Below are 104004 nucleotides of genomic sequence, written 5' to 3'. Positions count from 1 at the left end.
GAGCTTGAGGTCGTCGTAGGTCATGTAGATCTTGAACGAGCTGTAGCCCTCGCGGATCAGCGCCGGCAGCTCCTCGCGCAGCACCGTGGGCGTCGGGTCGCTCACGATCAGGTGGAAGGCGTAGTCGACATGCGCCTGGCCTTCGGCGCGGCGGTGGTAGTCGTCCACCGCCGCGCGCAGCGACTGTCCCTTGGCCTGCGCCGCGAACGGAATCACCGTGGTGGTGCCGCCGCAGGCCGCGCTGCGCGTGCCGCTGGCAAAGCCGTCGGCCATGCGCATGGGCGCGGGCATCGGCTGGTCGAGGTGGCAGTGGGCGTCGACGCCGCCGGGCGTGACGGTGCGGCCGGCCGCGTCGATCTCGCGCGCGCCGCCGGCCAGCGCGAGGCCGAGCTGCACGATGCGCCCCTCGCGCACCCCGATGTCGCATTGGAAGGTGTCGCTGGCCGTGACGGCCTGCGCGTTGCGGATCACCAGGTCGAAGGCCGAGTGGGAGCTCATGGAAAGGCGCGCCTCATTTTTGTCAACAAAAGGTATTGAATATTGTCGACATAATCATCAACAATCAAGCGGCCCGGAAGCAGTGATTACGCTGATGCCGGCCATCCGCACACAAAAGGAAACCCATGACGCGCCCCCTTCGCCTTGGCGTGCTCACGCCCTCGTCCAACACCGCGCTGGAGCCGCTGACCAGCACCCTGGCGGCCTGCGTGCCGGGCTGCAGCGCCCATTTCTCTCGCTTCAGGGTGACGGAGATCTCGCTCTCGGCCGCGGGCCTGGGCCAGTTCGACGACAGCAAGATCCTTGCCGCCGCCGAACTGCTGGCCGATGCGCAGGTCGACGTGATCGGCTGGAGCGGCACCTCGTCAGGCTGGCTGGGCTTCGATGCCGACCGGCGCCTGGTCGAGCGCATCCGCGAGCGCACCGGCATTGCCGCCACCACCGCCGTGCTGGCGCTCAACGAACTGCTGGCGCTGCGCGGCGTGAAGCGGCTCGGGCTCGTGACGCCCTACACCGCCGACGTGCAGCAGCGCATCGTGGACAACTACCGCGCGCTCGGCATCGAGGTGGTGGCCGAGCGCCACCTGGGCATCCGCGTGAACCACGACTTCGCGCTCGTGGAGCCCGCGCAGCTGATGGCGTCGATGCGCGAGGTGGCGGCCGCGCGGCCCGAGGCCATCACCACCTTCTGCACCAACCTGCACGCCGCGCCCCTGGCCGAGGCGTTCGAGGCCGAAACCGGCATCGCGCTGCTCGACACCGTGAGCACCACCGTCTGGGGCCAGCTGCGCGCCGCAGGGGCCGACCCGGCGCAGGTGCGCGGCTGGGGCGCGCTGTTCGGCTGGCGGTGACGGGCCCGGCTCAGGCCCGGGCTGCGGGGCCTGCTACAGCCACTTGCCGCTGCCCGTCGGCATCTGGATGGTGGTGGCGGGGTCGCCACTGCTCACCAGCGAGTCGATCGCAATGCTCAGCAGCGAGATGAAGATGCTCGCGAAGAACGCGGTCCAGAAGCCCGAGAGTTTGAATCCGCGCACCAGCGCGGCCACCAGCATGATCATCAGCGCGTTGATCACCAGCAGGAAGAGGCCGAGCGTCAGCAGCGTCAGCGGCAGCGTGAGCACGATCAAAAGCGGCTTGACGACGGCATTGGCCAGGCCCAGCAGCAGGGCCGAGATCACGAGCGCGGAAGTGTTCTCGAACTTGATGCCGCGAAAGATCAGGCTGGCCACCCACAGCGACAGCGCGGTGATGGCCCAGTGCACGAGAAAGGGAGCGAGGTTGTTCAGCATGGTGTGAGGGGCGCAAGGCGGGGCGCAATGGCGCGCGATTGTGCGGACCATCATATCGGCACCGTCTCAGGCGGCGCTGCGCTGCGCCTCGGCCAGCAGCCAGTCGCTGAAGAACTTCAGCAGCGGCCGCTGGTCGGCGCGCTCGGGCGTCACGAGGTAGTAGTTGCGCTCGCCCGACAGCGGCCGCGCGCAGGCCACCACCAGTTCGCCGCGCGCGAGTTCGTCGGCCACCAGCATGGTGGGCATCAGCGCCACGCCCAGGCCGTGCGAGGCGGCCGCGGCCAATATGGAAAAGAGCTCGTAGCGCGGCCCGCCGCGTGCATTGGGTGCATCGATCTGCTGCGCGTCGAACCACTGGCGCCAGCCGTCGGGGCGCGTGCTCTGCTGCAAGAGCGGCATCTGCGCGATGGCCGCGGGCGCCACGGCCTTGCCGCGCGGCAACAGCGAGGGGCTGCACACCGGCACCACGTCCTCGTGCATCAGCAGGAGCGCGCGCGTACCGGCCCAGTTCTCGACCTGCGCGGGCGTGCCGGCATACAGCGCGGCGTCGAACTCCGCATCGGCAAACAGGAAAGGCCGGGTGCGCGTCTCGATGTGCACCACCACGTCGGGCTGCAGCGCCGCGAAGCCCTTGAGCCGCGGCATCAGCCAGCGCGTGGCAAAGGTGGGCACCGCCGCCAATGAGAGCGAGCCGCCTTCGCCCTGGTGCGCCATGGCGTCGAGCGTGTCGCGCTCCATCGCCTCGAGCCGCTTGGTGATCTGCCGCGCATAGGCCGCGCCGCTCGCGGTGAGCGCCACGCCGTGGCGCGTGCGGCGGAACAGCGCCACGCCCAGGAAGGCCTCGAGCGTGCCGATCTGGCGCGACACCGCGCTCTGCGTGAGCGCGAGTTCCTGCGCGGCGCGCGTGTAGCTCTCGTGGCGCGCGGCGGCGTCGAAGCACACGAGGGTCTGCAGGGGAGGAATCTTGCGGCGCATGTATGCCGGTAGTGTATGACTGGGCGGGCGCCGTCACCAATGGAAACGACTTGCCACATGGGTGCCAGATGTGCACGGCGCGCATATCTGGGTGAGGATTCATCGTTTGCGCCCGGGCCCCCGCATGGCTAGGATCGACCCATTCCCCCTCTTTTTCCCTCTTCCGGAGACAAGCACATGGCCGCCAAAGCGCAATTCCACTGGGACGACCCCCTTCTTCTCGACCAGCAGCTGACCGACGAAGAACGCATGATCCGCGACGCGGCCAATGCCTACTGCCAGGAGCGCCTCGCGCCCCGCGTCATCGAGGGCTTCCGCAGCGGCGAGACCGACCCCGCCATCTTTCGCGAAATGGGCGCGCTCGGCCTGCTGGGGCCCACGATCCCCGAGCAGTACGGCGGCCCCGGCCTCAACTACGTGGCCTATGGCCTGATCGCCCGCGAAGTCGAGCGCGTCGACTCGGGCTACCGCTCGATGGCCAGCGTGCAGAGCTCGCTCGTGATGGTGCCGATCAACGAATTCGGCACCGAGGCGCAAAAGCAGAAATACCTGCCCAAGCTCGCCACCGGCGAGTGGATCGGCTGCTTCGGCCTGACCGAACCCGACCACGGCTCCGACCCCGGCAGCATGGTCACGCGCGCCAAGAAGGTGCCGGGCGGCTACTCGCTCAGCGGCGCCAAGATGTGGATCAGCAACTCGCCCATCGCCGACGTGTTCGTGGTCTGGGCCAAGGAAGTCAGCGAAAGCGGCACCGTGGGCCCGATCCGCGGCTTCGTGCTCGAGAAGGGCATGAAAGGCCTCTCGGCTCCCGCGATCCACGGCAAGGTCGGCCTGCGCGCCAGCATCACCGGCGAGATCGTGATGGACGGCGTGTTCTGCCCCGAGGAAAACGCGTTCCCCGAAGTGCAGGGCCTGAAGGGCCCCTTCACCTGCCTCAACAGCGCGCGCTACGGCATTTCCTGGGGCGCGCTCGGCGCCGCCGAAGACTGCTGGCACCGCGCCCGCCAGTACACGCTGGACCGCAAGCAGTTCGGCCGCCCGCTCGCCGCCAACCAGCTGATCCAGAAGAAGCTGGCCGACATGCAGACCGAGATCACGCTGGGCCTGCAGGGCAGCCTGCGCCTGGGCCGCATGAAGGACGAGGGCACGGCGTCGGTCGAGATCACCTCGATCATGAAGCGCAACAACTGCGGCAAGGCCCTGGACATCGCCCGCCTGGCGCGCGACATGATGGGCGGCAACGGCATCAGCGACGAGTTCGGCGTGGCGCGCCACCTCGTGAACCTCGAGGTGGTCAACACCTACGAAGGCACGCACGACATCCACGCACTCATCCTCGGCCGTGCCATCACGGGCATTGCCGCCTTCGCCAACTGAACGAAGAGCGCATGACGGCCAAGCCCGCAGCCCTGGACGGCATCAAGGTCCTCGATCTGTCCCGCGTGCTCGCGGGCCCGTGGTGCACGCAGATCCTCGCGGACCTGGGCGCCGACGTCATCAAGATCGAGCGCCCCGGCGTCGGCGACGACACGCGCACCTGGGGCCCGCCCTTCATCAAGGACGCCGACGGCAACGATACCGACCAGGCCAGCTACTTCACGGCCTGCAACCGCAACAAGCGCTCGGTCACGGTCGACATGGCCACGCCCGAGGGGCAGGCGCTCCTGAAGCAGATGGCGGCGCAGGCAGACATCGTGGTGGAGAACTTCAAGACCGGGGGCCTGAAGCAATACGGCCTCGACCACGAGAGCCTGCGCGCGGCCAACCCGCGCCTCGTCTATTGCAGCGTGACCGGCTTCGGCCACGACGGCCCGTACGCCGAGCGCGCGGGCTACGACCTGATGATCCAGGCCATGACCGGCATGATGAGCATCACCGGCCGCCCCGACGACGTGCCCGGCGGCGGCCCGCTGCGCGTGGGCGTGGCGCTCACCGACCTGTTCACCGGCGTCTATGCAAGCACCGCCATCCTCGCGGCGCTGCAGGTGCGCGACCGCACGGGCGAGGGCCAGCACATCGACATGGCGCTGCTCGACGTGGGCATGGCCATCCTCGCCAACCAGGCCAGCGCCTTCCTCAATACCGGCAAGCCGCCGCAGCGCCAGGGCAACACGCACCCGAGCCTGGCGCCGTACCAGGACTTTCCGACGCAGGACGGCTCGATGCTGCTGGCCATCGGCAACAACGGCCAGTTCGCGCGCTTCTGCGAAGCGGCCGGCCATGCCGAGTGGGCCGCCGATGCGCGCTTTGCGAGCAACACGCTGCGCGTGAAGCACCGCGGCGTGCTCATTCCGATGATGGAAGAGCTCACGCGCACCCGCAGCACCGCCGACTGGGTCGCGCTGCTCGAAGACAAGGCCGTGCCCTGCGGCCCGATCAACGACATCGCGCAGGCCTTCGACGACGCGCAGGTCAAGTCGCGCGGCCTGGCCGTCACGCTGCCGCGCGATGCGGGCGACGGCATCGCCAGCATCACCGGCGTGGCAAGCCCGCTGCGCCTCGCGGCCACCCCGCCCGTGCTGCGCCATGCGCCGCCGGCGCTCGGGCAGCACACGCGCGAGGTGCTGGCCGAGTTCGGCATCGACACCGCGCGCTTCGACGCGCTGCGCGCGGCCGGCGTGGTCTGAACCCCATGTAGAAAGGACTCACGCCATGGCCGATCCGACGCACAGCCTGCCGTTCTCGGTCCTGCGCATCGACCATGTCGTGCTGCGCGTGAAGGACATCGAGCAGTCGATCGCCTTCTACCGCGACGTGCTGGGCTGCCAGGTCGAGAAGCGCCGCGACGACCTGGGGCTGGTGCACCTGCGCGCCGGTGCGAGCCTCATCGATCTCGTCTCGCACGACGGCCCGCTCGGCAAGCAGGGCGGCGCCCTGGCCGGCAAGGAAGGCCGCAACGTCGATCACCTCTGCCTGCGCATCGAGCCCTTCGACGAGGCGGCCATCCGCGCGCTGATGGCCCGGCACGGCGTGCCGGTGAGCGGCGACGTGCAGAACAACTTCGGCGCCGAAGGCAACGGCCCCTCGATCTACATCGCCGACCCTGACGGCAACGGCGTCGAGCTGAAAGGGCCGGCACGCCGCTAGGCGGCGCGCCCCAGGATCGCCACGCCGAACACCGCCACGCCGAGCGCGAGGTTCAGGCTCACCAGCTTGCGAACCATGTCGAGCCGCCCGGCCGCCACCGGCCATGCGCTTTCTTCCACCGCGCGCCGCAGCGCCCTGAACACCGAGGCGCGGATGTACACGTAGATGCCGGCCATCACGAGGGCGATGCCCATCATCGCCTCGATGCGCCAGTGCACCGCGCGGAAGCCGCCCGCGAGCAGGATCATCGCCACGCCGGTCGCGAACAGCAGCGTGACGGCCGCGTCCACGCCGACGAAGAAGCGCCGCAGTGCCGCCGCCATGGTGCGCAGGCGCAGCGGCGGCTCCAGCGTGGCGACCGCGGCGGGGCGCACCGCGAAGTGCAGGGTGGCCATGCCGCCGACCCAGAAGGCGGCGGCGAGAAGATGGATGAAGAGCAGGATGACGTAGGACATGGGGCCGATCAGAACACCGAAAGCTGTGCTCGCGCAATGTCCGTCTCGTTGCGTTAAAACCCCATCCTTCGCACGCAAGAAAGAAAGATGAGGCTTCCATGACCCGCACCGTCGCCCAGAAACGCGCCGATTTCCGCGCGCTGCACGAACAGGGCTGCTTCGCCATTCCCAATCCCTGGGACAAGGGCAGCGCGCGCTACCTGCAGGGCCTGGGTTTCAAGGCGCTCGCCACCACGAGCTCGGGCCATGCCTGGTCGCAGGGCCTGGCGGACGGAGGGCAATCGCGCGACACCATGCTGGCCCACCTGCGCGACATCGTCGATGCCACCGACCTGCCCGTGAATGCGGACTTCGAGAACGGCTTTGCGGCCGATGCCCAGGGCGTGGCCGAAAGCGTGCGCCTGGCCGTCGAGACCGGCGTGGCGGGCCTGTCGATCGAGGACTCGACCGGCGATGCGGCGAATCCGCTGTTCGAGATCGGCATTGCGGTCGAACGGCTGCGCGCCGCCCGCCGTGCCATCGACGCGGCCGGCGGCGACACGCTGCTGGTGGGCCGCGCCGAGAACTTCTTCGCCGGTCGCCCCGACCTAGACGACGCCATCGCCCGCCTCAAGGCCTACGCCGAGGCCGGCGCCGACTGCCTCTACGCGCCGGGCATCCGCACGCGCGAGCAGATCGCCGCGGTGGTGGCCGCGGTGGCGCCCAAGCCGGTCAACCTGCTGATCGGCTGGCCCAGCGAGCTCAGCATGCAGGACATTGCCGCGCTCGGCGTGCGGCGCGTCAGCGTGGGCGGTGCGCTCGCTCGCGCGGCCTGGGGCGGCTTCGACCGCGCCGCGCGGGCGCTGGCCGAGCAGGGGCGTTTCGACGGCTTCGAAGGCGCGGCTTCGGGGGCCGACCTCGATGGCTTCTTCGGCCGGTTCTCCGAATAGCGCGCGCGCCGGCGCCATGGATGCGCTGCTCGCGGAAATCCGCGGCTGCACCGCCTGCGCCGCGCAGCTGCCGCTGGGCCCGCGGCCCGTGGTGCAGGCCAGCGCCGGCGCGCGCCTCTTGATCGTCGGCCAGGCGCCGAGCCTGACGGTGCATGCCACCGGCCTGCCATGGGACGACAAGAGTGGCGAGCAGCTGCGCCGCTGGCTCGGCATCGACCGCGAGCTGTTCTACGACGCCGCGCGCATCGCGATCATGCCGATGGGTTATTGCTACCCGGGCCGCGGCAGCAGCGGCGACCTGCCGCCGCGCCGGGAGTGCGCAGAGCTCTGGCATGCGCGCCTGCTCGCGCAGATGAGCCGGGTCGAACTCACGCTCCTGATCGGCCAGTACGCGCAGCGCCACTTTTTGGGCGCGGCACGCAAGGCCGGCGTCACCGAAACCGTCGCGGCCTTTGCGGACTACGCACCGCGCTTCGCTCCGCTGCCGCATCCTTCGCCACGCAACACCGGCTGGTTCAAGCACCACCCGTGGTTCGAAAGCGAGGTGCTGCCGGTGCTGCGCGAACGCGTGCGGCAGGCGCTCGCGCCGCCCTAGGGTGCCGCGGCCACCGAGGTGCCTGCCGCATCGAAGGGCCGCGCGGCATACACCACGCGCCCGCCCACCACCGTCATCAGCGACACCGTCCTGCCGATGCGCTCCAGCGGCACCGAGAAGAAGTCCTGGTCGAGGATCGCGAAGTCCGCGAGCTTGCCCACTTCGAGCGTGCCGCGCCTTGCCTCGTCGAAGCTGAACCACGCGCTGCCCACCGTGTAGAGCCGCAGCGCCTGCTCGCGCGTGGGCGTTTCGTCGGCGCCGCGCATGGCCTTGCCGCTCACCGTCCTGCCGTCGAGCATCCATTGCAGCGCGACAAAGGGGTTGTACGAAGCCACGCGGTGCGCATCGGTGCCGGCGCCCACGTTCACGCCGGTGCGCAGCGCGCTGCCGATGGGCGGCATGCGGCGCGCCGCGTCGCCGCGCGTGGCGAGCGCACGGTCGCCCTGGAAGTACATCGCGTCCTGCATCGTCCAGCCGATGCCCAGCGCCTTCATGCGCGCGAGTGTTTCGGGCGAGGCGTCGTCCAGGTGCGCGATCGACCAGCGCAGGTCCTTGATCGGCACTTCGGCGTTGAGCTTCTCGTAGAGCCCGAGCAGGTGCTCGACCGAGCCGTTCTCCTGCCAGTGGATGGTGACCGCGAGCTTGCGCATCGCCGCCCACTTGATGAGCTCGTGGAACTTCTCTTTCGCGGCCGCGTCGGGAAAATTGTTGTTGTACATCGCGAGCGTCACGCGTTCGCCGAGGCCGTTGAACTTGAGCATGTCGTCGCCGAAGCCCATCGGCAGCATCTGCGTGAGCTCGCGGAACTCCTGCAGCTCGGCGCCGGGCTTCTGCGCGAACACGCTGTAGGCCACGCGCAGCGTCAGCGCCTTCTCGCGCCACAGCTCGAACAGCGCCGCGTACTGCGACGGCGCAATGCTGAAGCCGCCCGGGTCCACCAGGCCGGTGATGCCCAGGCGGTTCAGCTCGCGGAAGAAGGCGCGCGTGCCGGCCAGGTTGTCGTCGTAGGTCGGCTTGGGCAGCTTGTCGAACAGCGCCGAGATGCCGACGATGTCGCCCGTCATCCAGCCCGGCGCACCGTCCGCCGCGGGCTTCATGCCGGCCGGCAGCGTGCCCGCCGGAACGCCCAGCGCTTCGAGCGCCTTGGGCGTCATCGCCACCGCTTCGTAGAACAGCTGCACGTACACCGGATGGTTGGGCGCGGCCTCCTGCAACTCGGCCGCGGTGGGGCGGCGGCGCTCGGCGAACTGCTGCTCGGTCCAGCCCCCGGCCACGATCAGCCAGCCGCCGGGCCGTGCACGCGCGGCCGCGGCGCGGATGCGGTCCATGGCTTCGCCGATGCTGCCGGCGCCGATCCAGTTGACCTCGGTCGAATAGCTCAGCGCCGCGCGCACCGCGTGCATGTGCGAGTCGATGAGGCCCGGGATCACGGTGCGCCCTCCGGCATCCACCGTGCGCGTGATCGGGCCCGAGAACGCGCGCACCTGCGCGGCATTGCCGACCGCCACGATGCGGCCCTCGCGCACAGCCAGTGCCTGCGCGGTGGTGGCGGCCGCGTCGAGCGTGGCGATCTTCGCGTTGGTGACGATCAGGTCGGCCGGCTGGGCCTGCGTGGCAGGCGGCAGCAGCAGCAGTGCAGCCGTCGCGGCCGCCGTGAGCAGTGTGCGCAGCATGCTCAATCCACCTTGATGCTCGCGGCCTTGACCACCTGCTGCGCCTTGGCCGTCTCGTCGGCGATGAACTTGTTGAACTGCGCCGACGGCATCGTGAAGGGCTCGGCGCCGAGCTTGTCGAGCCGTTCCTTGAGTTCGGGCGAAGCCATGATCTTCGCGACCTCGGCCTGCAGCCGGTCCACCACCGGCTGCGGCGTCTTCGCGGGTGCGAAGAGACCGACCCAGAACAGGTACTCGGAACCCGGCACGCCGGCTTCCACCGTGGTGGGCGCCTCGGGCAGCGCCGGCGAGCGCTTCGCGGTGCCCACGGCCAGCGCCTGCAGCTTGCCGCTCTTGATGAGCGGCAGGGCCGACACCATCGGCGCGAAGAACCAGTCGACGCGCCCGGCCATCACCTCGGTCATGGCCTCGGGCGTGCCGCGGAAGGGCACGTGCTGCGCATCGAGCCCGGCCGCGAGGCGGAACACCTCGGCATTCATGTGCGTGGCCGAGCCGTTGCCCGCGGAGCCGTAGTTGAGGCCGCCCGGCCTGGCCTTGGCCTTCGCGACCAGGTCCTGCACGTTCGCGAAGTGCGAAGGCGCGGTGACCAGCACGTTGGGCAGGCTTGCCATCGGCGTGATGCCGGTGAAGTCCTTGATCGTGTCGTACGACAGGCCCTTGTAGATCCACGGATTCACCAGGTGCCCGGCCGAATGCACCAGCAGCGTGTAGCCATCGGCCGGCGCCTTGGCCGTGATGGCCGCACCCAGCGTGCCGCCCGCGCCGGGCTTGTTGTCCACCACCACGCTGGTGCCCAGCGCAGGCCCGAGCTTCTCGGCCACGAGCCGCGCGACGATGTCGGTGCCGCTGCCTGCGGTGAAGGGCACCACGAGCTTGATCGGCTGCGTGCCGGGCCAGGCGTTCTGCGCGTGTGCGACGCCGAGCGTGCCGATGGCCGCGAGCGCTGCGGCTGCGGTGAGCGCCTGCCGGCGGCTCCAGGTGTTGAATGTCTTCTTCATGCGTCTTGTCTCCGTTGATTTGTTTGTGCGAGCGATGAATGACTGAGGGCAAGGCGCGCTAGCCCGGCGGCGGCGCGCTGTTCGGCATCACCAGTGCCACCAGCACCGGCCGGTTGCCGCGGTTTTCCAGTTGGCGCTTTTCGCCGGGCGCGAAGCGGCAGCTGTCGTAGGGGCCGAGCACTTCTTCCTGGTGCGCGCCGTCGAGCTCGCCGACCACATGGAGCTGGCCTTCGAGCACGAGGTAGAGCTTTTCCATCGGCGAGCCGTCGAGCCCGGTATGGCCGCCGGGCAGGATCTGGCTCATGCCCATCCACATCTGCGTCGAAGGCCCGGCCTCCTTGCCCTGCAGGCGCAGGCAGCGCATGTCGAAATGGTTGGGCGCCTCGTAGTGCGGCGCTTCGCTGAAACGGGTCACGTGCATGGCGGTGTTCCTCGGTTGCGGTTCATCTTCAGGGGCGCAGCACGACGCGATCGGTGCTGCCCGAGAGCACCAGCCGGTAGGCGTCCATCGCTTCCTCGAGCCTGAAGTGCCGCGCCACGGGAAAGGGCTTGAGCGTGCCGCGCTCGAAGCCTTCGCGCATCGCGTCGAGTTGGGCGGTGGAGGCCACGCAGTCCATCGCGAGCGAGTCGATGCCCACGAAGGTGTGCATGCCGCGGTAGAACGCGAAGATGTCGAAGGGCACCGCGCGTTCGTGCGTCGCGATGAAGATCTGCGTCGCGCCCTTGGCCATGGCCTTGTTGGCAGCCTCGAAGTAGGCGCTGCCCACGGTGTTGTAGACGATGTTCGCGCCGCGCCCGCTGGTGAGCTCGCGCACCTGCGCGCCCACGTCGGCATGGTGGCGCGCATCGATCACGTCGACCGGCCCGCACGCGAAGCCTTCGAACGGCCCGGCGCGGCGCTGCACCGCGATCACGCGCGCACCGGCCTGCGAGGCCAGCTGCACCGCCGCCTGGCCGACCTTGCCGTTGGCGCCGAGCACCAGCACGGTCTGCCCGGCCTGCGGCATGCCGCTGCGCCTGAAGCCTTCGTAGGCGGTGACGAAGGGCACGCCCACCGCGCCGGCCTCGTCCATCGAGATGCCCTGGGGCTTGGCGCGCAGCGCGGCTTCGGGCAGCACGAGATAGCGCGCATGCGAGCCGTCGCGCGTGATGCCGATGTCGCCGCCCGAGCCGTAGACTTCGCGGCCGATCCATTCGCTGGGACCGCTGACCACGGTGCCCGCGAAGTCGCGGCCCGGCGTGCGGGGCCACACGGCTTGCGGCATGAGGCCCAGCGTGGCTTTCACGTCGCTCGGGTTGACCGCGGCGGCGGCGACTTGCACCACGGCGTGGCCGGGGGGCGCGGTGGGTTCGGGCTGCGGCGCGGCTTCGAGTTGCAGTGCCTCGAGGTTGGCGGCCTTTTCGTTCACGCGCAGTGCGTGGGAGGTGTGGGGCGTGTCGGTGCTCATGTTGCGGAGTGCTTGTGTTGTTTGGGCGTTCTTTTGTTCTTGGCGCTGTTGTTCAGAGCGCGTGCACAGGCCACCGGGTACTCCCCTCCGCGAATGTCCCCCGCCTTCAGCTCCTCCTTTATTTCGCTGCGAGGAGCACTCGATGCCCTGTGCACAGGGCACGCTCGGGGTGCATCGCTGATCAACGACCGCTGCGCATAACGCTCCCGTCGATGGGGTGCCTTGCGCAGCGAAATCAAGGAGGAGGCCGCAGGCCGGGGGACATTCGCGGAGTAAGGTACCCCGTCGGCGGGAGCGCGTCCCGAACAACGCACCTCAGACACAGCAGAGAAGCAAGTTCCCATCTCCTAGCTCCCCGCACCAGGCAAGCCCAGCATGGCGCGCGCCTCGCGTGGATTGGCAACCTCGCCGCCCAGGCTCAGCAGGATCTCGCGCGCCTTCGCCACCAGCTGCGCATTGCTCTTGGCCAGCACGCCCTTCTCGAGGTAGATGTTGTCCTCCATGCCCACGCGCACATGGCCGCCCAGCAGCCACGCCTGCGCGACGATCGGGAACTCCATGCGCCCGATGCCGAAGGCGCTCCAGAACGCGCCGCGCGGCAGCATGTTGCGTGCGTAGAGCAGCGTCTCGGGTGTGGGCGCGAAACCGTACTTCACGCCGAGGACGAATGTCCACATCGCGGGACCGTCGAGCGTGCCGTCGGCGATCAGGTCGAGCGCGAGGTTGATGTCGCCCGAATCGAAGATCTCCAGCTCGGGCTTCACGCCCGCCTCGCGGATCACCCTGGCCATGCGGCGCACATTCTTCGGCGTGTTCATCACCACGTCGGGGCCGGAGTTCATGGTGTTGAGATCGAGCGAGCACACGTCGGGCCTGATCAGCGCGATGTGTTCCACGCGCTTTTCGGGCGGCAGCAGCGTGGTGCCGGGTGCGGCGATCTTCGGATCGTCTTCGCTCGGAATGAAGCGCCCTCCGGGGCCGGTCGTGAGGTTGATGACCAGTTCGCGATTGCTGCGCCGGATGCGGTCGACCACCTCGCGGTAGAGCTCGACCTCCATCGAAGGCTTGCCGGTCTCGGGATGGCGCACGTGGATGTGCACCTGCGCCGCGCCGGCCTCGGCCGCGGCCAGGCATTCGTCGGCGATCTGCACCGGCGTGATCGGCAGGTGCGGCGTCTGCTCGGGCTTCACGAGGTTGCCCGTGACGGCGCAGGTGATGAGCGTCTTGGCGGTGCTCACAGGTGGCGCCCTCCATCGACCACGATGCGCGTGCCGGTGACGAAGCGCATCGTCGTCGCGAGCGCTTCCACTGCGGCGGCCACGTCGTCGGGCTTGCCGATGCGCCCGAGCGGCGTGGTGCTCGCCATCTTGCTGGCGAACTCCGCGCCGCGGCCCGGCACGAAGCCCGATTCGACCGCGCCCGGCGAGATGGACACCACGCGCACCACCGGCGCCAGCGCCTTGGCCAGCGCATCGCCCACCACGTCGAGCCCGGCCTTGGCCGCCACGTACGCGAGGTTGCTGCCCACGCCCGTGAAGCCAGCGATCGACGAGATGTTGGCAACGAGCCCGTCGCCGCTGTCCTTGAGCATCGGCGCGAAGGCGCGGATGGTCGCGAACACGCCGCGGAAGTTGGCGCGCAGCAGTTCGTCGATGAGCTCGTCGGTCAAGGCGTCGAGATCGCCCGCCGGAACGGGCTGCGTGTGGCCCGCGCTGTTGACCAGGATGTCGCAGCGCCCGTGCGTGGCTTTCACCTCGGCGGCCGCGGCCTGCAGGCTCGGCGTGTCGACGATGTCGGCACGGATCGCCGTGTGGCGTTGTCCGCTGGCAGAGGGCAGGGCGGCCGCGCGGGCAGCCGCATCGTCGCCCTTGCGGTGCAGCAGCACGCAGGTGGCGCCGAGCGCTGCAAGGCGCAGGGCCGTGGCGTAGCCGATGGCCCCAAGGCCGCCGGTGATGACGGCGACCTTGCCGTCGAGTCGGGAAACAGGATCGAAGCTCATGGGATGCAAACGTGGGTTCAGGGGATGGGTGGGCGCGGGAACTTCATCTCGCCCGGCTCGAGCTGGAAGTCGTATTGCAGCGTGGCGCTCTGGCCGTCGGGCGCCAGCGCGAAGCAGCCGATCAGCCGCTGCGTCACGCCGAAGGTCGGATCGCTCTCGAGGTTCTCGTCGTCATCGGCGAACACCTGCGTGGTCAGCACCTTGTGGCCCGGCTTGCTCACCATGAAGTGCAGGTGCGCGGGGCGGTTGGGGTGGCGCTGCTGCGCGCGCAGCAGCACGCCGCAGGGCCCGTCGGTCGGCACCGGGTAGCCGGCCGGCCGCACGCTGCGGAAGTGGAAACGCCCCTGCGCGTCGGTGGTGAAGCGGCCGCGCAGGTTCATGTCTTCCTGCGCCGGGTCCTGGTTTTCGTAGAGGCCGATGGGCGAGGCCTGCCATACGTCGACCGTGGCGCCTGCGATCGGTTCGCCCCGCGCATTGCGCACCGTGCCTGCCACCGCGAGCGGAAGGCCCGGCGTGCCCGAGCGCGCGATGCTGTCGCCCAACGCGCAGGCCGGCGAGTTCGCGCGCCAGAACGGGCCGAGCAGCGCGGCCGGCGATTCGCCGTGCGGGTCCTGGTTGTTCTGCAGCGCCACCACGGTGGAGACGCCGAGGATGTCGGCCGCCAGCACCACCTCGTTCTTCTTCTCGCCCGTGGCCTGGCCGATGGCGACGATGAATTCGAGCGCCTGCTCGAACTCCTCTTCGGTCAGCTTCACCTCCTGGACGAAGGCATGCAGATGGCGCGTGAGCGCGTTCATCACGGTTCGAAGGCGCGCATCGGGCGTGCGCTCCATGGCCTGGAGCGCGAAGCCCAGCACCGAGTCGGGGGAAGTGGCGATGTTCATGGGAGTCTCATCGGGGTTTCGTGCAATCGTTTGCACGATCTTAGTCCAAACCGGCAGAAAGTAAAATGACCCTGTTAGCCGACCTGGGAATACCGGAAAGCCATTCCAGAGTCCCACCCGGGCGACAATCGTTTGCACCAATCAGCCCATGAGCACCCCCTCGCCTTCTTCCCCCGTGACCATCCGCGACGTCGCCCGCGCGGCCGGCGTGCATGTGTCGACCGTGTCGCGCGCGCTCAGCCCCGAGAAACGATCGCTGATCAGCGACGAGGTGCTGCGCGTGGTGGAGGAGGCCGCGCAGCGCCTGGGCTACAGGCCCAACCGCGCGGCCTCGGCCCTGCGCACGGGCCGCACCCACACCATCGGCGTGCTGGTGCCCGACATCACCAATGCGGTGTTCCCGCCGATCCTGCAGGGCATCGAGGCCAGTGCGGCGGCGCGCGGGTACTTCGTGTTCGTGACCAACGTGGTCGACCCTGCGCTCGCGCGGCCGGTGCTCGAGCGCATGCTGGCGCAGCGCGTCGACGGCGTGATCCTGGCCACCGCCACGCGCGACGATCCGCTGGTCGACTTCGTCGCCAAGGCCGGCATGACGGCGGTGCTGGTCAACCGCGCCGACGAAACCGGCCGCCTGCCGGCCGTGGTGAGCGACGACCGGCTCGCGATGAAGCTCGCGGTCGACCACCTCGTGGGCCTGGGCCACAAGCGCATCGCGCACCTGGCGGGGCCGCAGAACATTCCGACCGGCGTGGGCCGGCGCCTGGGCCTGGAGCAGGCGCTGCGCGACCACCGCATGAAGCCGCTGCGCGTGGTCGAGTGCGAGAGCTACAGCCGCGAGGCCGGCGCGGCCGCCATGCGGCAGATGCTCGAGGCCGGCCCGGCCCCGCAGGCCGTGGTGTGCTGCAACGACCTCGTGGCGCTGGGCGCCTACGACGCGCTGCGCCAGGCCGGCCTGCGCGTGCCGAAGGACATCTCGGTCACCGGCCACAACGACATGCCGCTGGTCGACATGGTCGACCCCCCGCTCACCACCATCCGCCTGCCGCACCGCGAGCTCGGCTGGCGCGCGGCCGAGATGCTGTTCGAGGAGATCGACGGCCGTGCCATGTCGGCATCGACCGTGGTGCTGCGGCCCGAACTCGTGGTGCGCAAGTCGACCGGCGCGCCGGCCACGCGCTGACTAGCTGGCTCGGCGCACGGTTTTCCTGCGCGCCGCCGGCCGCCGCGGCGGCCTGGCTTCGAGCACCAGCTCGGCCGGCAGTGTGTCGTTCCACGACTCGGTGAAATAGGCGCGGTCGCTCGGCACCAGCTGCGGCAAGGCTTCGCGCAATGACGCCAGCGACTGCTCGGCCGCCTTCAGGTCGCCCGCATGCGCCGCATACCAGGCGTGCTCGAACAGCAGGCTGCAATGCTGCAGGCCGGGGTAGCGGCGCCGGCCGGCCTGGTGGTCGGCCAGCCGCGCCTGCGCCACCTCGACCCAGCGCGCGGGCCAATGCGCGGCATCGAAGGCGTCTGCGAGCGGCCCGGCGAGCTGCGAGATTGCGGCCGGGTCCAGCGGCTCCTGCGCGCGGAACTGCGCGAGCGTGGGCTGCGGTTCGGGCCGGCAATGGCCGCGCGCGATGCGCATCAGGTAGATCGCGTTCCAGGCCGAGCGGCCCTGGCCGTCGGTGTGGCCGCAGAGCCATTCGCTGAAGGCGATCCACTGAACCGCGCGGCGCGTGGTGTCGGCGTGCCCGTCGTGCGCGAGTGCCGGCAGGTCGGACAGGCCCACGCGGTCGAACAGCCACGCGGCCATGCCCATGTTGGCCGCCACGTGCTGCGCCGCGTCGAAGGAGTGCGACTCGAAGGCGGCCGCCAATGCCTCGCCGAAGCGCTGCAGCGACTCTTCGGCGAGCGCCGCGGCGGTTGGCTTGTCCTCGCCGGAAAGCCCGAGCGCGCGCGAGCGGCACACCAGCGCCCACAGGTTGCACCACTCGAAGCGCACATCGGGGTGGTGCCGCAGCACCAGGCTGCGCGCCGCATCGTTCGCCATGCCGCCCAGCAGCGATTGCGCGAGCGGCAGGTCGCGCGCGGTGTAGGCGCACCAGGCCGAGACGATGCATTCCATCGCACCCAGGTAGTCGTTGCCCGCCACATGGTGGGCCAGGCGCTGCTTCTTGAGTGCCTGCAGGCGGCGGCGCGCCTGCTCGTTGTCGCCGAGGCGGCGCCACAGCATCGCTTCGTTGAGCGTGACCAGCGCGCGCTGGAAATCGGTGGCGGCCAGCGTGCCGGCCAGGCGGATCGACTCCAGCGCACTGGCCGACGACCCGGCTGCGCTGCCGCCCGCCACCGGTGCCATCAGCCGGCCTTGCCGCGCCGCCTGCTGCGCGGCCACCAGCTGCTTCCAGAACGCGGCGTCCTGCAGGTGCACCGCATCGGGCGGCGCCGAGCCGGGCGCGCCCGCGCGGGCCTTGCGCGGGCGCAGCCCCAGGAAGGAAGCCACCTCGGCGGGTGTCGCCGCGCGGCCGCCCACCAGCATGCGCACGCGCTTCGCCTCGGCGGGCGGCAGCCAGAACGGCCCCTGGCTGCGCCGCTCGGCGTTCAGGAAGCGCGGCTCGCGCTGCGTGTCCTCGCCCCAGCCGACCTCGATGTGCCAGGCCTTGAAGTCGCGGAACGCACGGCTCACGACCATGCGCAGCGTGCTCGCGTCGGAGACTTCGCCGCGCAGGTCGGCCAGCCGCACGAGGCCGCTTTCGGCATCGTGCGCGTGCTTCATGCGTGCGAGCAGCCAGAGCGACTGGAACGCCGCGCGCTGGCCGTTGACCGATTGCGGCGAGGTGAGTTCGATGGAAAGCGGGGTGGGGGCAGCGGTTTGGGGCACGCCCCGGATTGAACCTCAAATCCGGTGGTCAGCGATGCCGGTCGAGCAATCCGGCCACCTCGCTGCGGCCGATGCCCAGGTCGCGCAGTTCGTGCTCGCTCATGCCGGCCAGGTGCCGAGCGTCCATGTGGGCGCGGCGGCGCTCCACGGCGCGGCGGCGCCAGCTGCGCAGGGCATGCATCAGGCGTTGATGAAAGGGCGAGTGCGTCGGCGCGGTCACGATGGTCTCCTTGTGGGGGAGCGCTCATCTTGCGGCGGCGCATGCTATTGTGGAAGTTGAGATTTCTGACACCTTCAATCAGCATTCCTGATGCGACAGCTCAACCTCGACCAACTCCGCACGCTCATCGCCATCGCCGATCTCGGCACCTTCTCGGCGGCGGCCAAGGCGCTGCATCTCGCGCAGCCCACGGTGAGCCTGCACATCAGCGAACTCGAATCGCGCCTGGATGCGCAGCTGGTGGTGCGCGGCAACCGCCGCGTCACGCCCACGGCGGCCGGCGCGGCGCTGGTCGAGCGCGGGCGCAAGCTGCTGCGCGACACCGACGATGCCGTCGAGGCCGTCAAGCGCCAGGCCGAAGGCCGCACGGGCCGCGTGCGGCTCGGCACTTCCACCGGCGTGGTGGTCGACTTGCTGCCGCAGGTGCTCGAAGCGCTGGGCGCCCGGCATGCCGGCATCGACGTGGAGGTCAGCATCCTCGGTTCGTACGAGGCAATGGCGCGGCTGGCCGCCGGCACGCTCGACATCGGGCTGGTGGCCACGCCGCAGCCGCCGCTGCGCGAGCTGGTCGTCACGCCCTGGCGCGACCAGGCCATGATGGCCTTCGTGCCGCAGCGCTGGAAGGCGCCCAAGCGCGTCACGCCGGCCTGGCTGGCCGCGCAGCCGCTGATCTTCAACGACGCCACCACCCACATGTACCGGCTCTCGATGGAGTGGTTCGCGGCGGCCGGCTTCGCGCCGCGTGCGCGCATCGAGCTCAACTACGACGCCGCGATCCGCAGCCTGGTGGCGGCCGGCTACGGCGCCGCGCTGCTGCCGCTGCAGCAGACCACCGACGCAGCGCTGAACGAGCGCATGCAGATCCTGCCGATCACGCCCAGGCTCACGCGCCGCCTCGGCATTGCGCACCGCCAACGCGCCCTGCTCGACGGCGCCACGCAAAGCGTGCTGCAGGTGCTGACGGCCTTTCGCCAGCTCTGATTCTTCAACTCTGGCCGGGTCTGCGTGCGCCGAGCGAAAGGATCTCGTTGGCGTTGACGATGGCCCCGGCGATCTCTTCCATGGTCGTGCGCTTGCTCATCGCCTGGTCGCGGATCAGGTCGTGTGCCTGCCCTTCGGAAACGCTGTGCGTCTTCATGAGAATGCTCTTGGCTTCGGCGAGCTGCCGCACGCCGAGCAGCTTGGCCTCGACCTTGCGCAGGCGCCGCGCGAGCGAACGGCTTTCCTTGTGCGCCTCGCGCGCCACCACCAATGCAGAGAGCAACCCGAAGGAACGCACCGGCGAGGGCAGCACCGCCTTGGCGCCGATCTCCAGCACGGCCTCGACGATGGTCGGATTCTCGTAGGTGACCACGGCGATGATGGCGGGCGCATCTTCGCTCTGGGTCCACTCGAAGCGCAGGTTGATGAAGTCGGGCTGCACCGCCATGAAGGCCACGTCGATGCCCTCGGGAAGCACCTGCACCGGCGGCCAGAAGGCCTGCACCTGGCAGCCGATGCGCTGCAGCTGCTGCGTGAGCTGCCGGCCGTCGGCGTCGTCCGGGTGGATCACCGCGATCTTCAGCAGGCGCAGCTCTTTCAGCTGCGGCGGCGTCACCCGCAGGGTGTGTCGCTTGGGGGCGGCGCCGTCCATCCTAGAGCTCCAGCGTATCGAGCCTGGCCGTCCAGTCGCCCAGGGAATGAGTGACCAGATAGGGATCGGGGTACACCGCGCGCGTCGCCTGCCGCACGATGGTGAACTGCCCGTGCACATCGACCCGCCCGATGCGCGGGTAAAGGCAGGTGTGATGGTTCGCCGGATCGATCTTCACGCGCCCCTGCGGCGCATCGAATTCGCTGCCCAGGATGTGCGGCAGGATCTCCGCAATGCCGTCGCTGCCCGATTGGCGGAATGCATTGGCGAAGATGTGCATCTGGAAATACGAGGCCTCCCAGCACAGGTTGGGCACGCAGCCGTCGCCGAAGCGTTCGCGCAGCCGCGCGAGGCAGCGCCGGTTGGCGGCCGAGTCGATGGACTGGAAATACGGCGCCGCGGTGAAGTGCCCCGTGGCCACGCCGGGGCCCATCTGCGAGACCTCGGCCTCCGACGTGGTGAGGCTCGAGATCGGCATCGTCTTCGGATCGAAGCCCGCTTCCGCGTACGCGCGGTAGAGGCTCGCTGTGGAGTCGCCCACCACGGTCGAGAAGATGAAGTCGGGCCGCTTGTGGCGGATGTCGTCCATGATCGCGCGGTAGTCCTTTTCGGTGGCATCGAGCGCCACGTAGCGCTCGCCGAGCTTCTCGCTGCCGGGACGCTGCATCACCAGTTCGCCCATGATGCGGTTCGACTCGTAGGGATAGATGTAGTCGGAGCCGATCAGGTACACGCGCGAACCGAAGTTCGTGGTCATGAACTCGGCCAGCTGCACACTGTTCTGATTGGGTGCGGCGCCGGTGTAGATGACGTTCCCCGAGTACTCGAAGCCCTCGTAGAGCGTGGGGTAGAACAGCAGCTTGTTCCACTTCTCGACCACCGGGATCACGGCCTTGCGGCTGCTCGACATGTAGCAGCCGAAGATCACGTTGACGCGATCCTGCACGATCAGCTGCTCGGCCAGCTGTGCATAGCGCGCGGGGTTCGATTGCGGGTCGTAGCGCATTGCCACGATCTCGCGGCCGTCGACGCCGCCGGCTTCGTTGATCTCCTCGATGGCGAGCAGCGCGCCCTGCAGCTGCGACAGCCCGATCGTCGAGGTGACGCCGGTTTCCGAGTAAAGGATGCCGACCCGGAGGGGGTCCTTGTCAGCCACGGGGATGTCTCCTGGTTGTGTGAACCATCATTCTCCTCAGTTTGCGGCGGCCAGCCGCGCGCTCATGCGCGCGAGCCGCGCGGGCAGGCTGCGTGCGTCGTCGGCGATGCAATAGTTGCGCCAGCCGAAGATGCGGCGCACGTACGCGTCGGCTGCGCTGTCTACCGCGATGCAGGCCGTGCGCACGCCGGCTTCGCGCGCCTCGGCGACGGCCATGCGGGCGTCTTCGATCAGGTACTTGGGGTCGTGCACGTCGATGTCGGAAGGGGCGCCGTCGGTCACGAGCAATATCGCGCGCTGGCCTGAAGGCTCGGTGCGCAGGTGCGATGCGGCATGGCGCAGCGCGGCGCCGATGCGTGTGGAGTAGCGGCCGCGCACCGCGCCGATCACGGCGCGCGATGGCGCCTCGAGCGGCCTGCCGAATTCCAGCAGGCGGTAGTAGTAGACCTCTGCGCGCGTGTTGGACGAGAAGCCGTGGATGGCGAACCGGTCGGCGCCGCGTGCGTTCGAGCCCGCCAGCAGCAGCGCGGCTTGCTTTTCGACGTCGAGCAGCGAACGCGCACCGCCATGGACAGGGTCGTTCGCCGATTCCGACAGGTCGAGCAGCACCAGCACGCTGCTTGGGCGCGGCGCCTTGCCGGGGCGCATGAAGAGGCGCGGATCGGGGCGCAGCCGCAGGCGGCGGTCGACCAGCACCTCGATGGCGGCGTTCAGGTCGACGTCGTCGCCTTCCCATTGGCGGCGCAGGCGGTGCGTGCGGTCGAGCTGACGGGCGCGGGGCAGCGCGAGCGGGGTCAGGCGCTCGGTGGTGTTGCTGGCGGCCGTTTGTTGTTCACGCACCGGCAAGAGACCCTGCCATGCCGGAAGCTTCTCGATCACCGTGCACCAGCCGGGCCGCAGGCGTTCGAGCTTGCGGTCCCATTCGGGGTAGCTGTAGCGGCCCAGTTCCAGTTCGGCGGCGCCTTCGGGCAACGGGCCATCGCTTGGATTCGCAGCATCGGTCGGCGGTGGCGGCCGGGAGCCCGGCTGCTGCAGTGCGATGGCTTCGTCGGGTGGCGTTTCGGCCTCGCCGAAATCCCACAAATAACTGTTGTCGTCGCGGTACGGCGCCGGCACTGCGTAGTGCTGCGGATCGAAGCGCACGCGCATCTGGCCCAGGTCGTTGGCCAGGATCGACGCGATCGTACGGAAGGCGCCGTAGTCTTCCAGCCCCGCAGAGGCGACGGTCTCGTCGAACAGGCGGCGCGCCTTGTTGACCCAGTGGTTGTCGTCCTGCCAGGCGGGCAGCATCAGCACGCGGTCCATGCGCGAGACGAGCGCCGCAAAGCCCAGGTCCAGCGGGTCGGGCGCGGGCGCGAGCGATCCGGCGAACCAGCCGTGTACCCCGGGGAAGTCGCGGCACAGCAGCCGCTCCACGCGTGCGTCTTCGATGGCAGAGACGATGGCGATGCCCATGGGCTTGAGCGTGCGCGCGGGCCGGGCGGGCTGGGAGTGGCGCAGGTGCGCGACCGCATGGGCCACCATGGCGCAGCGCAGTCGCTCACCGTCGCTGCTGCCGTCGTCCTGCGCAGGGAGCAGCAGCCGCTGGCCCGCCAGCACCGCTCGCGTGCCTGCATTGCCTTCGAGCGGCTGTACCTCGATGTCGACACCCGCCAGCCCACGGGCGAACAGGGCCAGTGCGGCGAAACTGTCTTTCATCCGAACTGCGCTTCGACGAAGCCCTGCAGCGCGCTGGCCATGTCGGGGTCATCGGTCAGGGCGCGCGTCATCGTCATCTCGCAGCTGTCGCGCGGCGACACGCCGTCGCGGATCAGCACGCCCGCGTAGATCAGCATGCGCGTCGACACGCCCTCGTCGAGCCCGCGGTGCTTGAGCTCGCGCGAGCAGCGCGCAATGGCCACCAGCTTCGCGGCCAGGTCGAGCCCGACCGCAGCCTCGTGCGCGACGATTTCCGCTTCGAGGCCGCTGTGGGGGTAGTCGAATTCCAGCGCCGCGAAGCGCTGCCGGGTCGAAGGCTTCATGTCCTTCGCGCTGCTCTGGTAGCCGGGGTTGTATGAGACCACCAGCTGGAAATCAGGGTGCGCGTGCACCAGCTCGCCCTTCTTGTCGAGCGGCAGGATGCGGCGCGCGTCGGTCAGCGGGTGGATCACCACCGTGGTGTCCTGCCGCGCCTCCACCACCTCGTCGAGGTAGCAGATGCCGCCGTGGCGCACCGCCAGCGTCAGTGGCCCGTCGTGCCAGGCCGTGCCGTTGGCGTCGAGCAGGTAGCGCCCCACGAGGTCCGACGCCGTCATGTCCTCGTTGCAGGCGAGCGTGACCAGCGGCCGCCCGAGCGACCACGCCATGTGCTCCACGAAGCGCGTCTTTCCGCAGCCGGTCGGTCCCTTGAGGATCAACGGCATGCGGTGGCGATAGGCTTGCCTGTAGAGCGCCACCTCGTTGCCTGCGGGCCGGTAGAAGGGCTCGGCCTCGATGTGGTAGCCGGCAAGCGGATCGGGGACGGCGGCATTCATGGCGTGGCGAGCAGTTCCTTGAGGGCGGTGTCGATGAAGCGGGTGTCGACGGGGCTGCTGCCGCCGCCTGCGAAATGGCCCCACACGCCCGGGATCGGGCGGCACTCCGCGTTCGGCATGTGCGAAACCTCCCACTCGTTGTCGGCCACGGGAAAGTACAGGTCGCGCTCGGCCGGCATCACGATGGCGCGCGCCTTGATGGCGCCCAGCGCCTTCTTGAAGTCGCCCTTGAACACCGGGTTGTCACTGATGTCGCCGTGCTGCCATGACCACAGCATCGCGAGCAGATTGTTCGCGTCCTTCTGCAAGAAGAAGCCTTCCCAGAAGCCGACCAGGAAGTCTTCGAGTGAACTGAAGCCCAGCTCGCGCCACAGTTCCTGCATGTAGAAGGGTTGCGACAGTCCCCAGCCCGCGTACACGCGGCCCACCGCGCGCAGGCCCTTGCTCGGCGGCGCGCTGTACCAGCCGCCATTCCACGCCGCGTCGGCCGTGAGCGCCGCCTTCACGCCCTCGAGAAACACGATGTTGTGGGGCGCCGTCCTGGCCGAGCCGCAGAACGGCGCGATGCGCTGCACCATGTCGGGGTACAGGCAGCCCCACTGGTTGGTCTGCTGCGCGCCCATCGACCAGCCTGTGACGAGCGCGATGCGTTCGATGCCGAACTTCTCCGTGACCAGGCGGTGCTGCAGCCGGACGTTGTCATAGAGCGTGATGTCCGGAAAGCGCGACAGGTTGTACGGTTCGGGCGTGTTGCTGGGCGACGAAGAGAGGCCGTTGCCCAGCATGTTCGGCACGATGATGAAGTACTTCCCGGGGTCGAGCGCCATGCCCGGGCCGATCAGCCATTCGTTGTCGTAGTGCTGGCCCGAGTACCAGGTCGGATAGACGATCACGTTGCCCTTGTCGGCGTCGAGCTTGCCGTAGGTCTTGTAGGCGAGCCTGGCATTGCGCAGCGTCGCACCGCGTTGCAGAGGCACGTCGCCGAGGTCGAAGATTTCGTAGTCCATGGTCGTTGTCGCTTTCGAAAGAGGGGTTCAGTTCTTGATGGACGGCGCGGTCGCCGCCACTGTCGCGGCGCTGCCGGTGTGGAGCGCGACGTAGCAGATGCCCGCCGCAATGAAGGCCGCCACGGCCGTCGACAGCTGCGGTGCCATCGTCTCGGTGGCGTAGGCCACCAGCGAGCCCGCGCCCCAGGCGATGAAGGCGCGCGGGCGCCAGTCGGCGCCGATGGCGGCACCGGGCCGCACGAAGTACAGGTCGGCGATCAGGATGGCGCCGATCGGCGGCACCAGGATGCCCAGCAGCGACAACCACGGAATGAACAGCGCCCACACGTTGGCCGCCGCAATCGCGATGCCCGCGGCCGCGAGCACCACTGCGAACACGCGCATGCGGCCGTTGCCGATGCGCGACCAGCCCACGGCCGAGTTGTAGAGGCAGTGCGCACAGACCGAGCCCAGGTTGCACAGCAGAAACACGAAGGCCACCACGGCCAGCCAGGGCGCGTTCTGCGCGAGCAGGTAGCCGAACATGTTGTCCAGTCCGAAGGGCTGCGGTTGCGGCAGCGCCAGGGCGGCCGTCATGACGCCGCCGACCAGCATGGCGACCAGGTTGGCCACGGGAAAGGCGCAGGCTGTGGCGATCAGCGAGCTCTTGCGGTCGGCGGCCCAGCGGTTGAAGTCGGCCGTGACCGTGCCCGCGTCGATGAACAGCGCCACCACAATGGTCAGACCGACACCGAAAGACATCGGCAGCGCGGGCTGCGTGCCGGCATACGACAGCACCTTGCCCCATCCCGCCGCGCCGGCCGAATGCAACGCCACCCAACCGCCCAGCACCACGAACAATGGCACCGACACCATGCCGATCCAATGAAGGCCGCGGATGCCGACGAATGTGATGCCCACGTACAGCACGCCCGCCGCTATCGTCATCGTCAGGTAGTCGAACTTGAAGGCTGTGTGCATCAGGTTGCCCGTGATGCCGGTCTGCACCGCGTACCAGCCCAGCAGCAAGGTCGACAGCAGACCCGAGGCGAAAACGTAGCCCTTCTTGCCGAAGCTGGCGCTTGCCAGCAGCGCGAAGTTGTGGCCGCGCGCCGTGCCCAGGACGCCCAGCGATCCCACGTACGCGAACATCAGCAGGTTGCCCACGATCATCGCGAGCAGCGCGGACCGGAAGCCCATGCCCGCCACCAGGATGGAGCCGGTCATGGCGCCCGTGATGATCATCGGGAACCCGAGCCACACCATCGAGACCGAGAAGGTGCTGCGCCGCTTGGAGAGCGGAACCGGGTCGTGCTCGTACTCTTCGCCGAGGACCTTGTCGTCAACATGTGTCTGTGTCATGGCGTACCTTTTGTGGTTGAACGTGGAAGGGCCGGTCGCCAGGTCAGCGATGCGTGGCCGGCTCGTTTGGAATGCCATCGATCGGGCACTCGGGCGTGCCGACGGTGCTGCGCGTGAACGACTCCACCATCTCGCGCGTGCCCTCGGGGTCGTTGATCCACTGCGTGTAGAAGTTGTAGGGGCAGGCCGCCACGCCCTTGTCGCCGTCGCCCGAGTTGATGGTGCCGGTGTAGCCGCGGTGCACCAGCTTGAAGAGGTGGTTCTGCGACTGGCCGTTCCTGCGCGCATCGCGGATCAGGCCCATCGAGAGCTCGGCGTAGTTGATGCCCATTTCTTCCTCGCCGCATTCGCCCAGCGTGCGGCCGTCGAAGCCGATGAGCGCCGAGTGCCCGAAGTACGAGTACACGCCGTCGAAGCCCGCCGCGTTGGCCACCGCCACGTAGGTGTTGTTCATGAAGGCCATGGCCTTCGACACCAGGATCTGCTGTTCCTTGGCCGGGTACATGTAGCCCTGGCAGCGGATGATCAGTTCGGCGCCGCGCATCGCGCAGTCGCGCCAGATCTCGGGGTAGTTGCCGTCGTCGCAGATGATCAGGCTCATCTTCATGCCCTTGGGGCCTTCGCTCACGTAGGTGCAGTCGCCCGGGTACCAGCCCTCGATGGGAACCCACGGCATGATCTTGCGGTACTTCTGGACGATCTCGCCCTCGTTGTTCATGAGGATCAGCGTGTTGTAGGGCGCCTTGTTCGGGTGCTCCTCGTGGCGCTCGCCGGTCAGCGAGAACACGCCCCACACGTTGGCGCGGCGGCAGGCGTCCGCGAAGATCGCGGTCTCCTCGCCGGGGATCGCGGATGCGGTGTCGTACATCTCCTTGGCGTCGTACATGATCCCGTGTGTCGAATACTCGGGAAAGATCACCAGGTCCATGCCCGGCAGGCCTTTCTTCATGCCGACCAGCATCTCGCCGATCTTGCGTGCGTTGTCGAGCACCTCGGCCTTGGTGTGCAGGCGGGGCATCTTGTAGTTGACGACCGCGACGCCCACGCAATCGTTGCTGCTCGAAATATCACCATGTCTCATGACGCTGCTCCTGGTAGGGGTGGTTGAAGGGAAAGAAGGAAATTTCCTCACTCGGGGCGGCCAAAGCTGCGCCCCCGGATGGCGCGCATCCGTTTTGAAAAGGCTTCGTTGCGACCGAAAAACAAAAAAGCCCGAACCGGTGTTGAAACCGGTTCGGGCTTTGTTGCCCGACCCCTCGCTGGCAGCACTGGCAGCGGGGGTCGTATGAATGAAGGACTGAAAACGATTGCTCGTTGGGGCGGATTCTTCTCAACTCACCCCTGCGTGAACATACGTTCTTTCGCTTATTGGCGGATACGCAGAACGTGTGGTACTCGCGCGCACACCGGCGCCGCGCTGCCGTCAGCGCGGCCGGTCAGCGCGGGCGGGCGAAGTCGGCTTCGATCCAGCCGGTGGCGCTGCCGGACGTGAGCCTGAAGGCAGGCGAGACGTTGACGCTCGCGAGTTCGCTGTCGTCTTCGTCGTCGTGTGCGCTCAGCGTGGCCGAGGGGTTGTCCTCGTCGGGCACGATGGCGAGCGACACGCGAATGCGCCGGCCGCCCTGCGCCGTGACGGTCACGCTCTTGTTGAGCGTGGCGTGCAGCTGCTGCTCGTGGCGGCGAATCACCTCGGCGGCGGTCTTCACCAGCGTGGAGAACGCGGGCCCGTCGAGCGGCTTCGGATTCTTCTTGTCGCGGCCCATGGTCCAGGGGCCGACCAGCGCCGGCTCGGGGTCGCCGTGGCGCGTCATCTCGACGGCCCAGCCGTCGTCTTCCTCGTTCTTGATGACGCGGGCGGTCCATTGGCCGTCACGCCAGAGGCGGGGTTCGTGCAGGGGGAGGGTGTCGGAGTCGGTGGAGTCTGTGGCTTCGGTCATTCGGATGCTCGGGTTCGTGCGCGGCCCATTTTCGCCTGCGCCTGGGAGCCGATGTAGTGCTGCAGCCCTTCGACCAGTGCATCGAAGGCGGCGCGGCAGCGCGGGCTGTTGCGCAGGTCCTCGTGCATCGTGACCCATGTCTCGAGCTTCATCGAGAAGGTGCGCGGCAACACGCGAATCAGCGCCTCGTTGCGCCGGGCCAGCCCGACCTGGCAGATGCCGATGCCCGCGCCCGCGCGGATCAGCGCCAGCTGCGCGAGATCGCTGTCGGTGCGCAGAGAAAAGGCCTCGCGGCCATAGCCCTGGAGCGCCTTGCCTGCGTTGCGCACGAAAGCCGAGGGCTGGTCGTAGCCGATCACTGCATGGCCCGCGAGTTCTTCCATCCTGCGCGGCGTCCCGTGGCGGAGCAGGTACTCCTTGCGCGCGTGGAAGCCGAGCTCGACCTTGCCGATGCGGCGTGCGACGAGCTGCTCCTGCTTTGGCCGCACCATGCGCACGGCGATGTCGGCCTCGCGCCGCAGCAGGTCCTGGACGCGGTTGGTCGACACCAACTCGACCTTCAGGGCCGGGTGTTGCTCGCGCAGCCGCGCGACGATGGGCGGCAGCACTTCCACGCCGATCACCTCGCTCGCGGAGATGCGCACCACGCCGCGCACGCCCTCGCCCTGGCTGGTGGCGGCTCGCTCGAGCGAGGCGGCGGTACTTTCCATGGCCTCGGCATGCGTTTGCAGCGCCAGCGCCACCTCGGTGGGCATCAGGCCCACTTGAGAGCGCGTGAAGAGCACCACGCCCAGCGCCTTTTCGAGCGCGGCGACATGGCGCCCGGCCGTGGGCTGGGTGATGCCGAGTGCGCGTGCGGCGCCGGAGAGCGAGCCCTCGCGCAGCACGCCGAGGAACGAGCGGTAAAGCTCCCATCCGATGTTCGAGGTCATGCATCAATGTATAGCTGATAGCTCATGTTCGGCAATTTCAGTTGAACGTCATCCAACCCAGAATTCATTCCATTAACAACTGTTCTGGAGCATTTCATGGCACGCGACGACACGGTTCTGGTTCTGGGGGCGACGGGCGGCATCGGCGGCGAAGTGGCCCGCCAGTTGCGCGACGCCGGGTGGCAGGTGCGGGCGCTGAAGCGCGGCGCGGTCGAAGGCCGGGAGGACGGCATCACCTGGCTCGCCGGCGACGCCATGGACCCGCAGGCCGTCATGAAGGCGGCCGAGGGCTGTGCGGTGATCGTGCATGCGGTCAACCCACCCGGCTACCGGGGGTGGGCGCAGCTGGTGCTGCCGATGCTCGACAACACGATTGCCGCCGCCAAGGCCGAAGGCGCCACCCTCGTGCTGCCCGGCACGGTCTACAACTTCGGCCCCGACGCTTTTCCGCTGCTGACCGAAGATTCGCCGCAGCATCCGGTCACCCGCAAGGGCGCGATCCGAGTCGAGATGGAAAGGCGCCTCGAAGAAGCCAGTCGCGGCGGCACCCGCGTGCTGATCGTGCGGGCCGGCGATTTCTTCGGCCCGAGGCCCGGCAACAACTGGTTCTCGCAGGGGCTGGTGAAGGCGGGGCGGCCGGTCAAGGCCGTGAGCGACCTTGGCCGCCCCGGGCTGGGCCATCAGTGGTCTTACCTGCCGGACGTAGCCCGCGCCATGGTCGAGCTGCTGGCGCGCCGCGACAGGCTCGAGCCCTTCGCGCGCTTTCACATGGCCGGCCACTGGGATGCCGACGGCACGCGCATGAGCGGTGCGATCCGCCAGGTGGTGGCGCGCCGCACGGGTGCCGTGCCGCGCGTGTCGGCCTTCCCGTGGTGGCTGCTGACGTGGGCCTCGCCCTTCGTCACCACCTTTCGCGAAATGCGCGAGATGCGCTACCTGTGGCAAACGCCGGTGCAGATGGACAACGCGAAGCTGGTGGCGTTCCTCGGGCGCGAGCCGCACACGCCGCTCGACGAGGCGGTCGAGGCCGCGCTCGACGGCATGGGCAGCCTCGGTGCCGCGCCGGCGGCCGTGGCCGCCTGACGGTCAGAACACCGACAGCCCGGTCCGCGCCACGAACAGCTCGAGTGCCTTCATGCCCAGCAGCGAATTGCCGGTCGCATCCAGCGCGGGCGACCACACGCACAGCGTGAGCCGGTCGGGCACCACCGCCACAATGCCGCCGCCCACGCCGCTCTTGCAGGGCAGGCCGATCGAGAACGCCACGTCGCCCGCGGCGTCGTAGGTTCCGCAGGTGAGCATCAGCGCGTTGATGCGGCGCGTCTGGCGCTCGCCGGTCACCTCGGCCTGGCCGTCGATCGGATGCGCGCCGTCGCGGCACAGGAAGGCCGCCGCGCGGGCCAGCTGGCGGCAGCTCATGCGCAGCGCGCACTGGTGAAAGTAGGTGTCGAGCACCACGGCCACGTCGTTGTCGATCTTGCCGAAGCTCTTCATGAAGTTGGCGAGGGCGATGTTGCGAAAGCCGGTCGCGGCCTCGGAGCGCGCCACCTCGTCGTCGAACGCGATCGGCTCGCCGCACAGGCTGCCCATCAGCGCAAGGATGTCGGCCTTGGCGCTGCCGCCGGCCGGCAGCGCCTGGCTCACGAGCCGGTCGGCCACGGCGATGGCGCCCGCATTGATGAACGGATTGCGCGGCTTGCCGTGCTCGTTCTCCAGCTGCACCAGCGAGTTGAACGGATTGCCCGAAGGTTCGCGGCCGATGCGCTCCCACAGCGCGTCGCCCATGCGCTGCATGGCCAGCGTCAGCGTGAAGAGCTTGGACACGCTCTGGATCGAGAACGGCGTTTCGGCGTCGCCCGCGAAAGCCTCGGCGCCGTCGCAGGTGCGCAGCGCAATGCCGAGCTGGTGCGCATCGATGCAGGCCAGCGCCGGGATGTAGCTGGCCACCGTGCCGGCCGTGCCCAGCAGCGGCCGCAGGGTGGCGACGATGTCGTCGAGCACCGGCTGGAAGTCTGGGTCTTTCATGTCCGCGCCTTTCGCCGGTTGACCATCACGATGCCCAGGCCCACGCCCACCAGTGCGAGCATCAGCTGCAGTGTGAGCGGCTCGCCGAGCAGCACCACGCCGAACACCAGCGCGAACAGCGGCGTCAGGAAGCTGAACGACGACATCTGCGTGGCGGGGTAGTGCCGCAGCAGCCACATCCAGGTGAGATAGCTCGCGAAGGCGCCGATCACGGTCTGCAGGCCGATCGAGGTCCATGCCCAGGCCGAATACGAGAAGCCCCAGCTTTCGCCGAGCGCCAGCGACAGCAGCGGGCACACGGCCGCGGTCACCGCCACCTGGTAGAACAGGGCCTTCTCGGCGCTCGCGGTGGCGAGCCGCGTGGTGCGCAGCGCCAGCGTGGTCAGGCCCCAGAGCATGCCGCCGACGATCGCCATCGCGTCGCCGAGCAGCTGGCCCGAGCTCGAATGCCCGAAGCCTTCGCTGAACGCGAACAGCACCGCCGCGAAGGCGATGCCCAGGCCCAGCCACTGCAGGCCGCGCAGGCGCTCGGCGGGCACCCAGCGCGGCAGCAGCAGCGAGACCCAGAACGGCGCGGTGTAGAGAAACACCGTGAGCCTCGAAGCCGAGGTGTGCTGCAGCCCCAGGTAGATGCAGGCGAACTCGCCCGCGAACAAGAGGCCCACGAGCAGCCCGCCCGGCAGCGTGCCGTCGCGCTCGAACAGCGGCACGCGGCGCCACAGGCACCAGAGCCACAGCAGCACCACGGCGCCCGCCATGCGCACCGTGGCCTGCCAGAGCGGCGGCACTTCGGCGACGGTGGTCTTGATGAGGATCTGCTGCAGGCCCCAGAACGCGCAGCATGCGATCAGAAGGCCGATGGCGAGGGAGTCGAGATGGGTCTTGCGCTGGATCATTCGTGTCTCGTCGATGGGCTTCGGTCTTGCATGCGGCAACAAAGCCCAGGACCGATGATCGTAGCGCGTGAGGTGTTGGACTGTGCAAGGTCGACGCTCTGCCGCCTCCGTTAGCATTCGGCTTTCGTTTCGGGTACCGCTCCTTCGTCTCGTTGCTCTGCATCCGGTACAGGTGCGGAGTCCGAGAGGTATCCCATGGGCCCACAGGCCTTCTCCTGGCTGCTGCTTGGAGCCAGCATTGCGGCGGAGGTTGCAGGAACGATCGCGCTTCGCCATGCAGATGGATTCACGCGCCTCACGCCGTCGCTGGTGGTCGGGGTCTGCTATGCGGCGGCAATCTGGCTCATGTCGATCGCCGTCAGGCACCTGGAAGTCGGGTTGGCCTACGCGGTGTGGGCGGGCAGCGGCACCGCATTGACGGCGGTACTCGGCATTCTCTGGTTCGGCGAATCGACGACGCTCCCGCGGCTTGCCGGAGTGGCCATGATCGTCATCGGCGTTGTCGTGCTCAACCTCGAACCGCACCAGCCCTGATGCATGCCGAACACGGCGCCGCGGCTCACAAGGGATGTTCCGTATAGAAGCGCCCGCCGTGGAACAGCAGCGGCGAGGCGCCGGCGTTGTGCGTGCAGCGCTCCACCTCGCCGACGAAGATCACGTGGTCGCCTTCGTCGTAGCGGCTGCGGTTGAAGCATTCGAAGCTCGCCGCCGCGCCGGCCAGCACCGGTGCGCCGCCCAGGCCTTCGGTGAAGGCCACGTCGGCCCAGCGGTCGATGTTCTTGGTGGCGAAGCGCTCGGCCAGCCCTTTCTGGTTGGCGGCCAGGATGTTGATGGCGTAGTGCGAGCCGGTGCTGAGCGCCGGCATCGAGCCGGCCGCGCGCGCCAGGCTCCACAGCACCAGCGGCGGTGCGAGCGACACCGAATTGAACGAGTTGGCCGTGAGGCCGACCAGCGTGCCTTCGGCCGAGCGCGCGGTGACGATGGTCACGCCGGTGGCGAACATGCCGAGCGCTTCGCGGAACTCGCTGGGCGAAAAGGTGGGCGGCTTGGCCCGGCGGGAGGTGGTCACGGAAGAGGCTGTGCGTTGGACGGCGGAGGACCATTTTGGCTCAGCGCACGGCGGGCTGCTCGGCCGGGCCGTATCGCCCCGCTGGCGAGGACCGGTTTCGCGGCGCTCAGCCGAAGAACCAGTAGCACACCGCGATCGCTGCCACCACCCCCGCCAGTTCGGCCAGCAGCGCGCAGGCCACCGCATGCCGCGCGCGCTGGATGCCGACCGCACCGAAGTACACCGCCAGCACGTAGAAGGTGGTTTCGGTGCTGCCCTGGATGGTGGCCGCCACCAGTGCGGGGAAGCTGTCCACGCCCTGGCTCTTCATGGTCTCGATCAGCATGGCGCGCGCCGCACTGCCCGAGAAGGGCTTGACCAGCGCGGTGGGCAGGGCGTCGACGAAGCGCGCATCCCAGCCGCCCGCGCTCACCAGCCAGCGCAGGCCGTCGAGCACGAAGTCCAGCGCGCCCGAGGCGCGCAGCACGCCGACCGCGCACAGCATCGCCACCAGGTAGGGCAGCAGGTTCTTCGCAATGTCGAAGCCTTCCTTCGCGCCCTCGATGAAGCATTCGTAGACCTTGATGCGCCGGATCGCGCCGGCCAGCAGGAACACGATGATCACGCCGAACAGCGCAAGATTGCCCATCAGCGACGAGAGCGATGCAATCGCCGCCGCCGAGAGCGTACCCAGGAGCGCCATGAAGCCGCCCAGCAGCAGCGCGCCCGGCACCAGGTAGGCCAGCACCACCGGGTCCCACAGCCGCAGGCGCTGCGCCACTGCCACCGAGAAAAGGCCCACGAGCGTCGACGCGCTGGTGGCCAGCAGGATCGGCAGGAACACCATCGTCGGATCGTTCGCGCCCTGCTGCGCGCGGTACATGAAGATCGTCACGGGCAGCAGCGTGAGCGAAGACGCGTTGAGCACCAGGAACAAAATCTGCGCGTTGGTGGCCGTGACCGGGTCGGGATTGAGCCGCTGCAGTTCGCGCATGGCCTTGAGGCCGATGGGCGTGGCCGCGTTGTCCAGCCCGAGCGCATTGGCCGCGAAGTTCATGGTGATGAGGCCGAGCGCCGGATGCCCCGCGGGCACGCCCGGCATGAGCCGCCTGAAGAGCGGGCCGAGCAGGCGCGCAAGCCAGCCGACCAGCCCCGCGGCCTCGGCGATGCGCAGGAAGCCGAGCCACAGCGTGAGCGTGCCGAACAGCAGCACCATCACCTCGACCGCGAGTCGCGCCATGGCAAACAGGCTTTCGACGATGGCCGCGAAGACCGCTGGATCGCCGCCCACGAGCCAGCGCCCGAGCGCCGCCAGCATCGCCATTCCGAAGAAACCCAGCCACAAGCCGTTGAGCACGCGTGTCCTTTTTCCTTTTTTGTGAGGGCGATCATAGGGCTGCGCCCGAGCCCGCCGCGGGCTACAGTGCGGGCCATGGCAGCCTCTTCCTCGATCCGCAGGCTCGCGGCCCTGGTGTGGGCCGCCGTGGCCTTGGCGTGGCTGGCGGGCTGCGCGGGCCTGCCGCCGCCCTCGCCGCGCGCGCCCGCTGCGGCCATCACCGACGTCGCCGACACCGCGCTCGGCCAGATGGCACGGCAGGGCGCGCCGCAGGGGGCCGAATCGCTGTCGGGCTTTCGGTTGCTGCCGGAGGCGGCCTTTGCCTTCGACGCCCGAATTTCGCTCGCGCGGCATGCCGAGAAGTCGCTCGACGTGCAGTACTACCTGATCCAGAACGACGACGTCGGCCTGCTGCTGCTGCGCGAACTGTGCGACGCGGCGGCACGCGGCGTTCGGGTGCGCCTGCTGGTGGACGACCTCTACACGGCCGGGGAGGACGAGCTGTTCGGCACGCTCTCGGCCTTTCCGAACGTCGAGGTGCGGCTGTTCAATCCGCTGCCTTCGCGGGCCGACTCGTTCGCGCTGCGGATCCTGTTCTCGCTGGCCGACTTCGGCCGCATCAACCACCGCATGCACAACAAGCTGCTGGTGGCCGACAACAGCTTTGCCGTCTCGGGCGGCCGCAACATCGCCAACGAATACTTCATGCGCAGCACGGCGGCGAACTTCATCGACATGGACGTGCTTTCCGGCGGGCCGGTGGTGCGCCAGATGTCCGAAGGCTTCGACCGCTACTGGAACAGCGAGCATGCGTGGCCCATCGAGCGCATCGCGCCGCTGCGCATGACGGTGGACGAGGCGCAGAAGCGCTTCGATGCCATCGCCAGCACGGCGCAGCCCGACGTGCGGATTCGCCAGCGCGACGTGATGGACAGGTCGCCGGTGGGCGAGCAGCTCGCCACCGGCAAGGTCGAGCTGCGCTGGGCGCCGTTCACGCTGTTTGTGGACGATCCCGCAAAGATCACGCGCGCGCCCGGGGCAGCCTATGCGGGCAGCGTGAACGAGGGTGCGCTGGGCGTCATCAATTCGGGCAAGCGCGAGGTCAAGATCGCCTCGCCGTACTTCATTCCCGGCCCGCCCGGCATGGCCATGATGAAGGCCGCGATCGAGCGCGGCGGGCGCATCACGGTGGTGACCAATTCGCTCGGCGCCACCGACGAGCCGCTGGCCTATGCGGGCTACGAACGCTACCGCGCCGACATGCTGAAGATCGGCGTCACCATCTACGAGATCGCGCCGATGCTCACCAGGCGCTCGGGGCATTTCGGCGACTTCGGCCAGTCGATCAGCCGCCTGCACGCCAAGCTCGCGGTGATCGACGACGACCGTTTCTTCATCGGCTCGATGAACCTCGATCGCCGCTCCGCCGCGGTCAACACCGAGATGGGCCTCGTGATCGACAGCCCGGAATTGGTGGCCGACTACGAAAAGCTCCTGAGCGGAGCGCGCGTGAGCCTGGGCTACCGGCTGCGGCTCGCACCCAACGGCCGCCGCGTGCAATGGCTGGAATACGACGACGCCGGCGGCGACATCGTCCACGAGGACGAGCCCGGCGAGTTTCTCTGGCTGCGCTTCAAGAACTGGCTGCTGCTGCCGATCGTGGGCGAAGAACTGCTGTAGCGGCGGCCTGCACGAACCGGCTGTCGACCCGGCATTCAGACCCCGACGCCGAGCAGCCCCTCGAGCAGGCCGTGATCCGCGGCCAGCGCGTTGCTCGGCCCGGCATGCACCACGGTGCCGCGCTCCAGCACGATCGCGCGGTGCGTCATCTCCAGCGCCAGCACGGGGTGCTGCTCCACGACGACGGACGCCAGGCCTTCCGCCTCGCACAGGCGGCGAATCGCGGCGGCCAGCTCTTCCACGATGATCGGCGCCAGGCCTTCCATCGGTTCGTCCAGCAGCAGGAGTTTCGGATTCGTCATCAGCGCGCGGCCGATGGAAAGCATCTGCTGCTCGCCGCCGGAGAGCTGGTTGCCATAGTTGGTGCGCCGCTCGCGCAGGCGCGGAAAGAAGCCGTAGACGCGCTGCAGGTTCCAGCCGCCCGGCCGCGCGATCACCGTGAGGTTTTCTTCCACGGTGAGCGAGGGAAACACCTCGCGCTCCTGCGGCACCCAGCCCAGGCCCGCGCGCACGCGCCGGTGCGAAGGCCAGCGCGTGATGTCCGCGCCCTGCCACCTGACCGCGCCCTGCATCACGCGGGTGTTGCCCATCAGCGTTTCCAGCAGCGTGGTCTTCCCCACGCCGTTGCGCCCGAGGATGGCAAGGCTTTCGCCCTGCCGCAGCGAAAAGCCGAGGCGGTCGAGCACCACGGCGTTGCCGTAGCCGGCTGTGACGTGGTCGAAGGCAAGCACTTCAGACATGGCGATGGGAGCGTCCCAGGTAGACCTCGCGCACGCGCGGGTCGGCGCCGATCTCGGCCGGCGTGCCTTCGGTGAGGATGCGGCCGCCCACCAGCACCGAGATGCGGCGCGAGAAGCGGAAGACGAGCTTCATGTCATGCTCGATGAACAGCACGCTGATGTCGTCCGGCAGCGCCGCGATGGCTTCGAACAATTCGCCGCTCTCGTCCTGCGGCACGCCGGCCGCGGGCTCGTCGAGCAGCAGGATGCGGGGCCTGGCCGCAAGCGCCAGCGCAATCTCGAGCAGGCGCTGCTTGCCGTACGCCAGCTCGGCCACCGGCACGTCGGCCAGGCTGTCGAGCCTGAGCGTGCCGAGCAGCGCATGCGCTTCGTCGAACACCGCCGTGCAGCCCTTGAGCGGCCGCCACCAGGTGGCGCCCAGTCCTTCGCGCTCGCAGATCGCAAGTACGACCGACAGCAGCGGCGTGAGGCTGGGAAACAGCGTGTTGATCTGGAAGGTGCGCGCCAGCCCCATGCGGGCGCGCCTGTCGCCCGAGAGGCGCGTGATGTCGCGATCGCCCATGTGGATCGATCCGCTCGTGGGCCTGAACACGCCGGTGAGCAGGTTGATGAGCGTGGTCTTGCCGGCACCGTTGGGCCCGATCAGCGCCTGGCGCGCGCCCGGTTCGAGCGAGAGATTCACCTCGTCCACCGCCTGGAAGGCGCCGAAGCGGATGCCCAGGTCGCGGGTGCGCAGGGTGTGTGTGGATGTCATCGCGCCTTCCCCGTCCGCACGAAGCGCGACAGTGCGCCCATGATGCCGCCGCGCCCCAGCATGACCGCCGCGATCAGGAAGATGCCGAGCCAGAACATCCAGTACTGCGGGTTCATGTCCGCGAACCAGTCGTGCACCAGCATGTAGACGATGGCGCCGATCATTCCGCCGTACAGGCGCCCGGTGCCGCCGAGCACCAGGATGATCAGCACTTCGGCCGAGCGGTTGAAGCCGATCGACTCGATGCCGACGAACTGCGTGGTCTGTGCCAGCAGCGCACCCGCCACGCCGGCCACGGCCGCCGACATGGCATAGGCCATGCGCAGCCGCGCCTCGACCGGAGAACCGATGGCCGTCATGCGCTTGCGGCTGTCGTGGATGCCGCGCAGCGCAAGGCCGAAGGGCGAGCGCAGCACCAGCCGCACCAGCAGGAACATCGCGAGCACCACGGCGAAGGCATAGCAGAACGCGGTCTTGCCGTACAGGTCGAAGTCGAACAGGCCGAGCACCGGCGCGATGACGACGCCCTGCAGGCCGTCGGTGCCGCCGGTGATGCCCGAGAGCCGGTTGGCCAGCTCGTACAGCAGCACGCACACGCCGATGGTGATCATCAGCCGCGTGAGATCGGCGCCACGCACCACGAGGTAGCTGAGCAGGTAGCCGAGCAGGCCGCTCACGGCCAGCGCGAATGCAAGGCCGGTGAAAGGCTCGCTCCAGCCGTACCTGGCGAGCAGGCCGGCGGCATAGGCGCCTGCGCCGAAGAAGGCCGCATGGCCGACCGTGAGGATGCCTGCGTAGCCGAGGGCCATGTCGAGCGACACGGCGAACAGGCCGAAGATCATGATCTGGCTCATCAGCGTGAGCTTGTCGGGCAAGAGGAAGAAGCTCGACGCGAGCGCGAGCCAGAAAGCGAGTTCGGCGATGCGCAGGTGCGCGGGGGAGAGGATCGGCGCCTTCATGCGAGCCCCTTCCTGGCGACGATGCCGTTCGGCCTCGCCAGCAGCATGGCGATCATGAAAACGTAGATGAGAAAGGCGCCCGCTTCCGGCCAGTAGTACTTGCCCGCCACGTCGACGATGCCGACCAGCAGCGCCGCGATGAACGGCCCGGTCACGGTGCCCGCACCGCCCACGCACACCACCATGAGAAAGTAGACGAGGTACTTGAGCGGGAACGACGGCTCCAGCCCCAGCATGCCCAGGCTCAACGCGCCGCCCAGGCCCGCGAGGCCGCAGCCCAGCGAGAAGGTCAGGAAGAACAGGCGCTGCACATGGATGCCGGTGCCGCCCGCCACGCGCTGGTTGTCGACCGCCGCGCGCACCATCGCGCCGTAGCGCGTCTTGCCCAGGCCCAGCAGCAGCGCGGCCAGCACGGCCACGCCGCAGACGATCAGGAACAGGCGATAGCGCCCCACTTCGAGTCCGCCGATGGACACCTGCCCATCGAGCGCCGGCGGCAGGGTGAAGGGCTGCATCGTCGGTCCGAAGAAATACGTGAAGGCCGCGATCGACACGAACACCACGCCGATCGACAGCAGCACCTGGTCGAGCGGATGCGCGCGGTACAGCCGCCGGTAGAACACAAACTCCAGCGCCGCGCCCGCCACCGCCGCGGCGACGAAGGCGGCCGCCAGCGAAAGGCCGAAGCCCAGGCCGAAGTGGTTCATCAGCACGCTTGCCGCATAGCCGCCCACCATCGCGAAGCTGCCGTGCGCGAGGTTGACGAAGTTCATGAGCCCCATCGTGATGGACAGGCCGACGCCGATGAGGAACAGGAGCATGCCGTAGGCCACCCCGTCGAAGATCACGATGCCCATGGGCCTCCTGTTGCTGCGCTGCTTGCGGCGTGACGATGTGCTTAGTTCGAGCTTTCCTTGGCCGGATCCTTCACGCGGTCGAACTTGTCGAACTCCACGTTCACCAGCTGGCCGTTCACGCGCTCGGTCTTGCGGATGTAGACGGTCTGCACGATGTCGCGCGTGAGCGGGTCCACCTCGATCGGGCCGCGCGGGCTCTCGAAGCGCAGGCCGCGCAGCGCATCCATGAACTTGTCGCCGCTCGCGTCGCCCTTGGTCTTTTGCAGCGTGAGGTCGATGGCGGCCATGGCGTCGTAGGCCGTGACGGCGAAGTAGCTCGGGCGCAGCCTGGCGCCGTTGTCGGCGGCGAAGTCCTTCACGAACTTCTGGTTCTTGGGCGACGGGTGCGCGAACGAGTAGTGGTGACTGGTGACCAGGCCGAGCGCCACGTCGCCGGTGGCGTCGAGGTAGCTGTCGTCGGTGGCTTCGCCGGTGGCGTAGAGCTTGATGCCGGCCTGCTCCATGCCGCGCTCCTTCCACACCTTGAGGAAGGCCGGCGGCATCACGCCCGAGGGAAAGAAGAAGAACACGGCCTGCGGCTTGGCGTCCTTGATGCGCTGCACGTAGGCCGAAAAGTCGGGGTTGTTCATCGGCGTGCGCACCTCGCCCGAGACCTTGCCGCCGCCGGCGGTGAAGGTCTTCTTGAAGGCGGTCTCGGCATCGACGCCCGAGGCATAGTCGGCCACCACGGTGTAGGCGTCCTTGATGCCTTCCTTGAGCATGTAGCGCGCCATCGGGTCGGTGACCTGCTGCACGGTGAACGACAGCCGCGCCACGTAGGGCGAGCTGGTGGTGATGGCCGAGGAGGCGGCGTTCATCACGATCGTCGGGATCCTGGCCTGCGTGGCGATGGCGCCCACGGCATAGGCATTGGGGCTGAAGTCCAACCCGGTGAGCACGTTCACCTTGTCGCGCACGATGAGCTCCTGCGCAATGCGCTTGGCGGCGTCGGGGGCGGGGCCGGCGGTGTCCTTCTTGATGATCTCGACCGTGCGCCCGCCCACCTTGCCGCCGTGCTCCTTGAGGTAGAGCGCGACGCCGGCGTCGAACTGGCGGCCGTAGTCGGCGTAGGGGCCGGAATAGGTGGCAATGAGGCCGATGCGCAGCGGCTCGTCGGCGGCCTGCGCCGCGCTGCCGAGCAGGCCGAAGCCGGCGAGCAGGAGGGTCGAGAGAACGGTTCTCTTCGTCATCGTCGTCATGGGAAAACGCCTTTCAGGTGGGATGAATGCGGGGCGAGCAAGTGAATGCGCGTCAGACCTGTGTCTGTGGGACGCGCACCCTGAGGCCGTCGAAGGCCGCCGTCACGCTGAGCTGGCAGCTCAGCCGCGAATTGGGCTGGCGCTCGGCCGCGACGGCGTCGAGCAGCGCGCTCTCCATGTCGTCGGGCGGCGGCAGCAGGCCGGCGAAAGCGTCGTCGACATAGACGTGGCAGGTGGCGCAGGAACAGCAGCCGCCGCACTCGGCGTCGATGCCGCGCACGTTGCCGCGGATGGCGGTCTCCATCACGCTGGCGCCGATCCTGGCGTCGACCTCGCGCGTGCTGCCGTCCTTGAGGATGTAGTGGATGGTGGGCATGGTTTCTAGAACATGTCGAAGTACTCGCGGTGTTCCCACTCGCTGACCTCGAGGTTGAAGCGGGCGATCTCCGCTTCCTTGATGTGGCAGAGGTAGTCGACGAAGGTCTTGCCCATCTGCGTGTTGAGCATCTCGTCGCGGCGCAGGCAGACGAGCGCGTCGCCGAGCGATCGCGGCAGTTGCTCCGCCGGTGTTTCGTACGGCGCGTCGGCCGAGGGGCCGGGGTCGGTCTGGTGGCGGATGCCGTCCAGGCCCGAGAACAGCTGCGACGCGAGGTACAGGTACGGGTTGGCCGTCGGCTCGCCCACGCGGTTCTCGATGCGCGAGGCGTTCTGGCCCGGGCCGCCGAGCACGCGCAGCATCGCGCCGCGGTTGTCGCGGGCCCAGATCGCGCGGTCGGGCGCGAGCGAGAAGGGGCGGTAGCGGCGGTAGCCGTTGATCGTCGGGCTGGCCAGTGCCGCGGCGCCGCAGGCGTGCGCCTTCAGGCCGCCGAGGTAGTGCATGCCGATCTCGCTGAGGTCGCGTCCGCCGGCCTCGGGCATGAAGGCGTTCACGCCGTCGCTCTTGCGGCGCAGCGACTGGTGCAGGTGCCAGCCGCTGGACATCACGTTCGGGATCTTCGGGCGGCACATGAAGGTGGCATGCAGGCCGGCGCGCTGGCAGATCTGCTTGATCGCGCTGCGCAGCAGCACCATGGTGTCGGCCGGCACGACGCCGGCTGCGGGGCCGAAGGTCAGTTCGAACTGGCTCGGGCCGAACTCGATCTCCAGCGAACGCAGCGGCAGGCCGAGTGCGACGAGGTTCGAGCGCAGCAGCTCCATCAGATCGTCGACGCGGTCGTAGCGCAGTTCGGTCAGGTACTGGTGGCCGTGCGACAGCAGCGACACGCGCGGCGGCTCGCCGGGCTGGCCCGAATCGGCCAGGCCCATGCGCGCGTCGTCGAGCTTGAAGACGTGGAATTCCACTTCGAGGCCGGCGATGAAGTCGAAACCCATCTCGTCGAGCTGCCGCACCGCGCGCTGCAGGATCTGCCGCGTCGCGAAGGGACAGGGCTTGCCGTCGGCCATGTAGGCATCGCACAGGATCCAGCCGGTGCGCGGCGCCCAGGGCAGCACCTTGAAGGTGGCGGGGTCGGCCACGATGGTGAAGTCCGCGCCGCCCTGCAGGCCTTCGATGGCAAAGCCGCCGTTCGCGCTGAACACCGGGAACACGGTCTTGTGCGAGGTGTCCTTGGCCAGCAGCGTCGAGGTGAGGTTCACGCCCTCCCACAGCGCAGCGCGCGCTTCGCCCGCAACCAGCGTCTTGCCGCGCAGCAGGCCGTGCTGGTCGGGCCAGGCGAAGCGGACCACGTCCACCTCGCCGCTGTCGATGCGGCGCACCAGCTCGCGCGCCTGGGCATGCTGCTCGTCGGACCAGAGACCGAAGCGGTCTGCGAAGGTGTTGCTGCTGCTCATGGCGGGCGTGCTCAGTCAGCGAGCCGTGCGCGGGCCCAGTCCGACTTGAGGCGGCGTGCGCGGTCGGCCTCCTGCCAGTAGGCCTCGGTGGCCTCTTCGCCGCTGACCTTGCCGATGCCGTCGATGGACGGTGGTCCGGACATCGCGCCGGCCTGCGCGGCGTCGATCAGCATCGGCGCGCTTTCGCCGGCCAGCGTGGCCTCGATGGCCTTCACCAGCACGCGGCGGTAGGCAATGATGCCCTTGTCGGTGCTGCCCAGGTGCTCGCGCGTGCGGTCCTGGATGGCGCCCTGCGACTCCACCGCCCACTGGTCGTGCACATTGATGTCGTCGCCCATGCCGGTGTAGGTTTCGGTCAGCTGCTCTTCGATGCTGTAGCCGTAGTTGTTGCGCTTGTTCTTGCGCGAGGTGTAGTCGGGCAGTTCGTAGAGCGCGAGGCGCTGGTCGCGCATCTGCTCCTTGTCGACCGGGCCCGTGAAGCTCGTGAAGATGGCGTACCAGTAGCAGTGCGTGTCGTCCACCGGCACATGCCATTGCGAGATGGTCATCTCGGCGCTCATCGGGATCACGAAGGCCTGCGGGAACACCACGTTGGTCACGCGCACGTGGGTGGTGTCTTCGGAGAGCCGGCGCAGCGCCTTCAGGCGCAGGCCGTAGTCGGTGGGCTCCACGCTGATGTCGGGCCGGTCGTACTCGCGCAGCACCTTGGTGATCGGCATGTCGGAATCGGCCGAGGCACCGCGGAACTGCTTGCCGTAGCTCTCGGAGGTGTCCGCGTCCTCGAAGAAGCGGTGCAGGTAGGACGCATGCGCGGGGTCGATGCCCACTTCGAGCGCCTGCAGCCAGTTGCATTCGAACAGGCCCTTGAACGCGAAGGTGTGGCTGTCGGGCGCGACGAAGCAGTCGAACTCCGGGAAGGCCGGGGGCTCGCCGTCGCCGATGTACGCGAAGACGACGCCGCTCTTCTCGACCACCGGGTAGGCCGACTGCTTGATGCGGCTGCACAGCTTGCTGGTGGCGGGCTCGGCGGGGGTTTCGAGGCAGTTGCCCCTGGCGTCGAACAGCCAACCGTGGAAGGCGCAGCGCAGGCCCCCGTTCTCGAGCCGTCCGAAGGCCAGGTCGGCGCCGCGGTGCGGGCAGTCGCGGTCGAGCATGCCGAGCTGCCCGTTCTCGTCGCGGAACAGCACGAAGTCCTGGCCCATGAGCCTGACGGGCTTGACCGGGCGCGGGCCCGCCAGTTCGTCGGCCAGGGCCACCGGCTGCCAGTAGCGGCGCAGCAGCTTGCCGGCGGGGGCGCCGGGTCCGACGCGGGTGATGAAATCGTTTTGTTCGGCGCTGATCATCGTGCGGGCTCCATCGTGGGTGCTTCCGGGAGAAGTCTGCAGACATTGCATGCAGTTGTATGCATTGTCTGGGTGTTCCTCGACCAGGGTCAAATTTTCATCAGCAATTTCGTCTTGAACTGAGCGTTGATGATGGAAAGACTAGGGTTAACACGGAGATTTGCATGTGTTTTTGGCGCTCGCTGCCCGGAAGTGCATGCAACAACCGAGCCAGGGTAAATATGCTGCGTGCAGCGCAAGGCGGGTCTCCTAGAATTCGCTCATTCCCTCCTTCTCCCTGGCGCTTCCCGATGGACTCCCAACAATCCCGCGTGCTGGTGCAGCTGCGCGACATGATCCTCAAGGGCGAATTCGTGCCCGGAGAGCGGCTGGCCGAGATTCCGATCGCCGAGAAGCTCGGCGCCTCGCGCACCCCGGTGCGCCTGGCGCTGGCCAGCCTCGAGCACGAAGGCCTGATCGAGCAATCGCCCGGCGGCGGCTACCAGATGCGCCGCTTCACCTCGCAGGAAGTGGCCGACGCCATCCGCGTTCGCGGCGTGATCGAAGGCTTTGCGGCGCGCCTGCTGGCCGAGGACGGTGCACCACGACAGTTGCTGCGTGACCTGAAAGAGTGCCTCGAGGCCGGCGACCGGGTCGTGAACAAGCCCAGCATGGAACTGGACGATTACGCGGCCTACGTCGAGATGAACGACCGCTTCCACAAGCTGATCGTCGAAGGCTGCGGCAACCTCGCGCTCAAGCGTGTGATGGACATGCTCGGCGGCCAGCCCTTCGCCGCGCCCAGCGCGATGCTGCCGATGCAGTCGTCAATGGAAGAGGGCCAGCAGTGGATGCGCCAGGCGCACCGCACGCACCATGCGATGGTGCAGGCCATCGAGCGCGGGCAGGGCTCGCGTGCTCAGGCGCTGGGCGAAGAGCACGTCGAGATCGCGCGCATGAACCTCGACTACGCGCTGGAGCGGCCGGAGCTGGCGGCCGAACTGATGCCCGGCATTCGCCTGGTGGCGAAGGGGCGCGGCGGCTGAGCCTTGCCGCGGTGCGCCCCCGAGCCGCGTTCAGGGCACCTCGATCAGCAGGTCCGGCCGAAAGCCTTCCTGTTCGCCCTTGCCCTTGTAGCCGAGCGGGTTGGCCACCACGCGGCAGCCGTCCTTCACGTAGTCGAAGGGGCAGTGCAGGTGGCCGTGCAGCCACAGACGGGCGCGCGGCAGCAGCGCATCGAGCGAATTGCAGAAGCCGGCCGTGCCGGGCGTGAGGCCGTAGCGCGGGTCGGCGCTCGCGAGGCTGGGCGCGAAATGCGTGATGGCGACCGTGGTGCCGTCGAAAGGCTCGGCCAGCGCCTGTTCGAGCCAGGCCTGGCAGGCCAGTGCCTGCGCCCGCATGGCGCCGGCCATGAAGGGCTGGCCGTGGCGCACCGTGGCGGCTTTCTCCAGGTAGAAGTCGGCCGCGCGCATCGCCTTGCCGCGCTTCTTGAGCGCGTCGGCGAGGCTGTCGGTGGGCTCCACCAGCGCATCGAAGTCGGCCCAGAGCGTGGTGCCGATGAAGCGGATGCCGTCGATCACCAGGGTCTCCCGCTCCAGCCAGAGGATGTCGAGTTCCTTGCAAAGCGCTTGCAGGCGCTCGTGGGTTTCGTCGAAATCGGTGTTGTCGTACTCATGGTTGCCGGGCACGTAGATCACGGGCACCGGCCAGCCGTTGCGGGGCGAGAAGCGGCCCAGCCCGAAGTCGGGATCCGTCAGGCGGGAGCCTTCCTGGTAGGAGCCGATGTCGCCCGCCAGCACCAGCATGCCGGCCCCGGGCGCCGGCTCGGCGTGGAAGCGGGGATGGGACTCCAGGTGCAGGTCGGACAGCAGTTGCAGCTTCATCGTCCACTCAGTCTAGGGGAATCAGCCCATGCACAAAGCGCATGAAGTGGGGCTTTCAATATTAGGGATAACCCCTATTCTTAGGACATCAACCACTCCAGCGCAGCCAAAAGCAGCGCACTGTCATGTTCAGCCTCATTGCCCAAGTGGCCCGTTTCTTCCGTTCTTCCGCCGCCAACGCCCCGGCCAGCCATGCCGCCGCGCTGATGGAAAGCGCCGATGTCCGCGCCGGCCGCGGCGCGCATCACGCGCAGGAGCTGCGCGCGGCCGCCAGCGCCTGGCTCTCGGTCATCCGCTAAAAACCCCGGTCATCCGGGCACCTTCTGCCCGAGGACCGAATCCGCAAAAGCCGCCGCGGCGGAGCGCAGCAGCGCGGTGCGCAGCCACTCGTGCGCATGCCCGTGCTGCGCGCGCCGATGCCAGATGGCGTCGACGTGCACCATCGGCTGGTCGAACGGCAGGTCGCGCAGCACCAGCTGTTCGTCGATGCCGGTCACGGTCACGAAATGGCGCGGCAGCACCGTCAGCAGGTCTGAATTGGCGACCACCCGGCCGGCCGTGAAGAACTGGTTCACGGTCACCACGATGCGCCGCTCGCGCCCCAGCGCGCCCAGCGTCTGGTCGATGAAGCCGTAGGGACGCCCCGAAAAGCTCACGAGCAGATGCCGCGCGGCGCAATAGTCGTCCAGCGTGAGCGGCGAGTTCGCCAGCGGATGCCCGCGCCGCATCACGCAGACGTACTGCCCCAGGTAGAGCCGCTGGGTCTCGAACGCCACCCCCACGCCCGACTGCCCGCGTGCCGCCAGGCTGGCGATCACGGCCGGAAAGTAGCCGATCGCCATATCGACTTCTTCCTGCTCCAGCATCCGCCGCGGATCGCGGGTTGTCAGCGGCAGAACGCGCAGCGAGATAGCGGGCGCTTCCTTCTCCACGATCCGGACCAGCCCGGGAATGAGCTCGGCGGCGGTGGCGTCGGCCATGGCCAAGAGGAAGGTGGTGTCCGCGGTCGCTGCGTCGAACTCGCCCGGCGCCAGCGTGTGCTGCAGCTGGCGCAGCGCGTCGCGCACCGTGGGCCAGAGCGCCAGCGCGCGCGGCGTGGGCTCGACACCCGCGCCGGAGCGGCGCACCAGTTCGTCGCCGAGCACTTCGCGCAGGCGCCGCAGCGCATTGCTCACGGCGGGCTGGGTGATCGACAGGTTGCGCGCGGCGCGCGTGAGGTTGCGCTCCGCTATCACTTCGTCGAAGACGCGAAGCAGATTGAGATCGAATGTGCGAAAGTTGACGTCCATCAGTGATGTGAATGATAAACATCAGAAAGATAAAGTGGCAAAACATCAGGGCAAACCCTAATATCTCCCCATCGGCACCAGCCATTCGTCCCACGGAGGGATTCATCATGACCAGCTTTGTCCACGTAGACCAACCCACTGTCCATCCCGGCGTCCAGCGCGCCGAGATCCTGTTCGGCCAGCTCAAGGCCGCACGCGCCGGCGCGAACGGCTCGCGTCCGCTGATCGCCCTGCTGATCGTCGCCGTCGTCGCGGCGGTGATGGTGGTGGCCGACAAGCTCGTTTCCAACTGGGACGAAGGCGCGCTGCTCGCCGCCTGGGCCGTGCTCTGCGGCGCCGCCTTCGGTATTGCCGCGCTGTTTGCCGGCTCGCTGCGCGCTCCCCTGGCCCGCGTGGCCGGTGCCTGGAACGCAGCCGCCGCACGCCGTGCCTCGGCCCGTGCCGACGCCCGCTTCCTGGAAACCGCCCAGAACGACCCGCGCGTGATGCAGGAACTGCAGGCCGCCACGTGGCGCCAGGAGTCCGAAGGCAAGGTGTCGGCCGCGGTCGCCGCCAAGGTGGACGCCGTGGCCCGCGCGGCCGCGCGCTCCAGCGAAGCGCGCATGCCGACGATCTACGAAGCCATGCGCCGGATGAACAGCTCGCGCTACTACTGATCGATCGGCGCCAGCCGCCGGCCGTGCAATGAAAAAGCCGCCCATCCGGGCGGCTTTTTTGCGTTGCGGACAGGCCGCACAAGACCCGAGGACCGGCGTCAGGCCGCCAGGCGCTGCTCGATGGCCGCCTTGGTTTCCGGCAGCTCCTTCGGCAGGTGGTGCGCCAGCTGCTGGAACAGCTCGGCATGCAGCTTCAGCTCGGCTTCCCAGGCGGCCTTGTCGATGCTGGTGACGGTGGCGAACTGCTCGGCGCTGAATTCCAGGCCGGTCCAGTTCAGGTCTTCGTAGCGCGGGCTCACGCCAAAGACATGGTCCACGCCCTGGGCCTTGCCTTCGATGCGATCGATGATCCATTTCAGCACGCGCATGTTCTCGCCGTAGCCGGGCCAGACGAACTTGCCGTCCGGCCCCTTGCGGAACCAGTTGGTCGTGTAGATGCGCGGCTGCCTGGCGCCCGAAGCCTCGACCTTCTTGCCCAGGTCCAGCCAGTGCTGGAAGTAGTCGCTCATGTTGTAGCCCATGAAAGCGAGCATGGCGAACGGGTCGCGGCGCACCACGCCCACCTGGCCGACGATGGCGGCGGTGGTTTCCGAACCCATGGTGGCGGCCATGTAGACGCCTTCTGTCCAGTTGCGGCCTTCGGTGACCAGCGGCACCGTGGTCGAGCGGCGGCCGCCGAAGATGAAGGCGTCGATCGGCACGCCGGCGGGGTCGTCCCAGGCCGGATCCAGCGCCGGGTTATTGGTGGCGGCCACGGTGAAGCGCGAGTTGGGGTGCGCGGCCTTGGCGCCGGTTTCCTTGGCGATCTGAGGCGTCCAGTCCTTGCCCTGCCAGTCGATCAGGTGCTCGGGCAGCTTCTTGCCGGGCACGTCGTCTTCGAGGCCTTCCCACCAGACGTCGCCATCGTCGGTGAGCGCCACGTTGGTGAAGATCACGTCACGGTCCAGGCTCTTGAGGCAGTTGGGGTTGGTCTTGAGGTTGGTGCCGGGGGCCACGCCGAAGTAGCCCGCCTCGGGGTTGATGGCGTACATGCGGCCATCCTTGCCGGGCTTGATCCAGGCGATGTCGTCGCCGATGGTCGTGACTTTCCAGCCGTCGAAGCCGGCCGGGGGCACCAGCATCGAGAAGTTGGTCTTGCCGCAGGCCGAGGGGAACGCGGCGGCCACGTGGTACTTCTTGCCCTCGGGCGAGGTCACACCCAGGATCAGCATGTGCTCGGCCAGCCAGCCCTCGTCGCGGCCCATGGTGGAGGCGATGCGCAGCGCGAAGCACTTCTTGCCCAGGAGCGCGTTGCCGCCGTAGCCCGAACCGTAGCTCCAGATCTCGCGGGTCTCGGGGTAGTGAACGATGTACTTGGTCTTGTTGCAGGGCCAGGTCACGTCCTTCTGGCCGGCCTCGAGCGGGGCGCCCACGGTGTGCACGCAGGGCACGAACTCGCCGTCGGCGCCGAGCACTTCGTACACGGCCTTGCCCATGCGGGTCATGATCTTCATGTTGACCGCCACGTAAGGGCTGTCGGAAAGCTCGATGCCGATGTGCGCAATGGGCGAGCCGAGCGGGCCCATGCTGAAAGGCACCACGTACATCGTGCGGCCCTTCATGCAGCCGTCGAACAGCGGCTGCAGCGTGGCACGCATCTCGGCCGGGGCCATCCAGTTGTTGGTGGGGCCGGCGTTTTCCTTCTTTTCGGAGCAGATGAAGGTGCGGTCTTCGACGCGCGCAACGTCGCTCGGGTCGGACGCCGCGAGGAACGAATTGGGGCGCTTGGCCGGATTGAGCTTCTTGAAGGTGCCCGCGTCGACCAGTTGCTGGCACAGGCGCTCGTACTCTTCCTTGCTGCCGTCGCACCAGTGAATGGCCTCGGGTTTGCAAAGCGCGGCCATGTCGGCCACCCAGGCAATCAGTTTTGCGTTCTTGACGTATGAGGGTGCCTGGATGGCGAGGCCCTGCATCGTGGGTGCGTTCATCGGAAATCTCCTAAGTTGAAAAAATCGTCTTTCCGAACGGGACGCCGCGCCTGCGATGGCGCGGAGGTCCGTTTGAGAAAACGTTTTCGCTTCGGGAGACTGCGTCAACGCGGGCCGCACGGCCCGCGGACGAAGACGCAAACGGCTGTCAGGCCAAGTAGACGGCGATGGATGCCAGCAGCAGCATCAGCACGCCGCCAGCCAGCGGGAGCACGATCGGCATCAGGTGCACGATCGATTCGACGGCGTCTTCTTCAACGGCGGCGGCGTGGCCGGGCTCGACGGGAGTGGGGTTGGACATTGAATTACCTCGAATACGCAAATACAGAAACTGCGGCCATTTTACCGGCGGCCCCCGGCGGCACGGCCTAGGGGGTTGCGAGCCCCCTTCAGTGCTGCTCCTCGGCCTCGAAGCCGGCGTCGTGCAGCGCGCCCAGCACGCTGGCCAGGTGCGCCCGTCCGCGGGTCTGCAGCACCAGCTCGATGTCGACGTTCTGGGCTGCCAGCATGGTAAACGCTCTTTGGTGATGAACTTCATCGACGTTAGCGCCCGCTTCCGCCACGGTGGCCGTGATCTGGGCCAGCGAGCCCGGCACGTCGCGCGCACTCACGCGCACGCGCGCCAGCCGGCCGGCCCGCACCATGCCGCGCTCGATGATGGCGGCCAGCAGCAGCGGGTCGATGTTGCCGCCCGACAGCACCAGGCCCACGCGCTTGCCATGGAAGCGCCCCGGATGCCGGATCAGCGCCGCCAGTCCGGCCGCGCCCGCGCCTTCGACCAGCGTTTTTTCGATTTCGAGCAGCATCAGCACGCCCTGCTCGATGTCGCCTTCGTCGACCAGCAGCAGGTCGTCGACGTGCTGGGCGATGATTTCCCGCGTGAGCACGCCGGGCGTTCCGACCGCGATGCCTTCGGCGATGGTGCTCTTGCCCTGCAGGTGCTGGGTGCCCTTGACGGCATTCACCATGCCCGGAAAGCGCGTGGTCTGCACGCCGACGATCTCGATGCCGGGCTTGCGCTCGCGCGCCGCAATCGCCATGCCCGCGATCAGCCCGCCGCCGCCGACCGACACCACCAGCGTGTCGAGGTCCGGCACCGCATCGAGCATTTCGAGCGCCACGGTGCCCTGGCCGGCGATGATGGCCTCGTCGTCGTAGGGGTGGACGAAGGTCAGCCCTTCGCGTTCGGCCAGCTCCAGCGCATGCGCGCGCGCCGCGTCGAGCGTGTCGCCGTGCAGCACCACCTCGGCGCCGAAGCCGCGCGTGCGCTCGATCTTCACGCCGGGCGTGAAGCGCGGCATCACGATGAGCGCGCGCAGGCCGAGCCGCTGCGCGTGGTAGGCCACGCCCTGGGCGTGGTTGCCGGCCGACATGGCCACCACCCCCCGCGTCGCTTCCTTGCCGCTGCCGCCGCGCGTGTCGGCCTCCAGAAGATCGACCAGCTTGTTGCATGCCCCCCGCTCCTTGAACGAGGATGTGAACTGCAGATTCTCGAACTTCAGGTAGACCTGCGCGCCCACGATCTCGGAGAGCGTGCGCGATTCGACGCAGGGCGTGTTGAGCACCTGACCCTCGAGACGCGCCGCGGCGCGCCGGATTTCTTCGATTCCGACCATGGCGGGCATTGTGGCTGGAATCGCGTCATCAGGGTTTTTACCGCTCCCGCGTCTTCCCGAAGCCAAAAGTCTGCGTTATGGTCGCCCCAAGAAGTTCCTCGTCTGGAGGTTGTCCGATGGTCAAGCGTGCGGGTGTCGATGTAGTGGCTGCTGCGGTACGCGGGCAGGCATTGCCGTCGCCTGGGCTCAAGGGTGCGCCGGTGCTCGAGCTCATGTGCTCGCACTTCGTGCTCACGCTGGCCGCCAAGCAGGGGCCGCGCTTCAACGTGCGCCGCGACATCAATGGCCTGCTCTCGCTCACCGGCCGCCACCTGGTCTGGCCGGCCCCGGTGCTGCAGCGGCTGCGCGAATTCCTGGGCCGGCGCTGCGCCGGCAACGAGGCCTGGAAGGGCGTCGAGAACTTCGACGGCCGCACGCTGCTCGAGCGGCATGGCGTGTGGCGCGGGCCCTACGAGGAAGGCACGCTGTTCTTCTACCTCGACGAATACGCCAAGGACTACCCCAAGGACCTGCTCTCGGTGCTGGCCGTCACGCGCGACTGGCTCACGCATGCGCTGCGCAAGCAGTCGACGCTGGTCGAGAAGAACATCGACGCGCTCGCGGGCCTCTTGCAGCTCAACAAGGCCGAGCGCGCGCTGCTGCTCTACGGCACGCTCGCACGCTACCAGCGCGACCTGCGCTCGCTCCTGGTCGAGTTCAAGGTCAACAATGCGCCCGAGGCCTATGCCGCCATTGCCGACATCGCGGGCGTCAACGCCACCGAGGTGGGCGAGGCCTTGCGGGCGGGCTCGCGGCTGGAGCGCATCGGCCTGGTCGAGAACCTGATCTCCGAGCACAACATCACCGACCTGGCCGACCTCATGAAGGTCAGCGAGAAGCTGCCGCCGGTGCTGATGCGCGAGTACCGCGACCACAACGAACTGATGGCCGTGTTCACGCGGCCCTCGGCCAAGAGCGCGCTCACCACGCACGACTTCTCATTTGTTGAGGAAGACGCGCAGATGCTCGTCACGCTGCTGCGCGCGGCGGTGGCGCGCAAGGAGCCCGGCGTCAACGTGCTGCTCTACGGGCCGCCCGGCACCGGCAAGACCGAGCTCGCCAAGGTGGTGGCGCAGGCGGCGGGCCTGGAACTGTTCGAGGTCGAATATGCCGACCGCGACGGCAATTCGCTGAGCGGCCGGGACCGCTACCGCTCGCTGCAGATCGCGCAGGTGTTCCTCAAGGGCAGCGCGCAGGCCGCGCTGCTGTTCGACGAGGTCGAGGACGTGTTCCCGCCCATCAGCACCGAGGCCGCGCAGTTCATGGCGCGCGCCGAGCAGATTCCCGCGCCCACCAGCGGCAGCGTGAGCGGCAAGGCCTGGGTCAACCAGATCCTCGAGGCCAACCCCGTGCCCACGCTGTGGGTCACCAACCGCATCGAGCAGATCGACCCCGCATTCCGGCGCCGCTTCGCCTACCACCTGGAGCTCAAGTCGCCGCCGCCCGGAGCGCGCGAGCAGCTCGTGAAGAAGACGCTCGAAGGCATCGTCGTGTCCGAGGCCTTCACCGCCAAGCTGGCCGAGCGCAAGGGCCTCACGCCCGCGCAGATCCGCACCGCGGTGCGCTTTGCGGGGCTGGCGCAGACGGAGGACGGCGCCTCCATGGAGGCGCTGATCGAGCGCCAGCTCAAGAACGCCGATCTCGCGCTCGGCACGCTCGACACCGGCCCGGGCGAGCGGCGCAGCGTCACCACCTACGACCTCGACATGCTCAACGTCGAGACCCGCTTCGAGATCCCGCGCATCGTGGCGGCGATCAAGGCGCGCGGCCACGGCACACTGTGCTTCTACGGCGCGCCCGGCACCGGCAAGACCGCGCTGGCCGAGCACATCGCCAAGGCCATCGGCCGGCCGCTGATCATCAAGCAGGCCAGCGACCTCATGAGCAAGTACGTCGGCGAGACCGAGCAGAACATGGCCGCCATGTTCAAGGAAGCCGAAGCCGAGAAGGCCGTGCTGCTGCTCGACGAGGCCGACAGCTTCCTGCAGGACCGGCGCGGCGCCCAGCGCACCTACGAAGTGACCGAGGTCAACGAGATGCTGCAGGGCATGGAGCGCTTCAACGGCGTCTTCATCTGCACCACCAACCTGCTCGACCGGCTCGACCAGGCGGCGCTCAGGCGCTTCACCTTCAAGATCAAGTTCATGCCGCTCACCGCGCCGCAGCGCGAGCGCATGTTCGTGACCGAGGCGCTGGCGGGCGACGCCGCGCTGCTCACCGGCGACATCAAGGCGCGGCTGGCGCAATTGCACCAGCTGTGCCCGGGGGATTTCGCGGCCGTGAAGCGGCAGACGGATATTCTTGCGGTCGAGTTCTCGGCCGCGGAATTCCTGGACCAGCTCGAGGCCGAGCACCGCATCAAGCCCGAGGTGCGCGAGTCGCGCGGCATCGGCTTCATGCAGTAGCAAAAAGCAAGCAGGAAGGCCGCGGGAGCGCGGCAGACAAGAAAGAAAAACCGTCCGCTGCGGCGGGCACGAGGAGGGCTCGATGAGCTTGGGCAATGGGCACGCGCGGGCCACGCCGCGCTTCACCGCATCGGCTGCGGCCGCATTCGCATTGGCCGGCATCGTCTGCGTGCTGGCGGGTTGTGGCGGCGGCGGAGGAGGAGGGGGCGGAGGCGGCGGGTTTCCGATCATCCCGCCGTCCGGCAGCACGCCGCCGCCCACCAGCGGCGGCGATGGCGATGGCGTTGGCGACGACGACGCCATCCTTGCCTCGGCCACCGTGGCCGGCCTGTGCGCCGCGCCGCGTGCCGGCGTCAACCCCGCAACGGGGGCGGCCTACCCCGACAAGCCCGGCACGCTGACCGACGAGAAGCGCTGGGTGCGCGGCTGGATCGACGAAACCTATCTTTGGTACGGCGAGGTGCCGACCACCCTCAAGGCCGCCGACTACGCCACGCCGGTGGCCTACTTCAGCGTGCTCAAGAGCCCGGCCCTCACGGCATCGGGCCGCGCCAAGGACCGCTTCCACTACGTGTACGACACCGAGCGCTACCGGCAACTGTCGGAGAACGGCGTGGCGCCGGGCTACGGCATGGAGATTGCCATCGTGCGCAGCTCTCCGCCGCGCAACATGCGCATCGCCTTTGTCGAGCCGATCTCGCCCGCCGCGAACGCAGGCCTCCAGCGGGGCGCGAAGATCGTCGAAGTCGATGGCGTCAATGCCGTCAGCAGCACCGGCACCGAGAATGTCGACGCGATCAACCGCGCGATCTCGCCGCAAACGGTGGGCGAATCGCACACCTTCGTGTTCGAGGTGGGCGGCGTCCGGCAGGCGCCCATCACGCTGGCGGCCGCGAAGATCACGCGCACGCCGGTGCAGAACGTGAAGACGATCGACACCGGCAGCGGCCGCGTGGGCTACCTGCTCTTCAACGACCACATCACGACCTCCGAATCGCAGCTCGTCAATGCCTTCAACCAGTTCAAGCAGGACGGCGTGCGGGACCTCGTGCTCGACATGCGCTACAACGGCGGCGGCCAGCTCAACATCGCCAACCGCCTCGCCTCCATGGTGTCTTCGCCGGCCACCACCTCGGGCAAGGTTTTCGAGCGCATGGTCTTCAACGACAAGAACCCGTTCCACCTGACGCCGGCCCAGACCATCTATCCGTTCCTCGGCACCAGCCGCACCGGCGCCACGCTGCCGACGCTCGGCCTTTCGCAGGTCACGGTGCTGGTCAGCCGCGACACCTGCTCGGCCAGCGAGGCGGTCGTCAACGGCCTGCGCGGCATCGACGTCAAGGTCAATCTCGTGGGCGGCACCACCTGCGGCAAGCCCTATGGCTTTTCTCCGCAGGACAACTGCGGCACCAGCTATTTCGCGATCCAGTTCCAGGGCGTCAACCACAAGAACTTCGGCGACTACGGCGACGGATTCGCGCCCGACTGCGCCGTCGCCGACGATTTCGGCCACCAGCTCGGAGACCCGGCCGAGGCGCGGCTGGCGGCCGCGCTCGCGATGCGCAACGGCGGCGCCTGCCCCGTTTCCGCCTCGGCCAAGACCCAGCCGGAACTCGAGAAATCCGGAACGGCCGACGAGCAGCCCTACCTGCTCCATCGCTCGCCGCTGCGCGAAATGCGCCTGCTCGAGGCGGCTCCGTCGCCGGGCTGAACCGCGTCGACACCGGGCTCGGTTACCCCTTGAAACCTTGCGCTTTGCCACATCCGTGGCATGCGCTTTAGAGTTCAAGCAAACGTTTGCGCAAACGTTTGGCATTTAGTTCTACATGGCAAGACCACTCGAAAAGGAGCCGGGATGACGATTCGGATTCAGCGACGCAGGTGGATGGCGGCGGCCCTGCTCGCCACGGCGCTTTCGGCCTGCGGCGGGGGCAGCAGCGGCAATGACGGCATCGGGCTTGCACCGGGCTTCGGCGCTGCGCCGCCTCCGGCGCAGAAGATCATCATCGACAGCGACTACAACACCATGAGCGACGACGGCCAGCTCGGCGTGATGGCCGCGCAGCTGCAGGCCCAGGGCAAGGTGCAGGTCATGGGCATCAGCGTGGTCTCGGGCAACCAGTGGCTCAGGCAGGGCGTGGCCGACGCGCTGAAGTCGGTCGAGCGGCTGGGCGTGGGCAACCGCATCGGCATCTATGCGGGCGCGAACTATGCCTTCAACCACGACTACGCGACCATCGAGGCCGAGATGGCGGCCGGCTCCGGCGGCGACGGCTACCTGGGCGCGTGGAGTTCGCCCGAACCCAAGAGCGATGCCGACCTGAAGCCCTCGCCCGACGGCTTCGCCACCCACACGCTGCTCCAGCGCACCAGCGCGGTCGACTTCATCGTCGACACCGTGAAGGCCAATCCCAACGAGATCACCATCCTGGCCATCGGCCCGCTCACCAACATCGCGCTGGCGGTCAAGCAGAACCCCGAGATCGTGCCGCTGATCAAGAAGATCATCTACATGGGCGGCGCGGTCGACGTGCCGGGCAACACCACCAGGTACGCCGAGTTCAACTGGTGGTTCGACCCCGAGGCCGCGCAGTTCGTGGTGCGGCTGCCGATTCCGCAGGTGGTGGTGCCGCTGGACGTGACCGACACCGTGTTCCTGACCAAGCCGATCTACGACCGCATCGCGCACACGGCCAAGCCCACCGCCGTGACCGAGGTGTTCCGCCAGCTCAACGGCTACGGCTTCAGCGGCACCAACGGCTTCGAGAACAACCCGGCCTACACGCAGAACATCTGGGACACGCTCACGCTCGCCTATCTCATCGATCCGGCCTATGCCACCGAAACCGTCGAGCGCTATGTCGACGTGGTCGCCAAGCCCGGCGCCGCCGACAACGGCCGCTCCGTCGGCCATGCCTCGCAGCCCGCGGGCCCGGCGCTGCAGAAGATGACGGTGGTGAAGAAGTTCGACAACGCGCGCTTCTTCGAGCTGTACGTCGACCTGCTCACGCGGCCCGTGCCGGTCGCGCTGCGGCCCTGAAGCGGGGGCGAGCCCAGCTAGAACGCGCTGCAGACGCGCAGCACCTCGGTGCCGTAGGCCTCGAGCTTCTTGGTGCCGATGCCGCTGATGCCCTGCAGGTCTTCGAGCGTCGCCGGCGCGCGTTCGGAAATTGCCGCCAGCGTGGCGTCGTGGAAGATCACGTAGGCCGGCAGGTTGTGCTCGCGCGCCACTTCCGCGCGCCAGGCCTTGAGCGCCTCGAAGCGCTTCTGGCCGTCGGCGTCGAGTGCCGCGGCCGCCGGAGACGGGGCGCCGCGCGCCGCCTTCTCGCGCCGGGGCTTGCCGCCGCGCGCGGCCGGCGAAGAGACCGACTCGCGCAGCGTCACGTTCGCTTCGCCCTTGAGCACCGCGCGCGAGCCTTCCGTGAGCTTCAGGGTGTTGAAGGCTTCCGCATCGACGGCCAGCGCGCCCGTGGCGATGAGCTGGCGCAGCACACCGCGCAGCTGCACTTCGCTGAACTCCGCGCCGATGCCGAAGGTGCTGATGCGCTCGTGCCCGAACTGCTTGACCTTCTCGGTTTCCTTGCCGCGCAGGATGTCCATGATGTGGCCCGCGCCAAAGCTGATGCCGCTCAGTTGCTGCACGCGGTAGATGGTGGAGAGCAGCTTGCGCGCGGCGTCCGTGCCGTCCCACACCTGCGGCGGGTTCAGGCAGTTGTCGCAGTTGCCGCAGGGCGTGCTCTTCTCGCCGAAGTAGCCCAGAAGGCGCACGCGGCGGCAGTCGCTCGCCTCGGCCAGCGAGAGCAGCGCGTCGAGCTTGCCGCGCATCACCTGCTTGAACTCCTCGCCCGCGGGGCTCTCGTCGATCATGCGGCGCTGGTTCACCACGTCCTGCAGGCCGTAGGCCATCCAGGCATCGGCCGGCGCGCCATCGCGGCCCGCGCGGCCGGTTTCCTGGTAGTAGCCCTCGATGTTCTTGGGCATGTCGAGGTGGCCGACAAAGCGCACGTCGGGCTTGTCGATGCCCATGCCGAAGGCGATGGTCGCGACCATCACCACGCCCTCTTCGCGCAGGAACCGGTCCTGGTGCTTCTGGCGCACCGCCGCGTCCAGGCCCGCGTGGTAGGGCAGCGCGTTGATGCCCGCGCCCTGCAGCATCACGGCCACGTCTTCCACGCGCTTGCGCGACTGGCAATAGACCACGCCCGCATCGCCTTCGTGCTCGCGCTCGATGAAGCGCAGCAGCTGCGTGGTCGCGTCCTTCTTCTCGACGATGGTGTAGCGGATGTTCGGCCGGTCGAAGCTGGAGACGAACTGGCGCGCTTCCTCCAGCTGCAGCCGCTCGACGATGTCGGCGCGCGTGAGCGCATCGGCGGTGGCGGTGAGCGCGATGCGCGGCACGCCCGGGTAGCGCTCGTGCAGCACAGTGAGCGCGCGGTATTCGGGCCGGAAGTCGTGGCCCCACTGACTCACGCAATGCGCCTCGTCGATCGCGAACAGCGAGAGCTTGCCGCGCTCCTTCAGCGAATCGAGCTGCGAGAGAAAGCGCGGCGTGTTCACGCGCTCGGGCGCGGCGTACAGCAGCGTGATCTCGCCGCGCAGCATGCGGCGTTCGACGTCCTGCGTCTGTTCCCAGTCGAGCGTCGAATTCAGGAAGGCCGCGTTCACCCCGGCCTCGTGCAGCGCGCCGACCTGGTCGTGCATCAGCGCGATCAGCGGCGACACCACCACCGAGACGCCGCGCCCCGCGCGCTGCCGCGCAATGGCCGGGATCTGGTAGCACAGCGACTTGCCGCCGCCCGTGGGCATCAGCACCAAGGCGTCGCCGCCGCCCACCACGTGCTCGACGATGTCCTGCTGCGGTCCGCGGAACTGCGAATAGCCGAAGACTTCGTGGAGGATGTCGGCGGGTGCGCTGCTGCTGCCGGGGGCGTCGAGGGGGAGGGGAGCGAGCGAGGACACAGGCAGCGGATGCGAAGGATGGGGATGGCAAGAAGGGGGAGACGTCGATTGTCCCCCAGCGGCATCGATATGACTGTGGCACGAGGTTTGCAATCGTGAAGCCCGTCCCGCCGCCCTTCCTGTATAGACAGCAATCTGGTGCATTTTGCTGAAGGAATGCACCGAAACGGTCCTTCCGGGTTATCCTGTATATACAAGTTGGGGCGCTTGGCAACAATGCGAGGCGCGCGCAGCCCGTGGTCGGGAGCGCATCGCTGCGTTTTTTTAAAGATCAGAACCAGGAGTACCCATGGTCAAGACGGTAGTTGTGAAAGTCGCTTCGCTGCTGGCAGCAGGTGCGTGTGCAGCAGGCATGGCCCAGACGGCCGCCGCGCAGGAAACCAAGGTCGCGCTCGGCATGTCGGGCTGGACCGGCTTTGCGCCGCTCTCGCTGGCCGACAAGGCCGGCATCTTCAAGAAGAACGGGCTGGACGTCGAGCTCAAGATGATTCCGCAGAAGGACCGGCACCTCGCGCTGGCCTCCGGCGCGATCCAGTGCGCGGCCACCACGGTGGAAACGCATGTGGCCTGGAACGCCAACGGCGTGCCCATCGTGCAGATCTTCCAGATGGACAAGTCCTACGGCGCCGACGGCCTCGCGGTGCGCAACGACGTGAAGAGCTTTGCCGACCTCAAGGGCAAGACCATCGGCGTGAGCGCGCCGGGCACCGCGCCCTACTTCGGCCTGGCCTGGATGCTCAACAAGAACGGCATGACGCTGAAGGACGTGAAGCTGGTCTCGCTCGAGCCGCAGCCCGCGGCCCAAGCCTTCGTGGCCGGCCAGAACGACGCCGCCATGACCTACGAGCCGTATCTTTCGACCGTGCGCGCCAATCCCACCGCCGGCAAGATCCTGGCCACCACGCTCGACTACCCGATGGTGATGGACACCGTGGGCTGCGCGCCCACCTGGCTCAAGGCCAACGCCAAGGCCGCGCAGGCGCTCACGAAGTCGTACTTCGAGGCGCTCGACATGATCAAGGCCGACCCGGCCAAGGCCAACGAGCTCATGGGCTCGGCCGTCAAGCAGACCGGCGAGCAGTTCGCCAAGTCGTCGGCTTACCTGCGCTGGCAGGACAAGGCGGCCAACCAGAAATTCTTCGCGGGCGAGCTCACCAGCTTCATGAAGGAAGCCACAGGCATCCTGCTGGAGGCCGGCGTGATCCGCAAGGCGCCTGAAGACTACACGGCCATGTTCGATGCAAGCTTCGTCAAGTAAGGCCCTGCCGCAGGTGGCGCCGCGCGCGGCGGCGCCTGCATCGGCCGCAACCGCCCAGGCCGCCGCACCCGCGCGGCGCCGTTCGCTCGCGCCGCTCGAGCCCATCAGCGGGCGCGCCCGCGTGCTGCTCGGCCTCGGCTTCTTCGTGGCCTTCGTGCTCGTGTGGTCCGTTGCCACGCTCGGCGGCTTCGTGCCGCCGACCTTCCTGGCCAGCCCGGTGACCATGCTGAAGGAAGGCTGGATGCTGTTCGCCGAGTTCGGCTTCCTCGGCGACGTGGGCATGACCGTGTGGCGCGTGTTCGGCGGCTTCCTGCTGGCCTCCGTGCTGGCGGTGCCGCTGGGCATTGCCATGGGCACCTGGAAGGCCGTGGAGGCCTTCTTCGAGCCTTTCGTCTCGTTCTGCCGCTACCTGCCGGCGTCGGCCTTCATTCCGCTGCTCATCCTGTGGGCGGGCCTGGGCGAGATGCAGAAGCTGCTGGTGATCTTCATCGGCTCGTTCTTCCAGATCGTGCTGATGGTGGCCGTGACCGTGGGCGGCGCGCGGCGCGACCTCGTCGAGGCCGCCTACACGCTGGGCGCGAAGAGCCGCGGCATCGTGGCGCGCGTGCTCATCCCGGGTGCCGCGCCCGGCATTGCCGAGACGCTGCGCCTGGTGCTCGGCTGGGCCTGGACCTACGTGATCGTGGCGGAACTCATCGGCTCCTCGTCGGGCATCGGCCACATGATCACCGACAGCCAGGCCTTGCTCAACACCGGGCAGATCATCTTCGGGATCATCGTGATCGGCGTCATCGGGCTGGTGTCCGACTTCGCTTTCAAGGCGCTCAACCGCCGTCTCTTTGCATGGGCGGCACTGTGATGACGACCAACAACCAGCTTTCCATCCAGGGCGTCTCGCGCGTCTTCACCGGCACCAAGGGGCAGCGCACGCAGGCGCTGCTGCCGATCGACTTCGAGGTGCGCGAGAACGACTTCGTCACCATCCTCGGTCCCTCGGGCTGCGGCAAGTCGACGCTGCTGCGCATCGTCGCGGGGCTGGACTTCCCGACCACCGGCCAGGTGCTGCTCGACGGCGAGCGCATCGAAGGCCCGGGTGCGGACCGCGGCGTGGTGTTCCAGAGCTACACGCTCTTTCCGTGGCTCACGGTGGCGCAGAACATCCGCTTCGGCCTGCGCGAGCGCGGCATGAGCGAGGCCGACCAGAAGGAGCGCAGCGAGTTCTTCATTGCCAAGGTGGGGCTGCGCGGCTTCGAGCACCACTTTCCGAAGCAGCTCTCGGGCGGCATGCAGCAGCGCACCGCGATTGCGCGCGCGCTCGCCAACGACCCCAAGATGCTGCTGCTGGACGAGCCCTTCGGCGCGCTCGACAACCAGACCCGCGTGCTGATGCAGGAACTGCTGCTCGGCATCTGGGAGTCGGCGCGCAAGACGGTGCTGTTCGTCACCCACGACATCGACGAGGCGATCTTCATGGCCAACCGCGTGGCGGTGTTCAGCGCGCGGCCGGGCCGCATCAAGACCGAGATCGCGGTCGACTTTCCGCATCCGCGCAGCTACACCATCAAGACCTCGCCGGAGTTCATGGAAATCAAGGCGCGGCTGACCGAGGAGATCCGCGCCGAGTCGATGGCCGCGGCCGAGCACTGACACGAGCCCCACGCCCGACATGAAACGCGACCTGCCGTCCCTCGCGCTCTATGCGCAAGTCAAGGATCACATCTCCCGCAAGATCCAGGACGGCTCCTGGCCGGCCGGCCACCGCCTGCCGTCCGAGAGCGAGCTGGTCGCGCAGTTCGGCATCTCGCGCATGACGGTGAACCGCGCGCTGCGCGAGCTGATGGAGCAGGGCCGCATCGTGCGCGTGGCCGGCGTCGGCAGCTTCGTGGCCGAGAACAAGCCGCAGTCCACGCTGCTGCAGATCGCCAACATCGCGAGCGAGATCCGCCAGCGCGGGCACGACTACCGCTGCGAGATGCTCGCGGTGGAACGCCTGGCCGCCTCGCCCGACGTGGCTGCCTGGCTCGACATGCGCGCGGGCACCTCGGTGTTCCACAGCGTCTGCCTGCACCTGGAGAACGACACGCCGGTGCAGCTGGAGGAGCGCTACGTCAATCCGCTGGTCGTGCCCGATTTCCTCGAGCAGGACTTCGCCGCCGTGCCGCCCAGCGAGTACCTGGTGCGCCACGTGCCCTTCGACCAGATCGAGCATGTGGTCGACGCCGTGCTGCCCACCGCCGAGCAGGCGGGCCGGCTCGCGATGGAGCCCACCGATCCCTGCCTGCTGCTCACGCGCCGAACCTGGACGCGCAACACGCCGGTCACCTGGGTGCGCTGCCTGCATCCGGCGTCGCGCTACAGCCTGGGCAGCCGCTTCAAGGCCGACGGCAACCCGTCCTTCGGCTGATTTTTTGTCACGGAAACCGAAGGTTTTCTCTCGCAACCACTTGTATAGACAGGTTCACATGCCAACAAGCAAACACACCGCCACCCCAACCCTGACCCTCACGCCCGGCAAGGTGGACCTCGCGATGCTGCGCCGCATCCAGGCCGGCGGCGTGCAGTTGGCGCTCGATCCTTCGGTGCAGGAGGGCATGGCGCGCGCCGAAGCGGCGGTGCGCCACATCGTCGAGAACGACCAGGTGGTCTACGGCATCAACACCGGCTTCGGCAAGCTCGCGAGCACGCGCATCGGCAACGACCACCTGGCCGAGCTGCAGCGCAACCTCGTGCTCTCGCACAGCGTGGGCACGGGCGAGCCGCTGGCCGCGCCGGTGGTGCGCATGGTGCTCGCGACCAAGGCCGTGAGCCTGGCGCGCGGCCATTCGGGCGTGCGGCCCGCGCTGGCCGATGCCCTGCTGGCTTTGTTCAATGCGGGCGTCATGCCGCGCATTCCGTGCAAGGGTTCGGTCGGCGCCTCGGGCGACCTCGCGCCGCTCGCACACATGGCCTGCGTGCTGATCGGCGAGGGCGAGGCCACCACGGCCGAGGGCGCCGTGGTCAGCGGCGCCGAGGCCATGCGCCTCGTCGGCCTCGCGCCCTTCGTGCTCGGCCCCAAGGAAGGCCTGGCGCTGCTCAACGGCACGCAGGTGTCGACCGCGCTCGCGCTCGCCGGCCTGTTCGGCGCCGAGGACGTGTTCGCTTCGGCCCTGATGTCGGGCGCGCTCTCGCTCGAAGCCATCCAGGGTTCGATCAAGCCTTTCGACGCACGCATCCATGCCGCGCGCGGCCAGCCGGGGCAGATGGCGGTGGCGGGCGCCGTGCGCACGCTGCTCGAAGGCAGCGAGATCGTGCCGTCGCATGCCGACTGCGGCCGCGTGCAGGACCCGTATTCGGTGCGCTGCATCCCGCAGGTGATGGGCGCCTGCCTCGACAACCTCGCACATGCCGCGCGCGTGCTGGTGATCGAGGCCAATGCCGCATCGGACAACCCGCTGGTGTTCACCGACACCGGCGAAGTGATCTCGGGCGGCAACTTCCACGCCGAGCCGGTGGCCTTCGCGGCCGACATCATCGCGCTGGCCGTGAGCGAAGTGGGCGCGATTGCCGAGCGCCGCATCGCGCTGCTGCTCGACACCGGTCTCTCGGGCCTGCCGCCGTTCCTGGTGCGCGATGGCGGCCTGAATTCCGGCTTCATGATCGCGCAGGTCACGGCCGCGGCCCTCGCGTCGGAGAACAAGTCGCTCGCGCATCCCGCGAGTGTCGACAGCCTGCCGACCTCGGCCAACCAGGAGGACCATGTGTCGATGGCCACCTTCGCGGCGCGCCGGCTCGGCGACATGGTCAACAACACGGCGGTCGTCGTCGGCATCGAGGCGATGGCGGCGGCGCAAGGCATCGAATTGAAACGTGGACTCAAGAGCTCCCCGCTGGTCGAAGCCGAGTTCGCCGCCATCCGCCGGAAAGTCGCCTTCCTCGAGCGCGACCGCTACCTCGCGCCCGACATCGAAGCCATGCGCCAGTGGGCGCTGAAGGCCGAACTGCCGGCCGCGCTCTTGAACATCCTGCCCAGCCACGCCTGAACACCGATCAAGGAGAACCTCGCCATGAACGCACCCGAAAAGCTCCCGCTGCAAAACACCGACCCGCGCCACGACCCCACGCGCGTGATCCGCGCCCCGCGCGGCAGCACGCTCAACTGCAAGAGCTGGCTCACCGAGGCGCCTTACCGCATGCTGCAGAACAACCTCGACGCCGAGGTGGCCGAGCGCCCGCAGGACCTCGTGGTGTACGGCGGCATCGGCCGCGCCGCGCGCAACTGGGCCTGCTACGACCAGATCCTCGCGTCGCTGAAGGAACTCAACGACGACGAAACCTTGCTCATTCAATCGGGCAAGCCGGTCGGCGTGTTCAAGACGCATGAGAACGCACCGCGCGTGCTGCTCGCCAATTCGAATCTCGTGCCGAAATGGGCCAACTGGGAGCACTTCAACGAGCTCGACCGCCAGGGCCTCTTCATGTACGGCCAGATGACGGCCGGCAGCTGGATCTACATCGGCAGCCAGGGCATCGTGCAAGGCACCTTCGAGACCTTCGTCGAAGCCGGCCGCCAGCACTACGGCAACAGCCTCGCGGGCAAGTGGATCTTGACGGCCGGCCTGGGCGGCATGGGTGGTGCGCAGCCGCTCGCGGCCACGCTCGCGGGCGCGGTGTCGCTCAACATCGAGTGCCAGCAGACCAGCATCGACTTCCGCCTGCGCACGCGCTACGTCGACAAGCAGGCGCGCGACATCGACCACGCGCTCGAGCTCATCAAGCAGCACTGCGACGCGAAGGAAGCCGTGTCGATCGCGCTGCTCGGCAATGCGGCCGACATCCTGCCCGAGCTCGTGAAGCGCGCGAAGGCCGGCGGCATCAAGCCCGACCTCGTGACCGACCAGACCTCCGCGCACGACCTCATCAACGGTTACCTGCCTTCGGGCTGGAGCGTTGCGCAATGGCAGGCCGCGATGAAGGACGCCTCGCAGCACGACGCACTCAAGAAGGCCGCCGCGAAGTCGTGCGCCGTGCACGTGCAGGCCATGCTCGACTTCCAGGCCATGGGCATCCCCACGGTCGACTACGGCAACAACATCCGCCAGGTCGCCTTCGACGAAGGCGTGAAGAACGCCTTCGACTTCCCGGGCTTCGTGCCGGCCTACATCCGCCCGCTGTTCTGCGAAGGCAAGGGTCCGTTCCGCTGGGTGGCGCTCTCGGGCGACCCCGAAGACATCTACAAGACCGACGCCAAGATCAAGGAGCTGTTCCCCGAGAACACCCACACCCACCGCTGGCTCGACATGGCGCGCGAGCGCATCGCCTTCCAGGGCCTGCCGGCGCGCATCTGCTGGCTCGGCCTGGGCGAGCGCCACATCGCGGGCCTGGCCTTCAACGAGATGGTGAAGAACGGCGAACTGAAGGCGCCCATCGTCATTGGCCGCGACCACCTCGACACCGGCTCGGTCGCCAGCCCCAACCGCGAGACCGAAGCCATGAAGGACGGCACCGATGCGGTGAGCGACTGGCCATTGCTCAACGCGCTGCTCAACACCGCGGGCGGCGCCACCTGGGTCAGCCTGCACCATGGCGGCGGCGTGGGCATGGGCTATTCGCAGCACTCGGGCGTGGTGATCGTGTGCGACGGCACCGACGCCGCGGCCAAGCGCATCGAACGCGTGCTCTGGAACGACCCGGCCACCGGCGTGATGCGCCATGCCGACGCGGGCTACGACATTGCCGTGGCCACCGCGAAGAAGCAGGGGCTCAAGCTGCCGATGGTGCGCTGACCGGCGAGTGAAGCGGCGGTAAGACGAAGGTAGAAAGAAAAAGCGTGCTCATTCCCACTCAGTGGGAATGAGGGCTTGGATGTGGGAACGGCGGGCAAGATACTGCACACCGCATCCACTTTCGACGCCCCGCGATTGGCCCAGATGACGTCCATGCCCGAAGCTTCCGCCCACAACGACCGCGCGCTGCGCGTGCTGTCGGTGCTGGCGCAGAGCAAGTCGGCGATGAGCGCGGCCGAGCTCGTCGAAGCCACGGGCCTCGTCAAGAGCACGCTGTACCGGCAGATCGCGGTGCTGCGGCGCTGGGGCTTCGTGATGGAGACCGATGGACGCTATTCGCCCGGCCCCGTGAGCGTGCAGCTCGCGAGCGGCTTCGACGGCAACTCCGACCTCGTCATGGCCGCGCGCGCCGACATGCGCGCGCTCGCGCAGCAAAGCCACGAAAGCGTGGCGCTGGTCACGCTGGTCAACGACCGCGTCGTGTGCCTGGAGATGATCGACAGCGAGCAGTCGCTGCGCTGCTCGTTCGACCGGGGCCGCAGCGTGCCGGCGCGCGATGGCGCCAGTGCCAAGTGCCTGCTGGCGCACCTGCCGCTCGACCAGCGCGATGCCTTGCTCGACGCGCTCGGCGACAGCCCCGGGCGCCGCGCCGAGCGTGCCGCCGAACTCGACGCGATCCGCGAGGCCGGCCATGCCGTGACCCATGGCGAGGTCGATGCGGGCGTCTGGGGCGCGAGCGCGCCGGTGCTCGGGCCGGGCCGGCGCCTGCGCGGCGCGATCACGCTCATGGCGCCGCTCTCGCGCGCCGGGGGCATGGAAGCTGCATGGGTCCCCCTGACCGTCGTCACGGCGGCGCGCATCTCGCGCGCGCTGCAATAGCCGATCGCTGCCTTTCCTTCTTTCTTTTTCAAACCCACGGAAGCCTTTACATGAACACCCGCCGTTCCCTCGTTGCCGCCGCACTTTCCGGCCTCGCCTTCTTCGGTTTCGCCGCCACCGCGCAGGCGCAGGGCGAGCCGCTGCGCGTGGCCACCGACGCCACCTTTCCGCCGATGGAATTCGTGGAGAACGGCAAGCGCACGGGCTTCGACGTGGAGCTGGTCGAGGCCATCGGCAAGACGCTGGGCCGCAAGATCGAATGGATCGACATCGACTTCAAGGGCCTCGTCCCGGGCCTGGTGTCCAGGCGCTTCGACATGGCCGTGTCGGCCATCTACATCACCGACGAGCGCAGGAAGGTCGTCGACTTCACCGTGCCCTACTACGCGGGCGGCCTCGTGGTGATGGTGAAGGACGGCAACACGGCCATCAAGGCGCCGGCCGACATCAACGGCAAGAAGGTCAGCGTGCAGGTGGGCACCAAGTCGGTGGCCTACACCAAGGAGAAGTTCCCGCAGGTGCAGCTGATGGAAGTCGAGAAGAACCAGGAGATGTTCAACCTCGTGGACATCGGCCGCGCCGATGCCGCGGTGACCGGCAAGCCCGCCGCCTACCAGTACGTGCGCACGCGCGGCGGCCTGAAGGTGCTGCCCGAGCAGATCACCACCGAGGAATACGGCATGGCCATCCGCAAGGACACGCCCGAACTCACCAAGGCCGTGAACGGCGCCATCGAGAAGCTCAAGGCCGACGGCACCTACGCGCAGATCGTCGCCAAGTGGTTCAGCGCCAGCGCCAAATAAGCAAAGCGGCCCATGGATTTCGACTTCTCGCCGGTCTGGCAGGGCTGGCCGGACCTGCTGCGCGGCGCGCTGGTCACGGTGGAGATCACCGCCTGCGCGCTTGCGCTCGGCTGCGTGCTGGGCCTGCTGGTGGGCATCGGCCGGCTCAATCCGAAGCGGCGCTGGCTCTATGGCGTGTGCACGGCGTACGTGGCGGCAATTCGCGGCACGCCGCTCTTGGTGCAGCTGTTCATCCTGTTCTTCGGCCTGCCGCACTTCGGCATCCTGCTGCCGGCCTTCCTCTGCGGCGTGCTGGGGTTGGGCGTGTATTCGGGTGCGTACGTATCGGAGATCGTGCGCGGCGCGATCCAGTCGATCGACAAGGGCCAGACCATGGCGGCGCAGTCGCTGGGCATGACGCCCGGCACGGCGATGCGCGAGATCGTGCTGCCGCAGGCGGTGGTGCGCATGATTCCGCCGCTGGGCAACGAGTTCATCGCGCTCATCAAGAACTCGGCGCTGGTGTCGCTGTTGACGATCCACGACGTGATGCACGAAGGGCAGAAGATCATCAGCGTGTCGTACCGCTCGCTGGAGGTCTACCTGGCGATTGCGCTCGTGTACTTCGTGCTCACGGGCACGATGACGCTGGTCCTGCGGCACTTCGAGCAGAAGCTGCGGCAGGGCGGGTTGATGCGATGAGCGGCGCTGTCGTATTTGTATTTCTCCCTCCCCTCCCGGGGGAGGGCTGGGGTGGGGGCACGACGGCCTTGCCCTTCGCACGGCGCTCGTTGGACGCAGCCCCCATCCCGGCCTTCCCCCGGAAGGGGAAGGAGCAAGAGGGGCAGTCATGAGCGGTGTGCATCGCTTCTCTCGCAGCGCTCTCCCGCCCATGCCCTGGAAGAACGGCGGCGGCACCACGCAGGAGATCGTGAGCTGGCCGCAGGGCGCGGGGCTCGACAGCTTCGGCTGGCGCGCGAGCATCGCGACCATTGCGGCGGCCGGGCCGTTCTCGGTGTTCGCGGGCGTGGACCGCAGCATCATGCTGCTCGAAGGCGACGGCGTGCGGCTGTTCACGCACGACGGACGCATCGAGCACCGGCTCGACGTGCCGCACCGGCCGTTCGCATTCAGCGGCGACGACGCGATCGACTGCGCGCTGCTCGGCGGCGCGTCGAACGACTTCAACATCATGACGCGCCATGGTCGGTGGCGCGCCGATGTGCGGGTGCTGGACCACGCATCGGCCATCGAGGCCGCACCGCACGGCGTGCTGCTCGCGCTCTGCGGCGCATGGCGCCTGAACGGCGAGCCCTGCCGCGAAGGCGAGGGCCTGTACTGGACCGACAGTGCGCAGGCATGGCAGGCCGTGCCCGCGCAACAGGAAGGCGCGCGGCTGGCTGCGGTTCGCATCGTGCCGGCGTAAGCTGTGCAAACACCAGACAAAGCATGACATCCGCAATCCCATTCCCATCGGCCGACGGCCTCTGGACCGGCCTGCGCCTGGCGCCCGGCGCCGCGCCCGGTACCACCCTGGACGCCGGCAGCGAGGCCGCAATCGCGGTGGCCGACGGCACGATCCGCTGGGCCGGCGCGCGCAGCGCCCTGCCGGCCGGATTCGAGGGCCTGCCGCTGCACCATGGCGGCGGCGCGCTCGTCACGCCCGGCCTGGTCGATTGCCACACCCACCTGGTCTACGGCGGCCAGCGCGCCAACGAGTTCGCGATGCGGCTCGCGGGTGCCACCTACGAAGAAGTGGCGAAGGCCGGCGGCGGCATCGTCTCGTCGGTGCGCGCCACGCGCGAGGCCGATGAAGACGCGCTCTTCGCGCAGGCCGCGCCGCGGCTCGAACAGCTGCTGGCCGACGGCGTCTGCGCGATCGAGATCAAGTCGGGCTACGGCCTGGCGCTCGAGCATGAGCGCAAGCAGCTGCGCGTGGCGCGGCGCCTGGGCGAGGCCTACGGCGTCACGGTGCGCACCACCTTTCTCGGCGCGCATGCGCTGCCGCCCGAATACGCGGGCCGCAGCGGCGACTACATCGACCTCGTCTGCAGCCAGATGCTGCCCGCGCTCGCGGCCGAGGGGCTGGTCGATGCGGTCGACGTGTTCTGCGAACGCATCGCCTTCTCGCTCGCGGAAACCGAGCAGGTCTTCCAGGCCGCGAAGGCGCTGGGCCTGCCGGTCAAGCTGCATGCCGAGCAGCTCTCCGACATGGGCGGCGCCGCGCTCGCCGCGCGCTACGGCGCGCTGTCGTGCGACCACATCGAGCACCTGTCGGCCGAAGGCATCGAGGCCATGCGGCAATCAGGTACCGTGGCCGTGCTGCTGCCCGGCGCCTACTACACGCTGCGCGACACGCAGCTGCCGCCGATCGAGGCGCTGCGCGCCGCCGGCGTGCCGATGGCCGTGTCGACCGACCACAACCCCGGCACCTCGCCCGCGCTGAGCCTGCTGTTGATGATGAACATGGCGTGCACGCTGTTCCGCCTCACCGTGCCCGAGGCGCTGGCCGGCGTCACCGTGCATGCCGCGCGCGCGCTGGGCCTGCAAGACACGCACGGCGCGATCGCCGAAGGCATGCCCGCCAACTTCGTGCTGTGGAACGTGCGCGATGCGGCCGAGCTGGCCTACTGGTTCGGCCAGCGCCCGGTGCGCAGCGTCGTGCGGCAAGGCCGCATCGCCGTGGGAGCTGCCCGATGAACACGCTGTTCGCGGCCGATGCGCTGCTGCCCGGCGGATGGGCGAAGAACGTGCTGCTGTCGTGGAACGAGGCCGGCCAGCTCACCCAGGTGCAGCCCGCGGCCCCGCCTGCTGCGGGCGCGCCGGTGGCGAAGGGCCCCGTGATCCCCGGCATGCCCAACCTGCATTCGCACGCCTTCCAGCGCGCCTTCGCGGGGCTCACCGAATACCGCGCCCAGCAGCAGGACAGCTTCTGGAGCTGGCGCACGCTGATGTACCGCTTTGCCGCGCGCCTCGGCCCGCAGCAGATGGAGGCCATTGCGACCTGGCTCTATGCCGAGATGCTCGAGGCGGGCTACACCAGCGTGTGCGAATTCCAGTACGTGCACCACGATGCCGATGGCCGCCCCTATGCCGACGATGCGACGCTGAGCCTCGCGCTGCTGCGCGCCGCACGGAAGACCGGCATCGGCTTCACCCTGCTGCCCGTGCTCTACCAGGCCAGCGGCTTCGGCGGCCTGCCGCCCAACGAGGGGCAGCGCCGCTTCATCCGCTCGACCGATTCGATGCTGCGCCTGCTCGACACGCTCAAGCCCGCATGCGAGGCGCAGGGCGCGCGGCTCGGCCTTGCGCCGCATTCGCTGCGCGCCGTGCCGCCCGACGCGCTGCGCGAAGCCGTGGCGGGGCTCGAGGCCATCGACCCGGGCGCACCGATCCACATCCACATCGCCGAGCAGACCAAGGAAGTCGACGACTGCGTGGCCTGGAGCGGCCAGCGCCCGGTGGCCTGGCTGCTCGACCATGCGCCGGTCGATGCGCGCTGGTGCCTGGTGCATGCCACGCACATGGATGCGGCCGAATACGAGCGCGGCGCCAAGAGCGGCGCGGTCGCCGGCCTGTGCCCGACCACCGAGGCCAACCTCGGCGACGGCATCTTCGATTTCTCCGCCTGGCGCCACCATGGCGGCACCTGGGGCCTGGGCTCCGACAGCCATGCCACGGTCAACGCCGCGGAAGAGCTGCTGATGCTCGAATACAGCCAGCGCCTGGCCTGGCGGCAGCGCAACGTCGGCGCCAGCGCGGCGCAGCCGCACGTGGCCACCGCGCTCATGCTCGAAGCGGTGCGCGGCGGCGCGCAGGCCTCGGGCCGGGCCATCGCCGGCCTGGCCGTGGGGCAGCAGGCCGACTTCGTCGTGCTCGATGCCGCACAGCTCGCGCTGCAAGGCCTGCCGGCGCCCGACATGCTGTCGTCGCACGTCTTTGCGAGCCACCGCACCTCGGCCGTCGATGCCGTCTGGGTCTCGGGCCAGCCGCGCGTGGCGGCCGGCCGCCATGCCCTGCACAACGAGGCCGCCGCCGCCTTCGTCGCGGCGCGCAGCCAGCTTCTCCTCGAAAATTAGAGTTCCATGAGCTTCACCACCACCGAACCCGCCTTCCGCTTTCGCCAGGGCACGCGTCCCTTGCTGATCTCCATGCCGCACGTCGGCACCTACGTGCCGCCTGCGCTCGCTGCCCGCCTGACCGACGAGGCGCGCCAGGTGCCCGACACCGACTGGCACCTCGAACGGCTCTACGACTTTGCCGATGCGCTCGGCGCCTCGGTGCTCGTTGCCACGCATTCGCGCTATGTGGTCGACCTGAACCGTCCGCCGGACGGCGCCAGCCTCTACCCGGGCCAGAGCGTCACGGGCCTCTGCCCGGTCGACACCTTCGACGACACGCCGGTCTACGCGTCCGCTGCCGACCTGCCGGACGACGCGGAGATTGCCGCGCGCCGCGATGCCATCTGGCAGCCCTACCACCAGCAGCTGCAGGCCGAGCTCGACCGCCTGAAGGCCGCGCACGGCACCATCGCGCTGTGGGACGCGCACTCGATCCGCTCGGTGCTGCCGCGCTTCTTCGAGGGCAAGCTGCCCGACCTGAACCTGGGCACCGGCAAGGGCACCAGCTGCGACCCGGCGCTGGCCGCCACGCTGCTGGGCATTGCCGAATCGGCCACGGGCTACACCGGCGTGCTCAACGGCCGCTTCACCGGCGGCTACATCACGCGCCAGTACGGCAACCCCGCTGCCGGCGTGCACGCGGTGCAGCTGGAGATGACGCAGTCGAGCTACATGCAGGAGAAGCTGCCCTTCGACTACCTGCCCGAGGTCGCGGCCGGCGTGCAGCCGCATGTGCGGCGCATGATCGAGGCGGTGCTGGAATTCGTCGAGCGCCGCTAAAGCACTGACGGCGGCCAGGGGCAGCCTCGCTTCCTACAATCGGGGGCTATGAAGCCCGTCACTTACACCCGCGGCCAGGCCCTTGCCGGCATCCTCGAAAAGCGCATCGCCATCCTCGACGGCGCGATGGGCACGATGATCCAGCGCTTCAAGCTCACCGAGGAACAGTACCGCGGCGAGCGCTTCAAGGACTTCGAGCGCGACGTGAAGGGCAACAACGAACTGCTCTCGCTCACGCGGCCCGACGTGATCCGTGACATCCACGAGGGCTATCTCGCGGCCGGCGCCGACCTGATCGAGACCAACACCTTCGGCGCGACCACCATCGCGCAGGAGGACTACAAGATGGCGCACCTTGCCCGCGAGATGAACCTCGAATCGGCCAAGCTCGCGCGTGCGGCCTGCGACAAGTTCAGCACGCCGGACAAGCCGCGCTTCGTGGCCGGCGCCCTCGGCCCGACGCCCAAGACCGCGAGCATCAGCCCCGACGTGAACGACCCCGGCGCGCGCAACGTCGACTTCGAGCAATTGCGCGCGGCCTACTACGAGCAGGTCGAGGCGCTGGTCGAGGGCGGTTCGGACCTGATCCTGGTCGAGACCATCTTCGACACGCTCAACGCCAAGGCCGCGCTGTTCGCGGTCGACGAGTATTTCGACCACAGCGGCCAGCGCCTGCCGCTGATCATCAGCGGCACCGTGACGGATGCTTCCGGGCGCATCCTGAGCGGCCAGACCGTCACCGCGTTCTGGCACAGCGTGCGCCATGCGCAGCCGCTGGCCGTCGGGCTCAACTGCGCGCTCGGCGCGGCGCTGATGCGCCCCTACATCCAGGAACTGGCAAAGGTGGCGGGCGACACCTTCATCAGCTGCTATCCGAACGCGGGCCTGCCCAATCCGATGAGCGAGACCGGCTTCGACGAGACGCCCGACGTCACCTCGCGGCTGCTGCACGAGTTCGCGGCCGAGGGGCTGGTCAACATCGTGGGCGGCTGCTGCGGCACCACGCCGGACCACATCGCGGCCATCGGCCGCGCCGTGGCGCCGATGACCGGACGGCTGTTGAACAACAGCGCCGGCTTCTACCGCGAAGCGGCGTAGCTGACGCCCCGGGGCTGTCGCGGCCCCGGCTGATTGACGGCATCCGGGCCGCCGCCTAGGCTGGACGGCGTAAGGAAGCCTGATCATGAACAACACACTCTCCATGCGCTGGATCGGCGTCGGCGCCATTGCGCTGGCCTTGCCGCTGGCCGCCGCGGCGCAGCAGGCCTTCACGCGCGGCGCGGTCAACCTGCGGGCCGGGCCCTCCAGCGACTATCCGCTGGTGGCGCGCCTCGGGCCGGGCCAGCCGCTCGACGTGATCGGCTGCACCGGCGGCTACAGCTGGTGCGACGTGGTGCTGCCCGACGGCGGGCGCGGCTGGGTCTGGGCCCGAAGCCTGGACTACGCCTACCAGGAGCAGCGCGTGCCGCTGGCCAGCTATGCCGCAGTGATCGGCGTGCCCATCGTCACGTTCGTGATCGGCAGCTACTGGGCCGACTACTACCGCGACCGGCCCTGGTACGGCGAGCGCCGCTGGTGGGGCAGCCGGCCGCCGCCTCCGCCGATGCCCGGCTGGCGTCCCCCGCCGCCGGTGCGGCCGGCCTGGCAGCCCAAGCCATGGCCGGGCCCCGGATTCAAGCCCGCGCCGGTGCCCGGCGTGCGCCCGCAACCCGGGCCGGGCTACCGTCCACAGCCGGGACCGGGCTACCGCCCGCCGCAGCCGGGACCGGGCTTCCGCCCGCCTGCGGACCCCGGCTTCAAGCCGCCGCGGCCCCAGCCGGCTTTCCGGCCCGGGCCGCCACCCGGCCAGCCGCAGATGCATCCGGGCGGCGGACGGCCCGGCGCGGGCGGAGGTGGCGGCGGCGGTCGCCCGCACGGCGGTGGTGAAGGCGGCGGCAGGGGCGGGGGCCACGGCGGCGGAGGCAAGGGCGGCGGCCACCGCGACTGATCAGCCCCGCGGATTCTCGGCTGGAGGAATCCCAGCCGCGGCCTGCCGGTCGCGCGCAATCAGCGCCACGAAGCGCTGCGCCCCCAGCCCCAGCGGCCGCTCGCGCGACCACACCACGTCGACCCACAGGTCGAGCCCGTTGCTGAGGTTCTCGAACGGAATCTCGACCAGCGCGCCGGCGGCCACGTGCGGCCTGGCGAAATTGCGCGGCAGCCAGCCCCAGCCGAGTCCGGCCGTGATCAGGCTCAGCGCGGCCAGCGCGTTGTCGGTGCGCCAGACGTGGCGCGCGAACACGAAGCGCGGGTCGCTGGTGGCCAGGTCGCGCCCCGCCACCACGATCTGCCGGGTGTTCGTGAGGTGCTCCTCGCGCAGCCGCTCGCCGGCGGCCGCAAGCAGCACGGGGTGGCCGGGCGCCATCACGGCGACCATGGTGTCGCTGCCGACTTCCTGAAACCCCTCGCGCCCGTCGAGGCTCGGGCGCTCGAACACCAGCGCCAGCTGCGCGCGGCCGCTGTGCAGCAATGCCAACGCGTCGGCCTGCGGCGCGGCCAGCACCTCGACCTGCAGCAGCGGATATTCCTCGGCCAGCGCGGCCAGCGGCCCGCTCCAGGGGGCCGCCAGCAGCTCGGGCGCAATGGCCAGCGTGAGGCGGTTTTCCAGGCCCTGCGTGAGCGCCAGGGCCTGCACCTGAAGCTGCTTCAGCTGGGCCGCCAGCAGCCGCGCCTGGGGTTCGAGCGAGCGGGCGGCGGCGGTGGGCTGCGGCTCGCGGCCGCTGCGGTCGAACAGGGGCAGGGCCAGTTCGGCCTCGAGGTTGGCAATGGCCATGCTGACGGCCGAGGGCACCTTGCGCAGCGCACGCGCCGCGGCCGAGAAGGAGCCGTGGTCGATCACGGCCAGAAAGACTTCGACGTTGTCGCTGGAGAAAGCCATCTGCTGCGCCGATCTATCAATAAAACTGAAATAAGTTGACTTTTTATATCAGCAAACAGCAAATAAAGTCCAGCCATCGTCTTCATCCGCAGAGGAAACAGTCATGCAGGGGTTCCAGCGCCGCGTCGTCTACATCACCCTTTACGAAGGGATCGCCATCGTGGCCGCCAGTGCCGGCCTGGCGCTGATGACCGACGCCGGGCTCGGCCACTCCGGGATGCTGGCGGTGGCCGCCTCGGTCATCGCCGTGATCTGGAACCTGGTCTTCAACGCCCTGTTCGAGCGCTGGGAGTCGCGCCAGGCGGTGCGCGGGCGCAGCCTGCGCCGGCGCATGGCGCATGCGGTCGGCTTCGAGGGCGGGCTGATCGCGGTGCTGGTGCCGCTGTTCGCCTGGGGGCTGGGCGTGACGCTGTGGCAGGCGCTGGTGATGGACCTGGGCCTGGTGGTGTTCTTCCTGGTCTACACCTTCGTCTTCAACTGGGGCTTCGACCGCGTGTTCGGACTGCCGGCGTCGGCCGCGCCCGCGGGGCCCGCCGCGGCGGCCGGGCAGGGGGCCTGAACGCCCCTGGCGGCCGCGGCCCTTGCCGCAGCCGGTAAAATTGCGCTCCCTTCCAAGGAGCGTTGCAGCGGCGGCCCGCATCAAGAGGCCCGCCGTCAGGCTTGGAAGGCGCCCCGCCGGTCGGGGCGCAAGCCGCAAACGACGCTCACCTGACGTTTTTTCCTGCCCAGGTGAGCCCCCATGAGCGAAGTTCCCACGCCCCGCGTCCCCCCGATGAAGCTGTCCGGCCTCGAACCGGTGGCCATCGATGCCGGGTCGCTGTTCGTCAACATCGGCGAGCGCACCAACGTCACCGGCTCCAAGGCCTTTGCGCGGATGATCCTGAACGGCCAGTTCGAGGACGCACTGGCCGTGGCGCGCCAGCAGGTCGAAAACGGTGCGCAGGTGATCGACATCAACATGGACGAGGCCATGCTGGACAGCAAGGCCGCGATGGTGCGCTTTTTGAACCTGATCGCCAGCGAGCCCGACATCGCGCGCGTGCCGGTGATGGTCGACAGCTCCAAGTGGGAAGTGATCGAGGCGGGCCTGCGCTGCATCCAGGGCAAGGGCATCGTCAACTCCATCTCCATGAAGGAGGGGGTCGACAAGTTCAAGCACGAGGCCAAGCTCGTGAGGCGCTACGGCGCCGCCGCGGTGGTGATGGCCTTCGACGAGAAGGGCCAGGCCGACACCTACGAGCGCAAGATCGAGATCTGCGAGCGCGCCTACCGCATCCTGGTGGACGAGGTGGGCTTTCCGCCCGAGGACATCATCTTCGACCCCAACATCTTCGCGATTGCCACCGGCATCGAGGAGCACGACAACTACGCGGTCGACTTCATCAACGCCGTGCGCTGGATCAAGCAGAACCTGCCGGGCGCCAAGGTGTCGGGCGGCGTGAGCAACGTGAGCTTCAGCTTCCGCGGCAACGACCCGGTGCGCGAAGCCATCCACACCGTGTTCCTGTACCACGCGATCCAGGCGGGCATGGACATGGGCATCGTCAACGCCGGCATGGTGGGCGTGTACGACGATCTCGAGCCGACCCTGCGCGAGCGCGTGGAAGACGTGGTGCTGAACCGGCGCCCCGATGCAGGGGAGCGCCTCGTCGAAGTGGCCGAGACCGCCAAGAGCGGCGCCAAGGACGACAGCAAGAAGCTCGAATGGCGCGGCACGCCGGAGCATCCGGTGCACGTCAACCAGCGCCTCTCGCACGCGATGGTGCACGGCATCACCGACTTCATCGTCGAGGACACCGAGGAGGCCTACCGGCAGATCCTCGCCAAGGGCGGCCGCCCGCTGCACGTGATCGAAGGGCCGCTGATGGACGGCATGAACATCGTGGGCGACCTGTTCGGCCAGGGCAAGATGTTCCTGCCGCAGGTGGTGAAGTCGGCGCGCGTGATGAAGTCGGCCGTGGCCCACCTCATTCCCTACATCGAGGAAGAGAAGCGCCAGGACGAGGCCGCGGGCCGCGACGTGCGCACCAAGGGCAAGATCATCATCGCCACCGTCAAGGGCGACGTGCACGACATCGGCAAGAACATCGTCACCGTCGTGCTCCAGTGCAACAACTTCGAGGTGGTGAACATGGGCGTGATGGTCCCGTGCCACGAGATCCTGGCCAAGGCGAAGGTCGAGGGCGCGGACATCGTGGGTCTCTCCGGCCTCATCACGCCGAGCCTGGAAGAAATGCAGTACGTGGCCGGCGAGATGCAGAAGGACGACCACTTCCGCATCCGGAAGATTCCGCTTCTGATCGGCGGCGCCACCACCAGCCGCGTGCACACCGCCGTGAAGATCGCGCCGCACTACGAAGGCCCGGTGGTCTACGTGCCCGATGCTTCCCGCAGCGTGAGCGTGGCGCAGTCGCTGCTCTCCGACCAGGCCACCGCGTACATCGACGAGATCAACGCCGACTACGAGAAGGTGCGCACGCAGCACGCCAACAAGAAGCAGGTGCCGATGTGGCCGCTCGCCAAGGCGCGCGCCAACAAGACGCCGGTCGACTGGTCGGCCTACACGCCGCCCGTGCCCAAGTTCATCGGCCGGCGCCTGTTCAGGAACTTCGACCTGACCGAGCTCGCCAAGTACATCGACTGGGGCCCGTTCTTCCAGACCTGGGACCTCGCGGGCCCGTTCCCGGCCATCCTGAAGGACGAGATCGTCGGCACCGAGGCCGTGCGCGTGTACGCCGACGGCCAGCGCATGCTCAAGCGCCTGATCGAGGGGCGCTGGCTCAGCGCGAGCGGCGTGGTCGGCTTCTGGCCCGCCAACACGGTGAACGACGACGACATCGAGCTCTACACCGACGAGACGCGCAGCGAAGTCGCGCTCACCTGGTACGGCATGCGACAGCAGACCGAGAAGCAGGTGATCGAGGGTGTGATGCGCCCGAGCCGCTGCCTGGCCGACTTCGTCGCGCCGAAGGACAGCGGCCTCGCAGACTACGTGGGCGTGTTCGCGGTGACGGCGGGGCTGGGCGTCGAGAAGAAGGAGAAGTACTTCATCGACGACCTCGACGACTACTCCGCCATCATGCTCAAGGCGCTGGCCGACCGGCTGGCCGAGGCCTTTGCCGAATCGCTGCACCACCGCGTGCGCACCGACCTCTGGGGCTATGCGCCCGACGAGAGCCTCAGCAACGAGGACATGATCGCCGAGAAATACCGCGGCATCCGTCCCGCGCCCGGCTACCCGGCCTGCCCCGACCACAGCGTGAAGCGCCCGATGTTCGACCTTCTGGGTTGCGCGGACATTGGCATGACGCTGACCGAAAGCCTCGCTATGATGCCCGCCGCCAGCGTGAGCGGCTTCTACCTGAGCCATCCCGAGTCGACGTACTTCAACGTCGGCAAGATCGGGCACGACCAGTTGCAGGACCAGGCGGCGCGACGCCGGACCAGCGAATCCGAACTCGAGCGCCTGCTGGCGCCGAACCTTTGAACCTGCCGGCCGGCGTGGCCGACCGGCATCGGGAGTTGTTATTCAGAAGCTGATGTTTGCTGCCGCGCACTACGCGGCATTGGCGGTCTTTGTCCTTGGCTGCTGGGGTTTCGGGCGCGCGCTGCTGGCGCGCCTTGCGCCGCCGCCGCGCCGGGACGCCTGGCTCGAGGCGGCCATGGCGGCGGCCCTGGGCGTGGGCCTGTTCATTTGCGCCTTCCAGCTGCTCGCGATCTTCGGCGCGTTCAAGCCGGGCGCCACCGTGGCGCTGATCGCCGCCGGCGTGCTGGCGGCCGCGCTGCAGCTGCGGCCCTGGTGGCGCGAAGTGCGGGCGCTGCGCGCCGCCGGTGCCGCAGCCGCGCCATGGACCCGCGCCGAAAGGATCGCCGCCATCGCGCTGGCCCTGGTGGCGCTACCGGCGCTGGTCGCGCCGCTCGCGCCGCCCGCCGCCTTCGACGAGCTGATGTACCACCTGCCCTATGCGCGGCAGGTGGCGCAGCAGGGCTCGCTGGGCATCCACGAGTGGCTGCGCTACCCCTGGTTCCCCTACAACTACAACCTGCTGTATGCGGCCGCGCTGCAGGTGGGCGACGACGTGCTGCCGCACTTTCTCAATGCGCTGGCCGGCGCGCTTTCGGCGGTGATGGTCTACCGCCTCGGCATCCAGCACGCCAACCGGCTCACGGCCTGCATCGGCGCGGCCATCTGGATCGGCATCGGCGATTATTCGAATGCGCTGATCGACATGGGCGTGGCGCTCTTCGTGCTCAGCGCCTGCGTGGCGCTGTGGTGGTGGCGTGAATCAGAGCCGCTGCAGGGCGGCACGCGCTGGCTCGGGCTGGCGGCGTTCTGCCTTGGGGTGGCTGCGGGTTCGAAGTACCAGGCGCTGACCTTCCTGCCGCTGGTGGCGCTGTTCGTCGTCTGGCACGAGCGCCGGCCCAGGGCCTGGGCGCTGGCGCTGCTCTGCTTCCTGGTCCCGTGCGTGTACTGGTACGCGCGCAACGCGGTCATGACCGGCGATCCGTTCAACCCCATCGGCGCGCGCGTGTTCGGCTTCACCGACTGGATCCCGGCCGACTACGTACAGCAGGTGGCCGACGTGCGCGACCATGCAGCGCGGCCCAACGCGCTGATCTGGGCCGTGTTCCTGGCGCCGTTCAGCCTGCTGTGGAAGCGCTCGGCGGCCCTGCGCGCCGCGGGCTGGTTCTGCTTCTATTCGGTGGCCGTGTGGCTCCTGACCTCGCGCTATCCGCGCTACCTCACGGCCTCGTTTCCGCTGCTCGCGCTGATGGCGGCCATCGGCTGGCAGGTGCTGTTCGGCTGGATCGCCGCGGGCGTGCGCCGCGCATTCGGAGCCCGGGGCGGGCCGGCAGAGGCCGCGCCCGCCGCTGCCGCGCCCGCCGGTCGCCTGGGCCTTGCCGGCGACTGGATCGTCGTGCTGCTGCTGGCCGCGCTGGCCGCGGTGTCGCTGGGGCAGACCGCCGGCAAGGTGGCGATGATCTCGCCCACGCCCGAAACCCGCGAAGCCTTCCTGCGCCAGCACGTGCCGGGCTATGCCGCCATGGACTACCTGCGCCAGCATGCCAACGGGCGCGTCTACCAGATCGCGCTGAACGAGGCGATCTACTACGGGCCCAATCCGATCTGGGGCGATACGCTCGGCCCGTGGCGCTACCGCGATTTCCTGCTGCTGCTTCCCGGCGACATGGCGCGCAAGCTGGCCGCAAAGGGATTCACGGCCATCGTCATGCCGGCGTCGATGGTGCCCACGCTGGCCACCCGGCCCGGCTTCGACGAGCATTTCGCCCTGCTGTACGAAAAAGACGGTGGCCGGGTCTACCGCATTCTCTCGACCGCACCATGACCGACGACAACCCATCCGCTGCCGCCCGCGCCCCGATCCGCATCGCGGCGGTGATCCCCTGCTACAACGAGGCGCTGTCGATCGCGCAGGTGGTCGCGCAATTCCGCGCGGCGCTGCCCGAAGCCGAGATCCACGTCTTCGACAACAACTCGACCGACGACACGGCCGCCATCGCACGCGCGAGCGGCGCCACGGTGACGCACGTGGCGGCGCCGGGCAAGGGCAACGTCGTGCGGCGCATGTTCGCCGACGTCGAGGCCGACGTGTACGTGACGGTCGACGGAGACGCCACCTACGACGTCGCCAGCGCGCGCCGGCTGGTGGACGCACTGGTGGAGCGCAACCTCGACATGGTGGTCGGCTGCCGCGTCGACGACGGGCAGGACGCGCTCACCTACCGCGCCGGCCACCGCTTCGGCAACCGGCTGCTCACGGGCGCCGTGGCGCAGCTCTTCGGCGGCGGCCTGACCGACATGCTCTCGGGCTACCGCGTGTTCTCGCGCCGCTATGCCAAGTCGTTTCCGGCCCTTTCCCACGGCTTCGAGATCGAGACCGAGCTCACGGTGCACGCGCTCGAGCTGCGCATGCCCCACGCCGAGTTCGACACCGCCTACAGCACGCGGCCCGAAGGCTCGCACAGCAAGCTCTCGACCTACCGCGACGGCTGGCGCATCCTGAAGACCATCTGCAAGCTGTTCATCAGCGAGCGGCCGCTGCAGTTCTTCTCGATCATGGCGGCAGTGCTCGCGGCGGGCGCGATCGCGCTGGCCATTCCGCTGCTGCTCACCTACCTGCACACCGGCCTGGTGCCTAGGCTCCCCACGGCGGTGCTGGCGACGGGCGCCATGCTGGCCGCCATGCTGTCGATGGTCTGCGGCGTCGTGATGCACGCCATCCGGCTTGCCCGCCGCGAGGCCAAGCGGCTGCGCTACCTCGCGATACCCGGCGTCGGGCAGTTCCGCCGCAAGCCATGAGGGCGGGCCGCGAGTTCCTGGCGTTCGCCGTCGTCGGCGCGGCGGGATTCGTGGTCGACGTGGCCGTGCTGTACCTTGCGGCGCCGCTGCTGGGCTGGTACGGCGCGCGGGTGCTGTCTTTCCTGGCCGCCGCCACGGCCACCTGGGCGCTGAACCGGCGCTACACCTTCGCGGCGCGGCGCTCCTCGGGCGCGGCGAAGCCGATCGTGCCCGAGTACCTCGGCTATCTGGTCACCATGCTGGGCGGCGCGGTCGTCAACTACGGCGCCTATGTGCTGGTGCTGCACTGGCTCGAAGGCCCCTGGGTGCCGGCGCTCGGCGTTGCGGCCGGCAGCTGCGCGGGGCTGGCGGTCAACTTCCTGGCAGCGCGGCACCTCGTCTTCAAGTCGCGGCGCAGCCCCTGAGCCGAAGGCGCCTCAGTGCGCCGCCGACACCACGACCGGAATCTCGGTCGCGGGCGGCGTGTTGCGGCTGCGGCCGCAGCGCACGATGCCGTCGATCATCACCATGCCCACGCCCGGGATGTCGCCGAGCTGCACGCTCTCGAGCAGGCCCGGCGCGGGCGAGTGCTGCGCGCGGTCCATGAAGACGAAGTCGGCGTCGCGGCCCACCTCGACCAGCCCGCAGTTGAGCTTGCGGATCTTCGCCGTGTTGCCCGTGGCAAAGCAGAACACCAGCTCGGCCGGAATGTTTGCAATGGACGACAGCATGGCCACCATGCGCAGGATGCCCAGCGGCTGCACGCCCGAGCCCGCGGGCCCGTCGGTGCCGAGGATCACGCGGTGCGGGCATTTGAGTTCGAGCGCGGCCTTGGCTGCCGCGATGGCGACGCGCTCGTTGCCGTTGTGCACGATCTCGATCGCGCGCGAGCTCTTCTCGCACAGCTCGCACACATGCGCCTCGGGCAGCGAGGTGTGGCCGCCGTTGATGTGGCCGATGATGTCGGCGTCGGCCTCGAGCACCACGTCCTTGTCGATCAGGCCCGAGCCCGGGATCGACGGGCCGCCCGTGTGGATCGTGCTCTGGATGCCGTACTTGCGCGCCCAGGCCACCATTTCCTTGGCCTCGTAGCCGGCCTTCACCGAGCCCAGGCCCACTTCGCCGAGCAGGCCCACGCCGGCGTCGGCGAGTTCCTTGAAGTCGCTCTCGACCATGCCCTTCTCGATCACCGGCGCGCCGGCCAGCACCTTCACGCCGCCGGGGCGGAAGTTGTCGAAGGCGCGCTGCGCGGTGATGGCCAGCGCCTTCAGGCCCACGATGTCCTTGGGCCGTCCAGGCAGGTGCACCTCGCCGGCCGAGATCATGGTGGTGACGCCGCCGTGCATGGTGGAGTCGATCCAGCCGATCTGCCCCTGGCGCGGCGTCCAGTCGCCGAACACCGGGTGCACGTGGCTGTCGATCAGGCCGGGCGCCACGCAGGTCTTCTTCGCGTCGATGACGGTCTGCGCGCCTTCGAGGTCGCAGTCCTTTTCCTTGCCGACCGCCACGATCAGGCCGTCGTTCACCACGATGGTGTCGGCGTCCAGGATGGGCTTGTCGATGTCGCCCGAGAGCAGCAGCCCTATGTTCTTGATGACGACCTTGCCCGACTTTGCGCCGGCTGCGATTTCTGCCATTTCGTGGTGTCCTCGTGGGGTGGGATGTTTGTGTCTTGCGCCTCGTCCGCGCGCACGGTGCGCAGCACGGTCTCGATCACGAAGTCTTCCCAGTGCGTGATCGCCTCGGGCGATTCCAGCGGCTCGCCGAGGAAGGCCGTGAGCGTGTGCCGGTTGGAGGTGTAGAAGTAGCCGGTGGACGCGATCAGCAGGTAGATGTCGCGCGCGATCAGGTCGCGGCGGAACAGGCCCTGGGCCGCGCCGCTGGCAAGGATCTCGGCAATGATCGCCACCGCCCGCGACGAGTATTCGCGCGCCCGCAGCGACTTCGAGATGTGCCGGCCCTTGTGCAGGTTCTCGGTGTTCAGGAGCGTCACGAACTCGGGGTTCTTGCGGTAGTAGCCCAGCACGAAGCGGATGACCTCGGTGAGCGCCTCCACGGGCCGCGAGGCGTCCAGCGCAATGGCGGCCTCGGCGTCGTCCATGCGCTTGTAGATGCCTTCGAGCACGGCAATGAAGAGGCCTTCCTTGCTGCCGAAGTAGTAGTAGATCATGCGGTCGTACGACTTGGCCGCCTTGGAGATCTTCTCCACGCTGCCGCCGTCGTAGCCGTACTTCGCGAATACCTTGGTCGCCGACTTCAGGATGCTGTCGCGCGTGGCCTGCGCCGCGGCCTCGCGCACGCCGGTGCGGCGCTGGGGCTTGGTGGCAGCGGGCTTGCGTTCCATCACGGGCGGCCGCCGCCGGGCCGCCCCAAGGCGGACCGCGCCTCCCCCTCGGGGGGTGGAGTTACACGAGCGAAGCGAGTGAAAAGCCGGAGGGTCAACATTACTTTTCTGCGAACGCGCGTTCGACGACGAAGTCGCCCGGCGTCGAAGTGTTGCCTTCCTTGAACCCGCGCTTCTCCAGGATGTGCTTCAGGTCCACCAGCAGGCCCGGGCTGCCGCACAGCATCACGCGGTCTTCCACCGGGTTGATCGGTGGCAGGCCGAGGTCGTCGGTGAGCTTGTTGGTCTCGATGAGGTCGGTGATACGGCCCTGGTTGCGGAATTCCTCGCGCGTGACCGTCGGGTAGTAGAGCAGCTGCTTCTCGACCATCTCGCCCAGGAACTCGTGCTTGGGCAGGTGGTCGGTCACGAGGTCGTGGTAGGCCAGCTCGTCGACCTGGCGCACGCCGTGCACCAGGATGACCTGCTCGAACTTCTCGTAAGTGTCCGGGTCGCGGATGATGCTCATGAATGGTGCGAGGCCCGTGCCGGTGCCGAACAGGTACAGGCGCTTGCCGGGCAGCGTGTAGTCGATCAGCAGCGTGCCGGTGGGCTTGCGGCCCACGATGATGGTGTCGCCCACCTGGATGTGCTGCAGCTTGGAGGTGAGCGGGCCTTCTTCCACCTTGATGCTCAGGAACTCGAGATGCTCCTCGTAGTTCGGGCTCACGATGCTGTAGGCGCGCAGCAGGGGCTTGTTGTTGACCTTCAGGCCGATCATCGTGAAATGGCCGTTCGAGAAGCGCAGCGCCGGGTCGCGCGTGGTGGTGAAGGTGAACAGGCGGTCGGTCCAGTGGTGGACGCTCAGGACGCGTTCTTCGCTGAAAGCACTCATACGGAACTCAAGAGTTGGTTGGAACAGTGGAAGGTGGCTGAGCCGGAGTGCACGCCTGTGGGGCATGCAGCCGCCGGCCGGCTGCGAACCCTCCATTGTCGTTGGTCGGAAAAACCCCGATGAACACCGCGAGAAAACACCATTGCAAGCATCGGGCCTGTTTGCTACATTGACCTCTAATGTAGTGAACGCAACATGAAAGTGTAGGGAATGCTACACAAACGGAAGGCGGCGCACAAGCGGGCAGGCGGCACGTTTGTTGCAACCCTCCGCTGACCGAGTTTCCCCGCGCCCGACCCGCACACGCCCTACGAGATCGCCCCGATGACAGAACACACCAAGACAGACGGACTGCCCGGCATGGACATGCCGGTGGCCGGCGCTTTCGGCAAAGCGCCCCCGCGCAACGAACGCATGAGCACGGCCAAGGTCGAATGCAACGCCTGCCCGGTGCTGTGCCAGATCTCCGAAGGCCGCACCGGCGCCTGCGACCGCTATGCGAACAAGGAGGGCGTGCTGGTGCGCGTCGACCCGGTGCTGCTGCTGCGCCGCGAGATCGCGAGCGAGGCCGCCGTGCTGGTGCCCTTCGACCGTCCCGCCGCCGAGAAGGCGGAGGGAGGCGCGCCCGACTGGAACGGCGACCTGCTGCACGCCGACGAAGTCTTCGTGACCGGCGTGGGCTCGTCCACCACCTATCCCGACTACAAGCCCGCCCCCTTCATCGTCGCCTCCAAGGCCCAGGGCGTCGACATGGTCACCGTGGTCACCGAAGGCATCTTCAGCTACTGCAGCTTCAAGGTGAAGATCGACACCGACCGCTTCCTCGGCTCCGAGCAGGCCAACGTGCGCTACAGGGGCGAGGTGGTCGGCCATGTCACCACGGCCGAGTACGGCTCGCAGATGCTGTCCCTGGGCGGCGTGCACCACCTCACCGGCGGCAGCAAGAAGGAAGGCCGCATGACGGCCGAGCTGATGCAGCTGCTGGGCAACAAGAAGGCGGTCGAGTGCACCATCGACGGCGGCTCCACGCTCGTCATCCAGGCGGGCAGGGCGCCCATCGTCAATGGCGTGGAGGAGCAGCGCATGCGCGTGGGCTGCGGCTCGGCGGCCGTGGGCATCTTCGCGCGCCAGTTCGCGGGCGTGGCCGACGAGGTGGTGGTGGTCGACGACCACATCACCGGCGTGCTCACGGAGCACCAGGCCGGGCGCTGCCTCGACATGGCGCCTTCGGGCATCCAGATGCTGGGGCGCAAGTCCACGCCGGGGCGCTATTTCCAGGTGGCGAACCCGGGCAACGGCTGGGGCGGCACCGACATCGCCGATCCGCTCTCGATCATCGAGGGCTGGGAAGAGGGCGTGGCGCGGCCGGGCCTGCGCCTGTTGATGACCTCGACCACCGGCGAGCATGCGCAGTGGTATGTGCTCGACGAGGCGCTCAAGCCGGTCGAGCAGCCCATGCCGCCCGAGGTGCGCCGCATCGTCGAGCGCATCGGCGAGAACTGCGAACCATCGCTGTGCACCGTGCTGTTCCTCGGTGGTGCGGGCGGGTCCTTGCGCGCCGGCGTCACCGAGAACCCGGTGCTGCTCACGCGCGCCATCAAGCGTGCGCTCGTCAACGTGACCTGCGGCGGCGCGCCGGCCTATGTGTGGCCCGGCGGCGGCATCACCGTGATGGCGGACGTCATGCGCATGCCCGACAACAGCTTTGGCACCGTGCCCACGCCGGCCATCGTGGCGCCCATCGAGTTCAGCATGCGGCGTGACGACTACGAAGCGCTCGGCGGCCACATGGAGCACATCTTCCCGCTCGAGCAGGCGCTTGCGCGCGGCGCGTGGCAGGAAGACGGCGCACCGCTGGCGCGGCAGTGGGTCGTGATGGACGACGCCAATCCGTGGCCGCTCGGCCACCCACCCATGCTGGGCTGAGCCATGGCCGCCCAACGCGCCGCGCTCGACAAGAACCGCTGGCACTTCAACCACGGCCCGATCGACATCGTGGCCGAGGCGCATGGCGACCCGTACGCGGTCGCCGCCGCGCACGACGCGGCCTGGGCGCGCTTCGGCCATGTGCTGGACGAACTGGTGCGCGAACTGCCGCTGCTGCGCCTGCCGGTGACCGACGGCGTGCGTCCGCGCGGCGTGGTCGCCCGGCGCATGTGGGATGCCTGCGCGGCGTTCTCGCCGATGTTCATCACGCCGATGGCGGCGGTGGCCGGCTCGGTGGCGCAGGAGCTGATCGCGTTCTACGACCGCCCCGGCATCGAGCGCGCCTGGATCAACAACGGCGGCGACATCGCGCTGCACCTCGCGCCGGGCCAGTCGGCGCGCGTGGGCGTCTACGCCGACCTCGCACGCTTCGACTGGCGCAATCATGTGGATGGCGAAAGCGGCATCCTCACCACCGACGGCCAGTTCGAGATCGGCGCCGCGCAGCCCGCACGCGGCGTGGCCACCAGCGGCTGGCGCGGGCGCAGCTTTTCATTGGGCATTGCCGACAGCGTGACGGTTCTGGCCGCCACCGCGGCCGAGGCCGATGCCGCCGCCACCGTGATTGCCAATGCCGTCGACGTGGACGATGCGGCCATCGGGCGCCGCCCCGCCAGCGAATGCAAGGACGATAGCGACCTGGGCGACATCCCCGTCACGGTCGACGTGCCGCCGCTTTCGCCCGCGCTGGTGAAAAGCGCGCTCGATGCCGGCGCCGTGTGCGCGAAAGTGCTGCAGGAAGAGGGGCTCGTCTGGGCCGCTCTGCTCGTTTGCCAGGGGCAGTGGCGACTTGTCGAGCCCTTATGCTCGAAGGCGCTGTCCAGGGCGCCGTCCGATGCAGTTGGTTCAGTATTTGCTTAACGAAAAGCAAGGTTCCTTTTCATGATCGATATACGCCGCGTCTTCACCCATGTCGAGCACATCCACCACGAGTTCGGACCGCGCGCCGCGACGCCGCTGGTGCGCGGTGCCATCGGCGCGGTGCTGACCAATCCCTTTGCGGGCCGCTACGAGCCCGACATCCTGCCGATGATGGCGCTGCTCGACCCGGTGGGCGTCGACATGGCGCACAGGCTGCACGCCGCCATGGACGTGCCGCTCGAGCAGATCGCCACCTACGGCAAGGGCGCCATCGTCGGCGCCGCCGGCGAGCTCGAGCACGGCGCGCTCTGGCACGTGCCCGGCGGCTACGCGATGCGCGAGCTGCTCGGCTGGAAGGGCAGCCGCGCGGCCTACACGGCGGGCAAGGCGGAAGAGAAGACCGGCCAGCCCGGCAATGCGCTGTCGATCGTGCCCTCGACCAAGAAGGTCGGCCCGCCCGGCGCCGCGCTCGACGTGCCGCTCACCAACATCAACGCCAGCTACGTGCGCGGCCAGTTCGACGCCATCGAGGTGCGCGTGCCCGGCGCACCGGCGGCCGACGAGATCGTCTTCATCCTCGCGATGAGCACGGGCTACCGCGTGCATGCGCGCGTGGGCGGCCTGCTCGCCAAGGACATCAGCAAATGGGACGGCCTGCGCTGACCTGAACAAGAGACACGAAGGAATACAAGACATGACTGCCAACATCCGCAAGCTCGTCATCCAGGTCGACGAAACCCGCAAGGAAATGGGCCGGGACATCACGCCGCCCACGCGCCGCGCCGTCGCCATCGCGGTGATCGAGAACCCCTACGCGGGCCGCTTCAGCGAGAACCTGGACGAGCTGATCGCCATCGGCGAAGAACTTGGCGCGCTGCTCGGCCAGAAGGCCGTGAAGGCGCTGGGCATCGAGCCGGGCCAGGCGCAGAGCTACGGCAAGGCCGCGATCGTCGGCGAGAACGGCGAGCTCGAGCATGCCGCCGCCATCCTGCATCCCAAGCTCGGCGCGCCGCTGCGCGTGGCCGTCGAAAAGGGCGCGGCGCTGGTGCCCTCGGCCAAGAAGCGCGGCACCCTCGGCACGGCCATCGACGTGCCGCTCGGCCACAAGGATGCGGCCTTCGTGCGCAGCCACTTCGACGCCGTCGAGGCGCGCGTGTCCGACGCGCCGCGCGCCAACGAGATCGTGGTGGCCGTGGCCGTCACCGACAGCGGCCGCCCGCTGCCGCGCATCGGCGGGCTGCAGGCCAGCGAGATCAAGGGCGAGGACGGGCTGCGCTGAATCCACGGCCTCCGTTTCCAAGTCGTTTCTTTTTTGTTCTCTCTTTTTCGATCCCAAGGAGTTTCCCCATGAACCCATTGCGTCACGTCTTCAGCGCCGCGGCCGTTGCCACGCTGGCCGCCGCCCTCGTTCCTGCCCATGCCCAGGGCGTGATCAAGATCGGCGAGGTCAACAGCTACAAGGCCCAGCCCGCCTTCCTCGAGCCCTACAAGAAGGGCATGGAGCTGGCCGTGGAAGAGATCAACGCCAAGGGCGGGGTCAACGGCCGCAAGGTCGAGCTCATCACGCGCGACGACAACGCCAACCCGGGCGACGCCGTGCGCGTGGCCGAGGAGCTGGTGGCGCGCGAGAAGATCGACGTGCTCACCGGCACCTTCCTCTCGAACACCGGCCTGGCCGTGGCCGACTTCGCCAAGCAGAAGAAGATCTTCTTCCTGGCCGGCGAGCCGCTGACCGACAAGATGACCTGGCAGGGCGGCAACGAATACACCTTCCGCCTGCGCCCCGGCACCTACATGCAGGCCGCGATGCTGGTGCCCGAGGCGGCCAAGCTCAAGAAGAAGCGCTGGGCCGTCGTGTATCCCAACTACGAATACGGCCAGTCGGCCGTGGCCGCGTTCAAGACGCTCCTGAAGGCCGCGCAGCCCGACGTCGAGTTCGTCGCCGAGCAGGCGCCGCCGCTCGGCAAGGTCGATGCCGGGGCCGTGGTGCAGGCGCTGGCCGACGCCAAGCCCGATGCGGTCTTCAACGTGCTGTTCGGCGCCGACCTTTCCAAGTTCGTGCGCGAAGGCAACACCCGTGGCCTGTTCAAGGACCGCACGGTGGTGAGCGTTCTGACCGGCGAGCCCGAGTACCTCGACCCGCTCAAGGACGAGACGCCCAACGGCTGGATCGTGACCGGCTACCCCTGGTACGGTATCCAGACGCCCGAGCACAAGGCCTTCTTCCTCGCCTACCACGGCAAGTACAAGGACTACCCGCGCCTGGGCTCGGTGGTGGGCTACAGCATGATCAAGTCGGTGGCGGCCGGCATCGAGAAGGCCAAGAGCACCGAGACGCCGAAACTCGTCGCCGCCTTCAAGGGCCTGCAGGTCGACACCCCGTTCGGCAAGATCAGCTACCGCGCCGAAGACCACCAGTCGACCATGGGCGCCTTCGTCGGCAAGACGAAGAACGAGAACGGCAAGGGCGTGATGGTCGACTACACCTACTTCGACGGCGCCAAGTTCCAGCCGAGCGCCGCCGACGTGAAGAAATCGCGCGCCGCAGACTGACCTTCTTTTTTCCTCGGAACGCTTGCACCCATGAGCCTCTCGTCCCTGCTGCTTCAGTTCCTCACCGGGCTGTCGTCGGCTTCGTCGCTGTTCCTCGTGGGGGCCGGCCTTTCGTTGATCTTCGGCGTCACGCGCATCGTCAACTTTGCGCATGGCTCGTTCTTCATGGTGGGCATCTACCTTGCCTACACGCTGGTCGAGAAGCTCGGCACGCTCGGCTTCTGGCCGGCCGTGCTGATTGCCGCGCTGGCGGTGGGCGTGATCGGCGCGCTGATCGAAATGGTGCTGCTGCGCCGCATCTACAAGTCGCCCGAGCTGTTCCAGCTGCTGGCCACCTTTGCGCTGGTGCTCGTCATCAAGGACGCGGTGCTCTATGTCTGGGGGCCGGACGAGCTGCTCGGCCCGCGCGCGCCGGGCCTGTCGGGCTCGGTCGACATCCTGGGCCGGCAGTTTCCGACCTACGACCTGTTCCTGATCGTCGTCGGTCCGGTGGTGCTCGGCCTCATGTGGCTGCTGCTCACGCGCACCCGCTGGGGCACGCTGGTGCGCGCCGCCACGCAGGACCGCGAGATGGTCAGTGCACTGGGCGTGAACCAGGCCTGGCTGTTCACCGCCGTGTTCGCACTGGGCGCCACGCTCGCGGCATTGGGCGGCGCGCTGCAGCTGCCGCGCGAGCCGGCCACGCTGGCCATGGACCTCAACACCATCGGCGCGGCCTTCGTGGTGGTGGTGGTGGGCGGCATGGGCTCGATCCCCGGCGCCTATGTGGCGGCGCTGCTGCTGTCCGAGATCAAGGCGGTCTGCATCTGGCTCGGCGTGGTCGATATCTTCGGCTACAGCGTGTCGTTCTCCAAGCTCACGCTGGTGGTCGATTTCATCGTGATGGCCGTCGTGCTGGTGTGGCGCCCCTGGGGCCTGCTCGGCCGCCCGCAGGCACCCAGCCGCTACGTGGGCATGCAGGAAGAACCGCTGCGGCGCGCGAGCAAGGGCTACCTGTGGCTCGTCGCCGCGCTCGGCGTGGCGCTCATGGCGATGCCGCTGCTCACCGCCGATTCGCCCTACACCACGGTGCTGATGATCGACCTGCTGATCGCGGCGCTGTTCGCGGCCAGCCTGCACTTCATCATGGGCCCGGCCGGCATGCATTCGTTCGGCCATGCGGCCTACTTCGGGCTCGGGGCCTATGGCGCCGCCCTGCTGGTGCGCGCGAGCGGCATGCCGATGGAGCTTGCGCTCATCGTCGCGCCGCTGGTCGCCGCCATCGGCGCGTTCGTCTACGGCTGGTTCGCGGTGCGGCTCTCGGGCGTGTACCTGGCGATGCTCACGCTGGCCTTCGCGCAGATCACCTGGGCCGTGGTCTACCAGTGGGATTCGTTCACCGGCGGCAGCAACGGCCTCACCGGCGTCTGGCCTTCGGAGTGGCTGTCGGACAAGCGCACTTATTACTGGCTCACGCTGGTGCTGGTGGCGGCGGGCATCCTGATGCTGCGCCGCGTGCTGTTCTCGCCGTTCGGCTACGCACTGCGCGCGGGGCGCGATTCGGTGCTGCGGGCCGATGCGATCGGCATCGACGTCAAGCGCATGCAATGGACGGCCTTTGTCATCGCGGGTGCCGCGGCTGGATTGGCCGGGGCGCTCTATGCTTTTTCGAAGGGCAGCATTTCGCCTGAAAGCCTGAGTGTGGACAAGTCGGTCGACGGGCTGGTGATGGTGCTGCTGGGCGGTATCCAGACGCTGGCGGGGCCGGTGGTGGGGGCTGTCACCTTCAGCTGGCTGCATGACACGGTGGCGCGCAATACCGACTATTGGCGGGCGACGCTGGGGGCGATCATCCTGCTGCTGGTGCTGCTGTTTCCGCAGGGGATTGCTGGGTTTGCGAAGCAGTTGAGCGATCGCTGGCTGCGCGGGCGTCGTCGTCCGGAAGTGGATGTTGCTTTGAAGGAGAAGCGGACGTGAAGGGCGGTTGTCGTTCGTTCTTTCGCGGTTCTTTTTTTGTCGGGGACCCGGTCTCGGGAAGCAATCACCCGGCAGCGACAGAAAAGCCCTCACCCCAACCCTCTCCCAGAGGGAGAGGGAGTAAAGCCAAATGACCCTTCTCAAAGTAGACAACCTAGGCAAATCCTTCGGCGGCGTCAAAGCCGTCGACGGCATCAGCTTCGAGCTCAAGGCCGGCGAGCTGCTGGCCCTCATCGGCCCGAACGGCGCCGGCAAGTCCACCACCTTCAACATGGTCAACGGCCAGCTCAAGGCCGACCAGGGTTCGATCGTGTTCGACGGCCACGAACTCGTGGGCCAGAAGCCGCGCGAGATCTGGCGCAAGGGCGTGGGCCGCACCTTCCAGATCGCCGAAACCTTTGCCTCGCTCACCGTCGCCGAGAACGTGCAGATGGCCATGCTCTCGCATGACGGCAAGCTGTTCTCGATGTGGCGCCGCGCGGCCGACCACAAGCGCGACGAGGCGCTGGCGCTGCTCGACCAGGTCGGCATGAAGGCGCAGGCCGACCGGCCCTGCAGCGAGCTCGCCTACGGCGACGTCAAGCGCGTCGAACTCGCGATCGCGATGGCCAACGCGCCCAAGCTGCTGCTGATGGACGAGCCCACCGCCGGCATGGCGCCGAAGGAGCGCAACTCGCTCATGGCGCTGACCAAGGAGCTCGTGGTCCAGCGCGGCCTGGCCGTGCTGTTCACCGAGCACAGCATGGACGTGGTGTTCGCGTATGCCGACCGCATGATCGTGCTGGCCCGCGGCCGCCTGATCGCGCAGGGCAAGCCGCTCGAGATCCGCGACCATCCGAAGGTGCAGGAGGTGTATTTCGGCAGCGGCAAGACATTCGAAAAGATCGCAGAGAAAGCCGCCGAAGTGAACGCGGCAGTGGGAGCCATTGGATGACCGCGCACGAAACACTGTTGAAGGCGAACTCGCTGTGCGCCTGGTACGGCGCCGCACAGATCCTGTACGACGTCGACCTTGAAGTGCGGCGCGGCGAGGTCGTCGCGCTCATGGGGCGCAATGGCGCCGGCAAGTCGACCACGCTCAAGACGCTGATCGGCATGCTCGCCAAGCGCAAGGGCAACGTCAGCTTCCTCGGCCACGACATCTCGAAGAGCGAGCCTCATCACGCGGCGAAGCTCGGCCTGGGTTTCGTGCCCGAAGACCGCCGCGTGTTCACCGATCTCACGGTGATGGAAAACCTCGAAGTCGGCAAGCAGCCGCCCCGCCGCTGGGCCGACGGCAGCGAGGCGCCGCTGTGGACGCCCGTGCGCCTGTTCAAGCTCTTTCCCAACCTGGGCGAAATGCCCGACCGCCCGGGCGGCCGCATGAGCGGCGGCGAGCAGCAGATGCTCACCGTGGCGCGCACGCTCATGGGCAACCCCTACCTGGTGCTGCTCGACGAGCCCTCCGAAGGCGTGGCCCCGGTCATCGTCGAGCAGATGGCCAACATGATCCTGGAGCTCAAGGCGCAGGGCGTGAGCATCCTGCTGTCGGAGCAGAACATGCACTTCGCCGAACTGGTGTCCGATCGCGCCTACGTGCTCGAGAAGGGACAGATCCGCTACCACGCCACCATGGCAGAACTCGCAGCCAACGAAGAGGTGCGCCGCGCCTACCTGAGCGTCTAGCTGCACTGCGCGGCTCTCTCCATTTCGCGTCAACCACCGGAGCACATGCCATGCACGACACGCACCGCAGATCCCTTCTGAAGTCCACGGCCGCACTGGGCCTGCTGGGCGCGGCCGGAACGCTGTTCGCGGCCCCGAAGCTCAAGCCGGACGGCAGGTCCGCGCTGCTCGTGATCGACGTGCAGAACTGCTTCGTCGACGGCGGCACGCTGCCGGTCAAGGGCGGCGCCGAGGTGATGCCGGTGATCAACAAGCTGGCCGATTCGTTCGAGAACATCGTGGTCACGCAGGACTGGCACACGCAGGGCCATGCGTCGTTCGCGAGCGCGCATGCCGGCCAGAAGCCGTTCAGCAGCATCAAGCTCTCGTACGGCAACCAGGTGCTCTGGCCCGACCACTGCGTGCAGGGCACCGACGACGCGGCGCTGCACAAGGACCTGAAGCTGCCCACCGCGCAGATCATCATCCGCAAGGGCTTCCACAAGGGCGTCGACAGCTACTCCGCCTTCGAGGAAGCCGACCGCAAGACCGCCACCGGCCTGGGCGGATACCTCAAGCAGCGCGGCATCAAGACGGTTTACGTGGCCGGGCTGGCCACCGACTTCTGCGTGGCCTGGACCGCACTCGATGCGCGCAAGGCCGGCTTCGAGGTCTACGTGATCGAGGACGCCACGCGCGCCATCGACCTCAACGGCTCGCTCGCCGCGGCATGGAAGCAGATGGCGGCCAAGGGCGTCAAGCGCATCCAGTCCGCCGACATCCAGGCGGCCTGAGCAAACCAACCCGCACCGCACGCATCGCACTCCGCCCGGCAACAACGACAACAACGAGCTCGACAACGCATGACGATTCCGATTTCAAGGCGCGCCCTGGTGGCGGGCGGCGCAGCCCTGGCACTGGGCCCCGGCCTTCTTCGTTCGGCGCGCGCCGACAACGGCGTGACCGACGGCCTCATCCGCATCGGCCAGTCGGCCGTGTTCAGCGGCCCGGCCAAGGACTTCGGCATCGACTACCGCGCGGGCATCAGGCTGTACTTCGACCGCGTCAACAAGTCGGGCGGCATCCACGGCCGCAAGCTCGAACTCGTCAGCTACGACGATGCCTACGACCCCGCCAAGACGGCCGCCAACACCGCGAAGCTGATCGACGAGGACAAGGTCTTCGCGCTCGCGGGCTTCGTTGCCACCGGCAACCTCGCGGCCGCGATGCCGCTGGCCGAGAAGGCCGGCGTTCCCATGTTCGCGCCGCTGGTGGGTACCACCTCGTTCCGCACCAAGGTCAACCGCCTGCTGTTCCACGTGCGAGCGGGCTACGACCTCGAGCTGCGCAAGATCATCAGCCATCTCTCGACCCTCAGCCTCTCGTCGATTGCGGTGGTCTACCAGGACAGTGCCTTCGGCAAGTCGAACCTCGCCACCTGCGAGCAGCTGGCCGCCGACTACAAGGTGCAGGTCGTGAAGACGCTGCCGCTCGCGATTGCCGCCGAAGACGCGAAGCAGGTGGTTGCCAGCCTGGCCGATGCCAAGCCCGGCGCGGTCCTGATGATCATGGCCGGGCGCATGGTGGAAGTGTTCATGCGCGACTACCGTGCGAACGGCGGGGCGGCGCCGCTCTACACGCTGTCGGTCGGCATCACCGACGCGGCCGGTTCCGCCAAGCGGCTCGAAGGCAAGCTCGCGGGGCTGGTCACGGCCAGCATCGTGCCGCCGCCGCAGGCCGTGCGCGTGCCCATCGTGGCCGACTACCAGCGCGACCGCGCCGAGTTCGGCGAGAAGATCGACAGCTACACCACGCTCGAAGGCTACATAGCCTCGCGCGTGATGGCCGAAGGCCTGCGGCGCGCGGGCAAGGCGCTCACGCGCGACAGCTTCATTGCCGGGCTCGAAGGCATCGGCAATACGCGCTTCGGCGATTTCCCGGTCGAGTACAGCGCGAAGAACCACAACGGCTCGACCTTCGTGGACCTGGAGATGTACACCCGTGACGGCCAGTTGCGGCGCTGAGCCGCCGCTGCACCTGCAGGTCAACGGCAGGGCCTGTTCGATCGAGGGCGTGCCGCGCGCGGCCACGCTGCTGCACCTGCTGCGCAACGACCTCGGCCTGAACGGGCCCAAGTACGGCTGCGGGCTGGGGCAGTGCGGCGCCTGCACGGTGCACGTCGACGGCGTGGCGGCGCGTGCCTGCGTGATTCCCGCGCGTGGCGTGGCGGGCCGCGCCATCACCACGCTCGAAGGCCTTGGCACGCGCGGCCGCTGGCATCCGGTGCAGGCCGCCTTCGAAGACGCGCAGGCCGCGCAGTGCGGCTACTGCCTGAACGGCATGGTGATGCAGGCCGCAGCGCTGCTCGCGCGCGATCCGCAGGCGAGCGAGGCGCGCATCCGCAGCGAGCTCTCGGGCAACCTGTGCCGCTGCGGAACGCACATCGAAATTCTGGACGCGGTGCAGCGTGCGGCGCTGCGCATGCGCGCTGAGGCAAATCGATGAGCGGCCTGCCCTATTCCCTCTTCCGCTGGGAGAGGGAGCAAAAAACATGACGCGCCGCGCCGATCTTCCGCGGACGCGCGCGGACTTCCTCTCGGCCGACGGCGTGCTGCTGGTCGTGCGCGAGACCCCGCCCGCACCGGCGCCCGCCAAGGGCCAGCCCACCGCCGTGGCGGGCAATCCGATCGAAGGCGACGAGATCCTGCTCGCCGTGTGGGACGACGGCAGCGCCTCGGCGCTCAACGGCCATGTCGACCTGGGCACCGGCATCCAGACCGCGCTCGCGCAGATCGTGGCCGAGGAACTCGAGCTCGGCATGCCCTGCGTGCGCATGATGCTCGGCGACACCGCGCGCGCGCCCAACCAGGGCGCGACGATCGCGAGCGCCTCGATCCAGATCCATGCACAGCCGCTGCGCCTGGCCGCCGCGCAGGCGCGCGCCTGGCTGCTCGCGCGCGCGTCCGAGCGGCTCGGCGTTGCGGCGGAAGCGCTTCAGGTGCGAAACGGCGTGGTGCGCGTGGCCGAGGCGCCGGACCGCCGCATCAACTACGCGGACCTGGTCGCGGGCCAGCGCACCGTGCTGCGGCTCGACCCCGCGGCAACGCCCAAGGACCCGGCCGACTACCGCATCGTCGGCACGCGCCAGGCCCGCGTGGACATTCCGGCCAAGCTCGCGGGCGACCTCGTGTTCGTGCACGACATGCGCGTGCCCGGCATGCTGCACGGCCGCGTGGTGCGACCGCCGTACGCGGGCGCAGACCATGGCGAGTTCATCGGCAACACGCTCGAGTCGGTGGACGAGTCGTCGATTGCGCACATCCCCGGCATTCGCGCGGTGGTCGTGATCCGCGACTTCGTCGGCATCGTGGCCGAGCGCGAAGAACATGCCGAGCAGGCGCTGCGCGAACTGCGCGTCAGGTGGAAGTCCTGGCCGGGCATGCCCGATCTTTCCGACCTCGCGCAGGCCCTGCGCGACAACCCGTCGACGCAGCGCCTGCTGGTCGACGAAGGCGATGTCGACGGCGCGATCGCCGCGGCCGCGCAGCCGATGCACCGCACCTACGTGTGGCCCTACCAGATGCATGCTTCCATCGGGCCATCGTGCGCGCTGGCAGAGTGGCTGCCGGACGACGGCAGCGGCATGCAGTTGCGTTGCTGGGCCGGCTCGCAGAACCCGCACGTGCTGCGCGCCGATCTCGCGAAGCTCATGGGCCTGGACGACGTGCAGGTCGACGTCATCCGCATGGAAGCCGCGGGCTGCTACGGCCGTAACGGCGCCGACGACGTGGCGGCCGATGCGGCGCTGCTCGCGCGTGCGGTCGGCGCGCCGGTGCGCGTGCAGCTCACGCGCGAGCAGGAGCATGCCTGGGAGCCCAAGGGCGCCGCGCAGCTCATGGAAGTGGATGGCGGCCTGATGGCCGACGGCCGCATCGCCGCCTACGACTTCGAAACCTCGTACCCGTCGAACGGCGCGCCGACGCTCGCGCTGCTGCTCACGCGCACCATCGAGCCGGTGGCGCAGGCCTTCGAGATGGGCGACCGCACGGCGCGTCCGCCCTACAGCGTCGACAACCTGCGCGTGAAGGTCAACGACATGGCGCCGATCGTGCGCGCCTCGTGGCTGCGCGGCGTGTCGGCGCTGCCGAGTTCCTTTGCGCACGAGTCGTACATCGACGAGCTGGCCACGGCGGCGGGCGTCGATCCGGTGCAGTTCCGCCTGCGCCACCTGAACGATCCGCGCGCCGTCGAGCTGGTGCAGGCCACCGCGCAGAAGGCCGGCTGGCGCATGCGCACGGGGCCGCAGGAGAACGCGGACGGCGGGCTCGGTGAAGGAGGCGACATCCTCTTCGGCCAGGGCTTTGCCTACGCGCGCTACATCCACAGCAAGTGGCCGGGCTTTGGCGCCGCGTGGGCTGCATGGGTGGCCGACGTCGAGGTCAACCGCAAGACCGGCGAGGTGCACGTGCGCCGCGTGGTGGTGGGGCACGACGCGGGGCTGCTGGTCAACCCCGCGGGCGTCGAGCACCAGGTGCACGGCAACGTGATCCAGACCACGAGCCGCGCGCTCAAGGAAGAGGTGCAGTTCGCACCGCAGCAGGGCGCTGCAACGGCGGGTGCGCAGCAGCTGCCCGGCGTGCTGCCCTCGGGCGTGGTCGCGAGCCGCGAATGGGGCAGCTACCCGATCATCAACTTCCGCGACGTGCCGGTGATCGAGGTCATGCACATGCCGCGGCCCGGCGAACCCTCGCTCGGCGCGGGCGAGTCGTCGTCGGTGCCGGGAACGGCGGCGATCGCGAATGCGATCTTCGATGCGACGGGCGTGCGCTTCCGCGAGCCGCCGTTCACGCCGGAGAAGGTGCTGGCGGCGTTGAATCCGGGTTTGCGCCCTCCCCTTTCGGGGGAGGGCGGGGGTGGGGGCGAGCGGCGCTCGAATGGCGACGCTGCCGTGCCCCCATCCCAACCTTCCCCCGGCAGGGGAAGGAGCAACACCGCATGGCCGCAGCGCAAAGGCCTCTGGGCCACCGCCTCCGCCCTCGCCATCGGCGGCATCGGCCTCATCGCCGGCCTGCTCGGCTGGCGCTCCGCCATCGCCCCGGTCTCGCTCAGCGCGCCGGTCTACAGCCAAGCCACCATCGAGCGCGGCCGCGTGCTCGCCGCGCTCGGCGACTGCGCCGTGTGCCACACCGCACCGGGCGGCGCGCCCAACGCCGGTGGCCGCGCGATGCAGACGCCCTTCGGCACGCTCTACACCACCAACCTCACGCCCGATGCCGAAACGGGCCTGGGCCGCTGGTCGTTCAGCGCTTTCCAGCGTGCGATGCGCGAGGGCATCTCGCGCGACGGCCACCATCTGTACCCGGCATTTCCGTACACCGCATTCGCCAAGACCAGTGACGACGACCTGCAGGCGCTCTACGCCTACTTCATGTCCATGCCCGCGGTGCGCGCCGAGACGCCGAAGGCCGAACTGAAGTTTCCGTTCAGCATGCGGCCGCTCATGGCCGGATGGAACGCGCTCTTCCACGATCCCGCACCCCTGCAGCCGGTGGCCGCGCAAAGCGCGGAATGGAACCGCGGCGCCTACCTCGTCAACGGCCTGGGCCACTGCGGCGCCTGCCACACGCCGCGCAACGCGCTCGGCGCGGAGCAGGGCGGCAGCGCCTTCCTCGCGGGCGCGATGGTCGACGGCTGGGAAGCGCCCGCGCTCACGCAGCGCTCGAAATCCGCCGTGCCATGGGATGCCGACGAGCTCTATCGCTACCTGCGCCAGGGCCACGCGCAGCGCCATGGCATCGCGGGCGGGCCGATGGCCGAGGTGGTGCGCGAACTCGCGCAGGTGCCCGATGCCGACGTGCGCGCCATGGCCACCTACCTCGCCTCATTCAATCCGGCGCCCGTGGCCGATCCGCAGGCCGTGGCGCAGCAGGTGATCGACAACGCGGCACGCACGCAGGGCCGGCTGCTCGGTCCCGCGCAGCGCATGTTCGACAGCGCCTGCGCGTCATGCCATCACGACGGCGACGGCCCCACGCTGCTCGGCGTGAACACGCCGCTTGCGCTCAACGGCAATCTCACGAGCGCGCGGCCCGACAACCTGCTGCGCACCATCCTCGATGGCGTGCGCGAGCCCGCAAGCCAGGGCATCGGCTTCATGCCGGCCTTCCGCGACACACTCGACGACCGGCAGATCGCCGAACTCGCGGGCTACATGCGCGCGCGCTTCGCACCGCAGGAGCCGGCGTGGAAGAACCTGCCGGCCGAAGTGGCGCGCGTGCGCGCCGCGCGTGGCCACGGCGCTGAATAGCAGTCCTGCTTTCCGCTTGCGCGGCGGCAGGAAGCACATTCATTCAGAATGTCCGCTCCAAGAACCCAACCCAAGTGCCGAAGTGCCACCGGAGACAACATGCCCCTGAATCTTTCCACCGCCGCCAGCCTTCCCCGCGACGCCGAGCGCGCCACGCTCGTCGGCCGCATCTGGCAGCCCGGCGTGGGCCCCGTACTCGTGGCGGTGCACGAGGGCGGGCTGCACGATCTCTCGCGGCTCGCGCCCACGATGAGCGACCTGCTCGAGGCGAAGGCGCCGCCCTGCGATGCGGTGCAGCGCGCACTGCGCGGCGGCCAGGCTCCGCGCATCGCCTCGCTGGCCGAGGCCATCGCCAACAGCGACGCCACCGCGCGCGACGAAGCGAAGCCGTGGCTGCTCGCGCCTTGCGACCTGCAGGCCATCAAGGCCAGCGGCGTGACCTTCGTCGAAAGCCTGCTGGAGCGCGTGATCGAAGAGCAGGCGCGCGGCGATGCGTCGCGCGCCGAGGCCACGCGCGCGGCACTCAGCGGCGTGCTAGGGGACAACCTTGCGGGCATCGTGCCGGGCTCGGCCGAGGCCGCGAAGGTGAAGGAGGTGCTGATCTCGCAGGGCGCGTGGTCGCAGTACCTCGAGGTCGGCATCGGGCCCGACGCGGAGATCTTCACCAAGGCGCCGGTTCTCTCGGCCGTGGGCATGGGCGCCGACGTCGGCATCCATGCCGCATCGGTGTGGAACAACCCCGAGCCCGAGGTCGTGCTCGCGGTCAACAGCCGCGGCGAAACGCTGGGCGCCGCGCTTGGCAACGACGTCAACCTGCGCGACTTCGAAGGCCGCAGCGCGCTGCTGCTCGGCAAGGCCAAGGACAACAACGCCTCCTGCGCGATCGGCCCGTTCATCCGCCTGTTCGATGCGCACTTCGGCATCGACGACGTGCGCCGCATCACGGTGGCGCTCGAAGTCACGGGCCCCGAAGGCTTCACGCTCGAAGGCTCGAGCTCGCTCGCCAGGATCAGCCGCGATCCGCTCGATCTCGTCTCGCAGGCCGTCGGCGCGCACCACGACTATCCCGATGGCTTCATGTTGTTCCTGGGCACCATGTTCGCGCCGACACAAGACCGTCATGGTCCTGGGCAAGGATTCACCCATGTCGTCGGCGATCGCGTGAGCATCGCCGCGCCGGAACTCGGCGCCCTCGTGAACCGCGTGGTCCATTCGGACCAGGCGCCGCGGTGGACTTTCGGGTTAAGTGCGCTGATGCGGAATCTGGCTGCGCGCGGACTGCTGTAAGCGTTCTTTCTACGGTTTAAAAGGAGTTGTACTCCTTTGTGATTCATAGACTGCACGTAGCAATCTGTTGCTGTTGACCGCGCTTCGCGTTCCCCTCAAGATAACCGGTCTTGAAGATGGTTTACACGGGAGATGGGGTTGCCGCCGAGCGAGATCGAACTACTGCAGTCGCCTGTTGAAGGCCCGCTTCCTTGCGGTGAAGACCTCGAATACGACCCCGATTTCATGGCGTTGCAGCAAGCGGCAACGGGAAAGCGGGAGCAGCAGTTCGGCTCGACCATCATTCCGGCCGAGCCGCCCGACTGGGCCCGTGTCGAGCGCATTGCCAAGCAGCTGTGCCAGCGCACGCTCGACGTGCGCGTGCTGGTTCTGCTGACACTGGCGTGGACCGAGAGCCGGGGATTGCCGGGCTACGTCGATGGCTTGCGCGTGGTGGACGGCATCCTGCAAAAGTTCTGGAACGACGTGCATCCGCGCGTCGTCGACGGCGATTTCGAAGACCCGCTGCCGCGCATGAATGCGCTGGCCGCATTGGCCGAAGCCGAGGGACTCGGACGCAGCGTGCGCGATGCGCGGCTGCTCGAGGATGCCGGCGCGTCGATGAGCCTGCGGCAGGTCGAGGCCCTGCTCGACTCGAGCAAGGCCGACCAGATCGATTACCCGGGCGGCATCGGCCGGCTGCGGGAGGTGGCGCGCCGCGCGCAGGAGAAGGCGGCGCCCGCGGTGATGGCATTGCATGCGGCGCTGGAGCTGCTGCGGCGCATTCGAGAGACTTCGGAGCGGGCCTTGGGACAGAGCTGGGCGCCCGATTTTTCCCGGCTCGAACGCTCGATTCGCACCGTGGTCCAGCTGCTGCCAGAGCAGGCCCAGCCGGAGCCGGTCGAGGCACCGCAGGCGGCCGCGCAAGGCCATGGATCGGCGCAGGCCGCCCCTTCGGTGCAGGGCGCCGAGGGCGTGGCAAACGGCGCCTCCGGCCCGCGGGCGGCAAGCATTAAAGATATTGAAATATCGACTCGTGATGATGTGCAGGTCCTGTTGGAAAAGGCGTGCCAGTACATGGAACGCACCGAGCCCAGCCATCCGGCACCCATGCTCATCCGCAGAGCGCAAAGGCTGCTGGACCTCAACTTTTTCCAGATCATCGAAGAACTCGTTCCCGAGGGCCTGCAGAAGATCGAAAGCCTGGCCGGCCGCTCGCTGAGCGGCGGGGCCGCAGCGGAATGAGCGGCCGGCGCAAGAACCCGGAAACAGGCCGCCGGGACTCGATCCATACGAATACGCATTGAGATTCAAGAGGAAGCTTATGGCAGACAACCGTGTCAGAAACAGTGGTCAGAAGTTCATCGCGCGCAACCGGGCGCCCCGTGTGCAGATCGAGTACGACGTCGAGATCTACGGCAGCGAGCGCAAGATCCAGCTGCCCTTCGTGATGGGCGTGATCGCCGATCTCGCGGGCAAGCAGGTCGACCCGATGCCCGACCTCGCCGAGCGCGACTTCATGGCGGTGGACATCGACAACTTCGACGACCGCATGAAGGCCATCAAGCCGCGCGTGGCCTTCCAGGTGCCCAACACCCTCACGGGTGAAGGACAGATGAACGTCGACATCACCTTCGACAGCATGGACGACTTTTCGCCCGCGCGCATCGCCCGCCAGGTCGGCGCACTGCAGCATCTGCTCGAAGCGCGCACAGAGCTTTCCAACCTGCTGTCCTACATGGACGGCAAGAACGGCGCCGAGCAGCTGATCGCCCAGGCGCTGCAGAACCCGGAGCTGCTCAAGTCGCTCGCATCCGCGCCCAATCCCGCCGTTGCCAAGGCGGTGGAAGCCGCCAACGAAAAGTCGGGCAACCCCGGCACCCCTTCCGAGTAAGCCGAGCAAGCCGACAGGATCTCCATCATGAGCACTGCACCCAAACAGACAGCGCGCGGACAGGCCGCCACCATCGAAGCGCTCGAGCCGAACGAGTTCTCCGACCTCCTGCAGCGCGAATTCAAGCCCAAGACCGACCAGGCGCGCGACGCGGTGCAAAGCGCCGTCAAGACGCTTGCGGTGCAGGCGCTTGAAAGCACCGTCACCATCTCGAACGACGCCTACCGCACCGTGCAGGCGATCATCACGGAGATCGACCGCAAGCTCTCCGAGCAGATCAACCAGATCCTCCACCACGAAGACTTCCAGCAGCTCGAAGGCGCATGGCGCGGCCTGCACTACCTGGTTAACAACACCGAGACCGACGAGCAACTCAAGATCCGTGTGATGTGCGCCTCCAAGCGCGAAGTGGCGCGTTCGCTCAAGCGCCACAAGGGCATCGGCTGGGACCAGAGCCCGCTGTTCAAGAAGATCTACGAGCACGAGTACGGCCAGTTCGGCGGCGAGCCCTTCGGTGCGCTGATCGGCGACTTCCATTTCGACCACAGCCCGCCCGATGTCGAGATGCTCGGCGAAATGGCCAAGATCGCCGCGGCCGCGCACTGCCCCTTCATTGCCGGTGCATCTCCCACCGTGATGCAGATGGACTCGTGGCAGGAACTGTCGAACCCGCGCGACCTGACCAAGATCTTCCAGAACACCGAGCACACCGCATGGCGTTCGCTGCGCGAGTCGGAGGACGCACGCTACATCGGCCTGGCCATGCCGCGTTTCCTGGCGCGCCTGCCCTACGGCGCGCGCACCAATCCGGTCGACGAGTTCGAGTTCGAGGAAGAAACCGACTCGGCCCTGCACAACCGCTACACCTGGGCCAACTCGGCCTATGCGATGGGCGTGAACATCAACCGCTCGTTCAAGCAGTACGGCTGGTGCACGTCCATCCGCGGCGTGGAGTCGGGCGGCGCGGTCGAGAACCTGCCCACCCACACCTTCCCGACGGACGACGGCGGCGTGGACATGAAGTGCCCCACCGAGATCGCCATCAGCGACCGGCGCGAGGCCGAGCTCGCCAAGAACGGCTTCATGCCGCTGGTGCACCGCAAGAACTCCGATTTCGCGGCCTTCATCGGTGCGCAGTCGCTGCAGCAGCCGGCCGAGTACTACGACGCCGATGCCACGGCCAATGCCAACCTGGCGGCGCGCCTGCCGTACCTCTTCGCATGCTGCCGCTTTGCGCACTACCTGAAGTGCATCGTGCGCGACAAGATCGGTTCGTTCCGCGAGCGCGAGGACATGGAGCGCTGGCTCAACGACTGGATCATGAACTACGTGGACGGCAGCCCAGGCACGTCGTCCCAGGACACGAAGGCAATGAAGCCGCTGGCGGCGGCGGAAGTCCAGGTGGAAGCCATCGAGGACAACCCCGGCTACTACGCCGCCAAGTTTTTTCTCCGGCCGCACTATCAGCTCGAAGGGCTGACGGTGTCACTGCGGCTGGTTTCGAAGCTGCCATCCAACAAGAAGGACAGCAGCTAGTTCAACGGTGTCCCGCAATCGGGCATATATATAACTTTGGGGGTTAATCATGGCA

The 104004-nt window shown here is 68.4% G+C and carries 97 protein-coding genes and 1 riboswitch; of the genes, 53 read left to right on the top strand and 44 right to left on the bottom strand.

Annotated features, from left to right (window positions below):
* Positions 1-498: amidohydrolase family protein (locus EJO66_RS28620; RefSeq protein WP_164547928.1), on the bottom strand; the 498-nt coding region annotated here is incomplete at its 3' end.
* Between the two features lie 125 nt (positions 499-623).
* On the opposite strand from EJO66_RS28620, the gene EJO66_RS28615 reads away from it, so the two are divergent.
* Complete coding sequence (locus EJO66_RS28615; protein ID WP_124962272.1) at positions 624-1349, top strand: maleate cis-trans isomerase family protein; 726 nt, start codon at positions 624-626, stop codon at positions 1347-1349.
* Positions 1350-1382: 33 nt separating this feature from the next.
* Here the strand turns inward: EJO66_RS28615 and EJO66_RS28610 are convergent, their stop codons facing one another.
* Complete coding sequence (locus tag EJO66_RS28610; protein WP_124962271.1) at positions 1383-1787, bottom strand: phage holin family protein; 405 nt, start codon at positions 1785-1787, stop codon at positions 1383-1385.
* A gap of 66 nt (positions 1788-1853) precedes the next feature.
* Positions 1854-2762, bottom strand: a complete 909-nt coding sequence (locus EJO66_RS28605; protein ID WP_124962270.1) for a LysR substrate-binding domain-containing protein — start codon at positions 2760-2762, stop codon at positions 1854-1856.
* A 177-nt stretch (positions 2763-2939) separates the two neighbouring features.
* On the opposite strand from EJO66_RS28605, the gene EJO66_RS28600 reads away from it, so the two are divergent.
* Genes EJO66_RS28600 through EJO66_RS28590 form a run of 3 tightly spaced genes read left to right on the top strand, consistent with a single transcriptional unit; the run spans position 2940 to position 5849 of the window.
* Entirely contained in the window at positions 2940-4139 is a 1200-nt protein-coding gene (locus EJO66_RS28600) for an acyl-CoA dehydrogenase (RefSeq protein WP_124962269.1), read from the top strand.
* Between the two features lie 11 nt (positions 4140-4150).
* Positions 4151-5389, top strand: a complete 1239-nt coding sequence (locus EJO66_RS28595) for a CaiB/BaiF CoA transferase family protein (RefSeq protein WP_124962268.1) — start codon at positions 4151-4153, stop codon at positions 5387-5389.
* 25 nt (positions 5390-5414) lie between these two features.
* Complete coding sequence (locus tag EJO66_RS28590; protein ID WP_124962267.1) at positions 5415-5849, top strand: VOC family protein; 435 nt, start codon at positions 5415-5417, stop codon at positions 5847-5849.
* On the opposite strand, the gene EJO66_RS28585 is transcribed toward EJO66_RS28590, so the two are convergent.
* Positions 5846-6304 carry a CopD family protein gene (locus EJO66_RS28585; RefSeq protein WP_125966744.1) on the bottom strand — a complete coding sequence of 153 codons (459 nt, stop codon included), beginning with the start codon at positions 6302-6304 and terminating at the stop codon, positions 5846-5848. The genes EJO66_RS28590 and EJO66_RS28585 overlap by 4 nt on opposite strands.
* Before the next feature lie 98 nt (positions 6305-6402).
* Between EJO66_RS28585 and EJO66_RS28580 the strand changes: the two genes are divergently transcribed.
* Together EJO66_RS28580 and EJO66_RS28575 are read left to right on the top strand one after the other, a co-directional pair.
* On the top strand, positions 6403-7233 hold the full coding sequence (locus tag EJO66_RS28580) for an isocitrate lyase/PEP mutase family protein (protein ID WP_124962265.1): 831 nt from the start codon (positions 6403-6405) through the stop codon (positions 7231-7233).
* A 16-nt stretch (positions 7234-7249) separates the two neighbouring features.
* Entirely contained in the window at positions 7250-7828 is a 579-nt protein-coding gene (locus EJO66_RS28575; protein WP_125966743.1) for a uracil-DNA glycosylase family protein, read from the top strand.
* Here EJO66_RS28575 and EJO66_RS28570 read toward each other — a convergent pair.
* The 7 genes from EJO66_RS28570 to EJO66_RS28540 form a co-directional block, all read right to left on the bottom strand.
* Positions 7825-9501, bottom strand: a complete 1677-nt coding sequence (locus EJO66_RS28570) for an amidohydrolase (RefSeq protein WP_124962263.1) — start codon at positions 9499-9501, stop codon at positions 7825-7827. The two genes, EJO66_RS28575 and EJO66_RS28570, sit on opposite strands and share 4 nt — an antisense overlap.
* 2 nt (positions 9502-9503) lie before the next feature.
* A complete protein-coding gene (locus EJO66_RS28565; RefSeq protein ID WP_125966742.1) occupies positions 9504-10499 on the bottom strand; it encodes a tripartite tricarboxylate transporter substrate binding protein in 996 nt (331 codons plus the stop codon).
* Between the two features lie 58 nt (positions 10500-10557).
* The gene (locus EJO66_RS28560) at positions 10558-10920 is read right to left on the bottom strand and encodes a cupin domain-containing protein (RefSeq protein WP_124962261.1); all 363 of its coding nucleotides are present in this window, start codon (positions 10918-10920) and stop codon (positions 10558-10560) included.
* Between the two features lie 28 nt (positions 10921-10948).
* A complete protein-coding gene (locus EJO66_RS28555) occupies positions 10949-11947 on the bottom strand; it encodes a quinone oxidoreductase family protein (protein WP_125966741.1) in 999 nt (332 codons plus the stop codon).
* Positions 11948-12294: 347 nt separating this feature from the next.
* On the bottom strand, positions 12295-13185 hold the full coding sequence (locus EJO66_RS28550) for a beta-keto acid cleavage family enzyme (RefSeq protein ID WP_124962259.1): 891 nt from the start codon (positions 13183-13185) through the stop codon (positions 12295-12297).
* Entirely contained in the window at positions 13182-13946 is a 765-nt protein-coding gene (locus EJO66_RS28545) for an SDR family NAD(P)-dependent oxidoreductase (RefSeq protein WP_125966740.1), read from the bottom strand. The genes EJO66_RS28550 and EJO66_RS28545 overlap by 4 nt, the downstream gene beginning before the upstream one ends.
* 17 nt (positions 13947-13963) lie before the next feature.
* Complete coding sequence (locus EJO66_RS28540) at positions 13964-14830, bottom strand: dioxygenase family protein (RefSeq protein ID WP_124962257.1); 867 nt, start codon at positions 14828-14830, stop codon at positions 13964-13966.
* Positions 14831-14978: 148 nt separating this feature from the next.
* Here EJO66_RS28540 and EJO66_RS28535 point away from each other — a divergent pair, with 148 nt between their 5' ends.
* Positions 14979-16010 (top strand): LacI family DNA-binding transcriptional regulator, encoded by a 1032-nt coding sequence (locus EJO66_RS28535; protein ID WP_125966739.1) that lies wholly within the window; start codon positions 14979-14981, stop codon positions 16008-16010.
* Here the strand turns inward: EJO66_RS28535 and EJO66_RS28530 are convergent, their stop codons facing one another.
* Positions 16011-17690, bottom strand: coding sequence for a hypothetical protein (locus tag EJO66_RS28530; protein ID WP_125966738.1), 1680 nt, complete (start codon positions 17688-17690; stop codon positions 16011-16013).
* 28 nt (positions 17691-17718) lie between these two features.
* Positions 17719-17910 carry a YjiS-like domain-containing protein gene (locus tag EJO66_RS28525; RefSeq protein WP_124961305.1) on the bottom strand — a complete coding sequence of 64 codons (192 nt, stop codon included), beginning with the start codon at positions 17908-17910 and terminating at the stop codon, positions 17719-17721.
* Positions 17911-18000: 90 nt separating this feature from the next.
* Between EJO66_RS28525 and EJO66_RS28520 the strand changes: the two genes are divergently transcribed.
* Positions 18001-18891 (top strand): LysR family transcriptional regulator, encoded by an 891-nt coding sequence (locus tag EJO66_RS28520; RefSeq protein WP_124961306.1) that lies wholly within the window; start codon positions 18001-18003, stop codon positions 18889-18891.
* Positions 18892-18895: 4 nt separating this feature from the next.
* Here the strand turns inward: EJO66_RS28520 and EJO66_RS28515 are convergent, their stop codons facing one another.
* The 9 genes from EJO66_RS28515 to EJO66_RS28475 form a co-directional block, all read right to left on the bottom strand.
* The gene (locus tag EJO66_RS28515; RefSeq protein ID WP_124961307.1) at positions 18896-19543 is read right to left on the bottom strand and encodes an ANTAR domain-containing response regulator; all 648 of its coding nucleotides are present in this window, start codon (positions 19541-19543) and stop codon (positions 18896-18898) included.
* Position 19544: 1 nt separating this feature from the next.
* Positions 19545-20699, bottom strand: a complete 1155-nt coding sequence (locus EJO66_RS28510; RefSeq protein WP_124961308.1) for a transporter substrate-binding domain-containing protein — start codon at positions 20697-20699, stop codon at positions 19545-19547.
* A gap of 36 nt (positions 20700-20735) precedes the next feature.
* On the bottom strand, positions 20736-22397 hold the full coding sequence (locus tag EJO66_RS28505; RefSeq protein ID WP_125966737.1) for a nitric oxide reductase activation protein NorD: 1662 nt from the start codon (positions 22395-22397) through the stop codon (positions 20736-20738).
* The gene (locus EJO66_RS28500; protein WP_124961310.1) at positions 22394-23212 is read right to left on the bottom strand and encodes a CbbQ/NirQ/NorQ/GpvN family protein; all 819 of its coding nucleotides are present in this window, start codon (positions 23210-23212) and stop codon (positions 22394-22396) included. The genes EJO66_RS28505 and EJO66_RS28500 overlap by 4 nt, the downstream gene beginning before the upstream one ends.
* Positions 23209-24219 (bottom strand): alpha/beta fold hydrolase, encoded by a 1011-nt coding sequence (locus EJO66_RS28495; RefSeq protein WP_125966736.1) that lies wholly within the window; start codon positions 24217-24219, stop codon positions 23209-23211. Before EJO66_RS28495 ends, EJO66_RS28500 begins: the two co-directional genes overlap by 4 nt.
* 27 nt (positions 24220-24246) lie before the next feature.
* Positions 24247-25560, bottom strand: a complete 1314-nt coding sequence (locus EJO66_RS28490; protein ID WP_125966735.1) for a purine-cytosine permease family protein — start codon at positions 25558-25560, stop codon at positions 24247-24249.
* A 43-nt stretch (positions 25561-25603) separates the two neighbouring features.
* Positions 25604-26641, bottom strand: coding sequence for an aliphatic amidase (locus EJO66_RS28485; RefSeq protein WP_124961313.1), 1038 nt, complete (start codon positions 26639-26641; stop codon positions 25604-25606).
* A 355-nt stretch (positions 26642-26996) separates the two neighbouring features.
* Complete coding sequence (locus EJO66_RS28480) at positions 26997-27497, bottom strand: hypothetical protein (protein WP_124961314.1); 501 nt, start codon at positions 27495-27497, stop codon at positions 26997-26999.
* Complete coding sequence (locus EJO66_RS28475; protein ID WP_124961315.1) at positions 27494-28429, bottom strand: LysR family transcriptional regulator; 936 nt, start codon at positions 28427-28429, stop codon at positions 27494-27496. The genes EJO66_RS28480 and EJO66_RS28475 overlap by 4 nt, the downstream gene beginning before the upstream one ends.
* A 96-nt stretch (positions 28430-28525) precedes the next feature.
* Here EJO66_RS28475 and EJO66_RS28470 point away from each other — a divergent pair, with 96 nt between their 5' ends.
* A complete protein-coding gene (locus tag EJO66_RS28470) occupies positions 28526-29512 on the top strand; it encodes an NAD-dependent epimerase/dehydratase family protein (protein ID WP_125966734.1) in 987 nt (328 codons plus the stop codon).
* A 3-nt stretch (positions 29513-29515) separates the two neighbouring features.
* Here EJO66_RS28470 and EJO66_RS28465 read toward each other — a convergent pair whose 3' ends face one another.
* Positions 29516-30454: a glutaminase gene (locus EJO66_RS28465; RefSeq protein WP_124961317.1), complete on the bottom strand. Its 939-nt coding sequence runs from the start codon at positions 30452-30454 to the stop codon at positions 29516-29518.
* The gene (locus EJO66_RS28460) at positions 30451-31350 is read right to left on the bottom strand and encodes a DMT family transporter (protein WP_124961318.1); all 900 of its coding nucleotides are present in this window, start codon (positions 31348-31350) and stop codon (positions 30451-30453) included. Before EJO66_RS28460 ends, EJO66_RS28465 begins: the two co-directional genes overlap by 4 nt.
* A 195-nt stretch (positions 31351-31545) precedes the next feature.
* Here EJO66_RS28460 and EJO66_RS28455 point away from each other — a divergent pair, with 195 nt between their 5' ends.
* Positions 31546-31884, top strand: coding sequence for a DMT family transporter (locus tag EJO66_RS28455; RefSeq protein WP_125966733.1), 339 nt, complete (start codon positions 31546-31548; stop codon positions 31882-31884).
* A 25-nt stretch (positions 31885-31909) separates the two neighbouring features.
* Here the strand turns inward: EJO66_RS28455 and EJO66_RS28450 are convergent, their stop codons facing one another.
* Both EJO66_RS28450 and EJO66_RS28445 read right to left on the bottom strand, forming a co-directional pair.
* A complete protein-coding gene (locus EJO66_RS28450; RefSeq protein ID WP_124961319.1) occupies positions 31910-32419 on the bottom strand; it encodes a flavin reductase family protein in 510 nt (169 codons plus the stop codon).
* A gap of 106 nt (positions 32420-32525) precedes the next feature.
* Complete coding sequence (locus EJO66_RS28445) at positions 32526-33755, bottom strand: nucleoside recognition domain-containing protein (RefSeq protein WP_124961320.1); 1230 nt, start codon at positions 33753-33755, stop codon at positions 32526-32528.
* 75 nt (positions 33756-33830) lie between these two features.
* Between EJO66_RS28445 and EJO66_RS28440 the strand changes: the two genes are divergently transcribed.
* Positions 33831-35414 carry a phospholipase D family protein gene (locus EJO66_RS28440; protein WP_124961321.1) on the top strand — a complete coding sequence of 528 codons (1584 nt, stop codon included), beginning with the start codon at positions 33831-33833 and terminating at the stop codon, positions 35412-35414.
* 35 nt (positions 35415-35449) lie between these two features.
* Here EJO66_RS28440 and EJO66_RS28435 read toward each other — a convergent pair whose 3' ends face one another.
* The 8 genes from EJO66_RS28435 to EJO66_RS28400 are packed head-to-tail and all read right to left on the bottom strand — an operon-like array spanning position 35450 to position 43135.
* A complete protein-coding gene (locus EJO66_RS28435) occupies positions 35450-36154 on the bottom strand; it encodes an ABC transporter ATP-binding protein (protein ID WP_124961322.1) in 705 nt (234 codons plus the stop codon).
* Positions 36147-36908 carry an ABC transporter ATP-binding protein gene (locus EJO66_RS28430; RefSeq protein WP_124961323.1) on the bottom strand — a complete coding sequence of 254 codons (762 nt, stop codon included), beginning with the start codon at positions 36906-36908 and terminating at the stop codon, positions 36147-36149. The genes EJO66_RS28435 and EJO66_RS28430 overlap by 8 nt, the downstream gene beginning before the upstream one ends.
* Positions 36905-37867 carry a branched-chain amino acid ABC transporter permease gene (locus EJO66_RS28425; protein ID WP_124961324.1) on the bottom strand — a complete coding sequence of 321 codons (963 nt, stop codon included), beginning with the start codon at positions 37865-37867 and terminating at the stop codon, positions 36905-36907. The genes EJO66_RS28430 and EJO66_RS28425 overlap by 4 nt, the downstream gene beginning before the upstream one ends.
* Positions 37864-38724, bottom strand: a complete 861-nt coding sequence (locus EJO66_RS28420) for a branched-chain amino acid ABC transporter permease (RefSeq protein ID WP_125966732.1) — start codon at positions 38722-38724, stop codon at positions 37864-37866. Before EJO66_RS28420 ends, EJO66_RS28425 begins: the two co-directional genes overlap by 4 nt.
* Before the next feature lie 41 nt (positions 38725-38765).
* Positions 38766-39962 (bottom strand): ABC transporter substrate-binding protein, encoded by a 1197-nt coding sequence (locus EJO66_RS28415; RefSeq protein ID WP_124961326.1) that lies wholly within the window; start codon positions 39960-39962, stop codon positions 38766-38768.
* 52 nt (positions 39963-40014) lie between these two features.
* A complete protein-coding gene (locus tag EJO66_RS28410) occupies positions 40015-40338 on the bottom strand; it encodes a 2Fe-2S iron-sulfur cluster-binding protein (protein WP_124961327.1) in 324 nt (107 codons plus the stop codon).
* Positions 40339-40343: 5 nt separating this feature from the next.
* Positions 40344-41792 carry a glutamine synthetase family protein gene (locus tag EJO66_RS28405; RefSeq protein WP_125966731.1) on the bottom strand — a complete coding sequence of 483 codons (1449 nt, stop codon included), beginning with the start codon at positions 41790-41792 and terminating at the stop codon, positions 40344-40346.
* Between the two features lie 11 nt (positions 41793-41803).
* Complete coding sequence (locus tag EJO66_RS28400; RefSeq protein ID WP_125966730.1) at positions 41804-43135, bottom strand: aromatic ring-hydroxylating dioxygenase subunit alpha; 1332 nt, start codon at positions 43133-43135, stop codon at positions 41804-41806.
* 290 nt (positions 43136-43425) lie between these two features.
* Here EJO66_RS28400 and EJO66_RS28395 point away from each other — a divergent pair, with 290 nt between their 5' ends.
* Positions 43426-44160, top strand: a complete 735-nt coding sequence (locus EJO66_RS28395; RefSeq protein ID WP_125966729.1) for a GntR family transcriptional regulator — start codon at positions 43426-43428, stop codon at positions 44158-44160.
* Between the two features lie 30 nt (positions 44161-44190).
* On the opposite strand, the gene EJO66_RS28390 is transcribed toward EJO66_RS28395, so the two are convergent.
* Positions 44191-44997, bottom strand: coding sequence for a metallophosphoesterase (locus EJO66_RS28390; RefSeq protein WP_124961331.1), 807 nt, complete (start codon positions 44995-44997; stop codon positions 44191-44193).
* 125 nt (positions 44998-45122) lie between these two features.
* Between EJO66_RS28390 and EJO66_RS32700 the strand changes: the two genes are divergently transcribed.
* The gene (locus EJO66_RS32700; RefSeq protein ID WP_164547927.1) at positions 45123-45296 is read left to right on the top strand and encodes a hypothetical protein; all 174 of its coding nucleotides are present in this window, start codon (positions 45123-45125) and stop codon (positions 45294-45296) included.
* Between the two features lie 9 nt (positions 45297-45305).
* Here EJO66_RS32700 and EJO66_RS28385 read toward each other — a convergent pair whose 3' ends face one another.
* The gene (locus EJO66_RS28385; RefSeq protein WP_125966728.1) at positions 45306-46286 is read right to left on the bottom strand and encodes a LysR family transcriptional regulator; all 981 of its coding nucleotides are present in this window, start codon (positions 46284-46286) and stop codon (positions 45306-45308) included.
* A gap of 107 nt (positions 46287-46393) precedes the next feature.
* On the opposite strand from EJO66_RS28385, the gene EJO66_RS28380 reads away from it, so the two are divergent.
* Positions 46394-46942 carry a hypothetical protein gene (locus tag EJO66_RS28380; RefSeq protein WP_124961333.1) on the top strand — a complete coding sequence of 183 codons (549 nt, stop codon included), beginning with the start codon at positions 46394-46396 and terminating at the stop codon, positions 46940-46942.
* Positions 46943-47040: 98 nt separating this feature from the next.
* On the opposite strand, the gene EJO66_RS28375 is transcribed toward EJO66_RS28380, so the two are convergent.
* The 3 genes from EJO66_RS28375 to EJO66_RS28370 all read right to left on the bottom strand — a co-directional run bounded on the left by EJO66_RS28375 (position 47041) and on the right by EJO66_RS28370 (position 50525).
* Entirely contained in the window at positions 47041-48909 is a 1869-nt protein-coding gene (locus EJO66_RS28375; protein WP_124961334.1) for a phosphoenolpyruvate carboxykinase (GTP), read from the bottom strand.
* A gap of 148 nt (positions 48910-49057) precedes the next feature.
* Positions 49058-49210, bottom strand: coding sequence for a hypothetical protein (locus tag EJO66_RS32695; protein ID WP_164547926.1), 153 nt, complete (start codon positions 49208-49210; stop codon positions 49058-49060).
* Positions 49211-49298: 88 nt separating this feature from the next.
* Positions 49299-50525, bottom strand: a complete 1227-nt coding sequence (locus tag EJO66_RS28370) for a threonine ammonia-lyase (protein ID WP_185738398.1) — start codon at positions 50523-50525, stop codon at positions 49299-49301.
* Positions 50526-50641: 116 nt separating this feature from the next.
* Here EJO66_RS28370 and EJO66_RS28365 point away from each other — a divergent pair, with 116 nt between their 5' ends.
* The 3 genes from EJO66_RS28365 (at position 50642) to EJO66_RS28355 (ending at position 56009) form a co-directional block, all read left to right on the top strand.
* The gene (locus EJO66_RS28365; RefSeq protein WP_124961336.1) at positions 50642-52969 is read left to right on the top strand and encodes an ATP-binding protein; all 2328 of its coding nucleotides are present in this window, start codon (positions 50642-50644) and stop codon (positions 52967-52969) included.
* A gap of 82 nt (positions 52970-53051) precedes the next feature.
* Positions 53052-54680: a S41 family peptidase gene (locus EJO66_RS28360; RefSeq protein ID WP_125966727.1), complete on the top strand. Its 1629-nt coding sequence runs from the start codon at positions 53052-53054 to the stop codon at positions 54678-54680.
* Between the two features lie 144 nt (positions 54681-54824).
* Positions 54825-56009 (top strand): nucleoside hydrolase, encoded by a 1185-nt coding sequence (locus EJO66_RS28355; protein WP_124961338.1) that lies wholly within the window; start codon positions 54825-54827, stop codon positions 56007-56009.
* Between the two features lie 17 nt (positions 56010-56026).
* Here EJO66_RS28355 and recQ read toward each other — a convergent pair whose 3' ends face one another.
* The gene (gene recQ / locus EJO66_RS28350) at positions 56027-57928 is read right to left on the bottom strand and encodes a DNA helicase RecQ (protein WP_124961339.1); all 1902 of its coding nucleotides are present in this window, start codon (positions 57926-57928) and stop codon (positions 56027-56029) included.
* 289 nt (positions 57929-58217) lie between these two features.
* Here recQ and EJO66_RS28345 point away from each other — a divergent pair, with 289 nt between their 5' ends.
* From EJO66_RS28345 to EJO66_RS28275, 15 genes are all read left to right on the top strand, one after another.
* Complete coding sequence (locus tag EJO66_RS28345) at positions 58218-59186, top strand: ABC transporter substrate-binding protein (protein WP_124961340.1); 969 nt, start codon at positions 58218-58220, stop codon at positions 59184-59186.
* Positions 59167-60045: an ABC transporter permease gene (locus EJO66_RS28340; RefSeq protein ID WP_124961341.1), complete on the top strand. Its 879-nt coding sequence runs from the start codon at positions 59167-59169 to the stop codon at positions 60043-60045. Before EJO66_RS28345 ends, EJO66_RS28340 begins: the two co-directional genes overlap by 20 nt.
* Positions 60045-60833: an ABC transporter ATP-binding protein gene (locus EJO66_RS28335; protein ID WP_124961342.1), complete on the top strand. Its 789-nt coding sequence runs from the start codon at positions 60045-60047 to the stop codon at positions 60831-60833. The genes EJO66_RS28340 and EJO66_RS28335 overlap by 1 nt, the downstream gene beginning before the upstream one ends.
* A gap of 19 nt (positions 60834-60852) precedes the next feature.
* Entirely contained in the window at positions 60853-61590 is a 738-nt protein-coding gene (gene hutC, locus EJO66_RS28330) for a histidine utilization repressor (RefSeq protein ID WP_124961343.1), read from the top strand.
* 58 nt (positions 61591-61648) lie between these two features.
* Entirely contained in the window at positions 61649-63205 is a 1557-nt protein-coding gene (gene hutH / locus EJO66_RS28325) for a histidine ammonia-lyase (RefSeq protein WP_124961344.1), read from the top strand.
* Positions 63206-63229: 24 nt separating this feature from the next.
* Positions 63230-64948, top strand: coding sequence for a urocanate hydratase (gene hutU, locus EJO66_RS28320; RefSeq protein ID WP_124961345.1), 1719 nt, complete (start codon positions 63230-63232; stop codon positions 64946-64948).
* A gap of 144 nt (positions 64949-65092) precedes the next feature.
* Positions 65093-65827 carry an IclR family transcriptional regulator gene (locus EJO66_RS28315; protein ID WP_124961346.1) on the top strand — a complete coding sequence of 245 codons (735 nt, stop codon included), beginning with the start codon at positions 65093-65095 and terminating at the stop codon, positions 65825-65827.
* Positions 65828-65877: 50 nt separating this feature from the next.
* Positions 65878-66630 (top strand): transporter substrate-binding domain-containing protein, encoded by a 753-nt coding sequence (locus EJO66_RS28310; RefSeq protein ID WP_124961347.1) that lies wholly within the window; start codon positions 65878-65880, stop codon positions 66628-66630.
* A 12-nt stretch (positions 66631-66642) separates the two neighbouring features.
* Complete coding sequence (locus EJO66_RS28305; protein ID WP_124961348.1) at positions 66643-67311, top strand: amino acid ABC transporter permease; 669 nt, start codon at positions 66643-66645, stop codon at positions 67309-67311.
* A gap of 148 nt (positions 67312-67459) precedes the next feature.
* Complete coding sequence (locus tag EJO66_RS28300; protein WP_124961349.1) at positions 67460-68035, top strand: HutD/Ves family protein; 576 nt, start codon at positions 67460-67462, stop codon at positions 68033-68035.
* 23 nt (positions 68036-68058) lie between these two features.
* Positions 68059-69309: an imidazolonepropionase gene (gene hutI / locus EJO66_RS28295; RefSeq protein WP_124961350.1), complete on the top strand. Its 1251-nt coding sequence runs from the start codon at positions 68059-68061 to the stop codon at positions 69307-69309.
* Positions 69306-70688, top strand: a complete 1383-nt coding sequence (locus tag EJO66_RS28290; protein ID WP_125966726.1) for a formimidoylglutamate deiminase — start codon at positions 69306-69308, stop codon at positions 70686-70688. Before hutI ends, EJO66_RS28290 begins: the two co-directional genes overlap by 4 nt.
* Positions 70689-70694: 6 nt before the next feature.
* Complete coding sequence (hutG, locus tag EJO66_RS28285) at positions 70695-71510, top strand: N-formylglutamate deformylase (protein ID WP_124961352.1); 816 nt, start codon at positions 70695-70697, stop codon at positions 71508-71510.
* Between the two features lie 48 nt (positions 71511-71558).
* A complete protein-coding gene (locus EJO66_RS28280; protein WP_124961353.1) occupies positions 71559-72608 on the top strand; it encodes a homocysteine S-methyltransferase family protein in 1050 nt (349 codons plus the stop codon).
* An 85-nt stretch (positions 72609-72693) separates the two neighbouring features.
* Complete coding sequence (locus tag EJO66_RS28275; protein WP_125966725.1) at positions 72694-73497, top strand: SH3 domain-containing protein; 804 nt, start codon at positions 72694-72696, stop codon at positions 73495-73497.
* On the opposite strand, the gene EJO66_RS28270 is transcribed toward EJO66_RS28275, so the two are convergent.
* Entirely contained in the window at positions 73498-74427 is a 930-nt protein-coding gene (locus tag EJO66_RS28270; protein ID WP_124961355.1) for a LysR family transcriptional regulator, read from the bottom strand.
* A 103-nt stretch (positions 74428-74530) separates the two neighbouring features.
* Between EJO66_RS28270 and EJO66_RS28265 the strand changes: the two genes are divergently transcribed.
* From EJO66_RS28265 to EJO66_RS28245, 5 genes are all read left to right on the top strand, one after another.
* Positions 74531-74986: a PACE efflux transporter gene (locus tag EJO66_RS28265; protein ID WP_125966724.1), complete on the top strand. Its 456-nt coding sequence runs from the start codon at positions 74531-74533 to the stop codon at positions 74984-74986.
* 48 nt (positions 74987-75034) lie between these two features.
* Positions 75035-75140: riboswitch (S-adenosyl-L-homocysteine riboswitch) on the top strand.
* 59 nt (positions 75141-75199) lie between these two features.
* A complete protein-coding gene (metH, locus tag EJO66_RS28260; RefSeq protein WP_125966745.1) occupies positions 75200-77914 on the top strand; it encodes a methionine synthase in 2715 nt (904 codons plus the stop codon).
* A 52-nt stretch (positions 77915-77966) separates the two neighbouring features.
* Positions 77967-79775: an ArnT family glycosyltransferase gene (locus EJO66_RS28255; RefSeq protein ID WP_125966723.1), complete on the top strand. Its 1809-nt coding sequence runs from the start codon at positions 77967-77969 to the stop codon at positions 79773-79775.
* Positions 79772-80749 (top strand): glycosyltransferase family 2 protein, encoded by a 978-nt coding sequence (locus EJO66_RS28250; RefSeq protein ID WP_124961358.1) that lies wholly within the window; start codon positions 79772-79774, stop codon positions 80747-80749. Before EJO66_RS28255 ends, EJO66_RS28250 begins: the two co-directional genes overlap by 4 nt.
* Positions 80746-81153: a GtrA family protein gene (locus EJO66_RS28245; protein WP_125966722.1), complete on the top strand. Its 408-nt coding sequence runs from the start codon at positions 80746-80748 to the stop codon at positions 81151-81153. Before EJO66_RS28250 ends, EJO66_RS28245 begins: the two co-directional genes overlap by 4 nt.
* Positions 81154-81165: 12 nt before the next feature.
* Here the strand turns inward: EJO66_RS28245 and EJO66_RS28240 are convergent, their stop codons facing one another.
* The 3 genes from EJO66_RS28240 to EJO66_RS28230 form a co-directional block, all read right to left on the bottom strand.
* Positions 81166-82365, bottom strand: a complete 1200-nt coding sequence (locus EJO66_RS28240) for an amidohydrolase family protein (protein WP_124961360.1) — start codon at positions 82363-82365, stop codon at positions 81166-81168.
* Positions 82311-83072: a TetR/AcrR family transcriptional regulator gene (locus EJO66_RS28235; protein WP_124961361.1), complete on the bottom strand. Its 762-nt coding sequence runs from the start codon at positions 83070-83072 to the stop codon at positions 82311-82313. The genes EJO66_RS28240 and EJO66_RS28235 overlap by 55 nt, the downstream gene beginning before the upstream one ends.
* A gap of 100 nt (positions 83073-83172) precedes the next feature.
* Positions 83173-83946, bottom strand: coding sequence for a ferredoxin--NADP reductase (locus EJO66_RS28230; protein WP_028256313.1), 774 nt, complete (start codon positions 83944-83946; stop codon positions 83173-83175).
* 324 nt (positions 83947-84270) lie between these two features.
* Here EJO66_RS28230 and EJO66_RS28225 point away from each other — a divergent pair, with 324 nt between their 5' ends.
* From EJO66_RS28225 to tssC, 16 genes are all read left to right on the top strand, one after another.
* The gene (locus tag EJO66_RS28225; RefSeq protein ID WP_124961362.1) at positions 84271-85872 is read left to right on the top strand and encodes a 6-hydroxynicotinate reductase; all 1602 of its coding nucleotides are present in this window, start codon (positions 84271-84273) and stop codon (positions 85870-85872) included.
* Positions 85873-85875: 3 nt separating this feature from the next.
* A complete protein-coding gene (locus tag EJO66_RS28220; RefSeq protein WP_124961363.1) occupies positions 85876-86793 on the top strand; it encodes a UPF0280 family protein in 918 nt (305 codons plus the stop codon).
* 21 nt (positions 86794-86814) lie between these two features.
* Positions 86815-87456: an amino acid synthesis family protein gene (locus EJO66_RS28215; RefSeq protein WP_124961364.1), complete on the top strand. Its 642-nt coding sequence runs from the start codon at positions 86815-86817 to the stop codon at positions 87454-87456.
* A gap of 31 nt (positions 87457-87487) precedes the next feature.
* Positions 87488-88072, top strand: a complete 585-nt coding sequence (locus tag EJO66_RS28210; RefSeq protein ID WP_124961365.1) for an amino acid synthesis family protein — start codon at positions 87488-87490, stop codon at positions 88070-88072.
* Positions 88073-88140: 68 nt separating this feature from the next.
* Positions 88141-89346, top strand: coding sequence for an ABC transporter substrate-binding protein (locus EJO66_RS28205; RefSeq protein WP_124961366.1), 1206 nt, complete (start codon positions 88141-88143; stop codon positions 89344-89346).
* A gap of 30 nt (positions 89347-89376) precedes the next feature.
* Positions 89377-91302: an ABC transporter permease gene (locus EJO66_RS28200; protein WP_124961367.1), complete on the top strand. Its 1926-nt coding sequence runs from the start codon at positions 89377-89379 to the stop codon at positions 91300-91302.
* A gap of 130 nt (positions 91303-91432) precedes the next feature.
* Positions 91433-92236 carry an ABC transporter ATP-binding protein gene (locus EJO66_RS28195; RefSeq protein ID WP_124961368.1) on the top strand — a complete coding sequence of 268 codons (804 nt, stop codon included), beginning with the start codon at positions 91433-91435 and terminating at the stop codon, positions 92234-92236.
* Complete coding sequence (locus EJO66_RS28190; protein WP_124961369.1) at positions 92233-92967, top strand: ABC transporter ATP-binding protein; 735 nt, start codon at positions 92233-92235, stop codon at positions 92965-92967. The genes EJO66_RS28195 and EJO66_RS28190 overlap by 4 nt, the downstream gene beginning before the upstream one ends.
* 50 nt (positions 92968-93017) lie before the next feature.
* The gene (gene pncA / locus EJO66_RS28185; RefSeq protein ID WP_125966721.1) at positions 93018-93740 is read left to right on the top strand and encodes a bifunctional nicotinamidase/pyrazinamidase; all 723 of its coding nucleotides are present in this window, start codon (positions 93018-93020) and stop codon (positions 93738-93740) included.
* 69 nt (positions 93741-93809) lie between these two features.
* Entirely contained in the window at positions 93810-94970 is a 1161-nt protein-coding gene (locus EJO66_RS28180; protein ID WP_124961371.1) for an ABC transporter substrate-binding protein, read from the top strand.
* Positions 94948-95451, top strand: a complete 504-nt coding sequence (locus tag EJO66_RS28175; protein ID WP_124961372.1) for a (2Fe-2S)-binding protein — start codon at positions 94948-94950, stop codon at positions 95449-95451. Before EJO66_RS28180 ends, EJO66_RS28175 begins: the two co-directional genes overlap by 23 nt.
* Before the next feature lie 46 nt (positions 95452-95497).
* Positions 95498-99253, top strand: a complete 3756-nt coding sequence (locus EJO66_RS28170; RefSeq protein WP_124961373.1) for a molybdopterin cofactor-binding domain-containing protein — start codon at positions 95498-95500, stop codon at positions 99251-99253.
* A 99-nt stretch (positions 99254-99352) separates the two neighbouring features.
* Positions 99353-100540 carry a fumarylacetoacetate hydrolase family protein gene (locus EJO66_RS28165; protein WP_124961374.1) on the top strand — a complete coding sequence of 396 codons (1188 nt, stop codon included), beginning with the start codon at positions 99353-99355 and terminating at the stop codon, positions 100538-100540.
* A gap of 132 nt (positions 100541-100672) precedes the next feature.
* Positions 100673-101764 carry a type VI secretion system protein TssA gene (gene tssA / locus EJO66_RS28160; protein WP_124961375.1) on the top strand — a complete coding sequence of 364 codons (1092 nt, stop codon included), beginning with the start codon at positions 100673-100675 and terminating at the stop codon, positions 101762-101764.
* 79 nt (positions 101765-101843) lie between these two features.
* Positions 101844-102413: a type VI secretion system contractile sheath small subunit gene (gene tssB / locus EJO66_RS28155; protein ID WP_124961376.1), complete on the top strand. Its 570-nt coding sequence runs from the start codon at positions 101844-101846 to the stop codon at positions 102411-102413.
* Between the two features lie 27 nt (positions 102414-102440).
* A complete protein-coding gene (tssC, locus tag EJO66_RS28150; RefSeq protein WP_124961377.1) occupies positions 102441-103949 on the top strand; it encodes a type VI secretion system contractile sheath large subunit in 1509 nt (502 codons plus the stop codon).
* The last annotated feature ends 55 nt before the right edge of the window (positions 103950-104004 follow it).

The organism is Variovorax beijingensis (assembly GCF_003951285.1).
In the GTDB taxonomy this organism is placed as follows: Bacteria; Pseudomonadota; Gammaproteobacteria; order Burkholderiales; family Burkholderiaceae_C; genus Variovorax; species Variovorax beijingensis.
The sequence above is the reverse complement of the archived record's forward strand: the minus strand, read 5'-3'. Positions and strand labels throughout refer to the sequence as shown.

Coding starts and splice junctions, on each gene's coding strand:
- EJO66_RS28615 (WP_124962272.1), top strand. CDS start 624: ATGACGCGCCCCCTTCGCCTTGGCGTGCTCACGCCCTCGTCCAACACC.
- EJO66_RS28610 (WP_124962271.1), bottom strand. CDS start 1,787: ATGCTGAACAACCTCGCTCCCTTTCTCGTGCACTGGGCCATCACCGCG.
- EJO66_RS28605 (WP_124962270.1), bottom strand. CDS start 2,762: ATGCGCCGCAAGATTCCTCCCCTGCAGACCCTCGTGTGCTTCGACGCC.
- EJO66_RS28600 (WP_124962269.1), top strand. CDS start 2,940: ATGGCCGCCAAAGCGCAATTCCACTGGGACGACCCCCTTCTTCTCGAC.
- EJO66_RS28595 (WP_124962268.1), top strand. CDS start 4,151: ATGACGGCCAAGCCCGCAGCCCTGGACGGCATCAAGGTCCTCGATCTG.
- EJO66_RS28590 (WP_124962267.1), top strand. CDS start 5,415: ATGGCCGATCCGACGCACAGCCTGCCGTTCTCGGTCCTGCGCATCGAC.
- EJO66_RS28585 (WP_125966744.1), bottom strand. CDS start 6,304: ATGTCCTACGTCATCCTGCTCTTCATCCATCTTCTCGCCGCCGCCTTC.
- EJO66_RS28580 (WP_124962265.1), top strand. CDS start 6,403: ATGACCCGCACCGTCGCCCAGAAACGCGCCGATTTCCGCGCGCTGCAC.
- EJO66_RS28575 (WP_125966743.1), top strand. CDS start 7,250: ATGGATGCGCTGCTCGCGGAAATCCGCGGCTGCACCGCCTGCGCCGCG.
- EJO66_RS28570 (WP_124962263.1), bottom strand. CDS start 9,501: ATGCTGCGCACACTGCTCACGGCGGCCGCGACGGCTGCACTGCTGCTG.
- EJO66_RS28565 (WP_125966742.1), bottom strand. CDS start 10,499: ATGAAGAAGACATTCAACACCTGGAGCCGCCGGCAGGCGCTCACCGCA.
- EJO66_RS28560 (WP_124962261.1), bottom strand. CDS start 10,920: ATGCACGTGACCCGTTTCAGCGAAGCGCCGCACTACGAGGCGCCCAAC.
- EJO66_RS28555 (WP_125966741.1), bottom strand. CDS start 11,947: ATGAGCACCGACACGCCCCACACCTCCCACGCACTGCGCGTGAACGAA.
- EJO66_RS28545 (WP_125966740.1), bottom strand. CDS start 13,946: ATGAGCTTCGATCCTGTTTCCCGACTCGACGGCAAGGTCGCCGTCATC.
- EJO66_RS28540 (WP_124962257.1), bottom strand. CDS start 14,830: ATGAACATCGCCACTTCCCCCGACTCGGTGCTGGGCTTCGCGCTCCAG.
- EJO66_RS28535 (WP_125966739.1), top strand. CDS start 14,979: ATGAGCACCCCCTCGCCTTCTTCCCCCGTGACCATCCGCGACGTCGCC.
- EJO66_RS28520 (WP_124961306.1), top strand. CDS start 18,001: ATGCGACAGCTCAACCTCGACCAACTCCGCACGCTCATCGCCATCGCC.
- EJO66_RS28515 (WP_124961307.1), bottom strand. CDS start 19,543: ATGGACGGCGCCGCCCCCAAGCGACACACCCTGCGGGTGACGCCGCCG.
- EJO66_RS28505 (WP_125966737.1), bottom strand. CDS start 22,397: ATGAAAGACAGTTTCGCCGCACTGGCCCTGTTCGCCCGTGGGCTGGCG.
- EJO66_RS28500 (WP_124961310.1), bottom strand. CDS start 23,212: ATGAATGCCGCCGTCCCCGATCCGCTTGCCGGCTACCACATCGAGGCC.
- EJO66_RS28495 (WP_125966736.1), bottom strand. CDS start 24,219: ATGGACTACGAAATCTTCGACCTCGGCGACGTGCCTCTGCAACGCGGT.
- EJO66_RS28490 (WP_125966735.1), bottom strand. CDS start 25,560: ATGACACAGACACATGTTGACGACAAGGTCCTCGGCGAAGAGTACGAG.
- EJO66_RS28485 (WP_124961313.1), bottom strand. CDS start 26,641: ATGAGACATGGTGATATTTCGAGCAGCAACGATTGCGTGGGCGTCGCG.
- EJO66_RS28480 (WP_124961314.1), bottom strand. CDS start 27,497: ATGACCGAAGCCACAGACTCCACCGACTCCGACACCCTCCCCCTGCAC.
- EJO66_RS28475 (WP_124961315.1), bottom strand. CDS start 28,429: ATGACCTCGAACATCGGATGGGAGCTTTACCGCTCGTTCCTCGGCGTG.
- EJO66_RS28470 (WP_125966734.1), top strand. CDS start 28,526: ATGGCACGCGACGACACGGTTCTGGTTCTGGGGGCGACGGGCGGCATC.
- EJO66_RS28465 (WP_124961317.1), bottom strand. CDS start 30,454: ATGAAAGACCCAGACTTCCAGCCGGTGCTCGACGACATCGTCGCCACC.
- EJO66_RS28460 (WP_124961318.1), bottom strand. CDS start 31,350: ATGATCCAGCGCAAGACCCATCTCGACTCCCTCGCCATCGGCCTTCTG.
- EJO66_RS28455 (WP_125966733.1), top strand. CDS start 31,546: ATGGGCCCACAGGCCTTCTCCTGGCTGCTGCTTGGAGCCAGCATTGCG.
- EJO66_RS28440 (WP_124961321.1), top strand. CDS start 33,831: ATGGCAGCCTCTTCCTCGATCCGCAGGCTCGCGGCCCTGGTGTGGGCC.
- EJO66_RS28435 (WP_124961322.1), bottom strand. CDS start 36,154: ATGTCTGAAGTGCTTGCCTTCGACCACGTCACAGCCGGCTACGGCAAC.
- EJO66_RS28430 (WP_124961323.1), bottom strand. CDS start 36,908: ATGACATCCACACACACCCTGCGCACCCGCGACCTGGGCATCCGCTTC.
- EJO66_RS28425 (WP_124961324.1), bottom strand. CDS start 37,867: ATGAAGGCGCCGATCCTCTCCCCCGCGCACCTGCGCATCGCCGAACTC.
- EJO66_RS28420 (WP_125966732.1), bottom strand. CDS start 38,724: ATGGGCATCGTGATCTTCGACGGGGTGGCCTACGGCATGCTCCTGTTC.
- EJO66_RS28415 (WP_124961326.1), bottom strand. CDS start 39,962: ATGACGACGATGACGAAGAGAACCGTTCTCTCGACCCTCCTGCTCGCC.
- EJO66_RS28410 (WP_124961327.1), bottom strand. CDS start 40,338: ATGCCCACCATCCACTACATCCTCAAGGACGGCAGCACGCGCGAGGTC.
- EJO66_RS28405 (WP_125966731.1), bottom strand. CDS start 41,792: ATGAGCAGCAGCAACACCTTCGCAGACCGCTTCGGTCTCTGGTCCGAC.
- EJO66_RS28400 (WP_125966730.1), bottom strand. CDS start 43,135: ATGATCAGCGCCGAACAAAACGATTTCATCACCCGCGTCGGACCCGGC.
- EJO66_RS28395 (WP_125966729.1), top strand. CDS start 43,426: ATGGACTCCCAACAATCCCGCGTGCTGGTGCAGCTGCGCGACATGATC.
- EJO66_RS28390 (WP_124961331.1), bottom strand. CDS start 44,997: ATGAAGCTGCAACTGCTGTCCGACCTGCACCTGGAGTCCCATCCCCGC.
- EJO66_RS32700 (WP_164547927.1), top strand. CDS start 45,123: ATGTTCAGCCTCATTGCCCAAGTGGCCCGTTTCTTCCGTTCTTCCGCC.
- EJO66_RS28385 (WP_125966728.1), bottom strand. CDS start 46,286: ATGGACGTCAACTTTCGCACATTCGATCTCAATCTGCTTCGCGTCTTC.
- EJO66_RS28380 (WP_124961333.1), top strand. CDS start 46,394: ATGACCAGCTTTGTCCACGTAGACCAACCCACTGTCCATCCCGGCGTC.
- EJO66_RS28375 (WP_124961334.1), bottom strand. CDS start 48,909: ATGAACGCACCCACGATGCAGGGCCTCGCCATCCAGGCACCCTCATAC.
- EJO66_RS32695 (WP_164547926.1), bottom strand. CDS start 49,210: ATGTCCAACCCCACTCCCGTCGAGCCCGGCCACGCCGCCGCCGTTGAA.
- EJO66_RS28370 (WP_185738398.1), bottom strand. CDS start 50,525: ATGGTCGGAATCGAAGAAATCCGGCGCGCCGCGGCGCGTCTCGAGGGT.
- EJO66_RS28365 (WP_124961336.1), top strand. CDS start 50,642: ATGGTCAAGCGTGCGGGTGTCGATGTAGTGGCTGCTGCGGTACGCGGG.
- EJO66_RS28360 (WP_125966727.1), top strand. CDS start 53,052: ATGAGCTTGGGCAATGGGCACGCGCGGGCCACGCCGCGCTTCACCGCA.
- EJO66_RS28355 (WP_124961338.1), top strand. CDS start 54,825: ATGACGATTCGGATTCAGCGACGCAGGTGGATGGCGGCGGCCCTGCTC.
- EJO66_RS28345 (WP_124961340.1), top strand. CDS start 58,218: ATGGTCAAGACGGTAGTTGTGAAAGTCGCTTCGCTGCTGGCAGCAGGT.
- EJO66_RS28340 (WP_124961341.1), top strand. CDS start 59,167: ATGCAAGCTTCGTCAAGTAAGGCCCTGCCGCAGGTGGCGCCGCGCGCG.
- EJO66_RS28335 (WP_124961342.1), top strand. CDS start 60,045: ATGACGACCAACAACCAGCTTTCCATCCAGGGCGTCTCGCGCGTCTTC.
- hutC (WP_124961343.1), top strand. CDS start 60,853: ATGAAACGCGACCTGCCGTCCCTCGCGCTCTATGCGCAAGTCAAGGAT.
- hutH (WP_124961344.1), top strand. CDS start 61,649: ATGCCAACAAGCAAACACACCGCCACCCCAACCCTGACCCTCACGCCC.
- hutU (WP_124961345.1), top strand. CDS start 63,230: ATGAACGCACCCGAAAAGCTCCCGCTGCAAAACACCGACCCGCGCCAC.
- EJO66_RS28315 (WP_124961346.1), top strand. CDS start 65,093: ATGACGTCCATGCCCGAAGCTTCCGCCCACAACGACCGCGCGCTGCGC.
- EJO66_RS28310 (WP_124961347.1), top strand. CDS start 65,878: ATGAACACCCGCCGTTCCCTCGTTGCCGCCGCACTTTCCGGCCTCGCC.
- EJO66_RS28305 (WP_124961348.1), top strand. CDS start 66,643: ATGGATTTCGACTTCTCGCCGGTCTGGCAGGGCTGGCCGGACCTGCTG.
- EJO66_RS28300 (WP_124961349.1), top strand. CDS start 67,460: ATGAGCGGTGTGCATCGCTTCTCTCGCAGCGCTCTCCCGCCCATGCCC.
- hutI (WP_124961350.1), top strand. CDS start 68,059: ATGACATCCGCAATCCCATTCCCATCGGCCGACGGCCTCTGGACCGGC.
- EJO66_RS28290 (WP_125966726.1), top strand. CDS start 69,306: ATGAACACGCTGTTCGCGGCCGATGCGCTGCTGCCCGGCGGATGGGCG.
- hutG (WP_124961352.1), top strand. CDS start 70,695: ATGAGCTTCACCACCACCGAACCCGCCTTCCGCTTTCGCCAGGGCACG.
- EJO66_RS28280 (WP_124961353.1), top strand. CDS start 71,559: ATGAAGCCCGTCACTTACACCCGCGGCCAGGCCCTTGCCGGCATCCTC.
- EJO66_RS28275 (WP_125966725.1), top strand. CDS start 72,694: ATGAACAACACACTCTCCATGCGCTGGATCGGCGTCGGCGCCATTGCG.
- EJO66_RS28270 (WP_124961355.1), bottom strand. CDS start 74,427: ATGGCTTTCTCCAGCGACAACGTCGAAGTCTTTCTGGCCGTGATCGAC.
- EJO66_RS28265 (WP_125966724.1), top strand. CDS start 74,531: ATGCAGGGGTTCCAGCGCCGCGTCGTCTACATCACCCTTTACGAAGGG.
- metH (WP_125966745.1), top strand. CDS start 75,200: ATGAAGCTGTCCGGCCTCGAACCGGTGGCCATCGATGCCGGGTCGCTG.
- EJO66_RS28255 (WP_125966723.1), top strand. CDS start 77,967: ATGTTTGCTGCCGCGCACTACGCGGCATTGGCGGTCTTTGTCCTTGGC.
- EJO66_RS28250 (WP_124961358.1), top strand. CDS start 79,772: ATGACCGACGACAACCCATCCGCTGCCGCCCGCGCCCCGATCCGCATC.
- EJO66_RS28245 (WP_125966722.1), top strand. CDS start 80,746: ATGAGGGCGGGCCGCGAGTTCCTGGCGTTCGCCGTCGTCGGCGCGGCG.
- EJO66_RS28240 (WP_124961360.1), bottom strand. CDS start 82,365: ATGGCAGAAATCGCAGCCGGCGCAAAGTCGGGCAAGGTCGTCATCAAG.
- EJO66_RS28235 (WP_124961361.1), bottom strand. CDS start 83,072: ATGGAACGCAAGCCCGCTGCCACCAAGCCCCAGCGCCGCACCGGCGTG.
- EJO66_RS28230 (WP_028256313.1), bottom strand. CDS start 83,946: ATGAGTGCTTTCAGCGAAGAACGCGTCCTGAGCGTCCACCACTGGACC.
- EJO66_RS28225 (WP_124961362.1), top strand. CDS start 84,271: ATGACAGAACACACCAAGACAGACGGACTGCCCGGCATGGACATGCCG.
- EJO66_RS28220 (WP_124961363.1), top strand. CDS start 85,876: ATGGCCGCCCAACGCGCCGCGCTCGACAAGAACCGCTGGCACTTCAAC.
- EJO66_RS28215 (WP_124961364.1), top strand. CDS start 86,815: ATGATCGATATACGCCGCGTCTTCACCCATGTCGAGCACATCCACCAC.
- EJO66_RS28210 (WP_124961365.1), top strand. CDS start 87,488: ATGACTGCCAACATCCGCAAGCTCGTCATCCAGGTCGACGAAACCCGC.
- EJO66_RS28205 (WP_124961366.1), top strand. CDS start 88,141: ATGAACCCATTGCGTCACGTCTTCAGCGCCGCGGCCGTTGCCACGCTG.
- EJO66_RS28200 (WP_124961367.1), top strand. CDS start 89,377: ATGAGCCTCTCGTCCCTGCTGCTTCAGTTCCTCACCGGGCTGTCGTCG.
- EJO66_RS28195 (WP_124961368.1), top strand. CDS start 91,433: ATGACCCTTCTCAAAGTAGACAACCTAGGCAAATCCTTCGGCGGCGTC.
- EJO66_RS28190 (WP_124961369.1), top strand. CDS start 92,233: ATGACCGCGCACGAAACACTGTTGAAGGCGAACTCGCTGTGCGCCTGG.
- pncA (WP_125966721.1), top strand. CDS start 93,018: ATGCACGACACGCACCGCAGATCCCTTCTGAAGTCCACGGCCGCACTG.
- EJO66_RS28180 (WP_124961371.1), top strand. CDS start 93,810: ATGACGATTCCGATTTCAAGGCGCGCCCTGGTGGCGGGCGGCGCAGCC.
- EJO66_RS28170 (WP_124961373.1), top strand. CDS start 95,498: ATGACGCGCCGCGCCGATCTTCCGCGGACGCGCGCGGACTTCCTCTCG.
- EJO66_RS28165 (WP_124961374.1), top strand. CDS start 99,353: ATGCCCCTGAATCTTTCCACCGCCGCCAGCCTTCCCCGCGACGCCGAG.
- tssA (WP_124961375.1), top strand. CDS start 100,673: ATGGGGTTGCCGCCGAGCGAGATCGAACTACTGCAGTCGCCTGTTGAA.
- tssB (WP_124961376.1), top strand. CDS start 101,844: ATGGCAGACAACCGTGTCAGAAACAGTGGTCAGAAGTTCATCGCGCGC.
- tssC (WP_124961377.1), top strand. CDS start 102,441: ATGAGCACTGCACCCAAACAGACAGCGCGCGGACAGGCCGCCACCATC.